This is a genomic window from Bradyrhizobium sp. 1200_D9_N1_1, assembly GCF_052075915.1.
GTDB lineage: Bacteria > Pseudomonadota > Alphaproteobacteria > Rhizobiales > Xanthobacteraceae > Bradyrhizobium > Bradyrhizobium diazoefficiens.
In genome coordinates this window covers 8,638,139-8,748,953 of the sequence record NZ_CP197226.1, presented here as the reverse complement: position 1 = coordinate 8,748,953, position 110,815 = coordinate 8,638,139, and the positions used below count along the sequence as shown (strand labels likewise).

Annotated in this window: 114 protein-coding genes, 2 tRNA genes and 1 pseudogene (2 of these 117 cut by a window edge); 74 read left to right on the top strand and 43 right to left on the bottom strand. The window is 65.3% G+C overall.

Annotation, left to right across the window (positions count from 1 at the left end; genetic code table 11):
* On the bottom strand, positions 1-589 hold the 5' portion of the coding sequence (locus AB5K84_RS41395) for a LysR family transcriptional regulator (RefSeq protein WP_038965283.1). It extends 275 nt beyond the left edge of the window; 589 of the gene's 864 nt are visible here — the first part of the coding sequence; the start codon lies at positions 587-589; its stop codon lies beyond the left edge, outside the window.
* Positions 590-698: 109 nt separating this feature from the next.
* On the opposite strand from AB5K84_RS41395, the gene AB5K84_RS41390 reads away from it, so the two are divergent.
* Positions 699-1,640 (top strand): DMT family transporter, encoded by a 942-nt coding sequence (locus tag AB5K84_RS41390; protein ID WP_011083970.1) that lies wholly within the window; start codon positions 699-701, stop codon positions 1,638-1,640.
* A gap of 12 nt (positions 1,641-1,652) precedes the next feature.
* On the top strand, positions 1,653-2,426 hold the full coding sequence (locus AB5K84_RS41385) for an MBL fold metallo-hydrolase (RefSeq protein ID WP_011083971.1): 774 nt from the start codon (positions 1,653-1,655) through the stop codon (positions 2,424-2,426).
* 115 nt (positions 2,427-2,541) lie between these two features.
* Here AB5K84_RS41385 and AB5K84_RS41380 read toward each other — a convergent pair whose 3' ends face one another.
* The 4 genes from AB5K84_RS41380 to AB5K84_RS41365 form a co-directional block, all read right to left on the bottom strand.
* A complete protein-coding gene (locus AB5K84_RS41380; protein ID WP_011083972.1) occupies positions 2,542-3,312 on the bottom strand; it encodes a TIGR02186 family protein in 771 nt (256 codons plus the stop codon).
* Positions 3,309-4,226: a sulfite exporter TauE/SafE family protein gene (locus AB5K84_RS41375; RefSeq protein ID WP_028172821.1), complete on the bottom strand. Its 918-nt coding sequence runs from the start codon at positions 4,224-4,226 to the stop codon at positions 3,309-3,311. The genes AB5K84_RS41380 and AB5K84_RS41375 overlap by 4 nt, the downstream gene beginning before the upstream one ends.
* Before the next feature lie 315 nt (positions 4,227-4,541).
* Entirely contained in the window at positions 4,542-7,985 is a 3,444-nt protein-coding gene (locus AB5K84_RS41370; protein WP_063921381.1) for a tetratricopeptide repeat protein, read from the bottom strand.
* Positions 7,986-8,357: 372 nt separating this feature from the next.
* Complete coding sequence (locus AB5K84_RS41365) at positions 8,358-8,948, bottom strand: PadR family transcriptional regulator (protein ID WP_011083975.1); 591 nt, start codon at positions 8,946-8,948, stop codon at positions 8,358-8,360.
* A 200-nt stretch (positions 8,949-9,148) separates the two neighbouring features.
* Between AB5K84_RS41365 and AB5K84_RS41360 the strand changes: the two genes are divergently transcribed.
* The 4 genes from AB5K84_RS41360 to AB5K84_RS41345 all read left to right on the top strand — a co-directional run bounded on the left by AB5K84_RS41360 (position 9,149) and on the right by AB5K84_RS41345 (position 14,954).
* A complete protein-coding gene (locus AB5K84_RS41360; protein WP_038965285.1) occupies positions 9,149-9,532 on the top strand; it encodes a nuclear transport factor 2 family protein in 384 nt (127 codons plus the stop codon).
* 118 nt (positions 9,533-9,650) lie between these two features.
* The gene (locus AB5K84_RS41355) at positions 9,651-11,441 is read left to right on the top strand and encodes an acyl-CoA dehydrogenase C-terminal domain-containing protein (RefSeq protein ID WP_011083977.1); all 1,791 of its coding nucleotides are present in this window, start codon (positions 9,651-9,653) and stop codon (positions 11,439-11,441) included.
* A gap of 70 nt (positions 11,442-11,511) precedes the next feature.
* Positions 11,512-12,720: an acetyl-CoA C-acetyltransferase gene (locus AB5K84_RS41350; RefSeq protein ID WP_011083978.1), complete on the top strand. Its 1,209-nt coding sequence runs from the start codon at positions 11,512-11,514 to the stop codon at positions 12,718-12,720.
* 20 nt (positions 12,721-12,740) lie between these two features.
* Entirely contained in the window at positions 12,741-14,954 is a 2,214-nt protein-coding gene (locus AB5K84_RS41345) for an FAD-dependent oxidoreductase (protein ID WP_097531895.1), read from the top strand.
* A 448-nt stretch (positions 14,955-15,402) separates the two neighbouring features.
* Here the strand turns inward: AB5K84_RS41345 and AB5K84_RS41340 are convergent, their stop codons facing one another.
* Positions 15,403-15,711 (bottom strand): hypothetical protein, encoded by a 309-nt coding sequence (locus AB5K84_RS41340; RefSeq protein WP_038965291.1) that lies wholly within the window; start codon positions 15,709-15,711, stop codon positions 15,403-15,405.
* A gap of 228 nt (positions 15,712-15,939) precedes the next feature.
* The gene (gstA, locus tag AB5K84_RS41335; RefSeq protein ID WP_011083981.1) at positions 15,940-16,554 is read right to left on the bottom strand and encodes a glutathione transferase GstA; all 615 of its coding nucleotides are present in this window, start codon (positions 16,552-16,554) and stop codon (positions 15,940-15,942) included.
* A gap of 126 nt (positions 16,555-16,680) precedes the next feature.
* On the opposite strand from gstA, the gene AB5K84_RS41330 reads away from it, so the two are divergent.
* The 3 genes from AB5K84_RS41330 (at position 16,681) to AB5K84_RS41320 (ending at position 19,331) form a co-directional block, all read left to right on the top strand.
* Positions 16,681-17,178: a MarR family winged helix-turn-helix transcriptional regulator gene (locus tag AB5K84_RS41330; RefSeq protein ID WP_011083982.1), complete on the top strand. Its 498-nt coding sequence runs from the start codon at positions 16,681-16,683 to the stop codon at positions 17,176-17,178.
* Positions 17,179-17,274: 96 nt separating this feature from the next.
* Positions 17,275-18,645, top strand: coding sequence for a glutamate--cysteine ligase (locus AB5K84_RS41325; protein WP_011083983.1), 1,371 nt, complete (start codon positions 17,275-17,277; stop codon positions 18,643-18,645).
* Between the two features lie 113 nt (positions 18,646-18,758).
* Positions 18,759-19,331, top strand: a complete 573-nt coding sequence (locus AB5K84_RS41320; protein WP_011083984.1) for a PAN domain-containing protein — start codon at positions 18,759-18,761, stop codon at positions 19,329-19,331.
* Positions 19,332-19,455: 124 nt separating this feature from the next.
* Here AB5K84_RS41320 and AB5K84_RS41315 read toward each other — a convergent pair whose 3' ends face one another.
* The 4 genes from AB5K84_RS41315 to AB5K84_RS41300 form a co-directional block, all read right to left on the bottom strand.
* Positions 19,456-20,022, bottom strand: a complete 567-nt coding sequence (locus tag AB5K84_RS41315) for a nucleotidyltransferase family protein (RefSeq protein ID WP_011083985.1) — start codon at positions 20,020-20,022, stop codon at positions 19,456-19,458.
* Between the two features lie 22 nt (positions 20,023-20,044).
* Positions 20,045-20,824, bottom strand: a complete 780-nt coding sequence (gene lepB / locus AB5K84_RS41310) for a signal peptidase I (protein WP_011083986.1) — start codon at positions 20,822-20,824, stop codon at positions 20,045-20,047.
* Positions 20,821-22,248, bottom strand: coding sequence for a metalloprotease TldD (gene tldD / locus AB5K84_RS41305; RefSeq protein ID WP_038965288.1), 1,428 nt, complete (start codon positions 22,246-22,248; stop codon positions 20,821-20,823). Before tldD ends, lepB begins: the two co-directional genes overlap by 4 nt.
* 101 nt (positions 22,249-22,349) lie before the next feature.
* Complete coding sequence (locus AB5K84_RS41300) at positions 22,350-22,883, bottom strand: invasion associated locus B family protein (protein WP_028173706.1); 534 nt, start codon at positions 22,881-22,883, stop codon at positions 22,350-22,352.
* 447 nt (positions 22,884-23,330) lie between these two features.
* Here AB5K84_RS41300 and coxB point away from each other — a divergent pair, with 447 nt between their 5' ends.
* The 9 genes from coxB to AB5K84_RS41255 all read left to right on the top strand — a co-directional run bounded on the left by coxB (position 23,331) and on the right by AB5K84_RS41255 (position 30,415).
* The gene (gene coxB / locus AB5K84_RS41295; protein ID WP_011083989.1) at positions 23,331-24,170 is read left to right on the top strand and encodes a cytochrome c oxidase subunit II; all 840 of its coding nucleotides are present in this window, start codon (positions 23,331-23,333) and stop codon (positions 24,168-24,170) included.
* Between the two features lie 88 nt (positions 24,171-24,258).
* Complete coding sequence (gene ctaD, locus AB5K84_RS41290) at positions 24,259-25,884, top strand: cytochrome c oxidase subunit I (protein ID WP_011083990.1); 1,626 nt, start codon at positions 24,259-24,261, stop codon at positions 25,882-25,884.
* 60 nt (positions 25,885-25,944) lie between these two features.
* Complete coding sequence (locus tag AB5K84_RS41285) at positions 25,945-26,889, top strand: heme o synthase (RefSeq protein ID WP_011083991.1); 945 nt, start codon at positions 25,945-25,947, stop codon at positions 26,887-26,889.
* Positions 26,886-27,059 (top strand): hypothetical protein, encoded by a 174-nt coding sequence (locus AB5K84_RS41280; RefSeq protein ID WP_011083992.1) that lies wholly within the window; start codon positions 26,886-26,888, stop codon positions 27,057-27,059. Before AB5K84_RS41285 ends, AB5K84_RS41280 begins: the two co-directional genes overlap by 4 nt.
* Before the next feature lie 5 nt (positions 27,060-27,064).
* Entirely contained in the window at positions 27,065-27,709 is a 645-nt protein-coding gene (locus tag AB5K84_RS41275; protein ID WP_011083993.1) for a cytochrome c oxidase assembly protein, read from the top strand.
* A 79-nt stretch (positions 27,710-27,788) separates the two neighbouring features.
* On the top strand, positions 27,789-28,685 hold the full coding sequence (locus AB5K84_RS41270) for a cytochrome c oxidase subunit 3 (RefSeq protein ID WP_011083994.1): 897 nt from the start codon (positions 27,789-27,791) through the stop codon (positions 28,683-28,685).
* A gap of 97 nt (positions 28,686-28,782) precedes the next feature.
* Positions 28,783-29,184: a DUF983 domain-containing protein gene (locus AB5K84_RS41265; protein WP_011083995.1), complete on the top strand. Its 402-nt coding sequence runs from the start codon at positions 28,783-28,785 to the stop codon at positions 29,182-29,184.
* A complete protein-coding gene (locus AB5K84_RS41260) occupies positions 29,181-29,933 on the top strand; it encodes an SURF1 family protein (RefSeq protein WP_038965289.1) in 753 nt (250 codons plus the stop codon). Before AB5K84_RS41265 ends, AB5K84_RS41260 begins: the two co-directional genes overlap by 4 nt.
* A gap of 116 nt (positions 29,934-30,049) precedes the next feature.
* Entirely contained in the window at positions 30,050-30,415 is a 366-nt protein-coding gene (locus AB5K84_RS41255; RefSeq protein ID WP_011083997.1) for a nuclear transport factor 2 family protein, read from the top strand.
* On the opposite strand, the gene AB5K84_RS41250 is transcribed toward AB5K84_RS41255, so the two are convergent.
* A complete protein-coding gene (locus tag AB5K84_RS41250; protein WP_011083998.1) occupies positions 30,412-31,752 on the bottom strand; it encodes a histidine kinase in 1,341 nt (446 codons plus the stop codon). The two genes, AB5K84_RS41255 and AB5K84_RS41250, sit on opposite strands and share 4 nt — an antisense overlap.
* An 86-nt stretch (positions 31,753-31,838) precedes the next feature.
* Between AB5K84_RS41250 and AB5K84_RS41245 the strand changes: the two genes are divergently transcribed.
* From AB5K84_RS41245 to AB5K84_RS41225, 5 genes are all read left to right on the top strand, one after another.
* Entirely contained in the window at positions 31,839-32,483 is a 645-nt protein-coding gene (locus tag AB5K84_RS41245) for a response regulator transcription factor (RefSeq protein ID WP_011083999.1), read from the top strand.
* 548 nt (positions 32,484-33,031) lie between these two features.
* Positions 33,032-34,450 carry a threonine synthase gene (thrC, locus tag AB5K84_RS41240; RefSeq protein ID WP_063921382.1) on the top strand — a complete coding sequence of 473 codons (1,419 nt, stop codon included), beginning with the start codon at positions 33,032-33,034 and terminating at the stop codon, positions 34,448-34,450.
* The gene (locus tag AB5K84_RS41235) at positions 34,447-35,736 is read left to right on the top strand and encodes a M16 family metallopeptidase (RefSeq protein ID WP_011084001.1); all 1,290 of its coding nucleotides are present in this window, start codon (positions 34,447-34,449) and stop codon (positions 35,734-35,736) included. Before thrC ends, AB5K84_RS41235 begins: the two co-directional genes overlap by 4 nt.
* A gap of 39 nt (positions 35,737-35,775) precedes the next feature.
* Positions 35,776-36,363, top strand: coding sequence for a GNAT family N-acetyltransferase (locus AB5K84_RS41230; protein WP_011084002.1), 588 nt, complete (start codon positions 35,776-35,778; stop codon positions 36,361-36,363).
* 131 nt (positions 36,364-36,494) lie between these two features.
* Entirely contained in the window at positions 36,495-37,148 is a 654-nt protein-coding gene (locus AB5K84_RS41225; RefSeq protein WP_011084003.1) for a hypothetical protein, read from the top strand.
* A 217-nt stretch (positions 37,149-37,365) separates the two neighbouring features.
* Here the strand turns inward: AB5K84_RS41225 and AB5K84_RS41220 are convergent, their stop codons facing one another.
* The 5 genes from AB5K84_RS41220 to AB5K84_RS41200 form a co-directional block, all read right to left on the bottom strand.
* The gene (locus AB5K84_RS41220) at positions 37,366-37,851 is read right to left on the bottom strand and encodes a F0F1 ATP synthase subunit B family protein (protein WP_011084004.1); all 486 of its coding nucleotides are present in this window, start codon (positions 37,849-37,851) and stop codon (positions 37,366-37,368) included.
* A 5-nt stretch (positions 37,852-37,856) separates the two neighbouring features.
* Positions 37,857-38,420: a F0F1 ATP synthase subunit B family protein gene (locus AB5K84_RS41215; RefSeq protein ID WP_011084005.1), complete on the bottom strand. Its 564-nt coding sequence runs from the start codon at positions 38,418-38,420 to the stop codon at positions 37,857-37,859.
* A 62-nt stretch (positions 38,421-38,482) separates the two neighbouring features.
* Positions 38,483-38,713, bottom strand: a complete 231-nt coding sequence (locus AB5K84_RS41210; RefSeq protein WP_007599451.1) for a F0F1 ATP synthase subunit C — start codon at positions 38,711-38,713, stop codon at positions 38,483-38,485.
* Positions 38,714-38,766: 53 nt separating this feature from the next.
* On the bottom strand, positions 38,767-39,516 hold the full coding sequence (locus AB5K84_RS41205; RefSeq protein WP_011084006.1) for a F0F1 ATP synthase subunit A: 750 nt from the start codon (positions 39,514-39,516) through the stop codon (positions 38,767-38,769).
* 111 nt (positions 39,517-39,627) lie between these two features.
* A complete protein-coding gene (locus tag AB5K84_RS41200) occupies positions 39,628-40,002 on the bottom strand; it encodes an AtpZ/AtpI family protein (RefSeq protein WP_028173698.1) in 375 nt (124 codons plus the stop codon).
* A 359-nt stretch (positions 40,003-40,361) separates the two neighbouring features.
* Here AB5K84_RS41200 and AB5K84_RS41195 point away from each other — a divergent pair, with 359 nt between their 5' ends.
* Positions 40,362-40,883, top strand: a complete 522-nt coding sequence (locus AB5K84_RS41195) for a hypothetical protein (RefSeq protein WP_028173697.1) — start codon at positions 40,362-40,364, stop codon at positions 40,881-40,883.
* Between the two features lie 162 nt (positions 40,884-41,045).
* On the top strand, positions 41,046-41,519 hold the full coding sequence (locus tag AB5K84_RS41190) for a secondary thiamine-phosphate synthase enzyme YjbQ (protein ID WP_028173696.1): 474 nt from the start codon (positions 41,046-41,048) through the stop codon (positions 41,517-41,519).
* A gap of 164 nt (positions 41,520-41,683) precedes the next feature.
* On the opposite strand, the gene AB5K84_RS41185 is transcribed toward AB5K84_RS41190, so the two are convergent.
* The gene (locus tag AB5K84_RS41185) at positions 41,684-43,309 is read right to left on the bottom strand and encodes an MFS transporter (protein WP_171463736.1); all 1,626 of its coding nucleotides are present in this window, start codon (positions 43,307-43,309) and stop codon (positions 41,684-41,686) included.
* 345 nt (positions 43,310-43,654) lie between these two features.
* Here AB5K84_RS41185 and AB5K84_RS41180 point away from each other — a divergent pair, with 345 nt between their 5' ends.
* Complete coding sequence (locus tag AB5K84_RS41180; RefSeq protein ID WP_011084012.1) at positions 43,655-44,326, top strand: response regulator; 672 nt, start codon at positions 43,655-43,657, stop codon at positions 44,324-44,326.
* Positions 44,327-44,331: 5 nt separating this feature from the next.
* Here AB5K84_RS41180 and AB5K84_RS41175 read toward each other — a convergent pair whose 3' ends face one another.
* Positions 44,332-47,172: an ATP-binding protein gene (locus AB5K84_RS41175; protein ID WP_011084013.1), complete on the bottom strand. Its 2,841-nt coding sequence runs from the start codon at positions 47,170-47,172 to the stop codon at positions 44,332-44,334.
* Positions 47,173-47,371: 199 nt separating this feature from the next.
* Here AB5K84_RS41175 and AB5K84_RS41170 point away from each other — a divergent pair, with 199 nt between their 5' ends.
* From AB5K84_RS41170 to AB5K84_RS41160, 3 genes are all read left to right on the top strand, one after another.
* Complete coding sequence (locus AB5K84_RS41170) at positions 47,372-47,791, top strand: organic hydroperoxide resistance protein (RefSeq protein ID WP_011084014.1); 420 nt, start codon at positions 47,372-47,374, stop codon at positions 47,789-47,791.
* A 36-nt stretch (positions 47,792-47,827) separates the two neighbouring features.
* Positions 47,828-48,856, top strand: coding sequence for an alpha/beta fold hydrolase (locus AB5K84_RS41165; protein ID WP_011084015.1), 1,029 nt, complete (start codon positions 47,828-47,830; stop codon positions 48,854-48,856).
* A gap of 72 nt (positions 48,857-48,928) precedes the next feature.
* Positions 48,929-49,483, top strand: a complete 555-nt coding sequence (locus AB5K84_RS41160; protein WP_011084016.1) for a cytochrome P460 family protein — start codon at positions 48,929-48,931, stop codon at positions 49,481-49,483.
* A gap of 39 nt (positions 49,484-49,522) precedes the next feature.
* On the opposite strand, the gene AB5K84_RS41155 is transcribed toward AB5K84_RS41160, so the two are convergent.
* The gene (locus AB5K84_RS41155; protein ID WP_011084017.1) at positions 49,523-53,032 is read right to left on the bottom strand and encodes a PAS domain-containing hybrid sensor histidine kinase/response regulator; all 3,510 of its coding nucleotides are present in this window, start codon (positions 53,030-53,032) and stop codon (positions 49,523-49,525) included.
* A 300-nt stretch (positions 53,033-53,332) separates the two neighbouring features.
* On the bottom strand, positions 53,333-54,562 hold the full coding sequence (gene hemA, locus AB5K84_RS41150) for a 5-aminolevulinate synthase (RefSeq protein WP_011084018.1): 1,230 nt from the start codon (positions 54,560-54,562) through the stop codon (positions 53,333-53,335).
* Between the two features lie 270 nt (positions 54,563-54,832).
* On the opposite strand from hemA, the gene aroQ reads away from it, so the two are divergent.
* Complete coding sequence (aroQ, locus tag AB5K84_RS41145; RefSeq protein WP_011084019.1) at positions 54,833-55,264, top strand: type II 3-dehydroquinate dehydratase; 432 nt, start codon at positions 54,833-54,835, stop codon at positions 55,262-55,264.
* A 59-nt stretch (positions 55,265-55,323) separates the two neighbouring features.
* Here the strand turns inward: aroQ and AB5K84_RS41140 are convergent, their stop codons facing one another.
* From AB5K84_RS41140 to AB5K84_RS41125, 4 genes are all read right to left on the bottom strand, one after another.
* Positions 55,324-56,385 (bottom strand): MBL fold metallo-hydrolase, encoded by a 1,062-nt coding sequence (locus AB5K84_RS41140; protein ID WP_011084020.1) that lies wholly within the window; start codon positions 56,383-56,385, stop codon positions 55,324-55,326.
* A 219-nt stretch (positions 56,386-56,604) separates the two neighbouring features.
* Positions 56,605-58,758, bottom strand: a complete 2,154-nt coding sequence (locus AB5K84_RS41135) for a methyl-accepting chemotaxis protein (RefSeq protein ID WP_011084021.1) — start codon at positions 58,756-58,758, stop codon at positions 56,605-56,607.
* Between the two features lie 165 nt (positions 58,759-58,923).
* Positions 58,924-59,649 carry an outer membrane protein gene (locus AB5K84_RS41130; protein WP_011084022.1) on the bottom strand — a complete coding sequence of 242 codons (726 nt, stop codon included), beginning with the start codon at positions 59,647-59,649 and terminating at the stop codon, positions 58,924-58,926.
* 223 nt (positions 59,650-59,872) lie between these two features.
* Entirely contained in the window at positions 59,873-60,193 is a 321-nt protein-coding gene (locus AB5K84_RS41125; protein ID WP_011084023.1) for a hypothetical protein, read from the bottom strand.
* Positions 60,194-60,385: 192 nt separating this feature from the next.
* Here AB5K84_RS41125 and AB5K84_RS41120 point away from each other — a divergent pair, with 192 nt between their 5' ends.
* Positions 60,386-60,673 (top strand): hypothetical protein, encoded by a 288-nt coding sequence (locus AB5K84_RS41120; protein ID WP_038965297.1) that lies wholly within the window; start codon positions 60,386-60,388, stop codon positions 60,671-60,673.
* Between the two features lie 19 nt (positions 60,674-60,692).
* On the opposite strand, the gene AB5K84_RS41115 is transcribed toward AB5K84_RS41120, so the two are convergent.
* From AB5K84_RS41115 to AB5K84_RS41085, 7 genes are all read right to left on the bottom strand, one after another.
* Positions 60,693-61,205, bottom strand: a complete 513-nt coding sequence (locus AB5K84_RS41115; protein WP_011084025.1) for a PaaI family thioesterase — start codon at positions 61,203-61,205, stop codon at positions 60,693-60,695.
* A gap of 70 nt (positions 61,206-61,275) precedes the next feature.
* Positions 61,276-61,485 carry a hypothetical protein gene (locus tag AB5K84_RS41110; RefSeq protein ID WP_011084026.1) on the bottom strand — a complete coding sequence of 70 codons (210 nt, stop codon included), beginning with the start codon at positions 61,483-61,485 and terminating at the stop codon, positions 61,276-61,278.
* On the bottom strand, positions 61,482-61,655 hold the full coding sequence (locus AB5K84_RS41105) for a hypothetical protein (RefSeq protein ID WP_165448135.1): 174 nt from the start codon (positions 61,653-61,655) through the stop codon (positions 61,482-61,484). The genes AB5K84_RS41110 and AB5K84_RS41105 overlap by 4 nt, the downstream gene beginning before the upstream one ends.
* A gap of 190 nt (positions 61,656-61,845) precedes the next feature.
* On the bottom strand, positions 61,846-63,465 hold the full coding sequence (locus AB5K84_RS41100) for an ABC transporter ATP-binding protein (protein WP_038965309.1): 1,620 nt from the start codon (positions 63,463-63,465) through the stop codon (positions 61,846-61,848).
* A gap of 2 nt (positions 63,466-63,467) precedes the next feature.
* Positions 63,468-64,307 (bottom strand): ABC transporter permease, encoded by an 840-nt coding sequence (locus AB5K84_RS41095; protein ID WP_028173684.1) that lies wholly within the window; start codon positions 64,305-64,307, stop codon positions 63,468-63,470.
* On the bottom strand, positions 64,304-65,275 hold the full coding sequence (locus AB5K84_RS41090) for an ABC transporter permease (protein ID WP_011084029.1): 972 nt from the start codon (positions 65,273-65,275) through the stop codon (positions 64,304-64,306). Before AB5K84_RS41090 ends, AB5K84_RS41095 begins: the two co-directional genes overlap by 4 nt.
* Before the next feature lie 199 nt (positions 65,276-65,474).
* Positions 65,475-67,025, bottom strand: a complete 1,551-nt coding sequence (locus AB5K84_RS41085; RefSeq protein ID WP_011084030.1) for an ABC transporter substrate-binding protein — start codon at positions 67,023-67,025, stop codon at positions 65,475-65,477.
* 215 nt (positions 67,026-67,240) lie between these two features.
* On the opposite strand from AB5K84_RS41085, the gene AB5K84_RS41080 reads away from it, so the two are divergent.
* From AB5K84_RS41080 to AB5K84_RS41070, 3 genes are all read left to right on the top strand, one after another.
* A complete protein-coding gene (locus AB5K84_RS41080) occupies positions 67,241-67,900 on the top strand; it encodes a TetR/AcrR family transcriptional regulator (protein WP_011084031.1) in 660 nt (219 codons plus the stop codon).
* Positions 67,901-68,154: 254 nt separating this feature from the next.
* Positions 68,155-68,817 carry a DUF3313 domain-containing protein gene (locus tag AB5K84_RS41075; RefSeq protein WP_011084032.1) on the top strand — a complete coding sequence of 221 codons (663 nt, stop codon included), beginning with the start codon at positions 68,155-68,157 and terminating at the stop codon, positions 68,815-68,817.
* A gap of 32 nt (positions 68,818-68,849) precedes the next feature.
* Positions 68,850-69,419, top strand: coding sequence for a DUF2147 domain-containing protein (locus AB5K84_RS41070; RefSeq protein WP_011084033.1), 570 nt, complete (start codon positions 68,850-68,852; stop codon positions 69,417-69,419).
* A 3-nt stretch (positions 69,420-69,422) separates the two neighbouring features.
* On the opposite strand, the pseudogene AB5K84_RS41065 reads toward AB5K84_RS41070, so the two are convergent.
* Positions 69,423-69,735, bottom strand: a pseudogene (locus AB5K84_RS41065) (hypothetical protein).
* Positions 69,736-69,917: 182 nt separating this feature from the next.
* On the opposite strand from AB5K84_RS41065, the gene irr reads away from it, so the two are divergent.
* The gene (gene irr / locus AB5K84_RS41060; RefSeq protein ID WP_028173678.1) at positions 69,918-70,397 is read left to right on the top strand and encodes a Fur family transcriptional regulator Irr; all 480 of its coding nucleotides are present in this window, start codon (positions 69,918-69,920) and stop codon (positions 70,395-70,397) included.
* 235 nt (positions 70,398-70,632) lie between these two features.
* Here the strand turns inward: irr and AB5K84_RS41055 are convergent, their stop codons facing one another.
* Positions 70,633-72,183, bottom strand: coding sequence for a winged helix-turn-helix domain-containing tetratricopeptide repeat protein (locus tag AB5K84_RS41055; RefSeq protein ID WP_011084035.1), 1,551 nt, complete (start codon positions 72,181-72,183; stop codon positions 70,633-70,635).
* A gap of 133 nt (positions 72,184-72,316) precedes the next feature.
* On the opposite strand from AB5K84_RS41055, the gene mddA reads away from it, so the two are divergent.
* Entirely contained in the window at positions 72,317-73,105 is a 789-nt protein-coding gene (gene mddA / locus AB5K84_RS41050) for a methanethiol S-methyltransferase (protein ID WP_028173676.1), read from the top strand.
* Positions 73,106-73,330: 225 nt separating this feature from the next.
* A complete protein-coding gene (locus tag AB5K84_RS41045; protein ID WP_011084037.1) occupies positions 73,331-73,753 on the top strand; it encodes a GFA family protein in 423 nt (140 codons plus the stop codon).
* A 50-nt stretch (positions 73,754-73,803) separates the two neighbouring features.
* Here the strand turns inward: AB5K84_RS41045 and phnF are convergent, their stop codons facing one another.
* Positions 73,804-74,535 (bottom strand): phosphonate metabolism transcriptional regulator PhnF, encoded by a 732-nt coding sequence (phnF, locus tag AB5K84_RS41040; RefSeq protein ID WP_011084038.1) that lies wholly within the window; start codon positions 74,533-74,535, stop codon positions 73,804-73,806.
* A gap of 107 nt (positions 74,536-74,642) precedes the next feature.
* Between phnF and phnG the strand changes: the two genes are divergently transcribed.
* Genes phnG through AB5K84_RS40995 form a run of 9 tightly spaced genes read left to right on the top strand, consistent with a single transcriptional unit; the run spans position 74,643 to position 81,618 of the window.
* Complete coding sequence (phnG, locus tag AB5K84_RS41035; RefSeq protein ID WP_038965299.1) at positions 74,643-75,107, top strand: phosphonate C-P lyase system protein PhnG; 465 nt, start codon at positions 74,643-74,645, stop codon at positions 75,105-75,107.
* A gap of 4 nt (positions 75,108-75,111) precedes the next feature.
* Positions 75,112-75,723, top strand: coding sequence for a phosphonate C-P lyase system protein PhnH (phnH, locus tag AB5K84_RS41030; protein WP_038965300.1), 612 nt, complete (start codon positions 75,112-75,114; stop codon positions 75,721-75,723).
* A 1-nt stretch (position 75,724) separates the two neighbouring features.
* A complete protein-coding gene (locus AB5K84_RS41025) occupies positions 75,725-76,828 on the top strand; it encodes a carbon-phosphorus lyase complex subunit PhnI (protein ID WP_011084041.1) in 1,104 nt (367 codons plus the stop codon).
* Positions 76,825-77,721, top strand: coding sequence for an alpha-D-ribose 1-methylphosphonate 5-phosphate C-P-lyase PhnJ (locus AB5K84_RS41020; protein ID WP_011084042.1), 897 nt, complete (start codon positions 76,825-76,827; stop codon positions 77,719-77,721). The genes AB5K84_RS41025 and AB5K84_RS41020 overlap by 4 nt, the downstream gene beginning before the upstream one ends.
* Positions 77,714-78,511, top strand: coding sequence for a phosphonate C-P lyase system protein PhnK (gene phnK, locus AB5K84_RS41015; protein WP_011084043.1), 798 nt, complete (start codon positions 77,714-77,716; stop codon positions 78,509-78,511). The genes AB5K84_RS41020 and phnK overlap by 8 nt, the downstream gene beginning before the upstream one ends.
* An 8-nt stretch (positions 78,512-78,519) precedes the next feature.
* Positions 78,520-79,218, top strand: coding sequence for a phosphonate C-P lyase system protein PhnL (gene phnL / locus AB5K84_RS41010; RefSeq protein WP_038965301.1), 699 nt, complete (start codon positions 78,520-78,522; stop codon positions 79,216-79,218).
* 11 nt (positions 79,219-79,229) lie between these two features.
* A complete protein-coding gene (locus AB5K84_RS41005) occupies positions 79,230-80,387 on the top strand; it encodes an alpha-D-ribose 1-methylphosphonate 5-triphosphate diphosphatase (RefSeq protein ID WP_011084045.1) in 1,158 nt (385 codons plus the stop codon).
* The gene (gene phnN, locus AB5K84_RS41000; protein ID WP_011084046.1) at positions 80,384-80,980 is read left to right on the top strand and encodes a phosphonate metabolism protein/1,5-bisphosphokinase (PRPP-forming) PhnN; all 597 of its coding nucleotides are present in this window, start codon (positions 80,384-80,386) and stop codon (positions 80,978-80,980) included. The genes AB5K84_RS41005 and phnN overlap by 4 nt, the downstream gene beginning before the upstream one ends.
* Positions 80,981-81,006: 26 nt before the next feature.
* Complete coding sequence (locus AB5K84_RS40995) at positions 81,007-81,618, top strand: pyridoxamine 5'-phosphate oxidase family protein (RefSeq protein WP_011084047.1); 612 nt, start codon at positions 81,007-81,009, stop codon at positions 81,616-81,618.
* Positions 81,619-81,847: 229 nt separating this feature from the next.
* Here the strand turns inward: AB5K84_RS40995 and AB5K84_RS40990 are convergent, their stop codons facing one another.
* Positions 81,848-82,579 carry an SDR family NAD(P)-dependent oxidoreductase gene (locus AB5K84_RS40990; protein WP_011084048.1) on the bottom strand — a complete coding sequence of 244 codons (732 nt, stop codon included), beginning with the start codon at positions 82,577-82,579 and terminating at the stop codon, positions 81,848-81,850.
* A 391-nt stretch (positions 82,580-82,970) separates the two neighbouring features.
* On the opposite strand from AB5K84_RS40990, the gene AB5K84_RS40985 reads away from it, so the two are divergent.
* Together AB5K84_RS40985 and AB5K84_RS40980 are read left to right on the top strand one after the other, a co-directional pair.
* Positions 82,971-83,216 carry a hypothetical protein gene (locus tag AB5K84_RS40985; protein WP_011084050.1) on the top strand — a complete coding sequence of 82 codons (246 nt, stop codon included), beginning with the start codon at positions 82,971-82,973 and terminating at the stop codon, positions 83,214-83,216.
* Between the two features lie 21 nt (positions 83,217-83,237).
* Positions 83,238-84,191 (top strand): aliphatic sulfonate ABC transporter substrate-binding protein, encoded by a 954-nt coding sequence (locus AB5K84_RS40980; protein WP_011084051.1) that lies wholly within the window; start codon positions 83,238-83,240, stop codon positions 84,189-84,191.
* 7 nt (positions 84,192-84,198) lie between these two features.
* On the opposite strand, the gene AB5K84_RS40975 is transcribed toward AB5K84_RS40980, so the two are convergent.
* The 3 genes from AB5K84_RS40975 to AB5K84_RS40965 all read right to left on the bottom strand — a co-directional run bounded on the left by AB5K84_RS40975 (position 84,199) and on the right by AB5K84_RS40965 (position 87,392).
* Entirely contained in the window at positions 84,199-84,981 is a 783-nt protein-coding gene (locus AB5K84_RS40975; RefSeq protein ID WP_011084052.1) for an alpha/beta fold hydrolase, read from the bottom strand.
* A 4-nt stretch (positions 84,982-84,985) separates the two neighbouring features.
* Positions 84,986-86,281, bottom strand: a complete 1,296-nt coding sequence (locus tag AB5K84_RS40970) for an O-acetylhomoserine aminocarboxypropyltransferase (protein ID WP_011084053.1) — start codon at positions 86,279-86,281, stop codon at positions 84,986-84,988.
* A gap of 301 nt (positions 86,282-86,582) precedes the next feature.
* Positions 86,583-87,392, bottom strand: coding sequence for an IclR family transcriptional regulator (locus AB5K84_RS40965; protein WP_038965302.1), 810 nt, complete (start codon positions 87,390-87,392; stop codon positions 86,583-86,585).
* 128 nt (positions 87,393-87,520) lie between these two features.
* Here AB5K84_RS40965 and AB5K84_RS40960 point away from each other — a divergent pair, with 128 nt between their 5' ends.
* From AB5K84_RS40960 to AB5K84_RS40935, 6 genes are read left to right on the top strand one after another with little or no spacing between them, the layout of a single operon-like run.
* Complete coding sequence (locus AB5K84_RS40960) at positions 87,521-88,486, top strand: Bug family tripartite tricarboxylate transporter substrate binding protein (RefSeq protein ID WP_038965312.1); 966 nt, start codon at positions 87,521-87,523, stop codon at positions 88,484-88,486.
* A 3-nt stretch (positions 88,487-88,489) separates the two neighbouring features.
* Entirely contained in the window at positions 88,490-89,107 is a 618-nt protein-coding gene (locus tag AB5K84_RS40955) for a flavin reductase family protein (protein ID WP_028173662.1), read from the top strand.
* Between the two features lie 51 nt (positions 89,108-89,158).
* Positions 89,159-90,019, top strand: coding sequence for a fumarylacetoacetate hydrolase family protein (locus tag AB5K84_RS40950; protein WP_011084057.1), 861 nt, complete (start codon positions 89,159-89,161; stop codon positions 90,017-90,019).
* Between the two features lie 3 nt (positions 90,020-90,022).
* Positions 90,023-90,826 (top strand): 2-oxo-hept-4-ene-1,7-dioate hydratase, encoded by an 804-nt coding sequence (hpaH, locus tag AB5K84_RS40945; RefSeq protein WP_011084058.1) that lies wholly within the window; start codon positions 90,023-90,025, stop codon positions 90,824-90,826.
* Between the two features lie 25 nt (positions 90,827-90,851).
* Positions 90,852-91,235 carry a RidA family protein gene (locus AB5K84_RS40940; RefSeq protein ID WP_011084059.1) on the top strand — a complete coding sequence of 128 codons (384 nt, stop codon included), beginning with the start codon at positions 90,852-90,854 and terminating at the stop codon, positions 91,233-91,235.
* Between the two features lie 13 nt (positions 91,236-91,248).
* Positions 91,249-92,124 (top strand): amidohydrolase family protein, encoded by an 876-nt coding sequence (locus AB5K84_RS40935; RefSeq protein ID WP_011084060.1) that lies wholly within the window; start codon positions 91,249-91,251, stop codon positions 92,122-92,124.
* A 30-nt stretch (positions 92,125-92,154) separates the two neighbouring features.
* Here the strand turns inward: AB5K84_RS40935 and AB5K84_RS40930 are convergent, their stop codons facing one another.
* Entirely contained in the window at positions 92,155-92,883 is a 729-nt protein-coding gene (locus AB5K84_RS40930) for a helix-turn-helix transcriptional regulator (RefSeq protein WP_011084061.1), read from the bottom strand.
* A gap of 171 nt (positions 92,884-93,054) precedes the next feature.
* Positions 93,055-94,062 (bottom strand): LLM class flavin-dependent oxidoreductase, encoded by a 1,008-nt coding sequence (locus AB5K84_RS40925; protein WP_011084062.1) that lies wholly within the window; start codon positions 94,060-94,062, stop codon positions 93,055-93,057.
* 262 nt (positions 94,063-94,324) lie between these two features.
* Between AB5K84_RS40925 and AB5K84_RS40920 the strand changes: the two genes are divergently transcribed.
* The 4 genes from AB5K84_RS40920 (at position 94,325) to AB5K84_RS40905 (ending at position 96,553) form a co-directional block, all read left to right on the top strand.
* A complete protein-coding gene (locus AB5K84_RS40920; RefSeq protein WP_165448136.1) occupies positions 94,325-94,501 on the top strand; it encodes a hypothetical protein in 177 nt (58 codons plus the stop codon).
* A gap of 234 nt (positions 94,502-94,735) precedes the next feature.
* Positions 94,736-95,239, top strand: coding sequence for a twin-arginine translocation pathway signal (locus AB5K84_RS40915; protein WP_038965303.1), 504 nt, complete (start codon positions 94,736-94,738; stop codon positions 95,237-95,239).
* Between the two features lie 12 nt (positions 95,240-95,251).
* On the top strand, positions 95,252-95,896 hold the full coding sequence (locus AB5K84_RS40910; RefSeq protein ID WP_011084064.1) for a ferric reductase-like transmembrane domain-containing protein: 645 nt from the start codon (positions 95,252-95,254) through the stop codon (positions 95,894-95,896).
* 180 nt (positions 95,897-96,076) lie between these two features.
* On the top strand, positions 96,077-96,553 hold the full coding sequence (locus tag AB5K84_RS40905) for a cyclic nucleotide-binding domain-containing protein (RefSeq protein ID WP_011084065.1): 477 nt from the start codon (positions 96,077-96,079) through the stop codon (positions 96,551-96,553).
* Between the two features lie 1,037 nt (positions 96,554-97,590).
* Here the strand turns inward: AB5K84_RS40905 and AB5K84_RS40900 are convergent.
* Positions 97,591-97,665 (bottom strand) — tRNA-Thr (locus AB5K84_RS40900).
* A 319-nt stretch (positions 97,666-97,984) separates the two neighbouring features.
* Here AB5K84_RS40900 and AB5K84_RS40895 point away from each other — a divergent pair.
* The 5 genes from AB5K84_RS40895 (at position 97,985) to AB5K84_RS40875 (ending at position 102,020) form a co-directional block, all read left to right on the top strand.
* Positions 97,985-98,185 (top strand): hypothetical protein, encoded by a 201-nt coding sequence (locus AB5K84_RS40895; protein ID WP_038965305.1) that lies wholly within the window; start codon positions 97,985-97,987, stop codon positions 98,183-98,185.
* Positions 98,186-98,225: 40 nt separating this feature from the next.
* Positions 98,226-99,932, top strand: a complete 1,707-nt coding sequence (locus tag AB5K84_RS40890; RefSeq protein ID WP_028173645.1) for an FAD-dependent oxidoreductase — start codon at positions 98,226-98,228, stop codon at positions 99,930-99,932.
* Positions 99,933-100,057: 125 nt separating this feature from the next.
* On the top strand, positions 100,058-100,366 hold the full coding sequence (locus AB5K84_RS40885; protein WP_028173644.1) for an EthD family reductase: 309 nt from the start codon (positions 100,058-100,060) through the stop codon (positions 100,364-100,366).
* Positions 100,367-100,556: 190 nt separating this feature from the next.
* Positions 100,557-101,066, top strand: a complete 510-nt coding sequence (locus tag AB5K84_RS40880; RefSeq protein WP_038965306.1) for a hypothetical protein — start codon at positions 100,557-100,559, stop codon at positions 101,064-101,066.
* Positions 101,067-101,195: 129 nt separating this feature from the next.
* Entirely contained in the window at positions 101,196-102,020 is an 825-nt protein-coding gene (locus tag AB5K84_RS40875) for an alpha/beta fold hydrolase (RefSeq protein ID WP_011084069.1), read from the top strand.
* 38 nt (positions 102,021-102,058) lie between these two features.
* Here the strand turns inward: AB5K84_RS40875 and AB5K84_RS40870 are convergent, their stop codons facing one another.
* Positions 102,059-102,700 (bottom strand): TetR/AcrR family transcriptional regulator, encoded by a 642-nt coding sequence (locus AB5K84_RS40870; protein ID WP_038965307.1) that lies wholly within the window; start codon positions 102,698-102,700, stop codon positions 102,059-102,061.
* A gap of 89 nt (positions 102,701-102,789) precedes the next feature.
* Here AB5K84_RS40870 and AB5K84_RS40865 point away from each other — a divergent pair, with 89 nt between their 5' ends.
* From AB5K84_RS40865 to AB5K84_RS40815, 11 genes are all read left to right on the top strand, one after another.
* Positions 102,790-103,728, top strand: a complete 939-nt coding sequence (locus AB5K84_RS40865; protein WP_011084071.1) for an SDR family oxidoreductase — start codon at positions 102,790-102,792, stop codon at positions 103,726-103,728.
* A 26-nt stretch (positions 103,729-103,754) separates the two neighbouring features.
* Entirely contained in the window at positions 103,755-104,414 is a 660-nt protein-coding gene (locus AB5K84_RS40860; RefSeq protein ID WP_038965313.1) for an NAD-dependent epimerase/dehydratase family protein, read from the top strand.
* A gap of 81 nt (positions 104,415-104,495) precedes the next feature.
* Complete coding sequence (locus tag AB5K84_RS40855) at positions 104,496-104,939, top strand: DUF2948 family protein (protein WP_028173638.1); 444 nt, start codon at positions 104,496-104,498, stop codon at positions 104,937-104,939.
* Between the two features lie 276 nt (positions 104,940-105,215).
* Positions 105,216-106,511: a histidinol dehydrogenase gene (hisD, locus tag AB5K84_RS40850; protein WP_011084074.1), complete on the top strand. Its 1,296-nt coding sequence runs from the start codon at positions 105,216-105,218 to the stop codon at positions 106,509-106,511.
* Positions 106,508-107,005, top strand: coding sequence for a UPF0262 family protein (locus tag AB5K84_RS40845; RefSeq protein WP_011084075.1), 498 nt, complete (start codon positions 106,508-106,510; stop codon positions 107,003-107,005). The genes hisD and AB5K84_RS40845 overlap by 4 nt, the downstream gene beginning before the upstream one ends.
* Before the next feature lie 6 nt (positions 107,006-107,011).
* Positions 107,012-107,479, top strand: coding sequence for an arsenate-mycothiol transferase ArsC (locus AB5K84_RS40840; RefSeq protein WP_011084076.1), 468 nt, complete (start codon positions 107,012-107,014; stop codon positions 107,477-107,479).
* 155 nt (positions 107,480-107,634) lie between these two features.
* Entirely contained in the window at positions 107,635-108,264 is a 630-nt protein-coding gene (locus AB5K84_RS40835) for a Maf-like protein (protein WP_011084077.1), read from the top strand.
* A 166-nt stretch (positions 108,265-108,430) separates the two neighbouring features.
* Entirely contained in the window at positions 108,431-108,613 is a 183-nt protein-coding gene (gene yacG / locus AB5K84_RS40830; RefSeq protein WP_011084078.1) for a DNA gyrase inhibitor YacG, read from the top strand.
* Between the two features lie 197 nt (positions 108,614-108,810).
* Positions 108,811-108,886: transfer RNA gene (locus AB5K84_RS40825), tRNA-Phe, on the top strand.
* A gap of 85 nt (positions 108,887-108,971) precedes the next feature.
* Positions 108,972-110,744 carry a hypothetical protein gene (locus AB5K84_RS40820; RefSeq protein ID WP_063713259.1) on the top strand — a complete coding sequence of 591 codons (1,773 nt, stop codon included), beginning with the start codon at positions 108,972-108,974 and terminating at the stop codon, positions 110,742-110,744.
* Between the two features lie 32 nt (positions 110,745-110,776).
* On the top strand, positions 110,777-110,815 hold the 5' portion of the coding sequence (locus AB5K84_RS40815; protein WP_011084084.1) for a thermonuclease family protein. Its footprint extends 408 nt past the window's final position; only the first 39 of its 447 coding nucleotides appear in the window; its start codon is at positions 110,777-110,779; the stop codon falls past the right edge of the window.

The window sequence follows — 110,815 nt, the reverse complement described above, 5'->3', positions numbered from 1 at the left end:
CGTGGATGGCGCCGGCGCGATAGAGGCAGCCCAGCGGAAAGCCGATCAGCGGCACCGACGGCGCGCCCGCGTCGATCGGATGGCTCTTGCTGGTGACCCAGTGCACCCGCTCCGGCCACACCGCGATCGCGCCCTTCTCGCCGGCCTCGCGCTTGTAAAGCGCCAGATCAAGCTCGCCGCGTTCGAGATCGCGGGCGAGGTTCTTGCTCTGGTCGGCGCGGACGTCGAGCCGCAGGCCGGGATGCGAGCGCGAGAACGTCGCCAGCAATTTCGCCAGGCGATAGGCCGCAAAATCCTCGGGAATGCCGAGCCGGATCGCGCCTTCGCTGTCGGGCTGGCTCAGCACGTCGCGCGCTTCTTCTGCAAGCGAGAGCAGCCGCCGGGCGTAGGACAGCAACCGCTCGCCGGCTTCGGTGGGACGCACGTCCTTGCCGTCGCGGTGCAGGAGCACCTGGCCGACATCCTCCTCCAGCCGCTTGATCTGCTGGCTGACGGTCGATTGCGTGCGGTGGACGCGCTCGCCGGCGCGGGTGAAGCCGCCGGCCTCGACCACCGAGACGAAGCTGCGCAGAAGCTCGAGATCGAGCATGGGCGCCTCCATTCGAAAATCCACTGATTGGAAGTTAATCATTTAATTTCCAAATGGCAAGCGGCCTCCCTAGATCGAGGGCCAGAAGAAAACATCCGAGAATGCCCTCATGTCGCTCGCTCCCTCGATTCCCGTTCCCCGCAGCCGCTTCAACACGCTGCCGCTCGCCATCGGCCTGTTCTGCCTGCTCTGGAGCTATGCCTTCGTCGCCGGCAAGATCGGCGTCACCCATTGCCCGCCGCTGATCTTGCTCGCCGCGCGCTTCTCGCTCGCCGGCATTTTGATCCTCGGTGCGACGCTGATCCGCGGCGACAGCTGGTCCTTGTCCTGGCGCGATGCCGCGATCTTCGCTGTGCTCGGCATCGCCAACAACGCGCTCTATCTCGGGCTCGGCTACACCGGCCTGCAATCGGTCTCCGCCGGGCTCGGCGGCCTGATCGTGTCGGCCAATCCGGTGTTCACCGCGGCGCTCGCTGCATTGTTGCTCGGCGAAGGCATGACCTGGCGCAAGGCGGGCGGTCTCCTGCTCGGCGTCATCGGAGTGACGGCGATCGTCTGGCACCGCCTGTCGGTCGGCACCGATTCATGGCACGGCATCGTCTTCACGCTTGCCTCGCTCGCCTCCATCGTCCTCGGCACGATCCTCTTCAAGCTGCTCGCGCCGAAGGGAAGCCTGTGGATCGGCAACGGCGTGCAGAATCTCGCAGCGGGCATCGTGCTGACGCCGGTCGCGCTCACCTTCGCCGACGTCCACGCGATCGATGTCACCCCAAGCCTGATCGGCGCCTTCGCCTTCCTCGTGCTCGGCGGCTCGATCCTGGCCTACTGGCTCTGGTTTCATCTCCTGAAAGTGTGTGGCGCCACCGCTGCCAGCGCCTATCATTTCCTGATGCCGCCGCTCGGCATGCTGTTCGCCTTCCTCGTGCTCGGCGAGCATGTCGAGGCCCGCGACCTGCTCGGCATCATCCCGGTCGCGCTCGGCATCTATCTGGTGACCCGGCCGGCGAAATCGCTTTCGTCAAAGTTGCTTCCGTCAAAGGCCGCATCGTAAGGAAGGTTCATCATGCCCATTTCCATCACCCTGATCGGCGGCCCGACCGCGCTGATCGAGATCGACGGCTTCCGTCTCCTCACCGACCCGACCTTCGATGCGCCGGGCGCGTACCAGCTGCCGCATGTGAAGCTGGAGAAGACCATCGGCCCCGCCGTGAGGCCCGATGCGATCGGTCCGGTCGATGCGGTCCTGCTCAGCCACGACCAGCATTCGGACAATCTCGACAATTCCGGCCGCGCGTTTCTCAAACATGCGAAGCGCGTGCTGACGACAGAGGCCGGCGCCAGGCGCCTCGGCGGCCATGCCGAAGGCCTTGCGCCCTGGGCGACCTCGCATGTGAAGGATCGTGACGGCAATTCACTGACCATCACCGCGACGCCGGCGCGTCACGGTCCTGCCGGCATCGAGCCGCTGTCGGGCGATGTCATCGGCTTCGTGGTGTCCTCAAACCGGAAGGACACAAGCGCGGTCTATATCAGCGGCGACACCACCTGGTTCGACGGCGTTGCCGAGGTCGCCCGCCGCTTCAAATGCCGCGTGGTGCTGCCGTTCGCGGGCGCTGCGCAGACGCGCGGGCCGTTCCATCTCACCATGGACACCAATGACACCATCGAGACCGCACGGGCCTTTCCCGATGCGATGATCGTGCCGTTGCATACCGAAGGCTGGGCGCATTTCCGCCAGAACAGCGAGGACCTGCGCAAGACCTTCGACGTGCTCGGTTTCGGGACGCGATTGCGATTGCTGGAGCCGGGCGTGCCGACGGTGATCGAGGCGCCGTGATGGAGGTCGTCATTCCGGGGCGACGCGAAGCGTCGAGCCCGGAATCCATCGGGCCACCTACTCCGCCGATCGATGGATTCCGGGTTCGCGCTACGCGCGCCCCGGAATGTCAGTCTCAATCCTTCCGGAACACGATCGACGCCATCCAGCCCGTCATCAGCGCCATGGCCGCGGTGGCGAGGCCGTAGATCAGGCCGTTCTGTCGCGCGGTCGTCGCGACGAACTGTTCGAAACCGACCTTGACGATCTCGAAGGCGGTTTCGGTCCTACCGATGAATGCGCCGCCCGCGAACAGCTTGATCTCGACCTCATAGGTGCCGATCGGCACCTCCGCCGGCAGCGGAATCCCGGTGCGGAACAGCGTCGGCGTCAGGAACGTCACGGCGCTCGCATCCTCGCGATAGAGGCCGCGCTGGGTGCGCAGGCGGATGAAGGCGGAGCGGAATGCGTCGTTCGGCACCACGTCGGCATAATCGCCGCTGACGCGCTGGGTCAGCCGCACGTTGTTCAGCCCGATCTGCTGCCGCCGTGCGATGTCGGGCGAGGTGATGACGTCGAACGGGCGGTTGGCGAACAGTGCCAGATAGCTCGGCACCTGCAGGAACTGCCGGTAGTCGGTGTTGATCCAGATGCCGAAAGTGCGTTCCTTGCGCCGTGTCACCATGTCAGCGCGCGGGCCTATCACGGTGACCACGAGATCGTAAGCCGTGCGGTCCGCGGGCGTCGTGGCGTCCTTCTCGACCGAGCCGAACAGCACCAGCTCCTCGCCGGAATAATTCGGCGTCACCGTGACGCGGTGGTTGGAGACCGACACGATCAGCCGCTCGGCCCGCGCGGCGCTGCCGAGCAGCAGGACGAGAACGATTGCGAGCAGCGCGCGAATCATCCGCTCACTCCGAGCTCACGGATGGTGAAGAGATCCTCCGGGCGGATCACCAGCTCGATCGCGAAGCGGACGCCGACCGAGAGGATCAGCAAGCCCAACAGCAGCCGCAGCTGCTCGCCGCGAATCTTCTGGCCGGCACGCGCGCCGAACTGCGCGCCGGTGACGCCGCCGACCATCAGGATCAGTGCCAGCACGGCATCGACGAGGTGGTTGGTCACCGCATGCAGCATGGTCGCGAACAGCATGGTGACCAGGGTGAGAACCATCGAGGTCCCGATCACCGTCGAGGTCGGCACTCGCAGCAGGTAGATCATGATCGGCACCAGGATGAAGCCGCCGCCGATGCCCATGATGGCGCCGATAAAGCCGATCATGGTGCCGACGATCAAGACGGGGATCACCGAGAGATAGATCTTCGAGCGCTTGAACCGCATCTTCAGCGGCAGGCCATGGATCCAGTTGTGCGTGCGCCGCGGCGGCACCGTGCCGCGCCGCGTCCGCATCAGGGCGCGCAGGCCTTCGGAGAACATCAGGCTGCCGACGGTGGTGAGCAGCACGACGTAGGACAGCGCGATCATCAGATCGAGCTGGCCGAGCGCGCGGAGCTGCGTGAAGGTCCACACCCCCAATGCTGTGCCGGTCACGCCGCCGCAGAGCAGCACGCTCGCCAGCGCCGGATCGATCGCGCGCCGCCGCCAGTAGGAGATCGCGCCGGAAAAGGAGGACGCCGCGATGTGGCTAGCGACCGAGGCGACCGCGACCGCCGGCGTGATGCCGATGAAGATCAGCAGCGGCGTCATCAGGAAGCCGCCGCCGATCCCGAACATGCCGGAGACGAAGCCGACCGCAGCGCCCATCGCCAGCACCAGGAAGACGTTGACCGGAAGATCGGCGATCGGAAGGTAGAGCTGCATTGAACCACGCACCGGCGAGACGGATCGATTGCCGCGTCTCTCAATAGCGGAATTCGCTGTCGAGCGGATCAGGAATTTTGGGCGTGGTGAATGGGTGTGAGGAGTGTGATGAGATTGGGCGTGATCGTTGCGACAATGGAGGTGCGCTCCCTCCCCCGTTTGCGGGGGAGGGCTGGGGAGAGGGTGCCTCCGCAGTGAGACTCCCCAAGAGGATAAAGCCCTCACCCGGCGCTCTTGCGAGCGCCGACCTCTCCCGCAAGCGGGAGAGGTGCACCGAGCCCGTGACCCGCTTGGTTCAATCTAATGCTATGCGGCTCAGTGCGCCGCTGACGCCGACCGCTTCGTCGCGACCGGCTTCGGCGCGGGCTTGGCGTTCGCCTGCGGCGCGCTGTCCCAGCCGCCGTTCGGGGCTGGGACGTTGACGGCATCGTCGGGCTGCGGTTCGGCGCTGAAAGTCTGGATCGCGAGCTTGGCGGCGGCGAGCGATTGCGGATCGAGGCGCTTGGCGACGTCGTCGCGCTTGCCGGCAGCGTCCGCATCGCCCTGGGCGGCTGCCAGGCTGAACCATTTGTAGGACTCGGCGAGGTTCTGCTCGACGCCGATGCCGCGGGCATAGAGGATGCCGAGATTGAACTGGCTGTCGGCGACGCCGCGGTCGGCCGCTTTCCTGAACCACTGCGCCGCGCTCTTGTAATTGGCGCCGCGTCCGCCGCCGTCGGCATCGAGCACAGCGAGATTGTGCATCGCCTTGGCGTTGCCGCGCTCGGCGGCCTGCGTGTAGTAGCGGCGGGCGATATCGGCGTCCTTCTTCACCCCGAGGCCCTTTTCGTAGAGCGTGCCGAGGCGGAAGGTTGCGGGCATCACGCCGGCCTGCGCCGCGCGGTCGTACCATTTCGCAGCTTCGTCGTAGTTTGCAGCGACGCCCTTGCCTTCGGCAAAGCGCACGGCGATCTCGTAGGCGGCAGTGGCATCGCCCTTCATCGCGGCGGTGCGCAAGCCTGGGCCGCCGATAGCGTCGGGCAGTTTCTCGCTCGGCGGCACCTGGACGAGGCCGAGCCGCGCGCGGCTGGCCCCCGACAGCGCGCCGGTGACGTCGCTGGCGGCAGGCGGCACGGCCGCCGGAGCGGGCGGGATTTCAACCGAGGCCGAGCTGCCGGAATTGGGCGTTGGAGCCGGCGCGGCATTGTTCTGGGATTGCCGTCCGATCGGCGTCGGCGAGGTCATCGAGGGCGTGACCTGCTCGGGTATGGCGGGCTTGGTCTCGACCGGAGGCGGCGAAGCCTGCGGCGCGGGCTCGCTCACCGAATTTTCCATCGCCTGCGGTGCCGGCGGCGTGCTGCCGCCATCGAGCAGGTTCATCGCCATCTTGAAGGTGCCGAGCACGATCACGACCACGCTCGCGCCGACCAGCAGCGAGCGGATCTTCGAGGTGATGGTCGAGGCGCCTTCCTGGCCCTTGTCCTTGGCGCGGGCGATTGCGGCCTTGGCGCCACGGGCCGGCTTCTCGGGCGGCTGCGCGGCGGCGGCCTGAGCGGCGCGGCGCGCGGCCGCGATGAAGCTCGACGACGACACCGGCTCCTTCGGAGCAGTGGGAATTCCGCTGATCGCGCTCTCGGAGGCGGCAATGCGCTCCGACGGCGTGGCCACGCGTCCGCCCGGCCGCGTGCCAGGCTCGAGCGGATGATCCGGCGGCAATTCCGGCGCCAACGCGGCGCGGGCGGGCGCCGTATGCGGCTCCAGGATTTCACTGATCGCGCGCGGCGGCAAGGGTGGTGCGGCTTGCGGTGCCGTCGGCGCCATCGGGACCGGCGGCGGAGCGGCAGGTGCCGCGGCGGCGTGGAATTCGCGCGGCGCGGCCACGAAGGCGGAATGCGCCGGCTGCTGCATGGCGGCCGGATTCGGCAGCTCAGGCTTCGGATCGTATTTCGGCTGCTGTGCTTGCTGCCGAGCTTCGCGCGCCATCGGCGCGGGCTCCATGGGCGCAGCCATCGGCATCGGCATCGGCTGCGGCGCAGGGGCCGGCGGCGCGGTGCGCACCGCGCGCAGATCGCCCTCGATCATCGAGAGGCGATCGACGACGTGGCCGAGCGCGCTGTGAACGGCTTCGAGCGAGTCCTGGGTGCTGCGGTTGGTTTCGGCCTGGCTGAAGCGAATGTCGGAGAGCTCGCGCTTCACGAGATCGACCATGCCGGAATCGGGGGACGGCGCCGAACTGCGGCTCTCGGCGAGCGCGGAATAGGTCGCCTGCTGCCGTTCGAGATGGCGCAGGATGTCGTGCAGCCCGTCCTCGACGCGGCTGAGATTGGTGTTGCGCGGATCGGAGGCAGCTTCGATCCGCTCCAGCAGATAGGAGACGCGCTGTTCGAGATGCGCAAAGGTCGAGGCCGAATCGCTGCCGACCTGCATACGGTCGAAACGATCCGACAGCGCACGGATTGCGGCCTCGAGGTGCTCGGTGCTCTCGGCGGGCTGAGGCCGCTCGCGCGTCTCCAGCGCGGCGGTGAGTGCCGCGATGCGCTGCTCGAGCACGGCAAAGCTGTCGCCGGGGCCGGACGAGCGGGTGATCTGGTCGACCTTGGACGACAACAGCTGCACGTCCTCGGACAGCCGTGCCAGCGCTTCGTTGGAGGCGACGTTGGAGACGATGCCGCGCAGCGCCGAGATCGCGCCTTCGAGCTGGCGCACCGTGGACGGATCGTCATTGGCGCGCAGGATCAGATCGAGCTTGGCGCCGAGATTGCGGATCGCCTCGTCATAGCCGGTGAGCTGCTCGGCCGGCGTCAGCGTGCGCAGCACCTGCTTGATGTCGGACAGCGCGTGCTCGATGCCTGACAGAACCTGGCCGTCGGTGCCGGACGAGCGGGTCTCGTCGATGCGACGGTGCAGCGAACGGATTTCGTTTTCGATCGATTCGATCGCGCGGCGCGGCATCGCCTCGGTGATGGCGTGGCGGATCTCCGCGAGCTCGCTGCGGAAAGCGTTGATCGCCTGCTCGGTATTGTCGGGGCGCTGGAGCGACTCGATCTGGCTCGTGATCTTGAGCAGATGGCGCTCGAGCGACGAGAAATCCGGCCCCGGCTGCGGTGGCGGCGGAGCGTAGGCGGGCGCGGGCGGCGCCATCGGCGCGGCGAAAGGAGCTGCCGCGGGCGCAATCGACGGCGCGGCGCGCGGCGGCATCTGCCTGGGCGTAAAGCCGTCGAGCTCGCTCTGCCGTGCCGTGATCTCGGCAACGGCGACGTCGAACGAGGCGGGGCTCAGCGGCGGCGAACTGCGATAGACCTGCGCGGCCGCGCGCTCGACCGCATCGGCCTGGCGCTGGCGCGTCTCGACGGGTGCGGGCCGCGGAGCCTGAGGCGGCTGCGGTTGCAGCTGCTGCGGCTTTGAGATTTGCGACAGGCGCGCATCGAGCCGCGAGATCGCGTCGTTGAGCTGGCGTGCGACGCCCTGCTCGCGCGAGACCTCTTGTCGTGAAGAGTCCTGGCGAGGGGTGGGCTTCGAAATCCGTTCGATCTGCTGGGTGATCGCGTCGAGCCGCTGGTGGATGTCGGCGACTTCGCGGCTTTCCGGACTCGGTACCTGGTTCGGCATGTGTTGCGGACGCTGCTCGTAAGGTCCGCGAAAGTTTGGCGGGGCAGTTTCGCCGAGCGTGGAGTTCAGCCAATCGTTGAGTGACATGCCGGCTCTGCGCGCAGCAGCTTCGGCCCGCTCCCGGACGGAGGGATCGATGCCGTCAACACTCCACGATACGCGCGAATTCATGACTCTGTCCGGTTCCGACTTCGGCGCCCCACCCGGCGACTCCAGCCTTCCCACGCGTGCCGGTTGCAAAGACAATCGGATTTGGCGCGGGTCGTCTGCCTCGAAAACCGACTTTTGTCTGTTACGGTAAATAACGGGTTAAGGAACGCGGGCCCGGTGTCTTAAAGTTGGGCGGCGGGAACCCAATGAACTGAACCTCAGCTTTCGCCGCATAGTCGGAGCGCTCCCTCCCCCGCCTGCGGGGGAGGGCTGGGGAGAGGGTGCTTCCGCAATCGAGGATCCCCAAGAGGAGAAAGCCCTCACCCGCGCCTTCGGCGCGACCTCTCCCGCAAGCGGGAGAGGTGACGGGCACCGCCGAGGCCGATCTAGCCTTCAGCCCTTCCCCTCGCGCTTGCCGTCCTCCAGCGGCACCACCGTGCCCTTGCCGCTCATCGTCGACAGCGCCTCGAGTGTCTCTTCGCAAAAGTCGGCCACCATCTGCTCGTGGCGGGCGCCGAGGCGGAGCAGGAGCAGGTTGCCGAGATCGAGCCGGCCCTCCGCCGTGCCGCCCGGAAATCGCTTTTTCAGAATCCGCTCATAGTTCGCGTGGCGGTCGCGGTGGTGCTCCAGCCGGGCCATCAGATCGGTGCGAAGCGGTTCGATATCGATGCTGTCGAGCGCATGCAGCCGAACCAGCAGATCGTCCTTGGTCGAGGCTGGCGTGCTTGGCCGCGCGGCCCAGTGCCGCAGCGCTGTTCTCCCCTCGGGGGTGAGCGTATAAACCAGCTTGTTGGGCTTGCCTGTCTGCACGACCTCGCGGCCCTGGATGTAGCCGCGGTCGCGCAGCTTGGAGAGCTCGCGATAGATCTGCTGATGGTCGGCCTTCCAGAAGAAGCCGATCGAGGAATCGAACGTCTTGGCGAGCTCGTAACCCGTCATCGGACGTTCCGTCAGGCATGCGAGGATTGCGTCGCCCAGTGCCATGACACCGGCCTCCCTTCTTCGACCTTGACCAACCAGCTTGACTTTATGCGCATCTGCGCATATGCGTCAATGTGCATATGAGGCAGCTTCGGAGCGGGCCAAAGACCCGCCCCGAAGATCAAGCAAAATCAACCTCTTCGCTACTGTGCATGGGGTTGTTTTCGCGTTTTTTGCCCAGGCCTTTAGGGAGGCGCCCGAGAATGACCGGCCTCGATTCCTGGTACGGCTACATGAAGTCCCATGACCGCAAGGCGCTCTGGGACCTGCTCCATCCCGATGCCGTGTTCGAAAGTCCTGTGGTGCATTCGCCCCAGCGCGGCCGCGACATCACCTTCAAATATCTGTCGAGCGCCGAGAAGGTCCTCGGCGGTCCCGGCTTCGCCTATGTCGGCGAGTGGACGAGCGCCAATGGCGCCGTCCTCGAGTTCAAGACCATGATCGACGGCATCGAGATCAACGGCGTCGACATCATCACCTTCGATCCCGAGGGACGCATCACGCATTTCAAGGTGATGGTGCGTCCGCTCAAGGCGATCAACATGCTGCACCGTCTGATGGCGGAGCAGCTTGCCGCCCCATCATGACCCTGCCCTGAGGTTGCAGAAGCAGCTAAGCTTGCTGGCAAAGGCTGCGCCGCAGGAATCACGCGAACATCGTCACTTCAAGCCCCAATGACTTCAAGGTACCTGCCGGGAGACCACCATGCCGATCTATAAAGCCCCCGTCGAAGACGTGAATTTCCTGCTCAACGACGTCTTCCAGATCGATCGTTACGACAATCTGCCCGGCTTCTCCGATGCGTCCAGCGACGTGCGCGAGGCGATCCTGGGCGAAGCCGCCAAGCTCGCCGAAGAGGTGCTCCAGCCGCTCAACCGCGTCGGCGATCTCGAAGGCTGCAAGCGCGCCGATGACGGCAGTGTCACCACGCCGAAGGGCTTCAAGGACGCGTTCAAGCAGGTTGCCGAGGGCGGCTGGCTTGGCCTGTCGGCTCCGACCGAGTTCGGCGGGCAGGGCCTGCCGGTGACGCTCTCCCAGGCGGTCAACGAATTCCAGATCTCCGCCAACATGGCGTTCTCGATGTATGGCGGCCTCACCATGGGGGCGACCGCAGCCCTGATCGTGCACGGCAGCCCCGAGCAGAAGAAGACCTATGTGCCGAAGATGGTGGCGGGCGAATGGACCGGCACCATGAACCTGACCGAGCCGCATTGCGGCACCGATCTCGGCATGCTCCGCACCAAGGCGGTGCGGCAGGCCGACGGCAGCTTCAAGATCACGGGCACGAAGATCTTCATCTCCGCTGGTGAGCACGATCTTGCCGACAACATCATTCATCTCGTGCTCGCCCGCATCGAGGGCGCGCCCGCCGGCATCAAGGGTGTCTCGCTGTTCGTGGTGCCGAAATTCCTGGTGAATGCCGACGGTTCGGTCGGCGCACGCAACGGCGTGGTCTGCGGCTCGATCGAGCACAAGATGGGCATCCACGGCAATTCCACCTGCGTGATGAACTACGACAGCGCCACCGGCTGGCTGATCGGCGAAGAGAACAAGGGCATGCAGGGCATGTTCGTGATGATGAACGAGGCCCGCCTCGGCGTCGCCGTGCAGGGTCTCGCGCAGTCCGAGGTCGCCTATCAGAACGCCGTCGCCTATGCCCGCGAGCGCATCCAGGGCCGTTCCCTGACCGGCACCAAGGCGCCGGACAAGCCGGCCGATCCGATCATCGTGCATCCCGACGTGCGCCGCACGCTGCTCTCGATCCGCGCCTTCAACGAGGCCGCGCGCGCCTTCGTGATGTGGACCGCGCTGAAGAGCGACGTTGCTCACCGGTCGGAGGATGCCAAGGACCGTCAGGCCGCCGACGACCATATGGGCCTGATGACGCCGGTGCTGAAGGGCTTCCTCACCGACTACGGCTTCGCCAACGCGGTGCAGGCGCAGCAGATGTATGGTGGCCACGGCTACATCGCCGAGCAGGGCATGGAGCAGTTCGTGCGCGATGCGCGTATTGCGATGATCTATGAAGGCGCCAACGGCATCCAGGCGCTCGACCTCGTCGGCCGCAAGCTGCCGCGCGACGGCGGCCGCGCCATCATGGCCTTCTTCGGCGAGGTCATGGCCTTCGCCAAGGAGAACGGCGGCGACGAGGCGCTAAAACCCTTCATCACCCCGCTCTCGGCTTCGCTCGGCCATCTCCAGCAGGCCACCACCTGGCTGATGCAGAATGCGATGATGAAGCCGGACAATGCCGGTGCTGCCGCAACCGATTACCTGCATCTCTTCGGCTTCGTCGCGCTCGGCTACATGTGGGCGAAGATGGCCAAGGTGACCAATGCCAAGATTGCCGAGAGCGGGGCGACGCCCTATCTCTCGACCAAGCTCGTCACCGGTCGCTTCTTCATGGAGCGGATGTTGCCGGAGACCGCGGCCAATCTCGCGCGCATTCAGTCGGGCTGCGCCACCATCATGGAACTGCCGGCAGAAGCGTTCTGAGCATTTTCGCTTCACCAATAATGCCGATCGCGTCGCGGTCGTAACCAATAGCTGCAATCAGGAGGCTCCCATGGCAGATGCCTACATCTACGACCACGTCCGAACCCCGCGCGGCCGCGGCAAGGCGGACGGCGCGCTGCACGAAGTTACCGCGCTGGCGCTCGCCGCGGTGCCGTTGAAGGCGCTGAAGGACCGCAACAATCTGCCGGAAGATTGTGTCGACGACGTCGTGCTCGGCGTGGTCGATCCCGTCGGTGAAGCAGGCAGCGACATCGCGCGTTTCGCCGCGCTGAAGGCGGGCCTCGGCGAAGCCGTGCCAGGCGTGCAGATCAGCCGCTTCTGCGCCTCCGGTCTCGATGCCGTGAACTTTGCGGCCGCGCAGGTGATGAGCGGCCAGCATGAGCTCGTCATCGGCGGCGGTGCCGAATCGATGAGCCGCGTCGGCATCGGCGCCTCCGGCGGCGCCTGGCCGATGGATCCCTCGATGGCGGTGCCCGCCTATTTCATGCCGCAGGGCGTCTCGGCCGATCTGATCGCGACGAAGTACGGCTTCTCGCGTGACGACGTCGACGCTTACGCCGTGCAGAGCCAGCAGCGCGCCGGCAAGGCCTGGGACGAAGGCCGCTTCAACAAGTCGGTCGTGCCGGTGAAGGACATCAACGGCCTCACCATCCTCGCCAAGGACGAGCACATGCGTCCTTCGACGACGATGCAGTCGCTGGCGCAGCTTCAGCCGGCGTTCACGATGATGGCGCAGATGGGCGGCTTCGACGGCGTCGCGGTGCAGTCGCACCCCGAAATCGAGCGCGTCAATTACGTGCACCACGCCGGCAACTCGTCGGGCATCGTCGACGGCGCCGGCGCCGTGCTGCTCGGCAGCAAGGACGCGGGCAGCAAATACGGCCTGAAGCCGCGCGCAAAAATCCGCGCGTTTGCGAACATCGGCTCCGAGCCCGCGATGATGCTGACCGGTCCGGTCGACGTCACCGAGAAGCTGTTCGCGCGCTCCGGCATGAAGAAGTCGGACATCGACCTGTTCGAGCTCAACGAGGCCTTCGCCTCGGTCGTGCTGCGCTACATCCAGGCCTTCGATATCGACAACGCCAAGATCAACGTCAACGGCGGCGCGATCGCGCTCGGCCATCCGCTTGGCGCGACCGGTGCGATGATCCTCGGCACCGTGCTCGACGAGCTCGAGCGCACCAACAAGTCCACTGCCCTTGTGACGCTGTGCATCGGCGGCGGCATGGGCACCGCGACCATCATCGAGCGCGTCTAAGGCGAAGGGGAGCAACCAACATGGCTTACAAGAATTTCAAGGTTGAAACCGACGCCGACGGCATCGCGCTCGTCACCTGGGACATCCCGGGCCGTTCGATGAACGTGCTCGACGAAACCTCGACCAGCGAGCTCGACGCGATCGTCAAGGCGACCACCGCCGACGCCGCGGTGAAGGGCGTCGTCATCACCTCGGCCAAGGAGGCGTTCTGCGCCGGCGCCGATCTGTCGATGCTCGAGGGCATGAACCAGGCCTACGCCAAGGTCTTCAGGGAGCAGGGCGAGACCGCCGCGAACCAGATGCTGTTCGAGCAGAGCCGGCGCTTCTCGCAGGTGCTGCGCTCGATCGAGACCTCCGGCAAGCCGTGGGCGGCCGCGATCAACGGCCTCGCGCTCGGCGGCGGTTTCGAGATCACGCTGTGCTGCCACTATCGTGTGGCAGCGGAAAATCCCAAGACGCGCCTCGGCCTGCCCGAGGTCAAGGTCGGCCTGTTCCCCGGCGCCGGAGGCACGCAGCGCGTGCCGCGCCTGGTGCCGCCGCAGGATGCGATGACCATTCTGCTCAAGGGCGATCCGGTCACGGTCGAGAAGGCCAAGGCACTCAATCTGATCCACGCCATCGTTCCGGCCGCTGACCTTATCAAGGCCGCGAAAGACTGGATCAAGGGCGGCGGCAAGGCCGTCGCGCCCTGGGACGAGAAGGGCTTCAAGCTGCCCGGCGGTCCGGTGTTCTCCAAGGCCGGCATGATGATGTTCCCGGCCGGCAACGCGATCTATCGCCGCGAGACCTACGACAACTATCCCGCCGCGCGCGCGATCATGAGCTGCGTCTATGAAGGCCTGCAGCTGCCGATCGACGCCGCGCTGCGGGTCGAGTCGCGCTACTTCACCTCGGTGCTGCGCTCCAAGGAAGCGGCCGCGATGATCCGCAGCCTGTTCCTGTCGATGCAGGAGCTCAACAAGGGCGCGCGCCGTCCGAAGGACGTGCCCGCAACCAAGGTGAAGAAGATCGCCGTGATCGGCGCCGGCTTCATGGGCGCGAGCGTCGGCTACGTCTCCGCGCGTGCCGGCCTCGACGTCGTCCTGATCGATCGCGACCAGGACAGCGCCGACAAGGGCAAGGCGCATGCGCAGAAGGTGATCGAGGAGCAGATCAAGAAGGGCCGCGCCAAGCCCAATGATGCCGAAGCGCTGCTCGCGCGCATCACGCCGACGGCCGACTATGCAGCTCTGAAGGACGTCGACCTCGTCATCGAGGCCGTGTTCGAGGACCGCAAGGTCAAGGCGGAGACGTTTGCCAAGGCGCAGGAATATCTGAAGCCGGACGTAGTCTTCGCGTCGAACACCTCGACGCTGCCGATCACCTCGCTCGCGGAAGCCTTCAAGGACCAGGGCAAGTTCGTCGGCATCCATTTCTTCTCGCCGGTCGAGAAGATGATGCTGGTCGAGATCATCCTCGGCAAGAACACTGGCGATGTCGCGCTCGCGACCGCGCTCGACTATGTCCGGCAGATCGGCAAGACGCCGATCGTGGTCAACGACAGCCGTGGCTTCTTCGCCAACCGTTGCGTCGGCCGCTACGTCGCCGAAGGCAACGAGATGTTCCTCGAAGGCGTGCCGCCGGCGATGATCGAGAACTGCGCCAAGATGGCCGGCATGCCGGTCGGCCCGCTCTCGCTGTCGGACGAAGTGGCGCTCGACCTCGGCCTCAAGATCATGAAGGCGACCGAAGCCGATCTCGGTCCGAACGCCATCAACCCCGATCAGAAGAAGCTGATGGTGGAGATGGTCGAGAAGCAGGGCCGACTCGGCCGCAAGAACAGCAAGGGCTTTTACGACTATCCCGAGAAGGGCAAGGGTCAGAAGAGCCTGTGGCCGGGCCTCTCGGCGCTCCAGCCGAAGCAGCTCGACCCCGACACGCTCGACGTCGAGGAGCTGAAGCAGCGCTTCCTGGTGGTGCAGGCGGTGGAAGCCGCGCGCACGGTGGAGGACCACGTCATCACCGATCCGCGCGAAGCGGATGTCGGCTCGATCCTCGGCTTCGGCTTCGCGCCGTTCACCGGCGGCACGCTGTCCTACATCGACTTCATGGGCACGAAGAAGTTCGTCGAGCTCTGCCACAAGCTGGAAGCGAAATACGGCTCGCGCTTCACGCCGCCGAAGCTTCTTGAGGAGATGGCGGCGAAGGGCGAAACCTTCTACGGCCGCTTCGCGCCGAAGAAGGCGGCGGCCTGATCACCCAAGGCCATTTGAGAACAAAGGCCGGATCGTCGATCCGGCCTTTTTGTTTGGGGAGACGTCATCACGGTTGCGTCAGGAGGTTCCCGATCTGTGGAACCGGTCACAGAATTCGCGTAGGAACCCTGCCAGAGTCCCCGCTGCCGCGGTGTCGCGCAATTGTCATAGGCGCGCCAAAGCGGCGCCGTTCTTTTGCTCGGCCCTGGCACTAGTCTTGCTGCGGGTCAGGGTCACGAACCCGGTTGGGACGCTTGCCGATCCATCGGCGAGTTGAAGAGAAAATAAGAAAGTGTCCTTGATGAACTCCTTGGTGCTGCGGAAGACCGCGCTTGGCCGCGATCTCACCGCGAAATACACTGTTGCGCCCGCGAATGGCCGCCTGTCGCCGCAACAAAAGCCGGTGCGCCTGCGCCGCAAGGGCCCGGTGCTTTGGGCAGCCTTGGCGTTACTTGTGCTCGCGGTGGATTTTCTGCTCGCCTGTCTCGCCTGGCTCGCCGTCGATTTCGTCATGGGATGAGACGTGGCGCGCGTGCAGCACATAGGCTGCCGCGAAATAGGCGAGCTGGCAGACGGCAAGACAGATGGCAATGACGATCACGCCCGCCATCATCCCGAATTCGTAAGCGCGCAGAATTATCGCCGAGAACACTGCGATCAACGGTGAGATCACAACCAGCGCCCAGATCTTGAAAACGCAACCTGTCGCGATTCCCACCAACGCACTTGCGACGATCAGGACGAAGGCAATCGTCAAGTTCAACTCCGATGAGAGCCCAAAAAATCTTCAAGCAATTCAGCCAAGCTCGCCCGCTTTGCGAGTGCTGACAAGACAGCACTACTTACGTTTGGCGAACAGTAGTTCATAAGTCAAACTAAGGTACGATGATCCGGCGCAACGGGTCCGCTCCCGCGCCGCCCGGCAGCATAAAAAGAAAGGCCGAATCGTCGGTCCGGCCTTTCGCTGCCTGCGTCTTGCGAGCGCTTACTTTGCCTGCGCGAGGCCTTCCTTCCTCAGCGCCTCCTGCACCTGTGGCCGTGCCGCGACGCGGGTCTTGTAGGCGGTGAGGTTGGGCATCGCCGAAAGATCAAACTTCATCCGGTCGGCCCAGGTCAGCATCGTGAAGAGATAGCCGTCGGCAACCGTGAACTGCTTGCCCATCAGGTAGTCGCGGCCGGCGAGCTGGCTGTCGATGTATTTCAGCTTGCCCATGACGCGATCCTTGAAGAACGCCTTGGCCTCGTCGTTCAGCGCCGGCGCGAACATCGGGCCGAAGCTCTTGTGCACCTCCGAGGTGAGGAAGTTCAGCCATTCGAGCAGCTTGTAGCGCTCGGCGCTGCCATGGGCCGGCGCCAGCGCCTTGGCAGAAGCCTGGTCGGCGATCATCTGGACAATCACCGGGCCTTCGGTCACGATCTCACCGCTGTCGAGCCCCAGCGCAGGGACCTGCCCCTTGGGGTTCAGCTTCAGATAATCCTCACCATTTTCGAGCTTCTTGGCCCGGATATCGACCTTGACCAGCTCGTAGGGCAGGCCGGCTTCGAGGAGTGCGATGTGGGGGGACAGGGAGCAGGCGCCGGGCGAGTAATAGAGTTTCATGGAATTTCCTCCTCTTGTTGCTTGGCTTGGGCGAATGAACGCCTACATGCAGCTGCATGCAATAGTCAAGATTGATGCAGGTGCATCGAGTAGGGTAAGAGACGGGCGACGAGTTTGAGCGGGACCATGAAACGCAAGCCATCGACCGAGGCAACCGCCGCCTGGATCCGCCTGATGCGGGTGCAGAGCCGCGTGCTCGACTGCGTCGAGCAGGACCTGAAGAAGGCGGGGTTCCCGCCGCTGGCCTGGTATGACGCGCTGCTCGAACTGTCCCGCGCGCCCTCCGGCGAGTTGCGGCCGGTGGAACTCGAAAGGCAGATGCTGATCCCGCAATACTCCACCTCGCGCCTGATCGACCGCCTGGTCGATGAGGGCCTTGCCTCGCGGCGCGAATGCAAGATCGACAAGCGCGGACAGTTCGTCGAGATCACGGAAGCCGGCCGCGAGTTGCAGAAGCGGATGTGGAGTGCCTATTCCGCTGCGATCGAGAAATATGTCGGCTCGAAACTGTCCGATGCCGATGCCGTCAAGCTCAGCGGCCTGCTCGACCGGCTGGGCTGCTCGTGCGGCGAGATGAAGCTTCCGCCCGTCGCCAACGTCAACGAAAGCACGCCGCCGCGATGATCGCGCGGCAAACCAGCACGTCCGCGCGCCCGTCGGTTCGCGGACCATCCCTGTCACCCGCGCATTCGGTCGAAGCGCTTTTGATTAGAGTTTGATATGGCGCGAGACCAGATCGATATGACGCCGTTGCAATCGCGCGACGAGCTCGTTGCGTGGTTCGAGGAAGGCTGCAAGGATCCGTCCGAATTCCGCATGGGCACCGAGCACGAGAAGACGCCTTTCACGCTCGAAGGGTACCGCCCGGTGCCTTACGAAGGCGCACGCGGCATCGGCGCGCTGCTCGAGGGCATGAAGCTCCTGCTCGGCTGGGAGCCGATCATGGAGAAGGGCAACATCATCGGCCTCTACGACGTCACCGGCGGCGGCGCGATCTCGCTCGAGCCGGGCGGACAGTTCGAGCTTTCCGGTGCGCCGGTCGAAAACGTGCACCAGACCCAGAGCGAGCTGATGGCGCATCTGGCGCAGGTGCGCGAGATCGCAGCGCCGCTCGGCATCGGCTTCCTCGGGCTCGGCATGACGCCGTCCTGGTCGCGCGCCGACATCCCGGTGATGCCCAAGGGCCGCTACAAGATCATGACCAACTACATGCCGAAGGTCGGCCAGTACGGCCTCGACATGATGTACCGGACCTGTACGGTGCAGACCAATCTCGACTTCTCCTCCGAAGCCGACATGGTCAAGAAGCTGCGTGTGTCGCTCGCGCTCCAGCCGGTCGCAACCGCGCTGTTCGCAAATTCGCCGTTCACCGAAGGCAAGCCGAACGGCTTCCTCTCCTTCCGCTCCGAGATCTGGCGCGACACGGACAATGCGCGCGCGGGCATGATGCCCTGGGCGTTCGAGGACGGCATGGGCTTCGAGCGCTATGTCGACTACGCGCTCGACGTGCCCATGTATTTCGTCAAGCGCGGCGAAGACTACATCGACGTCTCGGGCTCCTCGTTCCGCGCCTTCTTCGACGGCCGCAACAACAATCTTCCCGGCGAGCGGCCGACATTGTCGGACTGGGCCAACCATCTCTCGACGATCTTCCCGGAAGTGCGGCTGAAGCGCTATCTCGAGATGCGCGGCTCCGACGGCGGACCGTGGGGCCGTCTGCCGGCGCTGCCGGCGTTCTGGGTCGGGCTGCTCTATGACGATGTGTCGCTCGATGCCGCCTGGGACATGGTGAAGCACTGGAGCGCGCATGAGCGTCAGGCCCTGCGCGACGACGTGCCGCGCTTCGGCTTCAAGGCGCGGATCAAGGACCGCTATCTGTTCGAGATCGCCAAGGAATGCCTCGTTCTGGCACATGCCGGCCTGCGCCGGCGCGGCCGGATCGACCAGCTCGGCCGCGACGAAACGCGGCATTTGGAGCCGCTCGACCGCATTATCGATTCCGGCCGCACGCCGGCCGAGGAAATGCTCGAGAAGTTCAACGGCCCCTGGAAGGGCTCCGTGGAACCGGCCTACGCGGAGTACGCGTTCTAGACCAACAGGCCAACGACCGGGACTTAAGCCGTTCATCGCCCATACAGGTTTGCGGCGATCAAATGACCGGCTGAAAAAACCTGAGCGTCGTCAATAACTCGAAAGCTGTTCTGATGGGGAAGGGCCGCCTGTCCGTCATGGCAAGGGTCTTGGCAAGCGTCGTGGCATGCGCCGCGCTGCTCTCGCTCGTGCTTGCGAGCTGGCCTGCGCGCGCCCAGACGGCATTCGACCGGCCCGGCGGTGACTATTTCAGCACGCCGGTCACATCGGGCGACCCCGAGGATTGCGCGCTGCTGTGCGAGCGCGACCGCCGTTGCCGCTCGTGGAGCTTCAGCTATCCCGACATCGACGGCGCCGGGGCGGTGTGCTGGCTCAAGAACACGGTGCCGCCGCGCGTGCCGGGCAATTGCTGCATCTCCGGTGTGCGCGGCGCCGGCGTGATCGAGCCGCGCGTCGAAGGCGTGGAGACCTCGATCGACCGCCCCGGTGGCGACCTGCGCAATTTTGAACTCAAGGACGGCGAAGGCGAGGAGGCGTGCAAGGCCGCCTGCACCGCCGACAACAAATGCCGCGCCTTCACCTATGCCCGTCCCGGCTACACCGGCCGCGAAGCGCGGTGCTTCCTGAAAAAGGAAATCAAGCCGCCGCGCCGCAAGGCGGGGTTCACGTCGGGCGTGGTGCGGTAGGATTTAGCTAGCGTCGAATACACGGTCGTCATGCCCGGGCTTGTCCCGGGCATCCACGTCGTTTCTCCATCGCGGCTGCGCGTGGATGGCCGGGTCAAGCCCGGCCATGACGTGGCGAGGCATCTCACTCCGCCGCAATGACCGTGAGCTCCGGCCACAGCGCCTTCCATCGCGCGGCCTTCGCCGCGTAATTGGCAATGGAAAAATTCTGTGCCCGATTGGGCCGCACGATCAATCGCGCGACGTCGTCGAACCCGTGCGGCGCATAGACGTCGAAGCTCCCGCCCGCGGGTTGGATACCGAGCTGGGTATTCTCCGTCAGGAAGCGGTCGATGCCGTCGGTTGAACGCGTCAACGGCGGATAGGGCAGGCCGTGCTTGTCGGGGTACCACAGATGCACGCGCGCCTGATTGCGGATCTCGACCTTGACGCCGAGATGCGCCAGCCGTGCCTGCAGCTTGCGGATCACCGCGTCTTCCGCCTCCCACGACGTATCGGGATCGAAATAGAACACGTCGTAGTCGGCGATGCCGTGATCGACGGCGCGGCCCGTGAGCACGTTCCACACCGTCTGCACCAGGCAACCTGCGACCAGCCACGCATCCGGAAGGGCGAGCCGCGCGAGTTCGTCGATGATCGTAACGTTGACGGGATTTCTCAGCGCGAGCGCGAGGAATTCGTCGCGGTTCATCGTGAGGTGAGGAGACTTCCGGTCAATGCACGGCGGTGAAGAACCGCGCGAGGCGGAAACCGGACAGCCAGGTCCACACCGGCTGGCCGCGCATGCCGAGGTCCCAGGAGCCGAGCACGGCATCCGCGCGTCCGACCAGATTGTCGATCGGCAGCAGACCGACGCCGCCGGAGCGCAGCGGCACGCGGCTGTCGGCGGAGTTGTCTCTGTTATCGCCGAGCACGAAGAGATGTCCGGCCGGCACCGTCACCTCCGGCGTGTTGTCGAGCGGGCCATTGTCGCGCATCTTGAAGATCAGGTGCGAGACGCCGTTCGGCAGCGTCTCGACATAGCGGTAGGCAGGCTCGCTGCCGCCATTGTCGTCCTCGGCGGCGCCGATGCCGTCGGGCTTGAGCTCGGCGGGCCGGTCATTGATGAAGAGCTGGCCCTGCCGCATCTGGATGCGGTCGCCGGGCAGACCCACCACGCGCTTGACCCAGGCCTGCGAGCGATCGCCGGGCCAGCGGAACACCACGACGTCGCCCTGCTTCGGCGTCTCCGCGAACACGCGGCCGCTCTCGGGCAGGTTGATCTGGATCGGCAGCGACGAGGTGCCGTAGCCGTAGGGGAATTTCGAGGCGAGCAGGGCGTCGCCGATCAGCAGCGTCGGCTCCATCGAGCCCGACGGCACGTAGAACGGCTCGGCGAGCGCGCCCTTGGCGATGAACACCGCGGCGACGATGCCGGCGAGTTGCACCAGTTGCCCGCCCCAACCGCTGCTCTTCCGCTTGGTGGTGGTCGCAGTCATCTTCTCAACACTCATGCGCCTGTTCCACCCACCGTAATGCGTTCCATCAGAAGCGACGGCTGGCCGACGCCAACCGGCACGCCCTGGCCGTTCTTGCCGCAGGTGCCGATGCCGGTATCGAGCGCGAGATCGTTGCCGATCATGCGGATGCGATGCAGGTCGGTTGGCCCGTTGCCGATCAGCATGGCGCCCTTCAGCGGGGCGCCGATCTTGCCGTTCTCGATCTTGTAGGCCTCGGTGCACTGAAACACGTATTTGCCCGAGGTGATGTCGACCTGGCCGCCGCCGAAATTCGCGGCGAAGACGCCGTTCTTCACCGACGCCAGGATCTCGGCCGGATCGCGATCGCCCGCGAGCATGTAGGTGTTGGTCATGCGCGGCATCGGCACATGGGCATAGCCCTGGCGGCGGCCGTTGCCGGTCGGCTTCATGTTCATCAGCCGCGCGTTCTGGCGGTCCTGCATGTAGCCGACCAGGATGCCGTCCTCGATCAGCACGGTGCGATTGGTCGGCGTGCCCTCGTCGTCGATCGAGAGCGAGCCGCGGCGCGAGGCAATAGTGCCGTCGTCGACCACGGTGACGCCCTTGGCCGCGACCTGCCGGCCCATCAGGCCGGCAAAGGCCGAGGTCCTCTTGCGGTTGAAGTCGCCTTCGAGCCCGTGGCCGACCGCTTCATGCAGCATCACGCCGGGCCAGCCTGCGCCAAGCACGACGTCCATCTCGCCGGCAGGGGCGGGAATGGACTCCAGGTTGACCAGCGCCTCGCGCAGCGCGCCGTCGGCGGCGTCGCGCCAGTTCTTGCTCTCGATGAATTCGGCATAGCCGGCGCGGCCGCCATAGCCCTTGCTGCCGCTCTCCTGGCGGTCGCCCTGGCCGGCGACGACGGAGATGTTGACGCGCACCAGCGGGCGGATGTCGCGATAGCTCTCGCCGTCGGGCCGCAGGATCTCGACCACCTGCCAGGTTGCGCCCAGGCTGACGCTGACCTGCCGCACCCGCGGATCCTTGTCGCGCAGATAGGCGTCGATCTCGGCGAGCAGCTTGACCTTGGTCTCGAAGCCCGGCGCATCGAGCGGGTTGTCGTCGCCATAGAGGCGCACATTGGTATGCGGGGGAGGGGCCGAAAAGCTGCCGGAGTAGCCGCCGCGCACGGCGGCAACCGCGTCGGCGGCGCGAATCAGGGCCGGCAGCGACACGTCGGAGGAATGGGCGTAGCCGACCGCGTCGTCCTTGACGGCGCGCAGGCCAAAACCCTGGGAGGTGTCGTAGGTCGCCTGCTTCAGCCGCCCATTGTCGAACATCAGCGCTTCGGTCTGGCTGTACTCCAGGAACAGCTCGCCGTCGTCGGCGCCGGCAAGCCCGCGCGCGACCTCGTGGCGAACCTGGTCGCGGTCGAGATTGGCGCGGTCGAGCAGGGAGGTTGTGTCGGGATTGGTCATGTGTCCGTCCATTATCTGGAGATGTGGGGCAAGATAATGGTTTCAGACCAGTTCCGCGAGGGCGCGAAGCCTCACATTACGGAAACAATAGGTCCAGCTGCCTACGGCAGCTTGTCGTACCCCTCACCCAGTCCGTTCAGGCTGAGCGGGAAGCCGATGCCTTCTTCCGGCGTCTCGAAGATGATGAAGGTCGCGGTCTTGGCGGTGCGGAGCTGGCCGAGCAGCTTGTCGTCCATGACGACCTCGGCGACGCAGCCATTGGGCAGGCAGCGGACGAAGCCGGCGCGGCCGACGTCCTGATTGTCGAGCTTCAGCCCGAGGCCGGAGGGCAGCAGGACGCCGAGGGGGGCGACCACGCGCATCAGGCGGCTCTTCTGGTCGGCGGTCTTGAGCACGATCACGGTCAGGCCGGCATTGGAGCGGTCTTCGGCCACGACGCTCTGGATCAGGGCGCATTGCTCGGCCTGGGCGCCCGGCGGGGTGTCGCAGCGAATCTGCCAGTCGCCATGGACGGAGCGCACCGCGCCCTGCGCATGGGCGAGGCTGGGTAAAGCAAGGAGAAGGGCGGCGGCCAGAAGGCCGATCAGCGCGTTGAGGCTGCTATCCGGCCTTGCCATGCATCTCGAAAGCCCCATCGGGGTCGGTCCCTCTGCTCGCTTGGGTCGCTTGCGCGGGTGGACTGATACGGAAATGACGGCGTCTTGAAGGCAATTCCCAAGCAAATTCCGCGCCGCCGAGGCCGCCGCCGCCGGCACGAATCAGGTTCCTGTGCGGCCGTTCGCCAGTGCCTACAACGGGCAATTCCGCTGTCAAGCCGCAGCATCCCGGGAAACGGTATTTTTGTCTGATGTTACTAGGAAATATCTTGCGGGTGATCGCTGGCAGATGGGGTTCAAGACTGCATTGCGATAGATCAAGAATTATGGTTTGAGAAGCTTGATTTCGGCGTTCTAGCGATCTGGCCCCAATTCCTCTTAGAGGTATTCTTGAGTGGCGGTTTGTCAGACGGACGGATCGAATAAGCGTTTCCCGGAAATAGGGGGACGCACCTGGGGTGATTTCGTAAGGGGAGCGCGAACGGCATGAGGATGTCGAAGGGCCGGGTAGGCCGGCATTTGCTGGGATTGGCCGTAGCTGGTCTGACACTGGCGACGGGCAGCGCGGCATTTGCCGAGCTTGGGCAGCCGGCGCCATGGGAGTGGACGCTCCAGCAGTCCGGCTCGCCGGTGATGGACAATATCGTCTGGTTCCACAACTTCCTGTTCGTGCTCATCGCGCTGATTACGCTGTTCGTTCTGGCGCTGCTGGTGGTCGTGGTCATCAAGTTCAACGCGAGGGCCAATCCGGTGCCGTCGCGGACCACCCACAACACGCTGATCGAGGTGGCCTGGACGCTGGTTCCGGTGCTGATCCTGGTCGGCATCTCGGTGCCGTCGTTCCGCCTGCTGTTCCTGGAGCTCGACGTGCCGAAGGCGGACCTGACCATCAAGGCGACCGGCAAGCAGTGGTACTGGTCCTACGCCTATCCCGACAACGGCAAGTTCGAGTTCGACTCGCTGATGGCCCAGGACAAGCAGCCCCGCCTGCTCGGCGTCGACAACGAGATGGTGGTGCCGGTCAACAAGGTGATTCGTGTTCAGGTGACCGGTGCGGACGTCATCCACGCCTTCGCGCTGCCGGCGTTCGGCGTGAAGATCGACGCCATTCCGGGGCGACTGAACGAAACCTGGTTCAAGGCCGCCAAGACCGGCATGTTCTACGGCCAATGCTCGGAGCTCTGCGGCAAGGATCACGCCTTCATGCCGATCGCGATTCGCGTCGTGGAAGACAAGGAATTCGCCTCCTGGGTCGAAACGGCGAAGAAGAAGTTTGCGAGCGGTGGCACCGGCACCTACGCCTCCGCGGCCGGCCCGACGCAGTAGGCGTCGGGTAAAGGCTCGAGGGGACTGAAAGCGACATAAAGGGCGGGACCTCCAAAGGTCCGATTGGGACGCAAGGCAGGATTTGAAAATGGCAACCAGCGCAGCGGCACACGGCGATCACGCGCAAGACCACGGACATGACGAGCACGCCCATCCGACCGGATGGCGACGCTACGTCTATTCGACCAACCACAAGGACATCGGCACGATGTACCTGATCTTCGCGGTCATCGCCGGCGTCATCGGTGCCGCGATGTCGATCGCGATCCGTGCCGAGCTGATGTATCCGGGCGTGCAGATCTTCCACGAGACGCACACCTACAACGTCTTCGTGACCTCCCACGGCCTGATCATGATCTTCTTCATGGTCATGCCGGCGATGATCGGCGGCTTCGGCAACTGGTTCGTGCCGCTGATGATCGGCGCGCCCGACATGGCGTTCCCGCGCATGAACAACATCTCGTTCTGGCTGCTGCCGGCCTCCTTCGGGCTGCTGCTGATGTCGACCTTCGTCGAGGGCGAGCCGGGCGCCAACGGCGTCGGCGCCGGCTGGACCATGTACGTGCCGCTGTCGAGCTCCGGCCATCCCGGCCCGGCAGTCGACTTCGCGATCCTGTCGCTGCATCTGGCGGGTGCCTCGTCGATCCTCGGCGCCATCAACTTCATCACCACGATCTTCAACATGCGCGCGCCGGGCATGACCCTGCACAAGATGCCGCTGTTCGTGTGGTCGATCCTGGTGACCGTGTTCCTGCTGCTGTTGTCGCTGCCGGTGCTCGCCGGTGCGATCACCATGCTGCTCACCGACCGCAATTTCGGCACGACCTTCTTCGCGCCCGACGGCGGCGGCGACCCCGTGCTGTTCCAGCACCTGTTCTGGTTCTTCGGCCATCCCGAGGTGTACATCCTGATCCTGCCCGGCTTCGGCATGATCAGCCAGATCGTCTCCACCTTCTCGCGCAAGCCCGTGTTCGGCTATCTCGGCATGGCCTACGCCATGGTCGCGATCGGCGGCATCGGCTTCGTGGTGTGGGCGCACCACATGTACACGGTCGGCATGTCGTCGGCGACGCAGGCCTATTTCGTCGCGGCGACGATGGTGATCGCGGTTCCGACCGGCGTGAAGATCTTCTCGTGGATCGCCACGATGTGGGGCGGCTCGATCGAATTCCGCGCGCCGATGATCTGGGCCGTGGGCTTCATCTTCCTGTTCACGGTCGGTGGCGTCACCGGCGTCGTGCTGGCGAACGCCGGCGTCGACCGCGTGCTCCAGGAGACCTACTACGTCGTCGCGCACTTCCACTACGTGCTGTCGCTCGGTGCAGTGTTCGCGATCTTCGCCGGCTGGTACTACTGGTTCCCGAAGATGACGGGCTACATGTACAACGAGACGCTGGCGAAGGCGCACTTCTGGGTCACCTTCATCGGCGTGAACCTGGTGTTCTTCCCGCAGCACTTCCTCGGCCTGTCGGGCATGCCGCGCCGCTACGTCGACTATCCCGACGCGTTCGCCGGCTGGAACCTGGTCTCGTCGGTCGGCTCCTACATTTCCGGCTTCGGCGTCCTGATCTTCCTCTATTGCGTGATCGATGCCTTTGCGAAAAAGGTGCCGGCTGGCGACAATCCGTGGGGTGCCGGCGCGACCACGCTGGAGTGGACGCTGCCCTCGCCGCCGCCCTTCCATCAGTTCGAAGTGCTGCCCCGCGTGCAGTGAGCGATCACCCGCGGCGCCCATGACGGGCGCCGCGGCTCCATAACGAAGCGAGTTGATTTAGTGTCCGTCCTCGACCAGAACGCCGTCGACATCAATCCCCGCATCTCCGAAGCGGAGGTGGGCGACTACATTGCGCTGCTCAAGCCGCGGGTGATGTCGCTGGTGATCTTCACCGCGCTGGTCGGAATGGCGATGGCGCCCGGGCATTTCCACCCGGTGCTGGCGATCACCTCGCTGCTCTGCATCGCCGTCGGCGCCGGCGCCTCCGGGGCGCTCAACATGGCGCTCGAAGGCGATATCGACGCCAAGATGTCGCGCACGGCGAACCGGCCGATTCCGCGTGGCCGCATCACCCGTCCCGAGGCGATGACGTTCGGCATGACGCTCGCCTTCTTCTCGGTGATGACGCTCGGCATCCTCGTCAACTGGATCGCGGGCGCGCTGCTCGCCTTCACCATCTTCTTCTACGTCGTGATCTACACGATGTGGCTGAAGCGCTGGACCGCGCAGAACATCGTGATCGGCGGCGCCGCCGGTGCGTTGCCGCCGGTGGTGGCCTGGGCCGCGGTGACTGGCACGGTCGACGTCGAGCCGCTGCTTCTCTTCGCCATCATCTTCTTCTGGACCCCGCCGCATTTCTGGGCGCTGGCGCTGTTCCGCTCGGACGATTACGCGCGCGCCGGCATTCCGATGCTGCCCAATGTCGCCGGTCCCGATGCGACCCGCCTCCAGATCCTGCTCTACACGATCGTGCTGATCGCGGTGGCCGCCGCGCCCTGGGCGCTCGGCTATTTCGACGCCGTCTACGGTGTCGTCTCGCTGATCCTCGGCGCCGGCATGCTGGTGCTCGCGATCAACGTCTATATGCGCCGCGAGCGCAGCCAGTCGTTGCGCGCCACGCGAAAACTGTTCGCCTTCTCCATCCTTTACCTGTTCGCGCTGTTCGCGACCCTGCTGGCCGAGGTCGTGTTCCGGGCGCTTGCTCCGATGGCAGGGGGCGCATGATCGCGGTGGCGGACAAACCCGAGCCAGATGGAATCGTTCTCACCGAGGCGCAGAAGAAGAGCCGCCGTCAGCGCTCGATCGCGATCGCGCTCGCGCTCGGCGTGCTCGTGGTGCTGTTCTTCGCCGTCACCATGGTCAAGGGACCGGCAGTTCTAGTCCGGCCGATGTAGGGAAAATGGATCACGAGCCGACCATATCGCGGGATCAGAGCCGGACGGCCAGGAAAGGCGTCGGTAAGGGCCTCGGTCGTGACGTGCTGGTCGCCTCGATCTGCGGCGGCGTGGTGGCGCTGATGGTCGGCGCCTCCTATGCGGCGGTGCCGTTCTACAACTGGTTCTGCCGCGCTACCGGTTTCAACGGCACGACCCAGGTCGCGACCGCCGCGCCGGCCACCGGTCCGATCGCGCGGAAGATCGCGGTGCGCTTCGATTCCAACGTCGCGCCCGGTCTGCCCTGGAAGTTCGAGCCGGAGCAGAGCGAGATCGAGGTCAATATCGGCCAGGTCACGACCGTCTTCTACACCGTGACCAACCAGGCCGCGCGCACCACTGCCGGCCAGGCCGCCTACAACGTCGCGCCGCTGACGGTCGGGTCCTACTTCCAGAAGATCAACTGCTTCTGCTTCACCGAGCAGACCATGGCGCCCGGTGAGAAGCGCGAGATGCCGGTCGTGTTCTACGTCGATCCGTCGATCGCCGACGACCACGAGAACGACGGGCTCAGCACGATCACGCTGTCCTACACGTTCTACCCGGTGAAGGATCCGGTGGTGAAGCCGCTCGCGTCCGGGGAAGGCGACAAACGCAAGGGAAATCTCTGACCGCCGGGCTCACGCTCTGGGGGTTGGACACAAGGGGATAAGTGCCGGACAGGCACGGGATTGAGGAGAGAGACCGCAAATGGCTACCGCGCAAGGCAAGCATCACGACTATCATCTGGTCGATCCCTCTCCCTGGCCGGCGGTCGGTTCGCTCTCGGCCTTCATCATGGCGGTCGGCGCGATCGCCTGGATGCACCACATGTTCTCGGCCGCGCCGATCGTGTTCGGCGTCGGCACCGTCGGCGTGCTCTACACCATGGCGAGCTGGTGGGGCGACGTGATCAAGGAAGCCCAGTACAAGGGCGACCATACCCGCGTCGTGCAGCTCCATCACCGCTACGGCATGATCCTGTTCATCGCCTCCGAGGTGATGTTCTTCGTCGCCTGGTTCTGGGCCTATTTCAACGCGGCGCTGTTTCCGGCCGACGCTGTCCACGCCACCCGCGATGCCGTGTTCGGCTGCGGCCTCGGCACCGCGGCCGGAGCCTGCGCGGTCCCCGGCACCTGGCCGCCCCACGGCATCGAGACCTTCGATCCCTGGCATCTGCCGCTCCTGAACACGCTGATCCTGCTCACCTCGGGCACCACGGTGACCTGGGCGCACCATGCGTTGCTCGAGAACGATCGTCAGGGCCTGAAATACGGCCTGATCCTCACCGTCGTGCTCGGCGCGCTCTTCACCTGCGTGCAGGCCTATGAGTACAGCCATGCGGCGTTCTCGTTCGCCGGCAACGTCTATGGCGCGACCTTCTTCATGGCGACCGGTTTCCATGGCTTCCACGTGCTGGTCGGCACCATCTTCCTGCTGGTCTGCCTGTTCCGTGCCTATGCCGGCCACTTCACGCCGAAGCAGCATCTCGGCTTCGAGTTCGCCGCCTGGTACTGGCACTTCGTCGACGTGGTCTGGCTGTTCCTTTTCCTCTGCATCTATGTGTGGGGACACGGCGCCGAGACCATGGCCCACGGCGCGCACTGAGCAGCTTTGGATCGATCAGAAAGGGCGGCCGCAGGGCCGCCCTTTCGCTTTTGCGCCGCCGGAAGTTTCGGCGGAAACTGTGATAGAGTCCGCCATCATGAATGACACCGCCGGTCCACCCAAGTCCGAAACCACCGTCCTGCAAAGCGCGATGCGCGGGCTGGCCTGCAAATGTCCGCGCTGCGGCCAGGGCAAGCTCTATGCGGGCTTCCTGACGCTCGCACCCTCCTGCGACCGCTGCGGCCTCGACTATGCCTTCATCGACACCGGCGATGGCCCGGCGATCTTCATCATCATGCTCGCCGGTGGGATCGTCGTTGCGTGCGCGCTGATCGTCGAGGTCAAGTACCAGCCGCCGTACTGGCTGCATGCCGTGCTGTGGCTGCCGCTGATCCTCGCCACCACGCTCTTGCCACTGCGCGCGATGAAGTCGCTGCTGATCGCGCTGCAATTCCACCACAAGGCAGCGCCGGGCCGGCTGGTCGACCGCGCGAAATGAACGAGACTGCGCGCAAGCCTCGCGTGGCCGGCTTTGCGCTGTTCACGCTTCTCCTGACGGCCGCCTTCGTTGCCCTCGGCGTCTGGCAATTGCAGCGCCGGACCGCCAAGCACGAGCTGATCGCAGCACTCACCGAGCGTCTGGCGGCGGCACCCATCGCGCTGCCGCCGCCCGCACAATGGGCTGCGCTCAATCCCGCGCGCGATGAATTCCGCCGTGTCAGCTTCACTGCGACCTTCGCCGCCTCGCCCGATGCGATGGTCTATTCGTCCGGCTCGGCCGTACGCAAGGACGCCTCCGGTCCCGGCACCTGGGCCTTCCTGCCGGCGCGGCTTCCGAGCGGCGAGATGGTCGTGATCGATGCCGGCTTCGTCGAGAACACGATGCAGGATCGCAGCGTCGAGGATCGCGCGGTGAAGAAGCTCGTGACCGGGCAGCCGGTCGCGCTCACCGGCTATCTGCGCTTTCCCGAACCGCCGGGCTGGCTGACGCCGGCGGAGAGCCGCGACAAGCGGCTCTGGTTCGTGCGCGATCATGTGGCGATCGCGAGCGCGCTCGGCTGGGGCACGGTTGCGCCGTTCTACATCGATCTGGAGCAGCCCGCGCCCGCGAATGGCATTCCGCGTCCGGGTCCGCTCGACGTGCATCTGAAGGACGATCACCTGCAATACGCCGTCACCTGGTTCGCGCTTGCAGGCGCGGTGCTGATCGCGTTCGGCGTCTGGGTGAGGGGACGTCGCTCGAGCTGAATCTTCCGGAGGTTCCCGGGAGGAACCCGGTATCACCCGGGGTTTACCATTCAGCGCGTATTCACGAGTGTGGTCCTAAGCCGCATGCAAAATTTCGCGGCAGACAGGATTGCGGCGTGAGCGATTTCGATCAGATGGGAATTGTCGTCGATTGGGTGGATGCCTGCCGGAAAGGCGACCTCGCGACGCTGCTCGACCTCTATGCGGACGACGCCCAGATCGAATGCACGTGCAACGGCACGCAGCGTTATCGCGGCCGAGACGAGCTCGAAGTCTACTGGGGGCCGCGGCTCAGCGCATTTTCGTCGGCCGGCTTCGGTCTCGAGGAGATCCATCCCGTGCCTGATGGCGTCGATCTCGAATATTCCGTCGCGGGCGCGCTGCGCATTCACGCCTCGTTTCGCTTCAGTGCGGAAGGCAAAATCGACAGCACGCTGTGCGCGCCGGCGCGACAGAACGCGCATCACGGCTGCGCGTGCTAGCTTTGCGCCGGCTCGTCGCGCGTCCTCTGCACGGGCAGACGGCAGCGCACATAGGTTCGTTCATCCGCGCGCAGCAATGACAGCGATCCGCTGAGCGCGCGCACGCGCTCATGCATGCCGGTCAGACCCCGGCCGAACACGTTGCCCTCGAGAAATCCCCCGCCGTCGTCGGAGATCTCGATGGCGAGCGCGTCGCCTGAAATGGCCGCCTGCACATGGGCATTGCGTGCTGCGGCATGGCGCAGCACATTGGTCAGCGCCTCCTGGATCACGCGATAGACGGTCTGGGCCAGCGGCCCGTCGAGCCCGTTGAGACCAGGATCGACCGTGGCGGTCAGGCCGATATGCGGGGCCTGCTTGCGAAAGTTCCGGAGCAGCGTCTGCACGCTGGTTTCCAGCCCCAATTCCTCGATATAGAGCGGCCGCAGCCGGTCGAGGATGCGGCGGTTGGTCTGCTGGAGCGCTTCGACCGATTGCAGCACCTCCTGTGCCGTATTGCCGAGATGTCCCACCGGCGGCGAAGCCTCGATCAGGGCGATCGTGCCGGCGCGGATGCTGAACAGCAGCGGGCCGAGCTCGTCGTGCAGCTCGCGGGCGAGATCGCGCCGCTCGTCGTCCTGGAGCGACACCAGGCGGTGCAGCAGGTCGCGATTGTCCTGGCTTAGTCGCGCGAGCGTCGCCGCCAGCGCATTGGCCTCCTCGCAGCTCTGCCGGATCTCCGGCGGCCCTGCCACCGGGATCGGCGTCGCATAATCGCCGCGCCGTATTCGTGTGAGGCCTGCGCCCAGATTTTGCAGGGGGCGCAGTGCCGATTCCGCGAAGAGATAGGCGATCGTTCCGGTCAGCACCGTCAGCACGGCGATGAGGCTCGTCAGCGCCAGAAAACCGATCCATTTCTCGAACAGGTCGACCGACAGGTCGGGCAGGAACACGAGATCGCCGACCCGCTTGCCGTCGATGATCAGCGGGGACGCCGCGTCCATGTCCGGGATGGTGAGCAGGTCGATGAACCATTGCGGCACGCTATGCGGCTTGCGCGGACCGGCCGTTGGCGAGGGCTCGGGACCCGCTTCGACAGGACGGAATTGGATATCGGAGGAGGTGCCCAAAGAATGGACAAAGGCGTCGAGCGTCTGCCGCGGATTGTCCGAGGCACGCAGGGTGTTGTTGAGCGCCGCGGCGACCGCTCGGGCCGAATGTCGCCCCAATTCGTTCTCGTCGGCCAGCTGGCCGGTCGCAAAGCTCTGGAGCAGCACGCCGCCCATGACCAGCGCGGCGAGGAAGCTCACGCCGAGCGGAAGAAACAGTTGGGTTCTGAACGACAGGTGTTGCCACATTAGTTCAATTCTAACGCGTCCCGGCGGATTTCTCTCTTTCCATTTGTTCCCGCCGGTCTATGAGTTGAAAAACCAGAGAGCGCGCGATGCAAGATACCGCCAAGCCGGCGACCAGGGTCCTGATCGTCGACGACCATCCTGTGGTGCTGTCGGGTTGCCGAACCCTGTTCGCATCCGACCATTCGATCCGCATCGACGAGGCGATGGACGCCAAATCCGGCCATCGCGCCTATATCAGCAAGCGGCCCGACGTCACCGTGATCGACATCAGCCTGCCGGATGTCTCCGGGTTCGAGCTGATGCGGCGGATCCGCAAGGACGATCCTGATGCCAAGATCATCATGTTCAGCATGAACGACGATCCGGCTTTCGTGGTGCGGGCGGTCGAGCTGGGGGCGCAGGGCTATGTCTCCAAGGGAGATGATCCCAGGATCCTGCTGAAGGCGGTGCGCAAGGTGGTCGCGGGCGACAATTTCATCTCGCCGCAGCTGGCGGAGGCCGTGACGTTCTCCGGTGCGGCGATCAAGGCCAATCCGGCCTCGCAGATGACGCCGCGGGAGCTCGAGATCCTCCGCCTGCTCGGGCGCGGCGACAAGATCGTCGAGGTCGCCGAGGCGCTTGGGATCTCCTACAAGACGGTCGCCAACACCACCTCCCTGCTCAAGCAGAAGTTGGGGGCCAAGAACCATTCCGACCTGATCCGGATTGCGGTGGAAATCGGCATGAACTGACGTCCCGCCAGCGACCGAACCGGCTGCTCCAGGATGCAGCGGTTCGGCCGACGGATCGGCGACTCCGCCGGCCGGGCAATGCGTGGCCGACGGCGGACGCTATCCGCCGACACAATGGACTGCGGCTGCGTTCGTTCCTGCCGCGATCAAGGGTTCAGGAAGAAATGGCAAAGCCGGCCTTGTGGCCAGTATGCGGACGGGTATGCGGCGTTCATACGCGTCGGGAAAAACAGGAACATTTGTCGTCGCGCCCGGTTTTCGCCCTTGACGGTCTGAGGACAGGCGACGAAAGCTTGCGCGAGCAGTTTTAGCGGGCAGGCGCCCCGGACGAGCCAAACTGGTCTGCACATATCAACGACAGACCTTCCAAGAGAGGGCTGCGGCATTGCCGCAGCCCTTTTCGTTGCAAAGGGTGCGGGCGGGAAGCGGTTTCCCGATGCCGCAAAACACTTTATGGTGGCCCAAAGCCTCTGGCTGTTAATCAGGAATATCGTGAAATCAAAGGCTTACGGATCAAGCTTCGGCTTGGCCGGCCTTTGGAGGGCAGTTTGACTCGTTATATCTCGACCCGGGGCGAGGCCCCCGAACTCGGCTTCTGCGACGTGATGCTGACCGGGCTTGCCCGCGACGGTGGCCTGTATGTGCCGGCGACATGGCCGCAGCTCTCGGCTGACACGATCGCCGGCTTCTTCGGCCGCCCGTATTGGGAGGTCGCCGTCGACGTGATCCGTCCCTTCGCCGGAGGCGAGATCACGGACGCTGAGCTCGGCCGGATGGCGAACGAGGCCTACGCCACCTTCCGCCATCCCGCGGTGGTGCCGCTGCGCCAGATGTCGCCGCACCAGTTCGTGCTGGAGCTGTTCCACGGCCCGACGCTCGCCTTCAAGGACGTGGCGATGCAGCTCATCTCGCGGCTGATGGACCATGTGCTCGCCAAGCGCGACCAGCGCACCACCATCGTGGTCGCAACCTCCGGCGACACCGGCGGCGCTGCGGTCGAAGCCTTCGCGGGGCTGGAGAACGTCGATCTCATCGTACTGTTCCCGCACGGCCGCATCTCCGAGGTGCAGCGGCGGATGATGACGACGACGGGCGCGGCCAACGTGCATGCGCTCGCCATCGAAGGCACGTTCGACGACTGCCAGGCCCTCGTGAAGGGAATGTTCAACAACCATCGCTTCCGCGATGCGACCTCGCTGTCCGGCGTCAATTCCATCAACTGGGCGCGTATCGTTGCCCAGGTGGTCTATTACTTCACCTCCGCCGTTGCCGCCGGCGCGCCGGCGCGCGCGGTGGACTTCGTCGTGCCGACCGGCAATTTCGGCGACATCTTTGCCGGCTACGTCGCCAAGCGCATGGGTCTGCCGGTGCGGACCCTGCGCATCGCCGCCAACGTCAACGACATCCTGGCGCGGACGCTGAAGACCGGCATCTACGAGGTGCGCGAGGTGCACGCCACGGCGTCGCCGTCGATGGACATCCAGATCTCCTCGAACTTCGAGCGGCTGCTGTTCGAAGCCGGCCGGCGCGATGCGGCCGGTGTGCGCCGTCTCATGGATTCGCTGAAGCAGTCCGGGCGCTTCGTGCTGCCCGATGCGACGCTCGCCGCGATCCGCGAGGAGTTCGACGCCGGGCGCGCCGACGAGACCGAAACCGCGGCCGCGATCCGCGCCGCCTGGCGTGAGGCGGGCGAGCTGGTCGATCCCCATACTGCGGTCGCGCTCGCGGTCGCCGATCGCGACACCACCGACACCACGGTGCCCAGCATCGTGCTCTCCACCGCGCATCCGGCCAAATTCCCCGACGCGGTCGAAGCGGCCTGCGGCCAGCGGCCGCAACTGCCGGCCTGGCTCGACGGCCTCATGACCAAATCCGAACACATGAAGGTGATGAAGAACGATCAGGCCGAGGTCGAGCGGTTCGTGCTGTCGGTCAGCCGTGCCGCAAAACAGGGAGTTGCCGGATGAGCGTCGAGATCTCCAAGCTTGCGTCCGGCCTCACCGTCGTCACCGACAAGATGCCCCATCTCGAGACTGCGGCGCTCGGGGTCTGGGCCGGCGTCGGCGGACGCGACGAGAAGCCCAACGAGCACGGTATCTCGCATCTCCTCGAGCACATGGCGTTCAAGGGCACGACCAAGCGCTCGTCGCGCGAGATCGTCGAGGAGATCGAGGCTGTCGGCGGCGACCTCAATGCCGGCACCTCGACCGAGACCACGTCCTATTATGCGCGGGTGCTGAAGGCCGACGTGCCGCTGGCGCTCGACGTGCTCGCCGACATCCTGGCCAATCCCGCCTTCGAGCCCGACGAGCTGGAGCGCGAGAAGAACGTCATCGTGCAGGAGATCGGTGCCGCGCAGGACACGCCCGACGACGTCGTGTTCGAGCATCTCAACGAGCTCTGCTATCCCGACCAGCCGATGGGCCGCTCGCTGCTCGGCACCGCCAAGACGCTGCGCGCCTTCAACCGCGACATGCTGCGCGGCTATCTGTCGACGCATTATCGCGGGCCCGACATGGTGGTGGCGGCCGCCGGCGCGGTCGATCACAGCCAGGTGGTCGCCGAGGCCGAGAAGCGCTTTGCAAGCTTTGAAGGAACGCCGGGCCCGAAGCCGCAGGCCGCCCAGTTCGGCAAGGGCGGCGCTAAGGTCGTGCATCGCGAGCTCGAGCAGGCGCATCTGACGCTGGCGCTGGAAGGTGTGCCGCAGAACGATCTGTCGCTGTTCTCGCTCCAGGTCTTCACCAACATCCTCGGCGGCGGAATGTCGTCGCGGCTGTTCCAGGAGGTGCGCGAGAAGCGCGGCCTCTGCTACTCGATCTACAGCTTCCACGCGCCCTATACCGATACCGGCTTCTTCGGCCTCTACACCGGTACCGATCCGGCCGATGCGCCGGAGATGATGGAAGTCGTGGTCGACGTCATGAATGATTCGGTGGAGACCCTGACCGAGGCCGAGATTGCACGGGCCAAGGCGCAGATGAAGGCGGGCCTCCTGATGGCGCTGGAGAGCTGCTCCTCCCGTGCCGAGCAGCTCGCCCGCCACGTCCTGGCCTATGGCCGGCCGCAGACGGTGCAGGAGCTGGTGGCCCGGATCGACGCCGTCAGCGTCGAATCGACCCGGGACGCGGCGCGTGCACTGCTTTCGCGCAGCCGCCCTGCGGTTGTCGCATTAGGCAGTGGCAGGGGTCTGGACACGGCGGTGTCTTTTGCGGAAGGATTGACCCGGGCACGTGCCAAGGCGCGACTGCATTAGGAGCCGCGCGTGGGCTGATCCGCCCCGGGAAGCATCACCATGGCCCTCTTTCGCCTGCCATCCAGTGGACCCGCCGCCCTCGCGCCGCGCGGCAACGGGCTTTTGCTGCGCGCACCGCAGATGTCGGACTTCCTGCAATGGGCTCACTTGCGCGAGTCCAGCCGCGACTACCTGACGCCCTGGGAGCCGATCTGGCCGTCGGACGATCTGACGCGCTCCGGCTTTCGCCGCCGCCTGCGCCGCTATTCCGAGGATATCGCCGCGGACCGCTCCTACCCCTTTCTGATCTTCCGTGAGCTCGACGGCGCCATGGTCGGCGGCATAACGCTCGCCAATGTCCGGCGCGGCATCGTCCAGGCCGGCACCATCGGCTATTGGGTCGGCCAGCCCCACGCCCATCGCGGCTACATGACGGCTGCGCTGCGGGTGCTGCTGCCGACGCTGTTCGGCGAACTCAACCTGCACCGGGTCGAGGCTGCCTGCATCCCCACCAATGCACCGTCGATCCGGGTGCTGGAGAAGTGCGGCTTCTCCCGGGAAGGGCTGGCGCGCCGCTATCTCTGCATCAACGGGGTCTGGCAGGACCATTTGCTGTTCGGTCTGCTGCACGAGGATTTCCGCGGCTGAGCCGGTCGGTTCGTACGGCCAAAGTCTCCGGCGTCCTGCCTTTTGCTGCCTTGGGTTCGCCGATTTTGGCGATATAACGCGGCGGGAAGGCTGGCGATCGGCCGGATTGTTGTCATGGAGTATGGGCGTTGATGGTGCACGAGCTTCGGTCATCGCGGAATGCGTTGCGGCGGGGGACAGCGGTCGCGCTGGCGTTGTCGGTTGCGTTCGCGTCCGTCTCGCCGGTGGCGGCCCAGTCGTTGAGCGACCGCTTCAAGAGCCTGTTCGGCGGCAAGTCCGACGAGCCGGCCCAGCCCAAGCCGGCGCCTGCGCCCGGACAGCCGGCCGACGACGATGTCGATTGCCCGCAGGTCACGGTGCGCGCCGGCGCCTCTACCTATGCGGTCGGAGCCACCGGCAAGCCGGCCGTCGGCAATGAGGTCCGCTTCCAGGCCACCATCACCAAGATGGCGCGTGAATGCGTGCGCAACGGCGGCGACATCACAGCCCGGATCGGCGTCCAGGGCCGCGTCATCGCCGGTCCCGCCGGCGCGCCTGCTAGCGTCGAGGTTCCGCTGCGCGTCGCGGTGGTGCAGGGCGGCGTCGGCGAGAAGGTAATCGCCTCGAAGGCCTATCGGACCACGGTCGGGATGTCGGAAGGCGGCAGCGTGCCCTTCACCTTTGTCGCCGAAGATCTGTCCTATCCGATCCCGTCGGCCGCGACCGCCGATTCCTACGTCTTCTACGTCGGCTTCGACCCGCAGGCGCTGTCGCCCGAGCCGAAGGCAAAGCCGAAGAAGAAGTAGGGTCTCGATCTCGGCTGGCACCGCAATTTCAGCTGTCATCACCCGCGAAAGCGGGTGATCCAGTATTCCAGAGACGTCAGCGGTCTACGGAAGGGCCGCGGCGTACTGGATGCCCCGCCTTCGCGGGGCATGACATCCAATTTGCGGCCACGGCGCCCGACAAACAAAAAAGCCGGCGCTCATCGCGCCGGCTTTTTGATTGATGAGGCGTTCGCGCTCAGTTCAGCTTCTGCCGAACTTCGCTGATGCTCTTGGCGAGCAGGTCGTCGGCGACCTGGCCCTTGACCGACTGCGACAGGATCGTGGAGGCGGCCTGGACGGCGGCTTCCGCGGCTGCGGCACGGACATCGGCCACCGCCTGGGCCTCGGCGAGCGCGATCTTGCTCTCCGCGGTCTTGGTTCTGCGGGCCACGAAGTCTTCCATCTTCGCCTTGGCCTCGGTCGCGATGCGCTCGGCTTCGACCTTGGCGTTGGCGATGATGTCGGCAGCCTCGCGCTCGGCCGTGGCACTGCGCGCCTTGTAGTCGGCGAGCACCTTGGCCGCCTCCTGCTTGAGGCGCGTCGCGTCGTCGAGCTCGGCCTTGATGCGCGCGGCGCGATGGTCGAGCGCGGTCATCGCAGACTTGAAGACCCCGAGATAGCCGAACACGACCATCAGGATCACGAAGGCGATGGCGACCCAGGTTTCAGGATCGAAGAACATCTCGATTAACCTTTCAGGGACGCATCGACCGCGGCATTCACTGACGCGGCATCGGGAACGACGCCGGTGAGCTGCTGCACGATCTGGCCTGCCGCATCGGCCGCGATGCCGCGGACGTTGCTCATGGCGGCTGTGCGGGTCGAGGCGATGGTCTTCTCCGCCCCGGCGAGCTTGGCCGCCAGCTGCTCTTCCAGGGCCTTGCGCTCGGTTTCCGCCTGCGCATTCGCCTTGTCGCGGGATTCATTGCCGATCGCCTGCGCCCGCGAACGCGCCGAAGCGAGTTCGCTTTCATAGGCCTTCAGCGCCGCGTCGGACTGGTCCCTCAGCGTCTGCGCCTCGGCGAGGTCACCCTCGATCTTGTTCTGACGCGCTTCGATCGCCCCGCCGACCTTCGGCAGAGCGAGCTTGGACACGATCACGTAAAGCACGACGAAGAAGATCGCGAGCGACACCAGCTGCGAAGCATAAGTGCTGCTCTCGAACGGCGGAAAGCCGCCACCGTGACCGCCTTCGGCCCCGGTGTGGGCGCCCGCCGCTGGACCCTTCGCCCCGCCATGACTCTCAGCCATGGAGTACTCCTGTTGCTGTCATGCGCGCCGCTTCGGTCGAAGCGGCGCGAAGAACGTCGTCCTCAGAGCGGAACGAACAGCAGCAGCAGCGCGATCAGCAGCGAGAAAATGCCGAGCGCTTCGGTCACGGCGAAGCCGAAGATCAGGTTGCCGAACTGGCCCTGAGCGGCCGAGGGGTTGCGAACGGCCGCGGCGAGGTAGTTGCCGAAGATCACGCCCACGCCGACGCCCGCACCGCCCATGCCGATGCATGCGATGCCCGCGCCGATAAGTTTTGCTGCTGCCGGATCCATTTTAGACTCCTTGGAAGAAAGATTGGGTTGTGGGTGGAAATTCCCCGGACCGCTCAGTGTCCCGGATGAATGGCGTCGTTGAGGTAGATGCAGGTCAGGATCGCAAACACATAGGCTTGCAGGAACGCGACCAGAATCTCGAGGGCGTACAGCGCGACCGTGAGCGCCAGCGGCAGCACGCCGCCGACCCAGCCGAGGGCGCCGAGCGAGAAGCCGAGCATGGCGACGAAGCCCGCGAACACCTTCAGCGCGATGTGGCCGGCCAGCATGTTGGCGAAGAGACGGACGCTGTGGGAGACCGGCCGCAGGAAGAACGACAGGATCTCGATGAACATCACCAGCGGCAGGATATAACCGGGGACGCCGTGGGGCACGAAGATCGAGAAGAATTTCAGGCCGTTCTTGGCAACGCCGTAGATCAGGACCGTGAAGAAGACCAGCAGCGCCAGGGCTGCCGTCACAATCAGATGGCTCGAGATCGTGAAGGTATAGGGAATGATGCCGATCAGGTTCGAGACGCAGATGAACATGAACAACGAGAAGATCAGCGGGAAGAACTTCATGCCTTCCGAGCCGGCGGTCGAACGGATGGTCGACGCGACGAACTCGTAGGAGATCTCGGCGACCGACTGAAGGCGCCCGGGAACCAGCTGCGCACCGCTGGCAAGCATCAGCAGCGAGATGATCGCCACGGCGATCAGCATGTAGAGCGATGAATTGGTGAAGGCGATCGTCTGATGGCCGATATGGCCGATCGTGAAGAGAGGCTCGATGTTGAACTGGTGGATCGGGTCGATTTTCATCAGCGCGGCATCTCTTGGTCTGCCGGGCAATGCCGGCGGGTCTCGGTCTGCCGGCCGGGCCGGCCCGTACCGGCAAAGCCGGCACGATCATTCCTCTCCTGAGCGGATCGCTTAAGAACCGCCGCGCCTGTTTTGACCTGCCCCTGCCGTTCTCACCACATTCACCACGCCGGCGACGAAGCCCAGCAGCAGGAACACGATAAATCCGAAAGGCGACGTCGACAGCAAGCGGTCGAAACCCCAGCCAATCCCCGCTCCGACGACGACCCCGGCGACCAACTCCGAAGATAACCGGAAACCAAGCGCCATCGCCGAGGCTCTGGCCGCTCTGTCTCCATCGTCACCTGCGGGTTGCTCGGTCTTGACGTGGCGGCCGCGAAGTTCGGACAACCGCTGATCAAGATTTCCGAGCCGTTCGGAAAGCGCAGCTTCCTCGGGCGATCTATCGCGATCTCCATTCTCGCCGTGTCCCGTGCCCTGTGTCATGCAACGAAGACCCGAAACGCCGCGGCTGAATGGAAATTACGCCCGCCACCCTCAAAAGCCGCGCGGACCATACTGATGGCCCATAATCAAGTCAAGCCAAGTCACGATTGCGTCGCTTTCCGTTATGTGTCTGATTTATTTGACGATATCGGCGCACGCGGCAGCGCTGCACACAGCGTGACGCCGCACCGCAGCAGCTCGTCTCATGATCGGTGGATGCGGTCGCCATTTCGCCGTGCTGCCGGGATCAAACGGGCGGCCGTAATCGTTGATTCCGGGCGAGTGTTTTTGGCGGCGGATGGCCTTGCCGGGGTGTAGAATTGCAGATGTGCCACCTGCGCGGCGTGGCGGAGAGTGCGATGAGACCAGCGACGTCGTCCACAACATCATGGCTTTCGGCAGCGGCGCTGGCCGCGGTGATGGCCAGCAGCGGCGGTCTCGTTGCCGCGCAATCCGCGCCCGACGGCGAAAACGGCCGCTACAGCATGACGCCGATCCCCGAGGGCGTGCTGCGGCTCGACACCCGCACCGGCACGGTGTCGACCTGCACCAAGAACGGCGCCGGCTGGGCCTGCTACGCGGTGCCCGACGAGCGTGCCGCGCTCGACGCCGAGATCGGCCGGCTCCAGACCGAAGTCGAGAAGCTGAAGGGACAGCTCGCGGCGGGACCGACCGTGTCGGGCAAGATCGACGAGGCGCTGCCGAAATCCGACCCGCTCAAGAAAGCCGATCCGAAGGTCGCCGAGGGCGACCGCAAGATCGAGATCCCGCTGCCGAGCGACCAGGACGTCGATCGTGTGATGTCGTTCCTGGAAAAGGCCTGGCGTCGGCTGATCGACATGGCCAACCGCGTGCAGAAGGACGTGTCGGGGAGGATCTGAGTTTGTCGTCCTGGCGAAAGCCAGGACACATACGGCGCGGCCTCTCGGTTCATTCTCGAAGCGCGTTGCCACCTTTTGCCGTCACGCGCATTCGGGGTAATGGGTCCTGGCTCCCGTGCGCAATTGCGCACTAGGCCAGGACGACGTTACGAGAGAACCTCCATGACATCAGCCAGATCCGTAACCCGCTCGGCGCCATCCTCGGTGCAAGCCACCATTATCTCATCGTCGCTGCTCACCGTGGAGACGCAGGGGCGCGGCTTCACGGACCTGACCCGCGAAGCAGCGGCGTTCATTGCCGAGGCCCGCGCGCGCGAGGGCGCGCTGACGCTGTTCATCCGTCACACCTCGGCCTCGCTGACGATCCAGGAAAACGCCGATCCCTCCGTGCTGGTTGATCTCACCACCGCGCTGTCCAGGCTCGCGCCGGAGAACGCCGGCTGGACCCACGACACCGAGGGGCCGGACGACATGCCCGGACATATCAAGACCATGCTGACGCAGACCTCGCTTCAGGTCCCGGTCCTGAACGGCAGGCTCGCGCTTGGCACCTGGCAGGCGATCTATCTGATCGAGCATCGCGCCCGCCCGCACCGGCGCGAGGTGGTGCTGCAATTCATCGGCGCCAATCAGTAGAGCGTTTTCGAGCGAAGTGGATCCCGGTTCGCGTAAAGAAAACGCGTCAAAACAAGAATCGAGAACTTCGGTTCTGTTTCCAATCAGAACCGAAGCTCTCGGCCCAAAGCAAAACCGGCCGCGGAGACCGCGGCCGGTTGGTGTTGGTTGATCGTTGCTTGCGATCAGGTCGCCTTGATGTCCACGTCCTTGGTCTCGGGCAGGAACAGGAAGCCGATCACGACGGTGATGGACGCGAAGATGACCGGATACCAGAGACCCGCGTAGATATCGCCGGTCGAGGCCACGATGGCGAAGGCGGTCGCCGGCAGCAGGCCGCCGAACCAGCCGTTGCCGATGTGGTAGGGCAGTGACATCGAGGTGTAGCGGATGCGGGTCGGGAACAATTCGACCAGCATCGCGGCGATCGGGCCGTACACCATGGTGACGAAGATCACGAGGATGAACAGCAGTCCGATGGTCGCGGCCACCTGCGGACGGAAGATGTCGAACGGATGCGCCATCTTCACGATGCCGGCGTCGCCGGTCTTCGGATAGCCGGCGGCCTGCACGGCGGCGAGAACCGCAGGATTGCTGTCCTTGGCGTTCGCGTAGGCAACTTCCTTGCCGTTGACCATCACCTTCACGCCGGAACCGGCCGCACCCGATGTCGTCGAATACTTGACCGACGACTGGGCGAGGAAGGCGCGTGCGGTGTCGCAAGGCGCGGTGAAGACGCGGGTACCGACCGGGTTGAACAGGTCGCCGCAACCCGCGGGATCGGCCACCACCTCGACCTTGGCCTGCTCGATGGCCTTTTCCAGCGCCGGGTTGGCGTTGGAGGTGATCATCTTGAAGATCGGGAAGAAGGTCAGTGCCGCGATCAGGCAGCCGCCGAGGATGATCGGCTTGCGGCCGATCTTGTCGGAGAGCATGCCGAACACGATGAAGAAGCCGGTGCCGAGCAGCAGCGACCAGGCGATCAGGAGGTTGGCGGTGTAGCCGTCGACCTTCAGGATCGATTGCAGGAAGAACAGCGCGTAGAACTGGCCGGTGTACCAGACCACGCCCTGGCCCATCACGCCGCCGAGCAGCGCGAGCAGCACCAGCTTGCCGTTCTGCCAGTTGCCGAAGGCTTCCGTCAGCGGCGCCTTCGAACTCTTCCCCTCGTCCTTCATCTTCTGGAAGATCGGCGATTCGTTGAGGCGGAGCCGGATCCAGACCGAGATGCCGAGCAGCAGCACCGAGACCAGGAACGGGATGCGCCAGCCCCAGGCCGCGAAGTCGGCTTCGCCGATCGCGGAGCGGGTGAACAGGATCACCAGCAGCGACAGGAACAGGCCGAGCGTTGCCGTGGTCTGGATGAAGGAGGTGTAGTAGCCGCGCTTGCCGTTGGGGGCATGCTCCGCGACATAGGTCGCCGCACCGCCATATTCACCGCCGAGCGCGAGACCCTGGGCAAGGCGCAGCGCGATCAGGATGATCGGGGCCGCGATGCCGATCGTCGCCGCATTCGGCAGCAGGCCGACGATGAAGGTCGACAGACCCATGATCAGGATGGTGACGAGGAAGGTGTATTTCCGGCCGACGATGTCGCCGATGCGGCCGAACACGATCGCGCCGAACGGGCGCACCAGGAAGCCCGCGGCGAATGCCAGCAGCGCGAAGATATCGCGGGTTGCCGGCGGGTAGGCCGAGAAGAACTGCGCGCCGATAATGCTGGCCAGCGAGCCGTAAAGGTAAAAATCGTACCACTCGAAGACGGTACCCAGCGAGGAGGCGAGAATGACGAACCGTTCGTCCTTCGTCATCCCTCCCACGCCAGCTTGAGACACAGCCATTGTCGACATGTTGAGTCGCTCCCCGAAAAATGCGTTTCCTCGCGCCCCAGACGCCCGGTCATGCCGGATCAACCCAGGTCTTGGCTCCAAGGTAACATCGGCGTGAAACCCGCCCCAATACGACTTTCGGCCTTGCGCGCTGACGCGCGCCTGACGGCGCGGTATCGGGCGCCGCTGCGCAGCCGCGAAGACTTCCGGATTAACCCCTTTGCAGCAAAGGGATAATGTGCACTTGCATGCCACGGCCGGTCAGGGAAGAATTGGCCAGCCGCGGCATCGACTCGCCAGCCGGTAGCGAATGACAGCAAGAGAACGATGAACGCTCCCTCGACCCATCTCGTCATTGCCGATGATCATCCCCTGTTCCGCGATGCGCTGCGGCAGGCGGTGGCGAGCGTCCTGACCTCGGCCAGGATCGACGAGGCCGGATCGTTCGAGGATCTGACCAAGCTGCTGGAGCAGACCTCCGACGTCGACCTGATCCTGCTCGATCTGTCGATGCCCGGGATCTCCGGCTTTTCCGGCCTGATCTATCTGCGCGCGCAATATCCGGCGATCCCGGTGGTGATCGTCTCGGCCTCCGACGACAGCGCCACGATCCGCCGCTCGCTCGATTTCGGCGCTTCCGGTTTCATCCCGAAGCGTTTCGGCGTCGAGACGCTGCGCGACGCCATCCTCAAGGTGATGGAGGGGGACGTCTGGGTTCCCGCCGACACCGACTTGTCGGCCGCCACGGACCCCGACATGACGCGCCTGCGCGACCGCCTGGTGACGCTGACGCCGCAGCAGGTCCGGGTCCTGATGATGCTGTCGGAGGGACTGCTCAACAAGCAGATCGCCTACGAGCTCGGCGTCTCCGAGGCGACCATCAAGGCGCATGTCTCGGCGATCCTGCAAAAGCTCGGGGTCGAGAGCCGGACCCAGGCCGTGATTGCGGCGGCGAGGATCGCCGGCGGCCAGTGGAAGCAGGGCACGTCGACGGGGTGAGCCCGCTACAGTGTGGCCAGGAGTGCGCTGGCCGCCCTGATATCCACCGTCTCGGAACCTTCGACGAAGCCTTCGAGCGCCGCCTGGAGCAATAGCTTTGCGTTCTCGCGGCCGTGCCGTTCGGCAAGCAGCTGCACAAGATCAATCGCCGCTCGCAGCTCCCAGGCTTTCGCAGCCTTGCCCCGGCTGAGCTCCAGCGACTGCATGAGGCAGGTCTCCGCTTCCCCGGTTTTCGGCTCCGGGAGCGACAGCAACACCTTGGCCCTCATGCGCAGCAATTCGGGCATATAGAGATGATCGCCGCCTTGCTCGACGAGGCGGATTGCGTCGTCGATCAGGCGCGCACTTTGCGCGACCTGCCCGAGCGCCAGAAGGCCATGAACCAGTGCGATGTTGAATGTCGTGGTAAGCAGCTCGTAACCGGCATCGTGAAGCTCGCGCAAGCAGGCCCGTATCGTCTCGACACCGCCGGCGGCATCGCCGCGCCGGATCGCCAGTTCGCCTTTGACGCCGCGGCCGACCGAGAGATAAGGGCCCATCGAACGCGAGGTGGCATGCGCGATGAAGTGGTCGATGCTCTCTTCCGCATCGTCGAGCTCGCCGCTCCAGAGATCGATCGAGACCAGCCATATCAGCGCGATGCAGAGCGTGATCGGATGGTCCATCTGGGCGGCTTCGGTGACCGTCTGTCGCGCAAGCTGCCGCGCATCCCCGGGCCGGCCCTGCAGCCAAAGCTCTCGCGCGAGCGAGATGCCGGCCCGGTTGCGGTGATCGAAGCCATGGACCGTGCTGGTCCGTTCGGTACCCGGACCCTGCCAGGCAGCCTCCAGCATGTTCAGTGCGTCGCGGTGCTCGCCGGCCAGATGCAGCGAGACACCCAGGAGCGAATGGGCCAGTCCGAGGGACGCGGCATCGCCCAGCGTTTCGGCGACTGTGAGGCTCTGCCGTGCGTAACCAAGCGCGGCATCGAACTGCCCCATCCGCTCGTGGAAGATGTGCATGCGGCCGAGCAGCTGAAGCTGGTTCGGCGCGTCGCCGCGCGCCTCCGCGATCGCAAGGCTTCTGCTCAATGCGCCGCGCGCCGCTTCGCTGCCGCCGCGCGTGAACATCAGGGTCAGTCCCAGGGCGGCCTGGATGTGCATTTCCTCGGCGCCGCCGCGCGTGGACGGATCGATCGCAAGCAGCGCCCGTTCCGACCAGCGCCGGCATTCGATCAGCAGTGACATTGCGAGAAAGATGGGAGCTGCCGCAGCGGCGAGCGCAATGCCGATGCATGCATCGCCGTTCGCGCCAAAACACCAGTCCAGCGCGGCGCGCACGTTGTGGAGCGCGGAGAAGTGGACTGCGCGTTCGTCGGCGCTCGGCACCGTTGCCCATGTCGTGCCGGCCTGTTCCAGCCATCGCCGGTAGTAGGTCGCGTGGCGGGCGGCGAGCGCCGCGTCGTCAGGCTCGATTTCGAGCAGATAGGCGCGCGTCGTGTCGAGCAGCCGGTAGCGCATCATGGCGCCGATCGGTCGCGGAGCGACCATCGACTTGGCGACGAGGCTGTCGATGGCGTCGAACAGGCGGGCGCGGTCGACACGGTCGTCCGGCACGACCTCGAGCGCCGCGTCGATGGTGAAATGGCCGGCGAAGACCGCGAGCCTGCGCAGCACGAGGCGCTCGGTGCCGGACAGCAGCCCGTAGCTCCAGTCCAGCGTCGCCTGCAATGTCTTCTGCCGCGGCGGCGCGGTGCGCTGCCCCTGCCACAGCAGATTGAGGCGTTCGTCGAGCAGCGCCGCCGTCTGCTCCAGGCCGTAGGCTTCGACCCGGCCGGCAGCGAGCTCGATCGCCAGGGCCATGCCGTCGAGCCTGCGGCAGATGCCCGCGACGATCGCTGCATTGCCATCGTCGAGCGCGATCTGCGCGCCGCCGGCGGTCGCCCGTTCGAGGAACAGCTGAAGCGCGGGATAGGTCTGTGCGACGGCCGCCGTCAGTCCGGCATCGTCAGGCGGAACGGCAAGCGGCGCCAATCGATAGACCTGCTCGCCCTCGACGCGCAGGGCTTCGCGGCTCGTGGCCAGGATATGGACATGCGGCGCGGCGTGGAAGATCTCCGCCGCCAGCGGCGCTGCGGCGGCGATGACGTGCTCGCAATTGTCGAGGATCAGCAGCATCCTCTTGTCCCGGAGATGCGCGAGCAGCGCGGGCAGCGGGTCGTCAGTCTGGGCTGGCAGACCCAGCATCAGCAGGATCGAGGTGATCACGAGATCGGGATCGCTGAGCGCAGCAAGATCAACAAAGTGCGCGGCGTCGGCGAAGGTCTCGAGCAGGTCGTGAGCGACCGCCACCGCAACGGCGGTCTTGCCGACGCCGCCCGGGCCGACGATCGTGACGAAATGCGAGGTAATGAGCTTGTCCGAGATGGCCGCGACCACTTCGTCGCGTCCGACCATCCGCTGCAGCCGGTTCGGCAGTTTCACGGGCGGCAGTTCCATCCGCGGCGCGGGGCGCCGCTCTGCCGGAACATCCGTTTGCGAGATCGGCGCCACGAAGCAATAGCCGCGGCCGGAGAGCGTGGTGATGTAGCGGGCGCCGTCCTTGCCGTCGCCGAGGACCTTGCGAAGCGCTGCGACATGAAAGCGCAGATTGGCCTCCTCGACGGCCATGCCGGGCCACACCAGCGCCATCAGGTCCCACTTGCTGACGACCTCGTTCGGCCGCGACATCAGCGCGATCAGCGTGTCGAAGGCTTTCGTGCCGAGCGGCAGGGCGACGCCGTCGCGCGTCACGAGCCTTTCATGCGGTATCACGGTGAATGGCCCGAACGACAGGGGTCCTGCCGTAGGCGCAGCCGGCTCAGTCATGGCGAGATCTTGGTCCTTGCGAATGGACCGGATAGCCAGATGATTGCGATCCGGCAAGGCCGCTCCCGCATCGGCGTCAGACCGCGCATGCAGGCCTCATGAGGCACGCAGGCGGAGATCTCACAATTTCTCACAAGTCCAAACGGGTGTCCTGCGACAGCCGCTGCTAGTCAGTTGCGCGACGGCAAGGAGACCTTTCATGACGCAAGCGGCGAAACTGCTCTACACGGCCCGAACCCACACCGGCGGTGGGCGGCAGGACGGCATGTCCCGCAGTTCGGACGGCCGCCTCGATGTGCGGCTCTCTCCGCCGGGCGGCGCCGGCATCGGCACCAACCCCGAACAGTTGTTCGCGGCCGGCTGGTCGGCCTGCTTCGAAGGCGCCATGGAGATCGCGGCGCGCAAGCGGAAGATCACGCTTCCCAGGAAATGCGCAATCGATGCGGAGATCGACCTCCTTCTCGATGAGGGCGCTTACTCCCTCCGGGCGCGCCTCAATGTCAGCCTGCCGGGCCTCGATCGCGAGGTCGCACGCGACATCGTCGATGAGGCACACCAGACCTGCCCCTATTCCAAGGCCGTCCGCGGCAACATCGATGTCGCGGTCGCGCTGACCTGACGAACCATCTCCGACCATCAACAAGGTAGCACCATCATGAAGCAGCTCATCGACCAGCATCGCCGCAAGTTTTTTGGCGTCGCCGCCGGAACCGTTGCCGCCGGTCTTGGCGTAATCGAACTCGCCCGCGCTGAAACGGAAGCGCCGCGATCCCTCGCATCGAATGCGTCCTTTGGCACGATCAAGCAGATCGATGCCGGCGTCCTCAATGTCGGCTATGCCGAGGCTGGCCCGTCGAACGGTCCCGTCGCGATCCTGCTGCACGGCTGGCCCTACGACATTCATGCCTTCGTCGATGTCGCGCCGATCCTGGCAAAGGCCGGCTATCGCGTGATCATTCCTTATCTGCGCGGCTACGGCACGACGCACTTCCTCTCCAGCGAGACGCCGCGCAATGGCGAGCCGGCCGCAATGGCCGTCGACATCATCGCGCTGATGGACAAGCTCGACATCAAGAAGGCGGTCGTCGCCGGCTTCGACTGGGGTGCGCGCACCGCCGACATCATCGCCGCGCTGTGGCCGGAGCGCTGCCGCGCGCTGGTGTCGGTCAGCGGCTATCTGATCTCCAGCCAGGCTGCCGGCAGCGCGCCGCTGCCGCCGTCGGCCGAGCTGCAATGGTGGTATCAGTTCTATTTCGCGACCGAGCGCGGCCGCGCCGGATACGAGAAGTACACGCACGATTTCGCAAAGCTGATCTGGAAGCTCGCCTCGCCGCAGTGGAAGTTCGACGACGCCACCTTCGACCGCAGCGCCGCGGCGCTCGACAACAAGGATCACGTCGCGATCACGATCCACAATTACCGCTGGCGGCTCGGGCTCGCCAAGGGCGAAGCGAAATACGAGGAGCTTGAAAAGAAGCTCGCGGCGGCCCCGCTGATCAGCGTGCCGACGATCACGATGGAAGGCGACGCCAACGGTGCGCCGCACCCCGACCCCAGCATCTATGCCAAGAAATTCTCCGGCCGGTACGACTATCGCCTGATCACCGGCGGCGTCGGCCACAATCTGCCGCAGGAGGCACCGCAGGCCTTTGCCAAGGCCGTCATCGATGCCGACGGCGCCTGAGGATCCGCCAGCACCTCGGTCCGGCCGGGCCGGACCGAGGTTCATCCGTTGATCCCAGCTTGATGAAACGTCATGACGCCAACTGAACCTGCAAAGAAAAGATTCTCCTTCCCCACGGTGATCGTGCTTGCCGCGCTTCTTCTGGTCGTTCTCCTGACCTGTGTGCCGTACCTCGTCTCGATCGCGCTCGCGGAGGGCCCCGCGACGGCAGATGCCTCGCCGATCTTCGGGGTCACGATTCCCGCGGGCTACAGGCAATGGGAGCTGGTCGCGCCGGCCGAAGAGGCCGCGCCGCTCGACGAGCTTCGCGCGGTCGTCGGCAACCAGGTGGCAGTCGACGCCTATCAAGCCGGAAAGCTTCCGTTCCCGGATGGCACCATTCTGGTCAAGCGCGCCTGGAAGCGGAAACAGTCACCGGAATTCGCATCCGCGACGATTCCCGGCGCTGCTACCACGATCCAGGTGATGGTCAAGGATCCCAGGAAATATGCCTCAACCGGCGGCTGGGGCTTTGGCCGCTTCGTCAACGGCAAGCCGGTCGACGAGGCCCAGCACCGCACCTGCTTCGCCTGCCACGAGGCTCGCGCCAAGAGCCGCGATTATGTCTTCACGCGGCTTGCGCCGTAAGTTGCGACGGCGTGCCTGGCATTCGCCAACGGGCTTCTCTCACTCCGCCGCCACCATCTGCTGCGTGCGCCACTGGCCGAGCAGGGCGCGCAGCGAGGCCGGCTTCACCGGCTTGTTCAGCACCGCGATCTTCTCGTCGCGCGCCGCCAGCTGCACGGCGGGGCTGCGATCGGCGGTGATCAGGATCGCAGGAATGGCGTCGCCGAAGCGGCGGCGGATGTCGCGGATCGCGGCGATGCCGTTGCCGCGATCGAGGTGATAGTCGACCAGCAGCCCGGTGACGCGCTTGCCCGCACCTTCGATCGCCGCGATCGCGCCTTCGGGATCGGCGACCGCGATCACCTCGGCGTCCCAGGCCTTCAACAGCGTGCGCATGCCGTCGAGGATCGCCGCATCGTTCTCGATGCAGACGATCAGCGCACCCGCGATCGGCGTACGCGCCAGCGGCGTCGCGCTGGTCACCGCGGCGGTGAGGGTGATCGCCTTCGCCGTCGGCACCGTCACCGAGAATACCGAGCCGCCGCTCGCATTGGCGTCGATGGCGATGCCGTGGTTGAGCACGCGCGCCAGCCGTTCGACGATCGACAGGCCAAGGCCGAGGCCGCGTGCGATCCGCGCGCCCTGCTCGAGGCGGTGGAACTCCTTGAAGATCTCGCCGCGCTTGACCGTGGGGATGCCGACGCCGGTGTCGTAGACGCAGATCTTGAGCGAGGCGCCGCGGCGGCGGCAGCCGACCAGCACGCGGCCGCGCGGGGTGTATTTGATCGCGTTGGAGATCAGGTTCTGGAGCAGGCGCCGCAGCAGGAGCCGGTCCGACTCGACCGGCAGCGAGCAGGGCACGAAGGTGAGATCGAGGCCCTTGGCGCGCGCGATCGGTGCGAACTCGATCTCCAGCGAGCGCATCAGATCGGCCATCTTGAAGCTCGAGATCGAGGTCGCCATCGCGCCGGCGTCGAGCCTGGAGATGTCGAGCAGCGCGCCGAGGATCTCCTCGATGGCTTGCAGGGATTCGTCGATGTTCTCGACCAGCCGGGTTTCCTCGCCGCTGTGCTGGCGTTCGACCAGGCTGGTGACGTAGAGCCGCGCCGCGTTGAGCGGCTGGAGAATGTCGTGACTGGCGGCGGCGAGGAAGCGTGTCTTGGAGATGCTGGCGTCTTCCGCCGTGCTCTTGGCCAGCGCCAGCTCGGAGTTCAGCCGGGTCAGCTCTTCCGTGCGGTCGCGTACGCGCTTTTCCAGCGTCGCGTTGGCGCGCTCCAGCGCTTCCGCGGCCTCGAATGTGGGCGTGACGTCGGTGAAGGTGATGACGAAGCCGCTGCCGGGCATGCGGTTGGTGAGCACCTCGATCACCATATGGCGGTCCGGCAGGCGCTCGAGATAGGGCTCGCTGTCGATGGTATAGGCGGCAAGCCGCCGCTCCAGCATGGCCTCGCGCTCGATCGGGTCGGCCGGATTGCTCACGTCCATGAATTCCAGGATTTCGCGAAGCGGCGTGCCGAACTGGATGAAATGCGGGGGAACGTTGAGGAGATCGCCGAACTGCCGGTTGGAGCAGATCAGCTGCAGGTCGGCGTCGAACACTGCGATGCCCTGGCGCACATGGTTGAGCGCGGTCTGCAGGATCTCGCGGTTGAAATGCAGCGCCGCATGGGAATCGTCGAGCAGCTTCAGCGCGGCTTTGGCGGAGACCGTCCGCTTGCGCAGCAGCAGCGACATCACGAGGCGCGAGGAAGCAGCTCCGATCGAGGAGGCGATCAGGTGCTCGGCGTGCTGGAGCAGCTCGAAATCGGCGGGCGCCGCCGGCTCGAGCCGCACATTGCGACGGGCCGAGAAGGCCTCGAACGAATGCCGGGCGCGGTCGGGCCCGAGATATTGCGCGACCGTGGTCTGGATGTCCTGCACGGTGACGGTGGTGCGCCAGCGGCGGAAATTCGGGGAGATCGGCGCGAGCGTGTTGGGCACGAACAGATCGGCCTGCACCAGCTCGATGGACGAAGGCCGCCGTGCCAACGACAGCAGCACATAGGTGAGGATGTTGAGCGACAGCGACCAGATGACGCCATGCATCAGCGGCGGCAGGTCGGCGCCGAACAGCGCCTGCGGCCGCAGCACCTCGATCCCGAACGGGCCGTGCTGGAGCAGCAGGATGCCTGCGGTCGAGGAATCCATGAAGCTCGGAATGAACAGCGTGTAGAGCCACACCGCGAAGCCGACCAGCATGCCGCCGATCGCGCCGCGCGCGGTCGCCCGCCGCCACAGCAGCCCACCGAAGAAGCTCGGCGCGAGCTGGGCGATGGCGGCAAAGGACAAGAGGCCGATCGCTGCGAGCTGGGTATTGCCGAGCGCGCGGTAGTAGAAATAGGCCATCACCATGATGGCGAAGATCGCGAGCCGCCGCGAGCGCAGCAGGAAGTCGCTGAAATCGGCGCCGCCGGTGCGCCCCTCCGGCCGCCGTTGCAGCACCAGCGGCACCACGAGGTCGTTGGAGACCATGATGGAAAGCGCGACGCATTCGACGATCACCATCGCGGTCGCCGCTGACAGGCCGCCGACGAAGATGGCGACGCTGAGCAGATCCGCGCCGCCCGCCATCGGCAGCGCCAGCACGTACATATCAGGATCGGCCGTGCCGAACGGAAAGCTGACGAGGCCGGCGATCGCGATCGGGATCACGAACAGATTGATGGCGACGAGATAGAGCGGGAACAGCCAGCGCGCGCGGCCGACCTCGGCATCGGAGGAATTCTCCACCACGCTGACATGGAACTGGCGCGGCAGCAGCATGACCGCGCACAGCGACAGCAGCGTCATGGTCAGGAAGTTGCCGATCGACGGCGAGTAGTTGATGGCGCGCACCGCCTCCGGCGTCTTCATCGCGCGCTCGATCAATTCATGCGGCGAGAACATCCAGAATGTGACGAAGATGCCGGCGGCGAGAAAGGCGACCAGCTTGACGATGGATTCGGTCGCGACCGCCAGCATCAGGCCGTGCTGGTGCTCGGTGGCGTCGGTCTGCCGCGTGCCGAACAGCACGGCGAAGGCCGCCATCGCCAGCGTCACCATCAACGCCATGTCGCCAAGGATCGGGATGTGGGAGAAGGCCTGATCCTCGCTCAGGATCGTCTCCAGCGAGGAGGCGACCGCCTTGAGCTGGAGCGCGATGTAGGGCACCGAGCCGATGATGGCGATCAGCGCCACGGTCGCCGCCACCGCCTGGCTCTTGCCGTAGCGGGCGCCGATGAAGTCGGCGATCGAGGTGATGTTGTGGGCCTTGGCGAGCTGGATCACGCGGCGCAGCACGCCGGCACCGAGGCCGATCATCAGGATCGGGCCGACATAGATGGCGAGGAAGTCGGTCGAGGTGCGGGTGGCGAAGCCAACCGAGCCGAAGAAGGTCCAGGAGGTGCAGTAGATCGCCAGCGACAGCGGATAGATCAGGCCGGAGGCGCGGCCTGGCCCGGCCGGCGAGCGGCGGTCGCCGTGGCTCGCCACCAGGAACAGGAAGCCGATATAGCCAAAGGCGGCGGCAATCACGCCCCAGTCGTGCAGCATGGCGAGCGTGCTTCTCCCTGGGCGCGACGGCGCCCGGTCTCATTTTCCCTGCAAATCTAGCGCGTTGGACGAGGCGAGGCGACAGCGAAATGCCCGGAAGGGGCGGGAACTGGCGTCGTCGTTAAGCCGTAGGGCGAGCTGCCTGCTCTCCCTCGCCCCGCTTGCGGGGAGAGGGTGGGGTGAGGGGGGCTCTCCGCGGGGACGGTGGCAGCTGGACTCGCGGAGACTCCCCCTCACCCGGATCGCATCTGGCGATGCGATCCGGCCTCTCCCCGCAAGCGGGGAGAGGCGAAGAAAAACCTACTCCGCCGCCAGCGACTTTTGCTTGAGCGGCAGGCCGAGGCGGTCCCACACTTGCAACAGGGCTTCGGCGAGCTGATCGATCAGGCCGTCATCGTGATAGGGCGAGGGCGTGATGCGCAGGCGCTCGGAGCCCTTGGCGACGGTCGGATAGTTGATCGGCTGGATGTAGATGCCGTGCTCTTCGAGCAGCAGGTCGGAGGCCTGCTTGCACTTCTCGGCATCGCCGATGAACAGCGGCACGATGTGGGTGTCGCTCGACATCACCGGGAGACCGGCGGCGTTGAGGATCGCCTTGACGCGGGCGGCGCGGTCCTGGTGGCGCTCGCGCTCCCAGCTCGAGGTCTTCAGGTGCTTGATCGCGGCGGTCGCGGCCGAGCAGATCGCCGGCGGCAGCGCGGTGGTGAAGATGAAGCCCGGCGCATAGGAGCGCACGGCGTCGATGATCTGGCCGTTGGCGGCGATGTAGCCGCCGAGGCAGCCGAACGCCTTGGCCAGCGTGCCTTCGAGAATGTCGATGCGATGCATGACGCCGTCACGCTCGGCGATGCCGCCGCCGCGCGGGCCGTACATGCCGACCGCGTGGACTTCGTCGACATAGGTCATCGCGTTATATTTCTCGGCGAGATCGCAGATCTTGGCGAGCGGAGCGACGTCGCCGTCCATGGAATAGAGGCTCTCGCAGGCGATCAGCTTCGGCCGGTTCGCACCCGCCGCCTTCAACAGCGCTTCGAGGTCGGCGAGATCGTTGTGGCGGAACACTTGCCGCTCGCAGCCGGACTGGCGGATGCCCTCGATCATTGAATTGTGGTTGAGCTCGTCCGACAGGATCAGGCAGTTCGGAATGAGCTTTGCGATGGTCGCGATGCCGGTCTGGTTCGAGACATAGCCCGAGGTGAACAGCAGCGCGGCTTCCTTGCCGTGGAGATCGGCGAGCTCGGCCTCGAGCTGCACCAGCGGATGATGCGTGCCGGCGATGTTGCGGGTGCCGCCCGCGCCGGTGCCGACGCGCGTTGCGGTCTCGACCATGGCGCCGACGACCTTCGGATGCTGACCCATGCCGAGATAGTCGTTGGAGCACCAGATCACGACGTCGCGCTTGCCCTTGGGCGAGTGCCAGATCGCATGCGGAAATCGGCCCGCCATGCGTTCCAGATCGGCGAACACGCGGTAACGCCGTTCAGTGTGGAGGCGATCGAGGGCGGAATTAAAGAACTGGCTGTAATCCATCGGCAAACCTGCAACGGAACCTGACCAAGGGGCGCATCTTCTTAGAGCTTTTCCAGCTCCAATGTCTATGCGCTATCCCACATTTGGCCCTGGAGGGCATTTGGGCAAAATGCCCTATCGTGCGATTTGAAACTTGATCCCGATCAAAGAACTCACCGGCTTGTGTAATGCTGCTTTGCGGTAAGTACCGGGAGGGGCCGACATGGCAGCCTGGGGCTGCCTGGGCTCGGCAACACAATTCAGCAGATTATCATTCGAAAGGACCCTCCCATGAAGCGCGTGATGATCCTCAACGGTCCCAACCTCAACATGCTCGGCATCCGCGAGCCGCACATCTACGGCACCACGACGCTCGCAGAGGTCAATGCGAGCTGCGAGGAAGCCGCCGCGAAGCTCGGGCTCAAGCTCGCCTTCCACCAGTCCAACCATGAAGGCGTGCTGGTCGACCTGATCCAGTCGGCGCGGCAGGACGCCGATGCGATCGTCATCAACCCGGCCGGCCTGTCCTTCACCTCGGTCTCGATCATGGACGCGATCAAGACATTCGAAGGCCCGGTGCTGGAAGTCCACATCTCCAACATCCACGCCCGTGACGAATATCACCGGCACTCGAAGATCTCGTTCGTGGCGACCGGCGTGATCTGCGGGCTGGGGCCGTTCGGCTACATCGCGGCGCTGCACGCGATTGCGAATATGAAGTGAAATGCTGCCGCAGCGACGGTCTGCTCCCTCGCTCCGCTTGCGGGGAGAGGCGAAAAAAATCACGTCGTCCGAAACTGCAGCACGCCGTCCTTGGTCTCCGCCGTCAGCCGGCCCTCGACGATCATGTAGTTGACGTGGGCGACCAGTTCGCCGGCGGCAAAACCCATCTGGTGTTCGTCCAGCACGTGCTTGTTGAACACCACGGGCACCAAGGCGCGCGAAGTCTGCGGCACCTCGCGGCAGGCTTCCGCGATCAGGCGGCAGCGCTCCTCGTGGTGGTCGGCGAGCTGCTTGATGCGGGTCTTGAGCCCGTAGAACGGCACGCCGTGGCCGGGCAGCACCAGCAAATCATAGGGCAGCGTCGTGGTGAGGCTGGCGAGCGAAGCCAGATATTCGCCGAGCGAGTTCTGGTCGGGCTCGACCGCCCAGACGCTCACATTCGGCGAGATCTTGCTCAGCACCTGGTCGGCGGAGAGGAACAGCTTGTCGTCGGCGCAATACAGCATCACCTGGTCGAGCGCATGGCCGCCGCCGGTGATCACCTTGAAGCGGCGCGTGCCAATCACGACGTCGTCGCCATGCGAGATGCGGCGGTAGGACGGCGGCAGCACCGAGACGCGCTTGAGATAGTCCTGGCCGCGGCCGAGCAGCTTTTCGGTGAGCGACTCGTCCATGCCGTGGCGGCGGAAGAACAGCCGCTGCGCTTCGCGTCGCTCCTCGGTGCCGCGATTCTGGTGATAGACCGATTGCAGATATTCGACCTGCGACATCACCAGCGGGCAGTTGAACCGCTCGACGATCCACCCCGCAAGCCCGACATGATCGGGGTGGGAGTGAGTGACGATCAGGCGCGTGATGTTGACGCCCTTGAGCGGGCCGTCGAACAGCTTCGTCCAGGCCTCGATCGTCTCCTCGTTGCCGAAGCCGGCGTCGACCATGGCGTAACCGTCGCCGTCGGCGAGCAGGTAGATGTTCACATGGTTGAGGCGGAACGGCAGCTTCAGCCGCGCCCACAACACGCCGGGCTTCACCTCCACGACCTCGTCGGGGCCGGGATGCTGGTCCCAGGGATAACGCAGGGCCTCCGCGGAGGACTGCACGGTGTCGGTCTTCGCGTTCATGCTACCGACTTAAACCCGCCGGGCGCGCCGCGCCAGCCGAAAAAGGACGCGGGGGTGGCTCGCATAGCGGTCATTCCGCGCCGGATTTTTCCGTGACCCGGATGGAGCGCAGCCCAAAAATGCCGGTCATTCCGGGGTGCGCGTGAGCGCGAACCCGGAATCTGGAGGTCGTCGCGCGAGATTCCGGGTTCGGCGCTTAGCGCCGCCCCGGAATGACAATCAGGCCGCTCGCATGCTGTTGAGGAACGCGTCGATCTCCCCGCGCAGCAGGTCGGCCTCGCGGCGCAGTGCGTCGGAGGCGCCCAGCACCTCGCTCGCCGCAGCGCCGGCTTCGGCGGAGGCGGTGGAGACGCCGACGATGTTGCTGGAAACCTCGCTGGTGCCGCCGGCGGCATGCTGGATGTTGCGCGCGATCTCGCGGGTCGCCGCGCCCTGTTCCTCGACAGCCGCAGCGATCGTCGTGGTGACGTCGTTGATCTCGCCGATGATCCGGCCGATGCCCTGGATGGCGCCGACCGCCGAAGTCGTCACGTCCTGCATGCTGGCGATCTGGGTGCGGATCTCCTCGGTCGCCTTCGCGGTCTGGCTCGCGAGGCTCTTCACCTCGGAGGCGACCACCGCGAAGCCGCGGCCGGCCTCGCCCGCGCGTGCCGCCTCGATGGTGGCGTTGAGCGCGAGCAGATTGGTCTGCGAGGCGATGGTCTGGATCAAATCGACCACGACGCTGATACGGCTCGCGCTGTCGGCGAGGCTCTGCACCGTGGCGTCGGTCGCGCCGGCTTCGTCCACGGCCTTCTTGGCGATCCCGGCCGAGGTGACCACCTGGCGGCTGATTTCGGCGATCGAGGACGACAGCTGCTCGGTGCCTGACGACACGGTCTGCACGTTGACCGAGGTCTCTTCGGCCGCGGAGGCGACCGCGTTGACCAGCGCGTTGGACTGGTCGGCGGTGGTCGACATGCTCTGCGCGGTCGATTGCATCGAATTGGCGGACTGCGCCAGATTGTCCAGCGCGGAGCGCACCGTGCTTTCGAATTCGGCGATCTTCGCCTCGATGCGCGCGGCACGCTCGGCCTTGGCGACGCGGTCCTTGTCCTGTTCGCTCGCGAGCGCGCGGGCCTCGACCATGCTATCGCGGAACACGGTCAGCGTGTCGGTCATCGTGCCGATCTCGTCATTGTGCTTGGTACGCGCGATCTCGGTGTCGAGATCGCCGGCCGAGAGTGACTGCATGGCGCGCTGGAGGCCAGTGATCCGGCGCAGGATGTTGCGGCCGACATAGAGCCAGACGAACAGCGCCGAGCCGACCAGCATCAGCGCGCCCAGCGCCAGCATGACCGACGTCGCGAGCGAGATCTCCTGCCGCGCCTGGAAGGTCGACGCGTTGGTCTCCTTCTGCACGCCGTCGACGAGCTGCTGCACGCTGATGCCGAGGCCGACGTTGAGCTTACGCGTCTCGTCCAGGATGGTCTGGCCGTAGTCGATGGAGTCGAGCTCTTTCTCGCGCAGATTGAACACGCCGGTCTTGCCGGTGCCGAGCGCGAGCAGCTTTTCCGCCGTCGCGCGCAGCATCTTGTTGCCCTGATTGTCCGACAGCAGATCGAGGTTCGACCGCAGGCGTCCTTGTGCCGTCTTGAATTCCTTCTGGATGTCATCGAGCTTGTCGCTCGTGTTCGCCGACAGCGCCGCGCTCATGTCGGCGGCTGCGAGATTGCCGCTGGCGACGACGTTGCCGAGCTGGCCGACGGTCTGCGCGGCTTCGGTGGCATCTTCGGCCGACAGGTTGGCCGAGCCGAGAATGGCGTTGACCCGGGTCTGCGCGTCCAGCATTGCCGGACTGGCCGCGCCCACGAAGGCGCCCTGGGCGCTGCGCAGCGCGTCATATTGCTTGTCGTGCAGGGCGGCAATGTCCAGCCGTTCGCGGGCGGCCTTGGCCAGGCTCTGGGCCGCCTCGTTGATGCTCTTCATCGTCTCGCTGAGTCCGGAGACGACGGCCTTGTCGCCGCCGAGCTCGATGATCTCGTTGAGTTTCTGCTGCGTCTGCTCCTGCAATTCCCTGAGCTTCTTGGTGCGCTCGTTCAGGGCGTCCTCGCTTTGAGCCGCAAGCAGGGCGGGTCCCTGTGCCGCAAGGCTCGCGCTCAGGGCCGACAATTGCAGGCTGGCGGCGAGGCGCGGAATGTCCCGCCCGCTCAGTTCTGTCATGCGTCCGCCGAGATTTTGCAGCGCCAGGCCGGCGCCGGCCGCGATCACGAGGCCCATGCCCGCGATCACCGCGAAGGCGGTGAACAGGCTGCCGCGCACGCCCCATGTCGGCATCTTGAAACGAGGTCTCAAACGGCCAAGCAAACGGCCAACGCCCAGACGGATCGCCATCGAACTTCCCCCACGCTCTTGCTTCTGTTTTGTGGCGGGCAGTATCGGCGGGGCCGGTTAAAAAAATCGCAATTGGTGCAATTGCTTGCGCTGGTTCCGCAGGGCGAAAAAAGAAGGGCCGGCAACGGGGCCGGCCCTTCGTCAGGATAAGGTTTTGCTAACCGATCAGTAGCGCGCGACCGTCGAATTGGCCCAGTTGAAGCGATAGTTGACGCCCGCCTTGAAGGTGTGGTCGTCGGTGGTGAAGTTGCCGGTGCCCGCCAGCGGGCCCGCGGTGAAGTGCGCGTCGCCGAAATTGTAGTACTGGTACTCGGCCTTGGCCGACCAGTTCGGCGCGAACATGTATTCGAGGCCGGCGCCGACGGTGTAGCCGTTGCGATGATCGCCATCGATGATGAAGCCGGTCGGCACGCCGCCGACGGTGACCTTCTCGTTGTTGTCCGAATAGGCGTAGCCGCCCTTCACGTAGAGGAGGCCCGGACCCCAGGTGTAGCCGACGCGGCCGGTGATCGAGCCGAGGCCGCGCTGGTCGTTGGTGTAGGCGACGCCGCCCGGAAACACCGCGCCGACGCTGCCGGAGAGCCAGGAATACTGGCCTTCGACGCCGACCACGAAGTTCGGGTTGAACTGCCAGTCAGCACCGACCTGCACGCCGCCGAGGAAACGGCCGTTGCCGTTGTTGCCGGTGGAGAGGCCGTTGAAATTGTTGTCGCTGGAGAACGCGCCGCCGACATGGGCGCCGAGATAGAATCCCGTCCAGTTGTAGATCGGCGCGACATAGGCCGGCGCGGGCGCCTTGTAGTAGTTGCGGTTGCCGAGATCGGCGCCGACGGCCGGCGCAGCGGCGCCCACCACGAGCAGCGCGACGGTCGCAAACAGAATCTTCTTCATAGTCCAAACTCCAACACTTAGGTCCCCGGCAGGCGCGCTTTCCGCGCCGTCGTTGGTTTTGCAGATAGCTCGCTTTTGACGAAAATGCTGTCACATCCGTGGCACAGCGGCAGCCAACCTAACGTATTGGGCTGCAAATGATTTTCGTGCTTAATGGCGACTTAAGAAATGCTGAAGGAAGGTTTAACTTGGCGTCTTTCCGGTAACTTGCGTGCGGCTCTTGTTAACCAAGACGCCGCCGCGCTTCATCGCGCATCTGCGCGCGGAATGCCGCGCGCTTTGCCGGCCGGTCTTCCTCGCGTACGTCGTGGCGATCGAAGATGTCGAACTTCTCCAGGATCGGATAGCGCTCGCTCGCCATCGCGAGCACGCGCAGCACCTTGGTCGCCGACGGCGTCGGGCCGCTGACCTCCCAGCGCCGGATGGTGTCGGCGCCGCCGTTCTCCGGCAATCCGCACAGCCTGGCCATGTCGGCCGCGGTGAGCTTGCGCTCGAGGGCATCGGAAAGGTCGGCGCGGAGTTGCTTCAGTTCGGGGCCGGTCATGTCAATCGCGTTCAGGGGAGCTGCTTATGGCAATGCACTAGCGCTGATTCGGGTCCATCCGAAGGCAGCGAGCGCACGCCCCGCGCTCCGGTACCTTTGTGTGCGCACGGAGTTATGAACGGAGTGCCCATGGAAATCTTCCGGCGAATGAACAGATGACACAGCGGGGCCCTAGCGATGAAGGGATCAGCCATGACAACCGTCAAACTCGCCATTGCCGCGCTCATCACGACCGGACTGCTTGCCGTGCCGTTCGCGGCTGAGGCGAAGAAGCACCGGTCGAGCCGATATTACAGCACCAGTGTGGTGGCCCCGGCCTATGGCAGCGCCGGATTGCCGGCGACGCAGGGCAGGCCCGCTTACGGATCGTCCGGACAGACGGTCGGCACGGTCACGGCGCCGTCGATCGGAACGTACAACTGGCCGTCGGTCGGCGTGACCAATTCGGTCCCGACCTGGAGCAATACCAACCCGCGGTGATGAGCGATTGCATCGCCCGTCAGCTCTCCGCGCCGCCCTTCTCAATGCCGAACACAAGGCAGGTCGTCGTCGCGTGCGCGAGCAGCCGGCCCTTCGTATCGGTGATGCGCGCTTCGGCGGTCGCGACGCGGCGGCCGGCGTTCAGTACGCGGCCTTCGGTGCGGATCACGCCGCTGGCCTCGCTCATGCCGCGCACGAACGAAATCTTGAATTCCAGCGTCGTGTAGCCGGTCCCGCCGGGCAGGGTGGTCTGCACCGCCAGCCCCATTGCGGAATCCAGCAATATCGCGGCGTAGCCGCCATGGACCGAGCCGATCGGGTTGTAGTGACGCAGGCCCGGCACGCTGTGGATCACGACAATTCCAGGTTCGGCCCTGCAGTCGAACGGCTCGACCGTCTGCATGATCGGCGGTTCGGGCAATTCCCCGGAGAAGATCGCGCGGACAAAATCAAGCCCAGACATCGATGCCATCACGTCGATGGGCACGACACCGTATTCGATGGCCGGTTTGCCGACTTTGTCGTCCACCATCGAGCGCCTCCAGACCTTATGAAATGATATATATCATATAATAAGGGATGGAAAAGAGCCAGAAGGCGGCTCAGGCGCCCCGGCCGCCCTGTTGCCCGATCACGCAGCGCCATCCCGCGAGGCGCTCGGCCGGATGCTGGTTCATCCATTCGGCGAGCTGCGGCGCGCCCATCATGCAGGACTGCATCGAAACGTCAGCGAAGTCCGACGTGGTGACGATCTGCTCGTGACAATTGGCGGGAGAGGAGAGGCTGCAAAGCACGGCAATGATCTTGATCACGACAGATTTTCCACGTTGCCGCCGACGGCGCGCCCGATCGTGGTCGTGTCGTGCCGCTCGCTGACCGGATCAGCGGGCGGGAAGATACTGTCATAGATCGCGCGTGCCTCCTGGATGAGGCGCAATCGTTCGCGCTCGGATCTTGAGACAAATTGAATAACCTGGCCCATGTTTGGCTCCGAAGAGTTTGGCGACCATCATCAGATGATGGAAATCATTCCAAACCGATGTGGGGTGCGGCCCGGCGCTTTGAAGCTGTGCGGGCGGTCACGGGGAATAAAAAGCGCGTGACCGCGGCGTTGCGGCAGATGCGCTTCGATTCGGTCCAATCGTCCGGGGCCGAACCGGATACCGTTCGCCTCACGCCGCCGGCGCGCGCTCCTTCCGCCCCGGCACTGCCGCGAGCAGCTCGCGCGTATAGGCGTGCTCGGGCGCGGCGAACAGCTGCGCGGTTGGTTTCAGCTCGACGATCGCGCCGCGCTGCATCACCGCGATGCGGTCGCAGATCTGGGCGGCGACGCGCAGGTCGTGGGTGATGAACAGCATCGAGAGGCCAAGGCGCGTCTTGAGGTCTTCGAGCAGCCGCAGGACTTGCGCCTGCACAGAGACGTCGAGCGCGGAGACAGCCTCGTCGGCAACGATGATCTCGGGCTCGAGCGCGAGCGCGCGCGCGATGCCGATGCGCTGGCGCTGGCCGCCGGAGAATTCGTGCGGATAGCGTTCGAGCGCGCCGGCATCCAGGCCCACCATCTTCAGGAGATCGCGGGCGCGCTCGAAGGCGACCTTCGGATCGATGCCGGCCGCGATCGGGCCGTCGGCGATGATGTGGCCGATCTTGCGGCGCGGATTGAGCGAAGCGAACGGATCCTGGAAGATCATCTGGATGCGATGGCGCTCGGTGCGCAGCGCCTTGCCCGTGAGCGAGGTGAGATCGGTCTCGCCGATCCGCACCGTGCCGCGGTCGGCTTCGATCAGCCGCATCACGAGGCGCGCCACCGACGATTTGCCCGAGCCGGATTCGCCGACGAGGCCGAGCGTCTCGCCCTTGAGGATGTTGAAGTTGACCGCGCGCGCTGCGTCGACGCGGCGGTCCTCGCGAAACCAGCCGCCTGATGTGACGTAGGTCTTGTCCAGCCCGATCACCTCGACGGCCCTGGCCTGGTCGTCGAGGGGCTCGCGCGCCGGCGGATCCATCGACGGCACGGCCGCGAGCAGCGCCTTGGTGTAGTCGTGCTGCGGCTCGTTGAAGACGGTCGCCGCCGGGCCTTCCTCGACCACCTTGCCATGCCGGAGCACCACGACCTGGTCGGCAATGTCGGCGACCACGCCGAAATCATGGGTGATGAACATCACCGCCATGTTGCGATTGCGCTGGAGGTTGCGGATCAGTTTCAGGATCTGCGCCTGCGTGGTGACGTCGAGCGCGGTGGTCGGCTCGTCCGCGACCAGCACCGCCGGCTCGAGCGCGAGCGCCATCGCGATCATGGCGCGCTGGCGCTGGCCGCCGGAGAGCTGGTGCGGATAGGCGCGCACGATGCGCTCGGGGTCGGGCAGGCCGACCTCGCGTGCCAGCGCCAGCGCTCTTGCGCGCCGCTCCTTCGGCGTGAGCAGGCCGTGGGCCTCGAACATCTCGGCCATCTGGTCGCCGATCCGCATCAAGGGATTGAGCGCGGTCATCGGCTCCTGGAAGATCATCGCGAAGCGGCGGCCGCGCAGATCGCGCCAGCCGTCGTCATCCAGCTTGAGCAGGTCGCGGCCCTCGAACTGGATCTCGCCGGAAGTGACATTGACCGTATCCGGCAGCAGGCCCATCAGCGCATGCGCGCACATCGACTTGCCGGAGCCGGATTCGCCGACGACGCAGACGATCTTGCCGGGCCGAAGGTCGAGCGAGACGCCGTCGACGGCGAAGGCACGCTCGGCACCCTTGGGCAGTGCGATCTGCAGGTTCTTGATGGAGACGGCGGGCGGGGCGGTCATCATCAGCGTCCCTCCCGCGACAGGCGCGGATTGAGCGCGTCGTTGAGACCTTCGCCGATCAGGTTCAGCCCAAGCACCGAGATCAGGATGGCGACGCCGGGAAACACCGTGATCCACCAGGCCTGGCGGATCACGGTTCGGCCGGCGCCGACCATGTAGCCCCAGGAGATCAGATTGGGATCGCCGAGGCCGAGGAAGGCCAGCGAGGACTCCAGCAGGATCGCGGTCGCCACCATCAGCGAGGCCAGCACGATCACCGGCGACAGCGCATTGGGCAGGATCTCGCGCAGGATGATCCAGGTGTTGCTCTGGCCGGTGACCACCGCGGCCTGGACATATTCGCGCGTGCGCAGCGACAGCACCTCGCCGCGCACGAGGCGGGCGACCGGCGGCCAGCTCACCACCGCGATCGAGGCCACGATCGAATAGATCGAGGGCTGCAGGATCGCGACCAGCACGATCGCCAGCGCGAAGCTCGGAATGGTCTGGAAGAATTCGGTGAAGCGCATCAGGGCGTCGTCGACCTTGCCGCCGAAATAGCCGGCCATGGCGCCGATCGGCACGCCGACGACCAGCGCCACCAGCGTCGAGACGAGGCCGACCAGCAGCGACACGCGTGCGCCAAAGATCATGCCGGCGAACACGTCGCGGCCGAGCGCGTCGGTGCCGAGCGGCACGGCCCCGAGCGTGAACGGCGGCAGGAACGGCCGCTGTACCATGCGCCAGGGCGAGTTCGGGAACAGCATCGGTCCGAACACCGCGATTCCGATCGCAAGCAACAGGATGATGAGGCCGATGACGCCGCTCGGGCTCTTCAGCATCGATTTCCAGAACTGTTTCATGAGGCGAATTCGATGCGCGGATCGACCAGCCGATAGACCAGGTCGGTGATGAGGTTGAAGATCAGGACCATGGCGGAGCAGATCACGAACACGCCGAGCAGGAGGTTGTAGTCCCGCTGCAGCAGCGCGTCGTACATCAGGCGCCCGATGCCGGGCCAGGCGAACACGGTCTCGGTGATGACGGCGCCGCCGATCAGCGTGCCGGAATGCACGCCGGCGAGCGTCACGACGGGCAGCAGCGCGTTGCGCAGCACGTGGCGGCGCTGGATCACGGCGTCGGAGAGGCCCTTGGCGCGTGCAGTCTTGACGAAGTCGAGGCGCTTCACCTCCAACATCGAGGCGCGTGTCATGCGGGTATAAGTCGCCATGAAGAACAGGCCGAGCGTCATCGCCGGCATGATCAGGTGTTTTGCGACGTCGACCGCGTGGGCAAGGCCGGTGAGGTTGGCGCCGACCGTCTCGTAGCCGAAGCTCGGCAGCCAATCGAAGGTGACCGAGAACAGGAGGATACCCATCAGCGCCACCCAGAAGATCGGCATGGCGTAGAAGATCAGGGCGAACACGGTGATGCCGGTGTCGAGAAAGGTTCCGGCAAAGCGCGCCGCAAAGCTGCCGAACAGGACGCCGAGCATCAGCGAGATCGCGAAGGCGGTCAGCGTCAGCAACAGGGTCGCCGGCAGCCGTTCGAGGATCAGCTTCGACACCGGCGCCTGCTGGCGGAAGGAGAAGCCGAGGTCGAGGGTGACGACGCCCTTGACGTAGATGAACAGCTGCTCGGGCAGCGGCTTGTCGAGGCCGAACTTTTCCCGGAGCTGCTTGACGAAGATCTGGTCGCTGGCGCCGGCCTCGCCCGCCATCACGACCGCGGGATCGCCGGGCGCAAGCCGGATCAGGAAGAAATTGAGGACGACGATCGCGAGCAGGACGATCACGCCCTTCACGACACGCTGAGCGACGAAGGAGAGCATATCTATAACGCAGTGAGATTGAGGTGCGTGTCACCGCGATCACGGTGCACTCCCTCTCCCGCTTGCGGGGGAGGGCAGGGGAGGGGGTGCTTCCGCGGAGGGATTGCCAAGAGGAGAGAACCCTCACCCGCTACGCTCTTCGAGCGTAGCGACCTCTCCCGCAAGCGGGAGAGGTAAGGGGAGTTCGGAGCGCCTGCCATCACTTGTCGAGCCATGCGTCCTTGAAGCCGTCATTGACGCCGATGCCGGTGGTGATCAGGTTCTTGACCTTGCAGCGCATGATGGTCGGGAATTGCAGCTCGAGCATCCAGGCCACCGGCACGTCCTCGACCAGGATCTTCTGCGCCTTCTCGTAGATCTCCTTGCGCTTGGAATCCGGGGTCGCGACGGCGCCATCGGCGAACAGCTTGTCGATCTCCGGGTTGGAGTAGCCCTCGACATTGTTGAACACCTGGCCCTTGGCGATGGCGCTGGAGACGTAGTTGCGCCCGACGCCGAGGGCCGGATCGCCGTACTGGTAGAGATAGGTGAAGGCGATGTCGTAGTCCCAGTCGCCGATCTTCTGGTTGCCGCCGGCAACGTCGGTGGCGATGGTCTCGATGTTCATGCCGACGTCCTGGAGGTTCTGCTTCACGGCTTCACCCCAGCGCTGCCAGGTCTCGCCATAGGCGAGCGGCAACAGGCGGATCTTCTCGCCCTTGTAGCCGGCTTCCTTCAGCAGCGCCTTGGCCTTGGCCGGATCGTACGGATATTTCGGCACGTCGTCGGTGTAGTATTTGATGGTCGAGGCGGACGGGCCGGTCGCGACCTTGCCGAGCCCGTTCCAGATCACGTCCTTGGCGAAATCGCGGTCGATCGCAAACATGATCGCCTGCCGCACCCGCTTGTCCGCGAGCGGGCCCTGGCGGTTGTTCAGCCACAGCCAGGCCAGCGGCGAGAAGAACTCCCAGCCGGCGCCGGTGACGCAGGTGTCCTTCAGCTTGGACAGCCGCGGCACGTCGAAATTCTCGACCGAGCCGCCGGGCAGCACGTCGACCTTGCCGGTCTCGTACGCCACCGAGCGCGCGGCGGCGTCGGGAATGACCTGCCAGTAGATCTCGTCGAGATAGGGTTTGCCCTTTTCGTGGTAGTTCGGGTTCTTGACCAGGCGGATGAACGAGCCCTTCTGCCACTCCTTGAACATGAAGGGGCCGGTGCCGACCGGGGCGTTGTTGTAGGGGTTGGTCTTCCAGTCGGTGCCGTCATAGAGATGCTTCGGCACCATCGGCATCGAGCCGACCTCGAAGATACCGAGGAACGGGCCGAACGGCTGCTTCAGCGTGAACACCACCGTGTAATCGTCGGGCGCCTCGACCTTGTCGACCTGCCCGAGGTTGTTGCGGGCGCGCGCGTGGGTCTGCTTCAGCATCTCGATCGAGAACAGCACGTCGGCGGCGGTGAAGGGCTTGCCGTCATGCCAGGTGACGCCCTTCTTGAGCTTGAAGGTGTAGGTCTTGGCGTCCTCGCTCACGGTCCAGCTCTCGGCGAGTTCCGGCTGCGGCTCGAGCTTGGGGCTGTAGCGCAGCAGGCCCTCGAAGATGTTGCCGGACACCATCTGGACCGGGCCGTTCTGGACCATCGCAAGCATCAGGCCGGGCGGCTCGGGCTGGATCACGGCATTGATCACACCCCCCGTTTTCGGCTCTTGCGCCAGTGCCGAGGCCGTGAGGCCGCAAGCCAGGAGGAGACCAAGCAACACTCGTTTTGGCATGTCGTATCTTTCTCAAGCGAGGCCAGCCGTAGACGCTTCGCACGTCATGGCGCGCAAAGCTACGGCCGGCCCATCCCAGTCCCCATCCGGTATCGAGGCTCACATAGTCCCATTCGGCGCCGCAAGATGAAAGTCTCGACAGTGTTCGCACAAAAAATGTACAGCGCGTCCTGTTTTCACTTGATTCATTATCCTGTCGTGGAGACAAGTCGGCCATGGACAATGCCACGCGCTCCGAACGGTCCCGCAACGCTGCGCTCGAAGCGGCCATCGCCATCATCGCGCGCGACGGGCCGGGCCGGTTGACGCTCGATGCCATCGCCCGCGAGAGCGGCCTCAGCAAGGGCGGCGTGATGCATCAGTTCCGCACCAAGGAGGCGGTGCTGAAGGCGTTGCTCGAGCGGCAGATGGCGCATTTCGAAGAGTTCTCGATCCGCTATATGGCAAAGGTGAGCGGGACCTCGGCAAATCCCAATCTGGCGACCCAGCTCGCCACGATCCGGGAAGCGGCGACCTCGCCGAATTCTGCCGCGCTGGCCCTGGTTGCGGCCATGGTCGAAAATCCCGACCTGATGGCGCTGCCGCGCGAACTCGAAATGAAGAGGATGGCGGCGATCAAGGAAGAAGCCGCCGATCCCGACCTCGCGATGCTGCGCTGGGCCGGGGCGCTCGGGCTGCTGCTGAGCTCGCTATTCGGCATGTCTCCGCTCAGCAAGGACGAGCACCAGCGACTGTTCGCGCGCCTGCTCGACGACGCACAGTGGACCGGCCTCGGACAGCCCGCCACGACACGCACCAAGTCCGCGGCCAAGTCCACGGCCAAGTCCGGAACGCCATCGGCGGCAAAGGCCCCGACCCCGCGCAAGCGCGCCTGATTCACCGTTAACGAATTCCGACCGGCGCCTGCCCAAATCCGCGCCTGCGGCCAAATGTGCCACCGCGTCATTTCCGTGCTTTACAAACCAACTGGTCGGTTTTATAAACGGAAGCACTGAGACGGCCCAAGGCGTCTGAAATGGCCCCGGACGATGCCTTGGGCCGGCAATGGTGAGCGCCGCAGCCGCGTCTGGTCCCAAAACGCGGCTGCGGTCCCCATCGCCTTTGCTGAAAGCCGCTAGAGGAGTCTGGAATGGATCGCTCGATCGCCCTGCGCGGTCTGGGAACGCTGGTGCTTTGCGCGGCCGCGGCCGGCTGCGCCTCGGTCGCGCCCGTGCCCTATTCGGAGATGGCGTCGTCGGCCTACATGGCCCCGGACAAGTCGGACGCCTCCGGCCGCGTGCCCTACCGCTATTCCACGCCGGTCGACTGGCGCGCATATAATAAAGTGATCCTGGATCCCGTCGTGCTCTACCGCGGCAAGGATCATCAGTTCGGCGACATGTCCGACAAGGACAAGGCAACGCTCGCCGCCTACATGCAGAACTCCTTCGCCGAGCGGCTGCGCGGCCGTTTCGCGCTGGTGCGCGAGCGCGGACCGAACACGTTGCGGATCAGGCTGACGCTCACCGGCGCCGTCACCAACACGCCGGTGCTCGGCACGCTCTCGCGCTTCGACCTCGCCGGTGCCGTCTACAACGGCGTGCAGGCCGCGCGCGACGGCGAGGGGACGATGACCGGCTCGGTCGTCTATGGCGTCGAGATCTTCGACGCCGCCACCTCGCGCCTGCTCTCTGCCTACGTCACCAAGCAATACCCGGGCGCCTACGACATCAAGGCCAGCGTCGGCGCGCTCGCGGCCGCCACCGCCGGCCTCGACAAGGGCGCCGACGCGCTGATGGCGCAACTGAACTGACGCGGCAACCCGCGCAACGAAAGGCATCGCAGATGGACATTCTTCTTCGCTTCGTGCTGCGCGTCGCGATCACCGTCGTGATGATGATCATCGGCGGCCGCGCCGGTGCTGCCGCGCCCACCGATCCCAGCGGCACCTGGTTGGTCGAGGACGGCCGCGCCCGCATCCGGCTCGAACGCTGCGGTCCGTCGCGCGAGCGCATCTGCGGCTTCATCGTCTGGATGAAGGAGCCGGCCGACAAGCGCGGCCAGCCCTATCGCGACAAGGAGAATCCTGATGCGGACAAGCGCGCCCGCGCGCTGCTCGGCCACCAGCTCATCATGGGCTTGCAGGCGACGCCCGAGGGACGGTTTGCCGGCGACATCTACAATGCGGAGGACGGCAAGTTCTATTCGGTCTCGCTGTGGCGCGAATCCGCCGATCGCCTGAAGCTGAAAGGCTGCCTCATAAAATTCCTGTGCCAGACCCAGACCTGGCAGCAGACCCTCGACGTGCTGCCCGGCCAGCTCGTCGGCCTGACCGGCGATCTCAACGGCCCGCGCGCCGACAAGGAATGGGCGGCCGTGCCGGCACCGAAGCCGATCCAGGTGAAAACGAAATAGCCTTCAGGGCGTCCGCAGCGCCCGTCGCAACTCGTCGAGCGCGTCTGCGAGCTGTTCGCGGTGCGCGATGTCGTCCTTGGGGAGTGCGGCGACGTTGCCGGCGAGCTCCCGCAGGATGCCGGCGAGCAGCCCGAAATTGATGTGCAGATGCACCGATTTGCGCTCATCGGCCGCGCCCGGATGTTGCAGCACGAGCGCAACGCCGCTCCCGTCGAGCCGCGCCTCGAAGCGCGATGAATGCTCGAAGGTGCCGACATAGAACTTGTCGGGATAATTCGAGCGCGACCTCTGCCTTGTCGGGAACCGGCCTGGACATGTGAGCCTCATCGATATCGCTGCATTGTGACCGGGAATAGACCGGGCCGCCTTGCGATAGGTCAGAGGCGACCGCTTCCGGATTTGATCCGGATCAAAGCCAAGCCGCCGCTTCTGCGATCGAATGGCAACTGGCCGGACGCCGCGTTGCGTGCCCTGGTTCTTTCAGCCGTGAGACGATCGATGGACATGCAGGCCACGAATACCCCCGCGCGCGACGACAGCGGACCTGATGTCGCCCTACCGGAGCCGGATCAGGGCGTGCAGCGCTGTCTGCAATTGCTTGTTGATGCGGGCCTCCGGCCAACGCGCCAGCGCCTGGCGCTCGGCCAGTTGCTGTTCCTGCGCAGCCATCGTCATGTGACCGCCGAGGGGCTTTATGAAGAGGCGCTGGCGGCGAACGCATACCTGTCGCTCGCGACCGTCTACAATACGTTGAATCAGTTCACCGAAGCCGGCCTGTTGCGCCGGATCGCGGCCGACGGCATCAAGTCTTTCTTCGATACCGACACATCCGTGCATCCGCACTTCTACCTCGAAGGCGAGGATGTGCTGGTCGACGTCGCCGATGGCCTCGCCTTCACCAGGATTCCCGAGGCGCTTCCCGGCCACGAGATCGCGCGGCTCGACGTCATCGTCCATCTGCGCCGGAAGCGCGTGTAGCGCCGCCGCGCTCTTACCTTCCCCTGGAGGGGCCTCACCGCACGCCTCGTCCTTCGATACGACCGCTTCCAGCGGCCTCCTCAGGATGAGGCTAGGCAGCACCGTGCCCGTTGGAACTGCTGCCGCGAATTCCGTCCTCATCCTGGGGAGCCCGCCAGGCGGGCGTCTCGAAGGATGGCCGCAGGAACCGCTCTCAAATGCTATTCCCCTGCCGTTCAAGGGAAGGCAAGAGGTGTCACCGCAACCCCGCCCGGCGGAATCCTTCCAGATAGTGCTCGCGATCGGCGTCACTGGCCCATGGCAGTTGCGTCGCGATCCAGTGCAGCGAGATGCCCGGCTGGGTGCGGCGGAGCTCGCCCAGCGCCATCTCGGCAAGCATCCCGTCGCCGGTCATGCCGGCGGAGACGGCGAGCACGCGATAGGCGCCGGTGAGGTCGCCGCGATGGCGGATCGCCTCGCGCGCGAGCGCGATGGCCTCGTCATAGCGCCGCTCGGTGAAGCGCGCATAGCCGGCGATACCGTGATAGATCGCCAGCGACGGGTCGCGCGGTGAGAGCCGGATCGCCCTCTGCGCCGCCTCGAACGAGTCCTTCGATCGCCCGGCATAGGACAGCGCCAGCGCGTAATAGCCCTGCGCCAGCGAGAAGTTCGGATTGAGCGCGAGCGCCTGCTCGAACTCGGACAGCGCGTCCGCAAGCCTGCGCGTCGAGAAGTAGACGCTGCCGAGCCCGGTATGCGCCCAGGCGTCCTCATGATCGCAGCGCACCGCGGCCAGCGCGGCGGCTTCCGCTATTGGCGCCACCCTGGCCAGTTCGACCCAGCCGAGATGCGCGCCGAACATGTGGTTCGCCGCCAGCACCGACAGCGCCTGGCCGTAATTCGGATCGATCCCGATCGCGCGCTCGAGCAGCGCCTGTGCGGCCTCGTGATCCTGCCGCGTCACGCGCCAGTAGTGCGACAGCGCGCGCATCAACAGATCCCAGGCGTCGAGGCTCGCGGGCGGCTTGCGATGGCTGCGAAAATTCTCCGCTGCGTGGATCTGCGGCTCGATCGCCGCGACGATCGCGTTGGTGATCTCGTCCTGCACGGCGAAGACGTTGACGAGCTCGCGGTCATAGCGCTCGGCCCAGAGATGGCTGCCTGACGCCGCGTCGTTGAGCTGGGCGGTGATGCGCACCCGCTTGTCCGCCTTGCGCACGCTGCCTTCGACGATGTAGCGGACGCCGAGCTCCTCGGCGATCTGCCTGATGTGGACCGCGCGTCCCTTGTAGATGAAGGACGAGTTGCGGGCGATCACCATGAACCAGCGCTGCTTCGACAGGGCAGTGAGAATGTCCTCGCTGATCCCGTCACCGAAATAGTCCTGCTCGGGATCGCCGCTCATGTTCTCGAAGGCGAGCACCGCGATCGCCGGGCGGTCCGCAACAGTGCGTGCTGGGGCCGCGGCGGGTTCCGCAGGCGCCAGTGTGACTGCCACATCTTCCCGGACCTCGCCAATGAACCGAAAGCCCTTGCGCGGGATCGTCTTGATCAGCCGCTGAGTCGCGCCGTCGTCGCCGAGCGCCTTGCGCGCGGCATTGATCCGGCTGTTCAGGGCGGAATCCGAGACGATCCGGTCACTCCAGATCTGGCTGATCAGGTCATCCTTGCTGACCACTCGGGCCCGCTGCGCGACGAGGTAGAGCAGCAGATCGAACACCTGGGGCTGCAACGGCACGGCGACCCCGGCGCAGGTCAGTTCGCGCAGGTCGCCGTCGAGCACGTTGTTTTCAAAGCAAAATCGCACGTTTCTGTCGTCTCAAGCAAAAATCAAAGTCGTCTCAGGCGAAAATCAACCGTCCGCAAAAGCCATGGAACGTCCGATCCGGCATGGTGCGAAGACCAAACAGTGCCGATGCCTCGGCACAACGGAGCTTTCCATGTCCCAAATTGATCACCAGGTTCATTCGATCGGCCCGGAGGTTACGGGCTCTCGCATTTTCAAGTTCATCGCCTTTCTGTACGGAATTGCGGCGTATCTCGTGTTTTTCGTCACCATTCTCTACGCTATCGGCTTCGTGATGGGGCTGGTGGTGCCGAAGACCATCGACACCGGAACCGACACGTCGACGGCTGAGGCCGTCATCATCAACCTGCTCCTGATGGCGCTGTTCGCCGTCCAGCACAGCGTGATGGCGCGCCAGCGCTTCAAGACGTGGTGGACGCAGTTCGTCTCCAAACCGATCGAGCGCAGCACCTATGTGTTGTTCGCGAGTCTGTCATTGCTGCTCCTGTTCTGGCAGTGGCGTCCGCTGCCGACCGTCATATGGGAGGTCGAGGACCCGGATCTCGCCGTGACGCTGGTCACGGTGTCCTTCGCTGGCTGGGTGCTGGTGTTCACCTCGACCTTCATCATCAACCATTTCGAATTGTTCGGATTGCATCAGGTGACCAACCATCTCGTCGGCAAGGAAGCGACGCCGCCGCGTTTCAAGACGCCGCTGCTCTACAAGTTTGTCCGTCATCCGATCTATCTCGGCTTCATCGTCGCGTTCTGGGCGGCTCCGGTCATGACCGCGGGACATCTGCTGTTTGCGGCCGTGACCACGATCTACATCTTCGTCGGCATCGCGCTGGAGGAGCGCGACCTCATTGATCTCTTCGGCGACGAATACCGGCAGTACAAACAACGCGTGTCGATGCTTATTCCCTGGCGCCGGTCAGTTTAGTTTTCGCGCTCTGCACGCGCGTCCGCCGAAAGGAGGACGCGCGGCGGCGCCGAGGCGCGTATCGGACCTTGCCGGACTCTAGCCTTCAACGTCCCTCGGAGTGATTCCCCTTCGAGGCTACCAACGCGAGCGAAGCTCGTCGCGACCCCGCATCCGCCTTCGCCGAAATCTCGGTGAACCGGAGCGGGGAGAGGATTTCCAACCTTCATCAACGGAGACGACCCAATGAAACATGTCGGACACTGCTTCTGCGGCGCGGTTACGGTCGAGGTCACGGGTGCGCCGGAGGCGATGGGCTATTGCCATTGTGGCTCCTGCCGGTCCTGGTCCGGCGGGCCGGTGAACGCCTTCAGCCTGTGGAAGCCTGACGCGGTGCGCATCACCGAGGGCGCGCAGCACGTCGAGACCTTCGCCAAGACGCCGCTCAGCCAACGCAAATATTGCAGGAAGTGCGGCGGCCATCTCATGACCAATCACCCGCCGCTCGGCCTGACCGACGTCTTCACCGCCACCATCCCCACCCTGGCGTTCACGCCCGGCGTCCACGTCAACTACGCCGAGGCGGTGCTGCCGATGCGCGACGGCCTGCCCAAGCTGAAGGACTTCCCCGCCGAGTTCGGCGGCAGCGGCGAGATGATGCAGGAGTAGCAGGCGCTGCTCTTCCTCCTCCTCTTGCGGGGGGAAGAGCAGGCTGCATCTCAGCCGTTCTCCACCAGAAACTCCACCCGCTCGGCGGCAAAGCGCGAATGCTTCGTCACCAGCGGCTTGCCGTCGAGACCGTGGTCGGTGGCATCGACCACGAGGATCGGCCGTCCCAGCGGCAGATCGAGCCGTGCAGCGTCGGTCGCGTCGACGATGCCGGCGGTGATCCGGGTCGCGCCGCGGCGATAGTCGCGGACGCCGAAGTGTTCGAGCAGTTTCGTCATCGAGCGCGTTGCGGCAAACACGCTGCCCGCGCCCGGAAACAACTCCGCCGACAGCCACGTCGTGGAGACGCAGATCGGGGTGCGGTCGGCGAGGCGTATCGCCTCGATCCGCACCAGCGGGGCGCCGACCTTCAGGCCCAGCTCGCGCGCCAGCTCGCGCGTCGCGACGTCGTCGGACGCCTCGATCAACTGCCCGCGCGGCTCACGGCCGCCGGCGCCGACGATCTCCGAGAAGCGCGTGCGCGAGCGCAGCGGATAGGCGATGCGCTGCGCCTCGACATAGGTGCCGCTGCCACGTTCGGCACGCACCAGTCCGCGCTCGGCAAGGGCTGCCAGCGCCCGCCGCACGGTGTGGCGATTCACGCGATAGGTCTCGGCGATCTCCATCTCGCCCGGCAGCTTGTCGCCGGCGGCGAAGCGGCCGTCGGCGATGCCGCGCTCGATGCCGTCGGCAACGAGGCGCCATAGCGCGACGCCCGTGGAGGCGGTGTCCTGCATGCTCATATCGCCGGTCAGCCTAGCCCGAAAATCACACGCTTGTCACGAAACAGTCATGGCGCTTCCGTATGAAGTTGTCTACTATCATAGACAACTTGAGTTCGGCAAGTTCGGTGGATCGGGTGACGCAGCACAACAATCAGCAAGCCCAGCGCAAGGCCGCGATGGCCGTGCTGGCGCACGCGGAGGCGGGCGAGATCGCCGCTCGCCTCCGCGCTTTCGCCCTCCCGGCCCATCAGGATCTGCGCGCGCCGGAAAACGGCCTCGTCATGCTGCGCGGCCGGGTCGGCGGCGACGGCGCCCCGTTCAACCTCGGCGAAGCCACGGTGTCGCGTGCCGCGGTGCGGCTCGCGAGCGGCGAGGTCGGCTTCGGCTACACGCTCGGACGCGACGGTGAGAAGGCGCGGCTGATCGCTCTGTGCGATGCGCTGGTGCAGTCGCGGGATTTTTCCGCATCGGTCGAGCGGGACGTTATCGCACCGTTGCGCGAGCAGCTTACGATCCGGCGCAAGCAGGCGGCGGCCGAGACCGCCGCGACGAAGGTTGATTTCTACACCATGGTGCGCGGTGAGGGGTGAGATCATGACCACGATTGCGGAACTGCCGCCGGGGTTCGCCGACAAGGTGCTGTCGGCGCAATCGACCTTTCGCTCGGTCATGGACGCGATGGCGCGGCCGGGTTCGGTCCAGCGCATCGTGCCGATGGCGGGCACACCCGGGCCGATGATGCGCGGCGCCGCCGCGATCGCGCTGACGCTGTTCGATCACGACACGCCGCTCTGGCTCGATGCGCGGATGTCGGAAAGCTCGGAAGTCGTGAAATGGCTCAAGTTCCACACCGGCGCGCCGGTGATTCAGGACTCCTCGATCGCGAGCTTTGCCCTGATCAGCGATGGCGCCTTGCTTCCGGCGCTCGAGCGCTTCGCGCTTGGCACCAGCGAATACCCGGACCGGTCGACCACGTTGATCCTCCAGGTCGATAGCCTTGACGCGGGGCGGGGCTTCGAGCTGCGCGGCCCCGGCATCGATGGCGTCGCGACGCTCCGGGCCTCGATCAAGCCCGCCGACTTGTTCGAGCGGCTGCGCGTCAACGAGGCGCTGTTTCCGCGCGGCATCGACGTGGTGCTGGTCGCCGATGATGCCGTGGTTGCGATCCCGCGCACCACGCGCGTCGCGAACAAGGGAAGTGAATAGCATGTATGTCGCAGTCAAAGGCGGCGAACGCGCCATCGAGAACGCCCATCGCCTGCTCGCCAATGCGCGGCGCGGCGATCAAAGCGTGCCGGAAGTCACGCTCGACCAGATCTCGGAGCAGCTTGGTCTGGCCGTGGACCGCGTTATGAGCGAAGGCTCGCTTTATGACCGTGAGCTCGCGGCGCTCGCGATCAAGCAAGCGCGGGGCGATCTGATCGAGGCGATTTTCCTCGTTCGCGCCTTCCGGGCCACCCTGCCGCGCTTCGGCGCGAGTGAGCCGGTCGACACCGGCGCCATGCGGGTGCAGCGGCGGGTGTCCTCGACCTTCAAGGACATTCCCGGCGGCCAGATCCTCGGGCCGACCTTCGACTATACGCACCGCCTGCTCGATCCCTCGCTCGCGGAGGGATTTGTGCCGGACGCGCCGGCGACGGCCGAAGCCTCGACCGCGCCGACGCCGCGCGTGACCGATATCCTGGGCCGCGATGGGCTGATCGAATCCTCGCCGCAGGCCGAGGCCGGCGCCAGCGTCGGCGATCTCACGCGCGAGCCGCTGAACTTCCCGGCCGACCGCGACGTGCGCCTGCAAAATCTCGCGCGCGGCGACGAAGGCTTCCTGCTGGCGATGGGCTATTCCACCCAGCGCGGCTACGGCCGCAACCATCCCTTCGCCGGCGAGATCCGCTTCGGCGAGGTCGAGGTCGAATTCCTCGCCGAGGACGTCGGTTTCGCCGTGCCGCTCGGCTCGATCGAGCTCACCGAGTGCCAGATGGTCAACCAGTTCAAGGGTTCTGCCACGGAAGCACCCTGCTTCACCCGCGGCTATGGCCTCGCCTTCGGCCAGAGCGAGCGCAAGACCATGTCGATGGCGCTGGTCGATCGCGCGCTGCGTGCCCGCGAGCTCGGCGAAGAGGCGCTCGCGCCGGCGCAGGATGAAGAATTCGTGATGTCGCATTCGGACAATGTCCAGGCGACCGGCTTCGTCGAGCATCTGAAGCTGCCGCACTATGTCGACTTCCAGTCCGAGCTCGGCCTGCTGCGCAAGCTGCGTCAGGAGTTTGCCGAGGCCAATGCGCCCGATGCCATGAAGGAGGCCGCGGAATGAACGCGCCCGCCTACAATTTCGCCTATCTCGACGAACAGACCAAGCGGATGATCCGCCGCGCCATCCTGAAGGCGATCGCGATCCCCGGCTATCAGGTGCCGTTCGCCAGCCGCGAAATGCCGATGCCCTATGGCTGGGGCACCGGCGGCGTGCAGGTCACCGCCGCGATCCTCGGTCCTGAGGACGTGCTGAAGGTGATCGACCAGGGTTCCGACGACACCACCAACGCGATTTCGATCCGCAAGTTCTTCGCCAAGACTGCCGGCGTCGCCACCACGACGGCGACCGACGCGGCGACCGTGATCCAGACCCGTCACCGCATCCCCGAGGCCGCGCTGAACGAGAACCAGGTGCTGGTCTATCAGGTGCCGATCCCGGAACCGCTGCGGTTCCTCGAGCCACGCGAGACCGAGACGCGGCGCATGCATGCGCTCGCCGAATACGGCCTGATGCATGTGAAGCTCTATGAGGACATCGCCCGCTTCGGCCACATCGCGACCGCCTACGCCTATCCGGTCAAGGTCAACGCGCGCTATGTGATGGACCCGTCGCCGACGCCGAAGTTCGACAATCCCAAGATGGACAATTGCCCGGCGCTGCAATTGTTCGGCGCCGGCCGCGAGAAGCGCATCTACGCGATCCCGCCCTATACGCAAGTTGTGTCGCTCGATTTCGAGGATCACCCCTTTGAGCCGTATCGCTTCAACGCGCCTTGCGCGCTGTGCGGCGCGGATAACTCCTATCTCGACGAGATCGTCACCGACGACAAGGGCGGCCGCATGTTCGTCTGCTCCGACACCGATTATTGCGAGGGCCGTCAGGCCGCCGGCCATCACGGCAGCCTGAGCGCTGCGCCGTACAAGGAGAAGGCGCAGGAGACATCAAATGGCTGATCACGACATGCTGGACAACGATGAGCCGCTGCTGGTTGCGAATTCGCTCAGCAAGTCCTACGGCCGCATCGCCGCGTGCCGCGACGTGTCGTTCTCGCTCTATTCCGGCGAGGTACTGGCGATCGTCGGCGAATCCGGCTCGGGCAAGTCGACGCTGCTGCAACTGCTGTCGGGCCAGCTCGCGGCCAGCGGCGGGCACGTCACCTACCGGATGCGCGACGGCGTCACCCGCGATCTCGCCACGCTCGGCGAAGCCGAGCGGCGCTTCCTGTTCCGCACCGACTGGGGCTTCGTGCACCAGGATCCCGCGCAGGGCCTGCGCATGGCGGTCTCGGCCGGCGCCAATGTCGGCGAGCGGCTGATGGCGGTGGGATGGAATCACTACGGCCGCATCCGCGACACCGCGTCCGACTGGCTCACCCGTGTCGAGATCGACACGGCGCGCATCGACGACGCACCGCGGACCTATTCCGGCGGCATGCGCCAGCGCCTCCAGATTGCCCGCAACCTCGTCACCGAGCCGCGGCTGGTGTTCATGGACGAACCCACCGGCGGCCTTGATGTGTCCGTGCAGGCGCGCCTGCTCGATCTGCTCCGCAGCCTCGTCGCCGAGCTCAACCTCGCCGTCGTCATCGTCACCCACGATCTCGCGGTCGCGCGGCTTTTGTCGCACCGCGTGATGGTGATGAAGGGCGGCCGCGTGATCGAGACCGGTCTCACCGACCAGGTGCTCGACGATCCCCGTGAGCCTTATACTCAGCTCCTCGTTTCCTCGATTCTGCCGCCATGAGCCCACTGATGACCGCCATGATCGACGTCACTGATGCCAAGAAGACCTTTACGATGCACCTGCAGGGCGGCATCGAGCTGCCTGTCGTCAGCGGCGTGACCTTCCAGGTGAACCCCGGCGAATGCGTCGTGCTGTCGGGCCCGTCCGGCGCCGGCAAGTCGTCGATCCTGAAGATGATCTTCGGCAATTACCGCTGCGATTCCGGCCGCATCGGCATCCGCCATCGCGGCGCGCTGATTGATCTGGCCACCGCCGAGCCGCGGCAGGTCCTCAACGTGCGCCGCGCGACCATCGGCTATGTCAGCCAGTTCCTGCGCGCGGTGCCACGGGTCGCCACCATCGACGTCGTCGCCGAGCCGCTGATCGTGAACGGCATGGCCCGAACCGAGGCGCAGCAGAGGGCGGGTGCCTTGCTGCACCGCCTCAACATCCCTGAGCGGCTCTGGCAGCTTCCGCCCGCGACCTTCTCCGGCGGCGAACAGCAGCGCGTCAACATCGCGCGCGGCTTCATCTCCGACCTGCCGATCCTGTTGCTGGACGAGCCGACCGCCTCGCTCGATGCCGCCAACCGCGCCGTCGTGGTCGAGCTGATCGCCGAGAAAAAGCGCCAGGGCGTCGCCATGGTCGCCATTGTCCATGACGACGAAATCCGCCATCTGATTGCCGACCGTATTGTTGACGTGACCAGCTTTGCCGCCGCCGCCTGAAGGAAATTGAAATGAACGCCAAGCCGAAGGACACCGTGATCGCCAACGCCAGGATCGTGCTGGCAGACCGGGTGATCGAGCAGGGCTGGCTGGCTCTCGCAAATGGGCGCGTCGCCGAGATCGGCGAGGGCAGGGCACCCGCGGGTGCGGAGGATGCCGGCGGCGACCTCATCATGCCCGGCCTGATCGAGCTCCACACCGATCATCTCGAGGCGCATTACGTGCCGCGCCCAAAAGTGTTCTGGAATCCGGTCGCCGCCGTCGTCTCCTACGACGGCCAGCTCGCGACCTCGGGCATCACGACCGTGTTCGACTCGCTCCGGGTCTGGCGTGAGGACGGCGCTGAGGAAGTCGACGGCCGCGCCGGCGTGCTCGCCGCCGCGATCACGACCGCGCGCGATGCTGATTTGTTGCGCGCCGACCACTTCTTGCATCTGCGCTGCGAAATCCCGATGCCGAGCGTGGTCGAGGAGGCCAAGGAGCTGATCGACCGTCCCGACGTGAAGCTGATGTCGCTGATGGACCATACGCCCGGCCAGCGCCAGTTCCGCGACGAGGGCAAGCTGCGCGACTATTACCGCGGCAAGAACGGCGGCAAGACCGATGCCCAGCTCGACGAGCTGTTCGCAAAGCGCTTCGAGTATCAAAAGGCTTATGCGGCGACCAACATGCGCGAGATCGTGGCGCTGGCGCATCAATACAACATTCCGCTGGCAAGCCATGACGACACCACCGAGGAGAATGTCGCGGACGCCGTGCGCGATCGCGTCTCGGTGGCGGAATTCCCGACCACGCTGGAGGCCGCGCGCGGCCTGCATCAGGCCGGCATCGACATCCTGATGGGCGCGCCCAACGTCGTGCGCGGCGGCTCGCACTCCGGCAATATCGCCGCGGTCGATCTTGCCCGCGAGGGCCTGCTCGACATTCTCTCGTCGGACTACATTCCATCGAGCCTTCTGATGGCCGCGCTGCAATTGCCTGAACATGTGCCCGCGATCAGCCTTCCGGCGGCGGTGCGCACCGTGACGAAAGCGCCGGCCGAAGCGGTTGGTCTCTCCGACCGCGGCGAGATTGCGGTCGGCAAGCGCGCCGACCTGATCCGGGTGCACATCGCGGGCAGCGTTCCCGTCGTCCGCAGCGTCTGGCGCGAGGGAGGCCGGGTCGCATGAGCGAGATCGCGACCATGGCGCAGGGCGAGGCGGGTGCGATCGGCCCTGGCCGGCTCGTGCTCGTGGTCGGTCCCAGCGGCGCCGGCAAGGACACCTTGCTGCAGCTGGCGCAGGCGGCCTGCATCGACGATCACGACGTCGTCTTTCCGCGTCGCGTCGTGACGCGTGAGTCCTCCGCGGCTGAGGACAATATTGCCATGAGCCCGGACGAATTCCGGCGCGGGATCGATCACGGCGATTTCGCCGTGCATTGGGACGCGCATGGGCATTCCTACGCGCTACCGCTCGAAATCAACGACGACATCCGCGCCGGCCGCGCCGTCGTCGTCAACGTCTCGCGCACCGTGATTGCCGCGCTGCGTCAGGCCTATGCCAATGTCGTCGTGGTCGCCATCACGGCGCCGCCGGACGTGCTGGCGCAGCGGCTTGCCGCCCGCGCCCGGCACAGCGACGGCAATATCGCGGAACGGCTGTCCCGCAGCGTCGAGGACGCATCGGCGCAGGCCGATGTCACCATCCTCAACGCCGGCAGCGCGGATTATCACAGCCGCCAGCTCGTGCGCGTGATCAGGAACGAAAGCTGGCGCGAGTAACCGTCGGCGCAAAGGAGAGTGGAAGAATGTCGGTGATCGAAACGGTCGAACAGCTAGAGGCCATCTACGGCGCCACCAACGATGCCTCGACCGTGAAAGTCGCCGACCATGTCACGCCGCTCTATCGCGTCTTCATCGAGAAGGCGCCGTTCGCGGCGCTCGCCACCATCGGGCCCGAGGGCATCGACTGCTCGCCGCGCGGCGATCTGCCCGGCTTCGTCCGCATTCACGACCCCAAGACGCTGATGCTGCCGGATCGCCGCGGCAACAACCGGGTCGATTCCCTGCGCAACATCTTGCGCGACCCGCGCATGTCCCTGATGTTCCTGGTCCCCGGCTCCGGCAATGCGGTCCGCGCCAATGGCCGTGCGCATCTGTCGATCGATCCCGGGTTGCTGGCGTCCTTCAAGGTCGAAGGCAAGGCGCCGCGCAGCGTCATGGTGATGAATGTGGACGAAATCTATTTCCAGTGTGCCCGCGCCATCGTCCGCTCCGATCTCTGGAATCCGGACAAGCGCATCGACCCGAAGACGCTGCCTACGCCCGGCGAGATCCTCGCCGAGATGAGCCAGAACAAGGTCGGCGGCGAGGAGTACGACCGCGGCTGGGCGGCGCGTGCCGCAGCGACGATGTGGTGATGCTCTTACCCTCTCCCCTTGTGGGAGAGGGTGGCTCGCCGCGAAGCGGCGAGACGGGTGGGGGGCATCTCTCCGCGAGTCCAGAATCGTAGGGTGGGCAAAGGCGCACTTGCGCCGTGCCCACCGCATATCCAACACCTGGATAGAAATGGTGGGCACGCTCCGCTTTGCCCACCCTACGGCGTTCATCGAGCCTGGAAGAGGGCGCGTGCCGCAGACGCCAAGTCCCCTAGTTAAACGCCATCCCGCCGCTCAGCGCGATAGTCTGGCCGGTCATGTAGGCATTGTCGACCAGCAGCATCACCGCCTTCGCCACCTCATCCGCCGTGCCGAAGCGGCCGAGCGGGATGCGGCTGACGAGTTGGGGCTGGCCGCTCATCATGTCGGTCTCGATCAGCGACGGCGCCACCGCGTTGACGTTGATGCCATCCTTCACCAGCCGCGCCGCATAGCCGCGCGTCAGCCCCTCCATGCCGGCCTTGGATGCGTTGTAGTGCGGGCCGATCGAGCCGGCGCCGCGTGCCGCGCCGGAGGAGATGTTGACGATGCGCCCCCATTTCTTCGATCGCATCGCCGGCAGCACCGCCTGCGTGCACAGGAAGACGGATTTCAGATTGACCAGGATGGTGCGGTCGAAATCGTCCTCGGTGAGGTCGTCGACGCCGCGCGTGATGGCGATGCCGGCATTGTTGACGAGAATGTCGATGGGCCCGAGTTCCGCCGTGACGCGTGCGACCATTGCAGCGACGGCCTCGCGCTGCGATACGTCGGCGGCAACGGCGATGGCGCGGCCGCCGCGTTTGTTGATCTCGCCCGCCAGCTGCTCGGCCTGCCCGATCCGCTCGCGGCAGTTGATCGCCACCGCCGCGCCGGCCTCGGCCAGCAGGCGGCAGACCGCGGCGCCAATCCCGCGTGAGCCGCCGGTGACGAGCGCTGTGCGCCCCTTCAGGTCATTTGCCATGCCGGGATCTCCCAATCCTCTGTTTTGCGCCCGCCGGAGCCTATCATGTGCGCCGCTCGCGCGTGTTGAACTCGTCGCGAGATGAATCTGCCTGCGGGCGCTTGCGGCGGGAGAAGCGGCCGAACGTGTCGCTCGTAAATATGGATAGCCATTTCATTGACCAATCGCGTCGATCGCTCGATATTTGCGGCATCGAAGCTGCTCCTCGAGCCGAAGCCGCAATATGAGAACCGATCACCAGCGTAATCCGGACGACATGCACCCGAGCATGACGCGGCGCTGTTTCTCGGCGGCCACCGGCGCCTGTTGTTGCTGCTGAGCGCCTCCCTCTCAGTACGTCCCATCGCAAATCTCAAGACAGGAACGTCGCAATCGCGGCGAATGAGCAGTCATGTCCCAAGGTCAGTTTGAAGCCCAGTTCGAAGCCCAGTCCAACGCCTACATCATCGAAATCCACGACCGCGCCGCCGGCATCATCACAAGAGACGCGCGCGGCTTCCGCTTCTTTTCCTCCGAGCGGTTGTTCGACAGCCTCGAAGGCCGCCAGTTCCGCTCGGCGCGCGAAGCCGAGCGGGCCGCGCGCGCGGTGTTCTCCGAGCGGAGCCGCCGCGCGAATTTGCAACTCTTCGCCAACTGATCCCACCGAAAGGACCGCGATATGATTACTCGACGACACATGCTCGCAACGACACTCCTGCTCGCGACAGCCCTGGCTGCACCCGTGCACGCGGAGGACAAGCCAGCGGAAATCCGCATCGGCACCCAGAAGGGCGGCTTCTTCCCGGCGGTGCGTCAGCGTCAGACGCTCGAAAACGCCTTCAGGCCGCTCGGCATCGAGATCAAGTGGATCGACTTCCAGTTCGGTCCACCGCTGCTGGAGGCGATCAATGTCGGCAGCGTCGATTTCGGCTATGTCGGCGACTCCCCGCCGATCTTCGCGCAGGCGGGCGGCGCAAAGATCCGCTACGTCGCCGCGGTGAAATCGGACGGCAACACCCAGGCGATCGTCGTGCCGAAGGACTCGCCGATTCACGCACTGGCCGATCTCAGGGGCAAGCGCGTCGCCTTCGGCAAGGGATCGAGCGCGCATAATCTGCTAGTCGCGGCGCTCGAGCAGGCCGGCCTGTCCTGGTCCGACATCACGCCTGCGCCGCTCGCGCCGGCCGACGCGACGGCGGCCTTCGTGAAGGGCTCGGTCGACGCCTGGTCGATCTGGGATCCCTATCTCGCGCTCGCCGAGCTGAAGGAGAATGCGCGCGTCATCGCCTTCGACAAGGACGTGCACAAGCCGAACGCCTTCTACATCGCCGGCGCCGATTTCGTGGAGAAGTATCCCTCGCTCGTTGCGAAGCTCAACACGGCCTTCGCGTCCGAAGGCGTATGGGCGGATTCGCACCACGAGGACGTGGCGAAGGCGCAGGCCGAGGCGACCGGCGTCGACATCGAAGCGATCCGCCGCTTCGTCGCCCGCTCCAATTATCGTGTGGTGCCGATCGATGCCGAGGTGGTCAAGAGCCAGCAGGTCGTTGCCGACCGCTTCGCAAAGCTCGGCCTGATCCCGAAGCCGGTCAATGTCTCCGACATCGTCTGGAAGTGGACGCCGGGGTCTTGAGCCGGGCTCAGCCTTTCAGCGCGGCCAGCAACTCATCCGGGCGCTCGGCCATGATCATGTGGCCGGCGCCCGGCACCACGACGGTCTTCGCATGCGGGATCGCGGCCGCGAGCGCCTTGCCCGCCTTCGCCGGAGTCATCATGTCGCGCTCGCCGAGGATGAGCGTCGCCGGCACCTTGACGCTCGCGGCAGCGGTCAGCGCATTCGCGTAGGCATTGCAGGCCGACAGATCCCTGAACAGCACGCCCGGCTCGCAAGACTTCAGCACCGCCTGCGCGCCGCCATGCATCCACAGGCCCGGCGCGAGGCTGCCGCCGAGCTCCGCGTTGAAGCCGAGGCCCCAGATCGACACCATGTCGTTGGCATCCTGCGAGTTGGCCTCGGCCGCCTTCAAGAGATCCGGGCCGACCGTCATGGTCGGGGCGGTGCCGATCAGGCTCAGCGCGGAAACCTTGTCGGGATGCCGCGCGGCGGTCTCCAGCGAGATCAGCGATCCCATGGAGTGGCCGATCAGATGCGCCTTCACAGCTCCTGCCGCATCGAGCAGCGCCGCCGTCCAGTCGGCCATCTCGGCGATGGTGCCAAGCGAAGGGCCGGCCGAGCGGCCGTGGCCGGGAAGGTCCGGTGCCAGCACGGAGTAGCCGTGATGGGCGAACCAGCGCGTATGCAGCGCCCAGGTCGAATGATCGAAGCCGGCGCCGTGGATGAAGACCACCGCGGGCAGGGACTTGTCGAATTCGCGGCCGCCGGTTGCGACAAATACCTCGGCCCCGTTGACGGAAAGCTTCATGGTGTCAGACCTTTTGCGAGATGCGCAGTGCTTGATTGAGGTCGTCGATGATGTCGGAGGCGGTCTCGATGCCGACCGACAGCCGCACCAGCTCCTCGCCGATGCCGGCGGCCTTGAGCTGCTCGGCGTCCATCTGCTGATGCGTGGTCGAGGCGGGGTGAATCACCAGCGTCTTGGCGTCGCCGACATTGGCGAGATGGCTGATCATGCGCAATGACTCGATGAACTTGCGGCCGGCGGGGCGGCCGCCCTTGATGCCGAAGGAGACGATCGAGCCGGCGCCGCGCGGCAGCAGCTGCTTTGCAAGCTGGTAGTCCGTGTGGTCTTCAAGCGAGGGATGCAGGACCCAGTCCACCGCCTTGTTGGACTTCAGCGCCTCCAGCACCGAATGCGTGTTCTGCATATGCCGGTCCATGCGGACGCCCAGCGTCTCCACGCCCTGCAAGAGCTGGAACGCGTTGGTCGGCGACAGGCAGGCGCCGAAATCGCGCAGGCCCTCGGTGCGCGCGCGCATGATGAACGCCGCGGTGCCGAACTGCTCGTCGAAGACGATGCCGTGATAGCCGCCATAGGGCTCGGTCAGCACGCCGAACTTGCCGGAGCCGCGCCAGTCAAAGCGGCCACCGTCGATGATGGCGCCGCCGATCGCGATGCCGTGGCCGCCGATCCATTTGGTCGCCGAGTGCATCACGATGTCGGCGCCAAGCTCGATCGGCCGGCTGAGATAGGGCGTCGCAAAGGTGTTGTCGATCAGCAGCGGAATTTTTGCCTCATGCGCGATCGCCGCGACCTTCGGGATGTCGAGCACCTCGAGCCCGGGATTGCCGATGGTCTCGCCGATCACGAGCTTGGTGTTCGGCTTGATGGCGCTGCGGAACGCATCGAGATCGCGCGGCTTCACAAATGTCGTGGTGATGCCGAAGCGCGGCAGCGTATGCGCCAAAAGGTTGATGGTGCCGCCATAGAGCGAGCTCGACGCCACGATGTGGTCGCCGGCGTTGAGCAGCGTCGCGATGGCCAGATGCAGCGCGGCCATGCCGCTCGCCGTGCAGATCGCGCCGACGCCGCCTTCGAGCGCGGCGAGCCGCTCCTCCAGCACGCCGGTGGTCGGATTGGAGATGCGCGTGTAGATGTGGCCGGCGCGCTCCAGGTTGAACAGCGCGGCGGCGTGATCGGAATCCTGGAACACGTAGGACGTGGTCTGGTAGATCGGCACCGCGCGGGCGCCGGTCGCGGGATCCGGATGCTGGCCCGCATGCAGGCTCAGGGTCTCGAAGGCAGGCGGTTTTGGCGCGGGCATGCGTGGCCTCGTTGCTCGGTCGGCGATGGCGGCCCTTGTGCCACAAAACGGTGTGCCAAGTCAGCCCATTGACAGCGCCGTGGGATGGCGCACAGCGGTGACATGATTGAGGCGAGCTCTGTCCGCATCGCCGGTGGGCTCCCTCGCCCCGTTCTTACGGGGAGAGGGTTGGGGTGAGGGGCTCCATCCGAGATCACGGTGACAGTCGGACTCGCGGAGAGTCCCCCTCACCCGGATTGCATCTTCGATGCAATCCGGCCTCTCCCCGTAAGCGGGGAGAGGCGAACGGCGCCGCCTTCAGTTAGCCGACATTGCCCCGGATCGCCTGCTCGATGATCCGCGCCTCCCGCAGCAGGATCTCCGCGACCTCCTGCTCGCGGCGCGGGCCGAGCCTCGTCCGAACGGCGGAGACGGTCATCGCCGCGGCGGGCTGTCCGTCCGGGGTCTTGATCCAGGTCGAGATCGACTTGGTGCCCTGCACGAGGCCGATCTCTCTCATATTGTAACCCCGCTTCCGCGCGGCGGTGACCTGGCTCATCACGGCTGCGACGTCGGTCTGGTAGGCCTCGAACCGCTTCTCGTTGGCTGCGACGATTTTTCGCGCGTCCTGCGCCGGCATCGCGGCGAGGATGGCGACGCCGGCGCTGGAGACGCCGAGCGGCCGGCGCGCGCCGACCTTGATCGACAGCACCTGGATCGGATAGACGCCGATCCTGCGATCGACGCACAGCGTGTCGTTGCCGGTCCGCACCGTCAGGAACAGCGTGTCGCCGATCTCGGCGGAGGCGCGCCGCAGCGACGGATTTGCCGCGACCAGCAGCCGCGACGGCCGCGCCCGTGCCAGCGCCAGTTCCGGCACCTGGTTGCCGATCGCGTAGCGGCCGGTGCGATCGTGCCGCTCGACGATGCCTTCCTCGATCAGCACGTGGACGATGCGATGCACGGTCGGACGGGTGAGGCCGGTCGCCCGCACGACCTCGGCCAGCGGCACGCCGTCCTCGCGGCCTGCGGCAAGAATGCGCAGCACCGCGAGCGCGCGCCGGATCGCCTGCGCGCCCTGTCGCGGTTCCAGCGCGCTATGGGCGACTTTCGGAGAAGGTCTCTTGTCCATAATATGGACAAGAACGCCACAATTCACTCGACAGGTAAAGCGCGCATCTGGAGATTGCGCGGCGATCGAGCGCCGTGCGCAACGTCAAGGCGTTCGAAGTGAATTGGAAGCGCCGCCGGGAGGTTAACATGAGATTAATCGCGATTGCCATAGCCGCTGTCACGGCGATGCTGGCGGGGCCCGCATCGGCCCAGCAATGGCCGGCGCGCAGCGTCAAGCTGATCGTGCCCTATCCGGCCGGCGGCAATGTCGACAGCGCCGCGCGCATCGTCGCCGACAAGCTCCAGGAAAAGCTCGGTCAGCCCTTCATCATCGAGAACAAGGCCGGCGCCGGCGGCATGATCGCGGGCGAGGCTTTCGCGAAATCGGCGCCCGACGGCTATACGCTGTTCGTCGGCGCCAACGGCCCGGTGCTGTTCGCGACCGAGATCAACAAGCGCGATGCCTATAACTGGAAGAAGGATTTCCTGCCGATCTCGACCATCTCGATGACGCCGCTGGTGCTCGAGGTGCATCCCTCCGTCCAGGCCAACAATTTCAAGGAATTCATCGACCTCGCCAAGCGCGAGCCCGGTAAGCTGACGATGGCCTCGCCCGGCCCCGGCACCACCAATCATCTGCTCAGCGAATTGATGCAGTCGAATCTCGACCTGCAATGGGTCACCGCGCATTACCGCGGCAACGCGCCGGCCATCAACGATCTGCTCGGCGGCCAGGTGCAGTTCGCGTTCGACCAGCTCACGGTCAGCCTCCAGCACATCAAGGCCGGCCTGTTCCGCGCGCTCGCGGTCACCAGCCCGCACCGGCTGAAGTCGCTGCCTGACGTCCCGACCTTCACCGAGCTCGGCTACAAGGATTTCGACGGCCAGACTTTCACCGGCCTGTTCGCGCCCGCGGGCACGCCGGCGCCTGTCGTCGACAAGCTGCACGAGACGCTGGTTGCGATCCTGAAAGACCCGGGCGTGGTGGACAAGTTCGAAAAGCTGGGCGGGGAAGCCGTCGCGATGACGCCGGACGAGTTCAGGGCCTATCTCGAGCGCGAGGACGCCAAGTGGATTCCGGTCGTGCGCAAGGCCAACATCAAGGCGGACTGAGTGATGCGGATCGATCCCACCGAGCTCGGCGCGGAGCGCATCTACCGGCTGATGACCGGCATCGTGGTGCCGCGCCCCATCGCCTGGGTGACGAGCCTGTCGCGCTCCGGGGTGCTCAACCTCGCGCCCTTCAGCGCCTTCACCTTCGTCTCGCAGAAGCCGCCGATGCTCGCCATCAGCGTCGGCCGCAAGGGCGCGGACTACAAGGACACCGCGCACAACATCCTCGACACCGAGGAATACGTCATCCACATCGCCGATACCCCGCTGATGTCTGCGGTGCACGACAGCTCGATCGAGCACCCGCCTGAAGTCAGCGAGGTCGCGGAGCTTGGCTTGGAGACGCTTAGCTGCGAGCGCATCAAGGTGCCGCGGCTCGCGGCCGCACCTGTCGCGATGGAGTGCCGCTTCCGGCAGTGCCTCGAATTCGGCGACGCGCGCAGCCGGCTGATCGTCGGCGAGGTCGTGATGTTCCACATTCGCGACGGCCTCGTGGAAAACGGCAAGGTCGAGACCCGGGCGCTCGATCCGATCGCGCGCATCGGCGGGCCGCGCTACGCCCGCCTCGGCGAAATCGTGACGCTGAACACCGTCTTTCAAACTCCCAAATCGACCGACTGAGCGCGCGGCCCATCGCGGCCCTTGTGCCCAAGACCATTGGAGAAAACCACAATGCGACTCCTGAGCTATCTCTTGGACGGCGAGGCGCGCTACGGCGCGGCCGTCGCGGGCGGCGTGGTCGATCTGACCCGGCGGATCGGCCGCGACTTCTCCGACGTGAAGGCGCTGATCGCGGCCAATGCGCTGGCGGACGCGCAGGAAGTGATCGCCGATCAGCAACCGGACTACGCGCTCGATGATCTCGTCCTGCTGCCGCCGGTGCTGGCGCCCGAAAAGCTCTGGTGCATCGGCGTCAACTACGCCGAGCGCAACGCCGAATATAAAGACAATTCGGACCTGCCCAAATATCCGAGCCTGTTCGTGCGCAGCATGTCGTCGATGACAGGCTCCGGCCAGCCGCTGGAGAAGCCCAAAGTCTCGGATCAGCTCGACTATGAAGGCGAGCTCGTGATCGTGATCGGGCAGGAAGGCCGCCACATCCCGCGCGAGAAGGCGTGGTCGCACATCTTCGGCATGACGCTGTGCAACGAAGGCACGATCCGCGACTGGCTGCGCCACGGCAAGTTCAACGTCACGCAAGGCAAGAATTTCGACCGCTCCGGCAGCATCGGCCCGTGGATCGTCACGGCGGACGAGCTCGACCCGCGCGGGCCTCATGACATCACCACGCGCGTCAACGGCGAGGTGCGGCAGCAGGACACCACCGAGCGGCTGATGTTCCCGTTCGACTTCCTGATCTCCTATCTCTCCACCTTCGCCACCCTGAAGCCCGGCGACATGATCGTGACGGGTACGCCGACCGGGGCGGGCGCGCGCTTCGATCCGCCGCGCTGGCTGAAAGTCGGCGACGTCGTCGAGGTCGAGTCGAGCCGCATCGGCGTGCTGCGCAACACCGTGGCCGCGGAGCAATAGACCATGCTGGATGCCGCCACGATCGAACGTCTTGCCGCGCGCCTGGACGAGGCCGAGCGCACCAAGGCGCTGATCCCGATGTTCTCGAAAGAATATCCCGGCCTCACGATCGAGGACGCCTACGCCATCCAGCGCGCCTGGACGAAACTCCAGCTCGGGCGAGGGCGCGTCATCAAGGGCCACAAGATCGGCCTGACCTCGAAGGCGATGCAGAACGCGGTCGGCATCTCCGAGCCCGACTACGGCGTGCTGTTCGCCGACATGTTCTATGCCGACGCCACGCCCATCCCGTTCGATCGCTTTCACGCGCCACGGATCGAGGTCGAGCTCGCCTTCGTGCTGAAGGCGCCGCTGCGCGGGCCCGACTGCACCATCTTCGACGTGCTCAACGCCACCGACTACGTGACGCCGGCGCTGGAGATCTTGGAGACGCGCATGCACCGCGTCGATCCTGAAACGGGCAAGACGCGAAAGGTCATGGACACGATCTCGGACAACGCCGCGAACGCCGCGCTGGTGCTCGGTGGCCGGCCGTTCCGCCCGATGGATGCGGATCTGCGCTGGATCGGCGCGCTGCTGTTCCGCAACGGCGAGGTCGAGGAGACCGGGCTTGCCGCCGGCGTGCTCAATCATCCCGCCAACGGCATCGCCTGGCTCGCCAACCGGCTCGCGCCGCATGACGAATATCTCAGGGCCGGCGAGGTGGTGCTGGCGGGATCGTTCACGCGGCCGGTGGACATCCGCCGCGGCGACACGTTCCACGCCGACTACGGCGCGTTCGGCTCGGTGTCGTGCCAGTTCGTCTGAACCAACACACAAGAGGGAGCGCACCATGACACGGCGCAAGAGCATCCACATCGGCGGCTTCAAGCACGCCAATCCGATTCCGAACGCTTGCCGCATCGGCAATCTCGTGATGTCGGGCGTCATCCTTGGCCGCGATGCGGCCGGCGCGATGCCCGTGAGTCTCGACGCGCAATGCGCCAACATGTTCGCGCACATGAAGGCGACGGTGGAGGCCGCCGGCGGCACCACCGACGACATCATCAAGATGACGGTGTGGCTGAAGGACCGCTCGCAGCGCGGGCCCGTCAATGTCGAGTGGCTGAAGATGTTTCCGGACGAGCATTCGCGCCCGGCGCGCCACGCGCTGCCGATGGACAACATGGACGGCGGCGCGCTGGTGCAGTGCGACTTCACCGCCGTGATCGACTGAAGGAGATTTGCACATGCCGACCTATCTGCCGTTCGACCCCAACCCGCGCCGCCCGGTCAAGGCGCCGCCACTGAGGACCATCGACAGCCAGTTCCACGTGCTGGGGCCCATCGAGAAATATCCGGAGCGCCCCGGCGCGGCCTATCGAATGCCGACCGCGACCTGGGAAGCGGCGCTGCGTATGCACAAGGCGCTCGGCATCGGGCGCGGCATCATCGTGCAGACCACGACCTATGGCGCGGATCATGCCGTCGTGCTCGACGCCCTCGCGGCGATGGGTCCGAACTACCGCGGCTGTGCCAACGCGCTGGTGTTTGCCGAGGCGAACGATTCCTATCTCGCAAAGCTGCATGACGCCGGCGTCCGCGGCGCGCGCTTCAGCTTCCGCCAGGAGCTCGGCGCCGTGCTGTCGGATGCCGATTTCGCCCGCGCCATCGCCCGCATTCGCGAGCTCGGCTGGTATGTCAAGATCCAGCCGGAGAAGGACGGCATCGTCTCCAGCGTCGCGAAGTACGAGAATCTCGACGTTCCCGTGCTGATCGACCACATGGCGCGCCCCGATCCGCAAGCCGGCAAGGACGATCCGAACCTGCGCAAGATGCTGGAGCTGCTCAAGAAGGGAAATTTCTGGGTGATGCTGTCGCTCGGCGAGAAGACCTCGAAGGCCGGCCCGCCCTACGACGACGTGATCCCGATCGCGCGCGCCTATATCGAGGCAGCAAGCGACCGCTGCGTCTGGGCCAGCGACTGGCCGCATCCGGTCTCCGTCAAGCAGCCGCCCAACGATGCCGACCTGCTCGAGCTGATGTACCGCTACGCGGCGGACCAGGCGGAGCTGGAAAAGATCCTGGTGCACAATCCGGCAAAGCTGTTCGGCTTTGCCGACTGATCGACTCCGGTCGCGATCGGGCCTGGCACCTCAGGGCGAGATGATCCGGTCGCGCATGGCGATCATCACGGCCTGCGTGCGGGTGGCTGCGCCGAGCTTCTTGCAGCAGCTCTTGATGTGCGCCTTCACTGTGCGTCCCGTGATGGCCAGGGCGTCGGCGATCTCATCGCTGGATCGCCCGACGGCCGCCAGCGTCAGCACCTCGCGCTCGCGCAAGGACAGTGCGAGCTGCGGAGCCGCGGGCAGGCCGCGCAGCTTCAGCACCCGGTCGAAGGCGTAAAGCGCCATGAGGTGGAGCGCCGGGAGATCGCGCTCCGGCAGATCGATCTCGGCGCCGCCGAACCACACCTGGCCGGTGCGGCCCGCCGGCGAGATGACCGGGATCACCACGCCATCCACCATGCCGAAGTCGCGGGCGCGTCGCACGAGCTCGACGGCGCGCGGCTCCCGTTCCGGATCGTACGGCGCTTCCCTGAACCAGCGGAACGGCTGAAGCGTCGTCCTGCAATAGCGCAGCGCGGGATCGTGCCACACATACTGCGCCTCGGAATACATATCGAGAAAGCCGGCCGGCAACCGTTCGGCGAGAACCGCCTCGCGCGGCGATTCGGTCGACAGCGGGGCGACATAGGAGCTGCAGAAATAGTCGAAGCCGTGCTGGCCGAGCGTGCGGCTCATCGCATCCAGAATGCTCGCGACATCAGGAAGCTGCCGCACTGTCTCGACGAAATCGAATGCTCGACTGCGGACCACGTCCATCGGCAGCCTACGATCAGTCCTTGAGGGATCGGCGCTACGCTACCCTTCCAGGCGCCGAGTGTAGGACGTCAATGCTGTAACTGCAACCTGCGCGAAACTCGCCAGCTTCATGAACGCGATCCGCGAGGCGTGAGGATCGGCCATACCTGGCTCGGCCGTGTGATGCCTTGATCACCGGGCCGGTTGCGCCGCCAGCCGGCCGCGCACCTCGGCCGCGATCTCGAACGAGCGCAGCCGGGCGGCGTGGTCGTAGATCTGGCCGGTGGTCATCAATTCGTCCGCGCCGGTCTCGGCGATCAGCGCCTTCAGCTTCTCTTCGACCACGGTGGGCGAGCCGACCGCGGAGCAGGACAGCGACTGGCCGACCATGGCCTTCTCCGCCGGCGACCACAGCGCGTCCATGTCGTCGACCGGCGGCGGCAGCGGGCCGGGCGTGCCGCGGCGCAGGTTGATGAACTGCTGCTGCAGCGAGGAGAACATGCGTTGCGCCTCGGCGTCGCTCTCCGCCGCGAACACGTTGACGCCGACCATCGCATAGGGCTTGTCGAGCTGCGCCGAGGGCTCGAAACGCGCGCGATACTCGCGCAGCGCCGGCATCATCATCTGCGGCGCGAAATGCGAGGCGAAGGCGAAGGGCAGGCCGAGCATGGCCGCAAGCTGCGCGCCGAACGTGCTCGATCCCAGGATCCACAGCGGCACCTTGGTCCCCATGCCGGGCACGGCGCGGATCGTCTGGTTCGGTTGCACATCGCCGAGCAACGCCTGCAATTCCAGCACGTCATGCGGAAAATTCTCGGACGTGGTGGCGAGGTCACGCCGCAGCGCCCTTGCTGTGAACTGGTCGGTGCCCGGCGCCCGCCCGAGCCCGAGATCGATCCGTCCCGGATAGAGCGACTCCAGCGTGCCGAACTGCTCGGCGATGACCAGCGGCGAATGGTTCGGCAGCATGACGCCGCCGGAGCCGACACGGATCGTCTTCGTCCCGCCCGCGACATGCCCGATCACCACGGACGTCGCCGCGCTCGCAATCCCCGTCATGTTGTGATGCTCGGCCAGCCAGAACCGCTTGTAGCCCCAGGCCTCGGCGTGCTGGGCAAGATCAAGCGAATTGCGAAACGCCTGCGCGGCGTCGCCACCCTGGCGGATGGGAGCGAGGTCGAGCACGGAGAAGGGGATCATGCGTGGGGGTCCGGGTGGAGGGCGATATGCGCCGGGGCTCCATATGTAGTACCTGCCAGCCCGAATGTTAGCGTTGCAGTGTCGATCGGACACCGGCGCAACGATGCCATTCGGAATTGTCGCGGGTGACCGGCGAACTGCCAGATAGCGTTTTTGACCCAGCGGACTCCCAGCGCAGGTTTGATTTACGTCAACATTCAAAACCTGGTTTCATTTTCACTTCCGACATTGGTTGCTTCGATTTCCTTCCTGGAGAGGTACGATGGCCGATCCGACCAAGCTCTCGGTTGAGAAAACGCTCGAAAAGATACGTCAGCGCGACGAGCCGAAATCAGAGAATTCACGCCTTGATGAAAAAACCGACGCTCTCAATGAAGAGATAAAACGTATGAGAGCACAAAGGCTCCGCCTTGAACGACAAAAGGGCAAGCGTGGCTGAATAGCGCGTAGGATGGGTAGAGCACTTGCGAAACCCCATCATGTTTCGTCGTCGAACAAAGCCTCGATGGGTTTCGCTTCGCTCAACCCATCCCACGAGGCTGTCTGAGCGGCCTGCGCCTCCGTTCACAACACTGTTATTGCGACCTATGGCGCCCTTTGTCGCAACTGGGCGTCTCGTGCGTGTTGTTGTATGCTTGGCAGAGCCACTGAACGGTCGCCAGGAGGAATCGACATGACCATGGTCGTACTCAGCCGCCGCAACCTCCTCGTCGCCGGCGGCTCCGTTCTCGCAACCGGGGTTTTGACAGCCGGCGTTCCCGGGCTCCTGCTGCCGGCCCGCGCGGACGGACTCGCGCCGACCGAAACGATGTCGGGCGGGGCGAACAACTACCGCAAGGGCGCGGCGATCGTGGATCGCATCGGCAAGGGCGGCTTCTGGATGAGCGGCACCGTCCGCCGAGCCGGCGACGGCGCTCCGCTTGCCGGGCAGCGCATCCAGATCTGGGCGCACACGGTCGAAGGACAGGAGCACGAGCCGCAGAGCCATGGCGCCACGCTCACCGACAAGGACGGCAAGTTCCGGCTCGAGATGCCGCAGATCATTCCGATCTTCGGCCAGCCGCATGGTCACCTCGCCTATGACAGCGGTGAATTCAAGACCGTCTTCCTGCGGCCGGTGATGCGCAGCGCAAAGGAAACCAGCCTCGAGGCGCACTTCGTTCTGCAGCCGGCCTGACCGGGCCAACGAATGACGGGGTGGAAACTGGCCCGGGTGATCCTGATCTGGGGCGCCTTGGTTTCGGCCATTGGCGTGCCGATCGCTGCTGCCGCAGGAAGCGAGCAGCTCGCATGGCGCGGTCCGGTCTATATCCTTGCCGGGTTTGCGGGGATTATCGCGCTGGGTCTCGTGCTCGTGCAGCCCCTGCTGATCGGCGGATATCTGCCGGGACTGTCGGCCTATCGCGGACGGCGCGCCCATCACTGGATCGGTGGGGCGCTTGCTCTGGCGATCGTGATCCATGTCGCCGGCCTCTGGATCACCAGTCCCCCCGACATGATCGACGCCCTGACCTTCTCGTCGCCGACGCCGTTCTCGCCCTTCGGCGTGATCGCCATGTGGGCCATCTTCATCGTTGCGCTCCTGGCTCTACTGCGCCGGCGATTGGGACTGCGGCCGCGAACGTGGCGTTTCGTTCATATGCCTCTCGCGATCGTCATCGTCGCAGGCAGCGCGGTCCATTGCCTGCTGATCGAGGGAACGATGGAGACGATCTCGAAGGCGGCGCTTTGCGCGCTCGTCCTCGCGGCAACCGTGAAAGCCATGGTCGACCTTCAGGTTTGGCGAAAGCGAAGGACGCTGCGCGGCAGTGAGCCAAAGCGGTTTAATGCGTAGGATGGGTAGAGCGAAGCGAACCCATCATGCTTCGACACCGAACAAGCCCTCGATGGGTTTCGCTTCGCTCCACCCATCCTACGAAACTTTGCTGGTCATATTGTTCGAACACGCTGAGCGCCGTCACCGCCGATATCTGCTCTGCTTGTCGGAGATAGCGACGGGGCGTATCCTCGCCCGATGGCTGTCAATGCCCCCGAGATGAAAGCGTTCCTGCTCGCGACGCCGTTCTTCGGCGGTCTTTCGGACACAGGTCTCGACCTCCTGATGTCGATGCTGGTCGAGTGCCGCTTCGAAGCCGGCGCGACAGTCGTGGCGGAAGGCGAGCCGGGACGCTCGATGTTCATCGTCAGATCCGGCCGGCTGGCGGTGAGCAAACGGGCGACTTCGGGAAGCGTCATCCCGATTTCCATTCTGGAGCGAGGGGATTTCTTCGGCGAGATGACGCTGATCGAAATGCAAAACCGCTCCGCCACGGTGGTCGCGGAGAACTCGACGGTGCTGTACGAGCTGACGGCTCAAAAACTCTACGCCTGCTACAAGGCCGATATCCACGCCTACGTGATCGTCCTGCAGAACATCAACCGCGAGCTTTGCCGCCGGCTGCGCCGTGCGGATGATCGCTTTGCTGGGCATCAGGTGGGTGAAGACAGCTGATCATGCGTAGGATGGGTAGAGCACTTGCGAAACCCATCATGCTTCGTCTGAACAAGATCTCGATGGGTTTCGCTTCGCTCTACCCATCCTACGATCCGGCTCGCTGGTGCGGCTAGAGCAGCGCCATTGAGTGCAGCGAGTTTCTATGAAAGCCGAAGGCAACCAAGCCGGACAGAAGCAGCACAGTCCCAGTCACGATCAGGCAACACGCAAACACTATCGGAGCCTCGGGTTCGTTATGAATGACAAAGACGATAATAGATAAAACTTTACCGACAATCGAAAGGAACAATTAACCTTACTGGCGCGGACCAACAGGTAAGAACCTCGGCATCAGGTCTGCGGAGTGTCGTCGGGCTTGTGTCTCCGTGCTCGCCAATTTGCCCGTCGGGCAAAACACCCGCCTCCCGCAAAAATCCGTCAACCCTCCTTTGCAAAAATATTCCACTTTACCGAAATTCGGGTTTGCGGCATTCTCTCGCCATCCCGGTCCTCGGAGAGGGGCGATCGTACGTCGTAACGAACGTGGATCGGGGTGCGGTGGACGCGGCTGCGTCGGGCACGCGAATGCGGGACCAGGGCGAGATGAACCTCGTGAGGTCCTGCTGCGTGCAGACGGACGGCGCCGAAGTCCGGCGAAGCTACTAAAGCGAAGCCGGATGAAGCTGCGTACGGCAAAAACGCGTGGTCCTGACCGTCGTTGCTACGGTCAAGCCTTGCGGAGATGAATCGGGGCTCGACCGGGTCTCGGGCATCGCCAATTCGCAAGGTGACGGAGGCCAGAAGGAACTCGGCTCCGGGGAGAGCGCGCATACGCCGTCAACCCATCGCGCAGGGAAGGCCGGGTGTTTTCCGGCCCACCTGTTGTCCCGCCTGCGCATTTGCGTGTGCAAATTCTTCGCGCAGCGGATCGTGGGTGCCAGCCGGCACCCGGCCTTCCCTGCGCCCTCTTCACCTAAAGAGGGTCAAGGTGAGAACAAAACTCGGGCACTGCATGCCGCGAGAATGCCGATCTGTGCGTGATTTGACCCAGAGAATGGTGCTGCCAGACAGGATTGAACTGTCGACCTCTCCATTACCAATGGAGTGCTCTACCACTGAGCTACGGCAGCATGTGCTGGGATCTAGAATCGGCCGCCACGAGGGGCCTACCAAGCGGGCCGATATCTGCCACAAGCCCCCCTCCTGTGCAAGCTTGCAAGCCCTGCCAAGACGAGAAAATCGGGCCGATATCGGGGCCAAAATGCCTGTTTTGGCTCGAAACGACCGACTTTCCGTCGATTCGGGTTCCGATTTCCCCACCCAACTGGCCAGTTGGCCGGGCTGCCGGATTCGCCTCATTTTGGAATTTCGCACGATCGGATCGCGCGGGCCTCTTGAGCTGCCACGTTCATTGGGCATGTTATCGCCGATCGCTGCAATGGACCGGTGATGGCTGACGAGAACGACAAGAGCACGAGGCAAGATTCGAGGCAGGGCCGGGCATCCCGGGACGACCGGCTGAAGTCGGCGCTGCGCGAAAACCTGAAGCGGAGGAAGCTGCAGGCGCGCGAACGCGCCGCAAGCGCCGAGCCCTCGCAGAATGACGATGCATCCCTAAATGAGGGGGCCGCCGGCAAGACCGGCGGTTAAAATCCGGCGGCTGGAATTTTTGGAGTTGAGCGACGTGGCAATGGGGCAAGACGGACAGCAACGAAACGACCGTGAGGCGCTGATGTCGCGGTTCGCGCGCCCCGAGCAGACCTTTCCCGCGCTGACATCGGCCGAGATCGAGCGCATCAGGCATTTCGGCGAGCTCCGCACCTATTCGGATCGCGAGCTGCTGTTCGAGACCGGCAAGCCGGGGCCCGGCATGTTCGTCATCCTGAAGGGCCACGTCGCCATCACCCAGCGCGACGGGCTCGGTCATGTCAGCCCGGTGATCGACCAGGGACCCGGCCAGTTCCTGGCCGAGCTCGGCCAGCTCTCGGGGAGGCCGGCGCTGGTCGACGGACGCGCCGAGGGCGATGTCGAGGTGGTCCTGATCCCGCCGGACCGGCTGCGGGCCCTGCTGGTCGCCGAAGCCGAGCTCGGCGAGCGCATCATGCGCGCGCTGATTCTGCGCCGGGTCAGCCTGATCCAGGGCGGCGTCGGTGGCCCGGTGCTGATCGGGCCGTCGAACTCCGCCGGCGTGGTGCGCTTGCAGGGCTTCCTCACCCGCAACGGCCAGCCGCATCATCTGCTCGATGCCGACAGCGAGCACGACGCGGCCGAGGTGATCGCGCGTTATTCGCCGAAGCCGGAGGATTGGCCGCTGGTCGTCACCGCCGACGGCAGCGTGCTGCGCAATCCCAGCGAGATCGAGCTCGGCCGCGCCATCGGCATGATCGGCGGAGCGAAGGATGATCGGATCTACGACGTCGCGATCGTCGGCTGCGGGCCGGCAGGGCTCGCGACCGCGGTCTACGCGGCCTCCGAAGGTCTCTCGGTTGCGGTCGTCGATACGCGCGCCTTCGGCGGCCAGGCCGGCGCCAGCGCGCGCATCGAGAACTATCTCGGCTTTCCGACCGGCATCTCGGGTCAGGCCCTGGCCGGCCGCGCCTTCACCCAGGCGCAGAAGTTCGGCGCCGAGATCATGATCCCGATGTCGGTGAAGTCGCTGGACTGTTCGCGCAGTGGCGGCACCTTCGCCCTCGCGCTGGATTGCGGCGACACATTGCGCTCGCGCGCGGTGGTGGTCGCGAGCGGCGCGCGCTATCGCCGGCCGGAGATCGCAAAGCTCGACACGTTCGAGGGCCGCGGCGTCTGGTACTGGGCCTCTCCGGTCGAGGCGAAGCTGTGCGCCGGCGAGGAGGTCGCCCTGGTCGGCGCCGGCAATTCGGCGGGCCAGGCCGCCGTGTTCCTGTCGGGTCACGCCAAGAAGGTGCTGATGATCATCCGCGGCGGCGGTCTGGGCGCCAGCATGTCGCGCTATCTCATCGAGCGCATCGAAGCGACGCCGAACATCGAATTGATGTTCAACACCGAGATCACGGCGCTCGAGGGCGACGAGGCCTCGCTGCTGCGGCGCATCCGCTGGAAGAGCCGGCTGTCGAGCGACGAGGATTCTGCCGACATCCGCAATCTCTTTCTGTTCGTCGGCGCCGATCCCGCCACCGGCTGGCTCGACGGCTGCGGCGTGACGCTCGATCGCGGCGGCTTCGTCGTGACGGGCGCGCAGTCCGAGCAGAACCAGGGCCGGCTCGTGGCGCCGCTGGAGACCTCCGTGCCCGGCGTCTACGCCGTCGGCGACGTCCGCTCCGGCTCGGTCAAGCGCGTCGGCGGCGCCATCGGCGAGGGCGCGCAAGTCGTCGCATCGCTGCACGGCTATCTCGGCGACGCCGCAAAACCGGCGCTTTAGTCAAGGAGAAGGCAAGCAAATGGCAAGTCGAATCCGGCTTGCCATCTTGCTGCGTCCCACAGACTATCGCCTGGTCGCGAGGCCAATCGCGCGTGGAAAAACAAGGATTCCCAAGGGAGGACTCAATGGCTGAAATCGTCGTGCTCTACAAAACACCCAAGGATGCTGCGGCCTTCGACAAGTACTACGCCGAGACCCACATTCCGCTCGCCAAGAAGCTTCCCGGCCTGAAGAAATACGCCGTCAGCAAGGGGCCGGTTGCATCTCCCGCAGGTCCTTCCGGAATCCATCTCGTCGCCATTCTCACCTTCGACAGCGTGGCCGACATTCAGGCGGCATTCGCCAGTCCGGAAGGCAAGGCGACAGGCGCCGACGTGCCGAAATTCGCCAGCGGCGGTGCCGACCTCTTGATCTTCGACACCAAGGAAGCGTGAACAATCGATTCAATTTTGGTCGAAGCCTGCTGTCGTTTGTGACAGCGATGCAAAAAAAATCAGCCATGCGTTTGTCGATTCGCACGATGACGCATGGCTTTGCCCATGCGTGTGACGACAACGCATGTGGCAATCTCATGAGGGGCGTAATACTAATCTCCATCTCAATGCAGAGAGTAGGAGAGATGTCATGGTTCTTGGGTTGAGCTTGCCCGTCTTCACGATGGTCCATGTCATCATAAGCCTGATCGCCATCGTCGCCGGCCTCGTCGTGATGTTCGGCCTGCTCGGCTCGAAGCCGATGCCGGGCCTCACCGCGATCTTCCTGCTGTTCACGATCCTCACCAGCGCGACCGGCTTCCTGTTTCCGTTCAAGGAGCTGTTGCCCTCGCACATCATCGGCATCATTTCGCTGGTGCTGCTCGCGATCGCCTGCATCGCGCTCTACGGCATGAAGCTCGCGGGCGTCTGGCGCCCGGTCTACATCGTCACCGCGATGATCTCGCTGTACTTCAACGTCTTCGTGCTGGTGATCCAGTCGTTCCTGAAAGTGCCGGCGCTCGCCGCGCTCGCGCCCGCCGTGCCGCCGGCGCCGCCGTCCGGCCCGGTGTTCGCCGTGGTGCAGGGCATCGTGCTGGTGTTCTTCGTGGTGCTGACCATCGGCGCCTGGCGCCGCTTCAGGCCGGTGGCGTTTGCCTGATCGCACGAACCCTCGTCATTCCGGGGCATCGCGCAGCGATGAGCCCGGAGTCTCGTGCGACAATTTCCAGATTCCGGGTTCGCGCGGACGCGCGCCCCGGAATGACGTCCCACTGAAAGGAGCCCCACCATGCCCACCATCACCACCAAAGACGGCGTCGAGATCTTTTTCAAGGACTGGGGGGCGGGCCAGCCAATCGTGTTCAGCCATGGCTGGCCGCTGTCGGCCGACGACTGGGACGCGCAGATGATGTTCTTCGTCACGCGCGGCTACCGCGTCATCGCCCATGATCGCCGCGGCCACGGCCGCTCGGCGCAGGTCGCAGACGGCCACGACATGGATCACTATGCCGACGACCTTGCGGCGGTCACCGCGCATCTCGACCTGAAGAATGCCATTCACGTCGGCCATTCCACCGGCGGCGGCGAGGTCGTGCATTACATCGCGCGCCATGGCGAGAGCCGGGTGGCGAAGGCCGCGATCCTCTCCGCGGTGCCGCCGCTGATGGTGCAGACCGCAGCCAATCCCGGCGGCCTGCCGAAGAGCGTGTTCGACGACTTCCAGGTGCAACTCGCCGCCGGCCGCTCGGCGTTCTATCGCGACATCGCCGCCGGCCCGTTCTACGGCTACAACCGTCCCGGCGCCAAACCGTCGGAAGCGGTGATCCAGAACTGGTGGCGTCAGGGCATGATGGGCGGCGCCAAGGCGCATTACGACGGCATCGTCGCGTTCTCGCAGACCGACTTCACCGAGGACCTGAAGAAGATCAACGTGCCCGTGCTGGTGATGCACGGCGACGACGACCAGATCGTGCCTTACGCCGACTCCGCGCCGTTGTCCGCGAAGCTGCTCAAGAAGGGCGTCCTGAAGACCTACAAGGGCTTCCCGCACGGCATGCCGACGACGCATGCCGAGACCATCAACGCGGACCTGCTGGCGTTCTTCAAAGAGTAAGTCCGCGCTTACCCTCCCCTCCAGGGGAGGGTAAGCGATCACTTCAATATCGCCCTGATCGCATCGAACGTGCGCTTCACGAAAGCCTCCGGCTTCTCCCGCGCACCTTCGCCGATCCAGCTCTCGCCGCCGACGCGCATCGCGCCGGTGGCGATCATGGCGACGAGCCGCGCCTTCAGCCGGTCCGACTTGCGGCCGGAGCGTTGCGTGAGCCCGTCCGCCAGTGCGCGCTCGAGCTTTTCGTATTTGAGCTGGTCGCGCGCGTGGAGCGCGGGATTGTCGCGCTTGAGCCGCGACATCGCTGCCGCCTCGGTCGGATCGATCCGCTTGACCGCCGCGGCGATCGCATTCTCCGCCGCCGTCAGCATGGATTCGTCCGCAGGCCGTGCGAGAATCTCGGAGACCAGCGCCGCCGCGGCATCCTCCTGCCAGGCGGCGACCACGTCCTCCTTCGAGGCGAAATAATGGAAGAAGCTGCGGCGCGACACATCGGCAGCGGCCGCAATGTCGTCGATAGTCGTGGTCTCGAAGCCGCGCTCCAGGAACAGCGCCATCGCCGCGCGCTTCAGCCGCTCGCGGGTCTGCTGCTGCTTGCGCTCGCGCAGGCCGGGCGCCGCCGGGGATTGTTCTCCGGAGGACAAGGGCTTGGCGCGTCTGCTAGCGTGCTTCGAAGCCTTCAAATTATTTCACCTCTTGCAAATTTGCACTTAGTGCACATTTAGACCGGTCGCGGGCCTTATTCCACCCCCTGATAGCCTGGAGCTATGGCATGACCGACTGGACCACGGCAGACATCCCCTCCCTCAGCGGCAGGACCGCCGTCGTGACCGGCGCGACGGGCGGGCTCGGCTACGAGACGGCGATGGCGCTGGCGGGCGCCGGTGCCATTGTCATACTCACCGGACGCAACGACGCAAAGGGACTGCGGGCGATCGAGGGCATTTGCGAGCGGTTTCCCGATGCGCTGATCGCCTACGAGCATCTCGACCTCGCCAGCCTGTCCTCCGTGGCCGATTTCGCCAAGCGCTTTGCCGCCGGCAACGAGCAGCTCGACCTCCTCGTCAACAATGCCGGCGTGATGGCGCTGCCGAAACGGCAGCAGACCGAGGATGGCTTCGAGATGCAGCTCGGTACCAACTATCTCGGCCATTACGCGCTGACGGCGCGCCTGTTGCCGCAGCTTCGCCGGGCGAAAGCGTCTCGAATCGTCAATCTCTCGAGCCTCGCGCACCGCTCCGGCGCGATCAATTTCGATGATCTGCAAGGCAAGCGTTCCTATCGTCCGTGGCGGGCCTACTGCCAGTCCAAGCTGGCGATGCTGATGTTTGCCTTGGAATTGCAGCGTCGCAGCCTCGCCGCCGGCTGGGGCGTGACCAGCGTTGCCGCCCATCCCGGCTACGCGCGGACCGATCTCATTGCGAACGGGCCGGGCGCCAACACGCTCCAGTGGCGCGTCGGCCGTTGGCTGCAGCCGTTTATCAGCCAGTCCGCCGCCGAGGGCGCGCTGCCCACGCTGTTCGCGGCGACCTCGCCGGCGGCCGAGCCCGGCGGCTATTACGGTCCGAACAGGTTCTATGAATTGAAGGGGCCGCCAGCGCCGGCGAAAATCACGCCGCAGGCCAGGGATTTCGCCGCGGCGGCCATGCTGTGGGATGTCTCGGCAACGCTGACCGGTGTATCCTTCGACGACATCGCGGTCGCCGCATGAGCCGCGACGCTGTTGGGGACGTCCCGATGCAAGTCATCATCTTTGGCGCGACCGGCATGGTCGGGCAGGGCGTCTTGCGCGAGTGCCTGGTCGATGCCGGCATCGACCGCGTGCTCGTGGTCGGCCGCAGTCCGACCGGCGTGCGCAACGCCAAGCTCACCGAGATCATCCACGACGATTTCACGAACTATTCGGCGATCGAGTCTCAACTGACCGGCTTCGACGCCTGTTTCTTCTGCCTCGGCGTCTCCTCGATCGGCATGAGCGAGGAGCGCTATCGTCATCTCACCTATGACCTCACGCTCGCCGCGGCGACGACGCTGGCGCGGCTCAATCCGCAGATGACTTTCACCTATGTCACTGGCGCCCACACCGACTCCACCGAGCAGGGCTCGCGGATGTGGGCGCGGGTCAAGGGCAAGACCGAAAACGATCTGCTCAAGCTGCCGTTCAAGGGCGCCTACATGTTCCGGCCCGGCGCGATCCAGCCCCTGCATGGTGCCCGCTCCAAGACCGCCTGGGTGCAGGCCGTGTATGCCGCAACCTGGCCACTCTGGTCGGTGCTGCGCCGGATTTCGCCGCGGCTCGTCACCTCCACCGAGCAGATGGGCCGCGCCATGATCCGCGTCGCCCGGGAGGGGTATCCGCGCAAGGTGCTGGAGATGGAGGATATCAATAGCCTCTAGTCCGCCGGGTCGTTAGTTCTAAGGAAATTTCCGCGGCCGCGCGCGTTGGGCCGTATCCGCCCCCGAGGAGAAATGCCGGCGATGTCGCCCCAGCTCAAACTGATCGCGCTCGATGCCGACGATCTCGCCGTGATCTCCACCCATGTGCAGGATGCCCGGGTGCAGGCCTCGGACATCATCTGGCGGCAGAGCGAGAAACGGCTGGTGGTCGGCATGAGCCGGCTGGACTGGGAGCAGACGCTGGACGGCGAGACCGAGCCGCGCCGGCTGGTCGCCGCGCTCCGCTTCGACCGCGTGCTTGCCTGCAAATCGCGCAACATCGACCTCGGAGCCCCGGACGAGGTTCTGGACCTCGTCGGCATCGAGTTTCACCCCCAGGACGGCCACGACGAGGAGCCCGGCGGCAGCGCCCTGCTCTTGTTCGCCCAGGGCGGCGCCATCCGCCTCGATGTCGAATGCCTCGAATGCGAGCTGACCGATCTCGGGGCGGACGAACTGGGGACGGGGATCGAAGCGGAGGGGTGAGGAATGGGAATGACCCCACTCCTGCTGTCGTCCTGGCGAAAGCCAGGACCCATTACCACCGGTGGTCGTGATGGAGTGGGCCGGAACCACATCCTGCTTCAATTACAACAAGTTGGGGTAATGGGTCCTGGCTTTCGCCAGGACGACATCGAAGCAGGATGGCGATGGGCGACGACGACGTCTCGCAAGGGTTGACGGCGGGAGGCCGTCGCGCCATTGAGCAGGGGACCTGGTGCGCCAATCGCCCCGAGAAACCAGCCAGAAGCCAAGCCAGACATGCCCGTTCGCCTCGACCGCAGCAGCGCCGATTTTGACCAGCGATTCGCGGCCTTCCTCGCCGCCAAGCGCGAGGTCTCGGCCGACGTGGAGGCCGCCGCGCGCGCGATCGTCGACGACGTGGCGAGGCGCGGCGACGCGGCCCTTCTCGAGGCCACGGCGAAGTTCGACCGGCTGACACTGGACGCATCCGGCCTTCGCGTCTCGGCCGCCGAGATCGAGGCTGCGGTGAAGGCCTGCGATGCCGCGACGCTGGATGCCTTGAGCCTCGCGCGCGACCGCATCGAGACCTATCATCGCCGCCAATTGCCGAAGGACGAGCGCTTCACCGATCCGCTCGGCGTCGAGCTCGGCTGGCGCTACACCGCGATCGAGTCCGCCGGCCTCTACGTGCCCGGGGGAACTGCCGCCTATCCGTCCTCGGTGCTGATGAACGCGGTGCCCGCGAAGGTCGCCGGCGTCTCGCGCCTCGTGATGGTGGTGCCCTCGCCGGACGGCAAGCTCAATCCGCTGGTGCTGGCGGCGGCAAGGCTCGGCGGCGTCACCGAGATCTACCGCGTCGGCGGCGCGCAGGCCGTCGCCGCGCTCGCGCACGGCACCGCCACCATCGCGCCGGTCGCAAAAATCGTCGGCCCCGGCAATGCCTATGTCGCCGCAGCCAAACGGCTGGTGTTCGGCAAGGTCGGCATCGACATGATCGCCGGTCCCTCCGAGGTGCTGGTCATTGCCGACGACACCGGCAATGCCGACTGGATCGCCGCCGACCTGCTCGCGCAGGCCGAGCACGACACGAGTGCGCAATCGATCCTGATCACCGATTCCGCACGCCTTGCCGCCGATGTCGAGAAGGCGGTCGAGGCGCAGCTGAAGACGCTGCCGCGCACCGCGATCGCGAGCGCCTCCTGGGCCGACTTCGGCGCCATCATCATGGTGAAGAATCTCAACGACGCCATCCCGCTTGCGGATGCGATTGCCGCCGAGCATCTCGAGATCATGACGACCGATCCCGACGCGCTCGCCGCAAGGATCCGCAATGCCGGCGCGGTGTTCCTCGGCGCGCATACGCCGGAGGCGATCGGCGATTATGTCGGCGGCTCCAACCACGTGCTGCCGACGGCGCGCTCGGCGCGGTTCTCCTCGGGCCTCTCGGTGCACGACTTCATGAAGCGCACCTCGATCCTGAAATGCGGCCCGGATCAGCTTCGTGCGCTGGGACCCGCCGCGATGACGCTTGGCAAGGCGGAAGGGCTGGACGCCCATTCGCGCTCGATCGGATTGCGCCTCAATCTGTCATGACAAAGCCGCCCGAACAGGACGACTCCAACAATCGCATCGTCGCGGTCACCCTCGACGAGGAATCGATCGGCCGTTCCGGGCCCGACATCGAGCATGAGCGCGCGATTGCGATCTACGACCTGATCGAGCAGAACCTGTTCGCGCCGGAGGGCGCCGACGGGAAGGGGCCGTTCACGCTGCATATCGGCATCACCGGCAACCGCCTGATGTTCGACATCCGCCGCGAGGACGGCGCGCCCGTGGTCGTGCATCTGTTGTCGCTGGGGCCGTTCCGCGGGATCGTGAAGGACTATTTCATGATCTGCGACAGCTATTACCAGGCGATCCGCACCGCGACCCCGGACAAGATCGAGGCCATCGACATGGGCCGCCGCGGCATCCATGACGAGGGATCGCGCACGCTCCAGGAGCGGCTGAAGGGCAAGGTGCGGGTCGACTTCGAGACCTCGCGCCGGCTGTTCACGCTCATTACTGTTCTGCACTGGAAGGGGTAAGCGCGGATGGCTGCGCCCCCACGCGCACGCGATCCGCAATCGGTGCTGTTCGCCTGCGCGATGAACAGCGTGCGCTCGCCGATGGCCGAGAGCCTGCTGCGGCACATGTTTCCGCAGGGCCTCTACGTGAAGTCGGCCGGCGCCAGGAAGGGCGAGCTCGATCCTTTCGCCGTTGCCGTGATGGCCGAGCTCGGCCAGGACATCTCCGTCCACAGGCCGCAGACCTTCGAGGAGCTGGAGGACTGGGAGGGGCTGAATTTCGACCTCATCATCACGCTGTCGCCGGAGGCGCATCATAAGGCGCTGGAGCTGACCCGCACGCTCGCGGCCGACGTCGAATACTGGCCGACCCAGGATCCCACCACCATCGAAGGCAGCCGCGACCAGAAGCTCGCCGCCTACCGCGAGGTCTGCGACCAGCTGCTGCTGCGCATCCGCCGGCGCTTCGCGAAAGTGGGGGCGGCGAGCGGGTAGCATCCGGCGGGCGTAACACCCGCGTCACAGACTGCAGGCACAGGCATGTCGGACACCTCGAATCAGCAAAGTCCGGGTTCCCGGGTTGTGAAATCAGCCCCCTTCCGATAGGTTCCGCGCGCAATTCACCCCTGCCTCATCCCCAAAATCACCTGATGCTTGGCCGCCCCAAATTCGTACTTGCCTCCGGTTCGCCGCGGCGCCTGTCGCTGCTCAACCAGGCCGGCATCGAGCCGGATGCGCTCCGGCCGGCCGACGTCGACGAGACGCCGAAGCGGGGCGAGCTGCCGCGCGCCTGCGCCAATCGCCTCGCAAGGGCCAAGGCGGATGCGGCGCTGAAATCGGTGCAGCTCGACGACGAACTGCGCGGCGCCTTCATCCTCTCCGCCGACACGGTGGTGGCGGTCGGCCGCCGCATCCTGCCCAAGGCTAACCTCGTGGACGAGGCGGCGCAGTGCCTGCGGCTGCTCTCGGGCCGCAATCACCGCGTCTACACCGCGATCTGCCTCGTCACGCCTCGCGAGGCCTTCCGCCAGCGCCTGGTCGAGACCCGCGTCCGCTTCAAGCGCCTGTCGGAAGACGACATCCAGGCCTATATCGGCTCCGGCGAATGGCGCGGCAAAGCCGGCGGCTACGCCGTGCAGGGCATCGCCGGCTCCTTCGTGGTGAAGATGGTGGGGTCCTACAGCAACGTTGTCGGCCTGCCGCTCTACGAGACCACGACGCTGCTCGGCGGCGAGGGCTTCCCGATCCGCTTCGGCTGGCTCAACGCCACCGCCGTGTGAGCGCGAATGCCGCGCCGGACGGGTCTTAACAAAAATCTCGAAAACAACCCCATGCACAGTAGAATTGGCCCGCGGGACCCGGGCCGCGACGCCTGCGCGTCCGCCCGAGGAACCTGTTTGCGGACAGGCTCTTGAACGTTTTCACCCCGTGTAAGCTGCCGACATCATGGACGACCAGGTCAAAATGCCCACCGGCCCGCTCAAAACCTGCCCGATCTGCGGCAAGCCCGCCGTGCAGGCCACCCACCCGTTCTGCTCCTCGCGCTGCCGTGATGTCGACCTGAACCGCTGGCTGAAAGGCTCCTACGTCATTCCCGGCCGCGACGACGAGGTGGATGACGTTGAATAGAAAAGTAATATCAATTACTTAATTGAGTTTCCAGCGTGCCGCACGCCAGCCGCGGCAACGCCACCCCACCTTGTGCACAGCCGGGCCGCGCCCGGCGTAGCCTTCAGGCGAAGCCGGGTGGACAGGCGGCCTTCAGCCCACTATAAACCGCCCGCTCGATGGGCCTTGACCTTCTCTTTGGGTCCTTCCCTCAGCACGCCCAGGTAGCTCAGTTGGTAGAGCATGCGACTGAAAATCGCAGTGTCGGTGGTTCGATTCCGCCCCTGGGCACCATCCTCTTGAAGGTTCCTTTTCCTTCAATAAGTTAAACCCCTACAGTGACTTGCGCTCGCCCGACTGTGTAACAACGGTGAGCAACATGCTGTATCGGGTGGTGCGTCCAATGAAGCGCGATGGCTCGCGGTTTCAGCTCTATGTGCGACGGATTCCGGTGGATGTGCGGGAGCGGCTCGTTGGTCGCACACTGCATTTTCCGCTCGGTGCGGAGACGCATGCGGTGACGATCTCGCCCCGTGCTCAGGCCATCCGGTTTTCCCTTCGAGCCGATGAGCCGGCAGAGGTCAAAACGAGGATCGCGGCGGCCGATCAGTATCTTGAGCGCATCCTCCGCGCCTTCCGGGATGATAGCCCTACCTCCCTCACCAATGCGCAGGCAACGGCCTTGGCCGGACGCCTCTACAGGGCATGGGCCGGGGGTGAGGGACGCGAGCGCACGTATGCAGTGGAGCAGGGCCATGATGGCAAGATGCGTCCGGTGCCGCATGATCCCGAGGACGATGCCGTAATCTTCGAGGCGGCCTTGATGCGTCTTGTGCGCTTGGAGACCATAGGCAAACACGAAATGGATAAGCCGGCACCGCGGCGCAACCCATTTGATCTCGACAATCTTCCACCCGCAGATCAGTGCCCGGAGACTTCTGCCCTTGAGATTCATCTGGGGCGCCTTGTTGATCGATTGCTTCTATCTGAAGGAATTCGGCGGGTTGATGCCGCGTCGCGCGGGCTGCTGCTGAGAGCTTTTTGGCTGGCGCTGCGTGATGCGTTTGAGGTCCGCCTCCGGAATGCTCAAGGCGACTACAGTCCTGACCCGAAGTCGGAACGCTTCCCTGCTTGGGTCGCGCCGAACGGGGACAGTGCTACCATCAAGCAATCGGTCCTAAAGCGGGGCTCGTTGACTGCGTTGGTTGAAGGCTGGTGGGTGGAGGCAAAGGCCCGTAACCTTAAGCCCAGCACGCGCGAGAGCTATAGTAACTCGATGGCAGCCTTCGTCGCGTTCCTCGGTCACGATGATTGCAGCCGCGTGTCCAAGGGCGATGTGATTGGCTTCAAGGATCACCGTTTAGCCACCATCAACCCGCGCACTGGGAAGCCGATCTCAGCGAAGACAGTGAAGGACAATGATCTCTCGGGGCTCAAAGCTGTGTTTGGATGGGCGACGTCAAATGGGAAGATGCACAGCAATCCCGCTGAGGGTGTCACGCTTAAGGCTGCAAAACCACGGAAACTAAGGAGCAAAGCCTTCACAGATGCTGAGGCGAGAGCAATTCTCACCGCAAGCCTCCGGGCTAAGCGCGGTGGAGAGATGCCGGAGACATTTGCCGCCAAGCGGTGGGTGCCGTGGCTCATGGCGTATACGGGTGCGCGTGTCGGTGAGATGGCACAGTTACGAAAGGAGGACCTCCACAAGCACGGCCGGGATATCTGGTACCTCACTGTCACGCCTGAGGCGGGCACTGTGAAGACCAACGAAGCAAGGGATGTGGTTCTGCATCCTCACCTGATTGAAATGGGCTTTGTGGAGTTCGTGAGGACTGCACCGCGTGGTCATTTATTCCTGCGGCCTTCTGACGACGGTGGCGAGCAGGAGCGTGTGCTCGGGCCGTTGCAGGGCATCAAGAACAGGCTTGCGGAGTTCGCTCGTGGAGTGGTGCCGGACAAGGGTGTTGCGCCGAACCACGGCTGGAGGCACCGCTTCAAACCAATCGGCGTAAGGTCCGGGATTGACCGCCGAACACTCGATGTGATCTCCGGGCACGCCCTTGAAGGTCGCACCGTGGCGGATGGATATCATGGTGTCGAGCTTGAGGACCAAGCGGCTGCCCTCGCCAAGTATCCCCGCTATAAGATATGATCTTGGGATGTCGGCATATCGGGGAGGGTTAGATGGCGCTGCTCTTTCGCACGTCTCTTGTTATCGTAGCA

Coding starts and splice junctions, on each gene's coding strand:
- AB5K84_RS41245 (WP_011083999.1), top strand. CDS start 31,839: ATGCAAGATACCGCCAAGCCGGCGACCAGGGTCCTGATCGTCGACGAC.
- AB5K84_RS41320 (WP_011083984.1), top strand. CDS start 18,759: ATGGGGAAGGGCCGCCTGTCCGTCATGGCAAGGGTCTTGGCAAGCGTC.
- AB5K84_RS41005 (WP_011084045.1), top strand. CDS start 79,230: ATGAACGCCAAGCCGAAGGACACCGTGATCGCCAACGCCAGGATCGTG.
- hisD (WP_011084074.1), top strand. CDS start 105,216: ATGCCCGTTCGCCTCGACCGCAGCAGCGCCGATTTTGACCAGCGATTC.
- AB5K84_RS40975 (WP_011084052.1), bottom strand. CDS start 84,981: ATGAAGCTTTCCGTCAACGGGGCCGAGGTATTTGTCGCAACCGGCGGC.
- AB5K84_RS40955 (WP_028173662.1), top strand. CDS start 88,490: ATGCGGATCGATCCCACCGAGCTCGGCGCGGAGCGCATCTACCGGCTG.
- AB5K84_RS40845 (WP_011084075.1), top strand. CDS start 106,508: ATGACAAAGCCGCCCGAACAGGACGACTCCAACAATCGCATCGTCGCG.
- AB5K84_RS41390 (WP_011083970.1), top strand. CDS start 699: ATGTCGCTCGCTCCCTCGATTCCCGTTCCCCGCAGCCGCTTCAACACG.
- AB5K84_RS40965 (WP_038965302.1), bottom strand. CDS start 87,392: ATGGACAAGAGACCTTCTCCGAAAGTCGCCCATAGCGCGCTGGAACCG.
- AB5K84_RS41260 (WP_038965289.1), top strand. CDS start 29,181: ATGAACGAGACTGCGCGCAAGCCTCGCGTGGCCGGCTTTGCGCTGTTC.
- phnF (WP_011084038.1), bottom strand. CDS start 74,535: ATGAGCATGCAGGACACCGCCTCCACGGGCGTCGCGCTATGGCGCCTC.
- AB5K84_RS41070 (WP_011084033.1), top strand. CDS start 68,850: ATGGACATTCTTCTTCGCTTCGTGCTGCGCGTCGCGATCACCGTCGTG.
- AB5K84_RS40925 (WP_011084062.1), bottom strand. CDS start 94,062: ATGATCCCCTTCTCCGTGCTCGACCTCGCTCCCATCCGCCAGGGTGGC.
- AB5K84_RS41185 (WP_171463736.1), bottom strand. CDS start 43,309: ATGACGAAGGACGAACGGTTCGTCATTCTCGCCTCCTCGCTGGGTACC.
- AB5K84_RS41090 (WP_011084029.1), bottom strand. CDS start 65,275: ATGCTCTCCTTCGTCGCTCAGCGTGTCGTGAAGGGCGTGATCGTCCTG.
- ctaD (WP_011083990.1), top strand. CDS start 24,259: ATGGCAACCAGCGCAGCGGCACACGGCGATCACGCGCAAGACCACGGA.
- AB5K84_RS41125 (WP_011084023.1), bottom strand. CDS start 60,193: ATGACCGGCCCCGAACTGAAGCAACTCCGCGCCGACCTTTCCGATGCC.
- AB5K84_RS41200 (WP_028173698.1), bottom strand. CDS start 40,002: ATGACACAGGGCACGGGACACGGCGAGAATGGAGATCGCGATAGATCG.
- AB5K84_RS40880 (WP_038965306.1), top strand. CDS start 100,557: ATGGTTCTTGGGTTGAGCTTGCCCGTCTTCACGATGGTCCATGTCATC.
- AB5K84_RS41020 (WP_011084042.1), top strand. CDS start 76,825: ATGAACGCGCCCGCCTACAATTTCGCCTATCTCGACGAACAGACCAAG.
- AB5K84_RS41025 (WP_011084041.1), top strand. CDS start 75,725: ATGTATGTCGCAGTCAAAGGCGGCGAACGCGCCATCGAGAACGCCCAT.
- AB5K84_RS41220 (WP_011084004.1), bottom strand. CDS start 37,851: ATGTTCTTCGATCCTGAAACCTGGGTCGCCATCGCCTTCGTGATCCTG.
- AB5K84_RS40930 (WP_011084061.1), bottom strand. CDS start 92,883: ATGGACGTGGTCCGCAGTCGAGCATTCGATTTCGTCGAGACAGTGCGG.
- AB5K84_RS41175 (WP_011084013.1), bottom strand. CDS start 47,172: ATGACTGAGCCGGCTGCGCCTACGGCAGGACCCCTGTCGTTCGGGCCA.
- AB5K84_RS41300 (WP_028173706.1), bottom strand. CDS start 22,883: ATGGGGCTTTCGAGATGCATGGCAAGGCCGGATAGCAGCCTCAACGCG.
- AB5K84_RS40985 (WP_011084050.1), top strand. CDS start 82,971: ATGTCCCAAGGTCAGTTTGAAGCCCAGTTCGAAGCCCAGTCCAACGCC.
- AB5K84_RS41250 (WP_011083998.1), bottom strand. CDS start 31,752: ATGTGGCAACACCTGTCGTTCAGAACCCAACTGTTTCTTCCGCTCGGC.
- AB5K84_RS40820 (WP_063713259.1), top strand. CDS start 108,972: ATGCTGTATCGGGTGGTGCGTCCAATGAAGCGCGATGGCTCGCGGTTT.
- AB5K84_RS40940 (WP_011084059.1), top strand. CDS start 90,852: ATGACACGGCGCAAGAGCATCCACATCGGCGGCTTCAAGCACGCCAAT.
- AB5K84_RS41085 (WP_011084030.1), bottom strand. CDS start 67,025: ATGCCAAAACGAGTGTTGCTTGGTCTCCTCCTGGCTTGCGGCCTCACG.
- AB5K84_RS41270 (WP_011083994.1), top strand. CDS start 27,789: ATGGCTACCGCGCAAGGCAAGCATCACGACTATCATCTGGTCGATCCC.
- AB5K84_RS41385 (WP_011083971.1), top strand. CDS start 1,653: ATGCCCATTTCCATCACCCTGATCGGCGGCCCGACCGCGCTGATCGAG.
- AB5K84_RS41355 (WP_011083977.1), top strand. CDS start 9,651: ATGCCGATCTATAAAGCCCCCGTCGAAGACGTGAATTTCCTGCTCAAC.
- AB5K84_RS40860 (WP_038965313.1), top strand. CDS start 103,755: ATGCAAGTCATCATCTTTGGCGCGACCGGCATGGTCGGGCAGGGCGTC.
- lepB (WP_011083986.1), bottom strand. CDS start 20,824: ATGAGTGTTGAGAAGATGACTGCGACCACCACCAAGCGGAAGAGCAGC.
- AB5K84_RS41265 (WP_011083995.1), top strand. CDS start 28,783: ATGAATGACACCGCCGGTCCACCCAAGTCCGAAACCACCGTCCTGCAA.
- AB5K84_RS41045 (WP_011084037.1), top strand. CDS start 73,331: ATGAAACATGTCGGACACTGCTTCTGCGGCGCGGTTACGGTCGAGGTC.
- aroQ (WP_011084019.1), top strand. CDS start 54,833: ATGAAGCGCGTGATGATCCTCAACGGTCCCAACCTCAACATGCTCGGC.
- AB5K84_RS40905 (WP_011084065.1), top strand. CDS start 96,077: ATGGCTGTCAATGCCCCCGAGATGAAAGCGTTCCTGCTCGCGACGCCG.
- AB5K84_RS41130 (WP_011084022.1), bottom strand. CDS start 59,649: ATGAAGAAGATTCTGTTTGCGACCGTCGCGCTGCTCGTGGTGGGCGCC.
- AB5K84_RS40885 (WP_028173644.1), top strand. CDS start 100,058: ATGGCTGAAATCGTCGTGCTCTACAAAACACCCAAGGATGCTGCGGCC.
- AB5K84_RS40980 (WP_011084051.1), top strand. CDS start 83,238: ATGATTACTCGACGACACATGCTCGCAACGACACTCCTGCTCGCGACA.
- AB5K84_RS41370 (WP_063921381.1), bottom strand. CDS start 7,985: ATGAATTCGCGCGTATCGTGGAGTGTTGACGGCATCGATCCCTCCGTC.
- AB5K84_RS41135 (WP_011084021.1), bottom strand. CDS start 58,758: ATGGCGATCCGTCTGGGCGTTGGCCGTTTGCTTGGCCGTTTGAGACCT.
- AB5K84_RS40950 (WP_011084057.1), top strand. CDS start 89,159: ATGCGACTCCTGAGCTATCTCTTGGACGGCGAGGCGCGCTACGGCGCG.
- AB5K84_RS41210 (WP_007599451.1), bottom strand. CDS start 38,713: ATGGATCCGGCAGCAGCAAAACTTATCGGCGCGGGCATCGCATGCATC.
- AB5K84_RS41375 (WP_028172821.1), bottom strand. CDS start 4,226: ATGCAGCTCTACCTTCCGATCGCCGATCTTCCGGTCAACGTCTTCCTG.
- AB5K84_RS40875 (WP_011084069.1), top strand. CDS start 101,196: ATGCCCACCATCACCACCAAAGACGGCGTCGAGATCTTTTTCAAGGAC.
- AB5K84_RS41280 (WP_011083992.1), top strand. CDS start 26,886: ATGATCGCGGTGGCGGACAAACCCGAGCCAGATGGAATCGTTCTCACC.
- AB5K84_RS41360 (WP_038965285.1), top strand. CDS start 9,149: ATGACCGGCCTCGATTCCTGGTACGGCTACATGAAGTCCCATGACCGC.
- AB5K84_RS41105 (WP_165448135.1), bottom strand. CDS start 61,655: ATGGGCCAGGTTATTCAATTTGTCTCAAGATCCGAGCGCGAACGATTG.
- AB5K84_RS41100 (WP_038965309.1), bottom strand. CDS start 63,465: ATGACCGCCCCGCCCGCCGTCTCCATCAAGAACCTGCAGATCGCACTG.
- phnH (WP_038965300.1), top strand. CDS start 75,112: ATGACCACGATTGCGGAACTGCCGCCGGGGTTCGCCGACAAGGTGCTG.
- AB5K84_RS41315 (WP_011083985.1), bottom strand. CDS start 20,022: ATGAACCGCGACGAATTCCTCGCGCTCGCGCTGAGAAATCCCGTCAAC.
- mddA (WP_028173676.1), top strand. CDS start 72,317: ATGTCCCAAATTGATCACCAGGTTCATTCGATCGGCCCGGAGGTTACG.
- yacG (WP_011084078.1), top strand. CDS start 108,431: ATGGACGACCAGGTCAAAATGCCCACCGGCCCGCTCAAAACCTGCCCG.
- AB5K84_RS40855 (WP_028173638.1), top strand. CDS start 104,496: ATGTCGCCCCAGCTCAAACTGATCGCGCTCGATGCCGACGATCTCGCC.
- AB5K84_RS41345 (WP_097531895.1), top strand. CDS start 12,741: ATGGCTTACAAGAATTTCAAGGTTGAAACCGACGCCGACGGCATCGCG.
- hpaH (WP_011084058.1), top strand. CDS start 90,023: ATGCTGGATGCCGCCACGATCGAACGTCTTGCCGCGCGCCTGGACGAG.
- phnK (WP_011084043.1), top strand. CDS start 77,714: ATGGCTGATCACGACATGCTGGACAACGATGAGCCGCTGCTGGTTGCG.
- AB5K84_RS41215 (WP_011084005.1), bottom strand. CDS start 38,420: ATGGCTGAGAGTCATGGCGGGGCGAAGGGTCCAGCGGCGGGCGCCCAC.
- phnL (WP_038965301.1), top strand. CDS start 78,520: ATGACCGCCATGATCGACGTCACTGATGCCAAGAAGACCTTTACGATG.
- AB5K84_RS40935 (WP_011084060.1), top strand. CDS start 91,249: ATGCCGACCTATCTGCCGTTCGACCCCAACCCGCGCCGCCCGGTCAAG.
- AB5K84_RS40895 (WP_038965305.1), top strand. CDS start 97,985: ATGGCTGACGAGAACGACAAGAGCACGAGGCAAGATTCGAGGCAGGGC.
- AB5K84_RS41140 (WP_011084020.1), bottom strand. CDS start 56,385: ATGAACGCGAAGACCGACACCGTGCAGTCCTCCGCGGAGGCCCTGCGT.
- AB5K84_RS41165 (WP_011084015.1), top strand. CDS start 47,828: ATGAAGCAGCTCATCGACCAGCATCGCCGCAAGTTTTTTGGCGTCGCC.
- hemA (WP_011084018.1), bottom strand. CDS start 54,562: ATGGATTACAGCCAGTTCTTTAATTCCGCCCTCGATCGCCTCCACACT.
- gstA (WP_011083981.1), bottom strand. CDS start 16,554: ATGAAACTCTATTACTCGCCCGGCGCCTGCTCCCTGTCCCCCCACATC.
- AB5K84_RS40840 (WP_011084076.1), top strand. CDS start 107,012: ATGGCTGCGCCCCCACGCGCACGCGATCCGCAATCGGTGCTGTTCGCC.
- AB5K84_RS41230 (WP_011084002.1), top strand. CDS start 35,776: ATGGCCCTCTTTCGCCTGCCATCCAGTGGACCCGCCGCCCTCGCGCCG.
- AB5K84_RS41160 (WP_011084016.1), top strand. CDS start 48,929: ATGACGCCAACTGAACCTGCAAAGAAAAGATTCTCCTTCCCCACGGTG.
- irr (WP_028173678.1), top strand. CDS start 69,918: ATGGACATGCAGGCCACGAATACCCCCGCGCGCGACGACAGCGGACCT.
- AB5K84_RS41235 (WP_011084001.1), top strand. CDS start 34,447: ATGAGCGTCGAGATCTCCAAGCTTGCGTCCGGCCTCACCGTCGTCACC.
- AB5K84_RS41075 (WP_011084032.1), top strand. CDS start 68,155: ATGGATCGCTCGATCGCCCTGCGCGGTCTGGGAACGCTGGTGCTTTGC.
- AB5K84_RS40910 (WP_011084064.1), top strand. CDS start 95,252: ATGACGGGGTGGAAACTGGCCCGGGTGATCCTGATCTGGGGCGCCTTG.
- coxB (WP_011083989.1), top strand. CDS start 23,331: ATGAGGATGTCGAAGGGCCGGGTAGGCCGGCATTTGCTGGGATTGGCC.
- AB5K84_RS41095 (WP_028173684.1), bottom strand. CDS start 64,307: ATGAAACAGTTCTGGAAATCGATGCTGAAGAGCCCGAGCGGCGTCATC.
- AB5K84_RS41365 (WP_011083975.1), bottom strand. CDS start 8,948: ATGGCACTGGGCGACGCAATCCTCGCATGCCTGACGGAACGTCCGATG.
- AB5K84_RS40865 (WP_011084071.1), top strand. CDS start 102,790: ATGACCGACTGGACCACGGCAGACATCCCCTCCCTCAGCGGCAGGACC.
- AB5K84_RS40995 (WP_011084047.1), top strand. CDS start 81,007: ATGTCGGTGATCGAAACGGTCGAACAGCTAGAGGCCATCTACGGCGCC.
- AB5K84_RS40835 (WP_011084077.1), top strand. CDS start 107,635: ATGCTTGGCCGCCCCAAATTCGTACTTGCCTCCGGTTCGCCGCGGCGC.
- AB5K84_RS41120 (WP_038965297.1), top strand. CDS start 60,386: ATGACAACCGTCAAACTCGCCATTGCCGCGCTCATCACGACCGGACTG.
- AB5K84_RS41080 (WP_011084031.1), top strand. CDS start 67,241: ATGGACAATGCCACGCGCTCCGAACGGTCCCGCAACGCTGCGCTCGAA.
- AB5K84_RS41170 (WP_011084014.1), top strand. CDS start 47,372: ATGACGCAAGCGGCGAAACTGCTCTACACGGCCCGAACCCACACCGGC.
- AB5K84_RS40960 (WP_038965312.1), top strand. CDS start 87,521: ATGAGATTAATCGCGATTGCCATAGCCGCTGTCACGGCGATGCTGGCG.
- AB5K84_RS41205 (WP_011084006.1), bottom strand. CDS start 39,516: ATGAAAATCGACCCGATCCACCAGTTCAACATCGAGCCTCTCTTCACG.
- AB5K84_RS41330 (WP_011083982.1), top strand. CDS start 16,681: ATGAAACGCAAGCCATCGACCGAGGCAACCGCCGCCTGGATCCGCCTG.
- AB5K84_RS41195 (WP_028173697.1), top strand. CDS start 40,362: ATGAGACCAGCGACGTCGTCCACAACATCATGGCTTTCGGCAGCGGCG.
- AB5K84_RS40990 (WP_011084048.1), bottom strand. CDS start 82,579: ATGGCAAATGACCTGAAGGGGCGCACAGCGCTCGTCACCGGCGGCTCA.
- AB5K84_RS41190 (WP_028173696.1), top strand. CDS start 41,046: ATGACATCAGCCAGATCCGTAACCCGCTCGGCGCCATCCTCGGTGCAA.
- AB5K84_RS40915 (WP_038965303.1), top strand. CDS start 94,736: ATGACCATGGTCGTACTCAGCCGCCGCAACCTCCTCGTCGCCGGCGGC.
- AB5K84_RS40970 (WP_011084053.1), bottom strand. CDS start 86,281: ATGCCCGCGCCAAAACCGCCTGCCTTCGAGACCCTGAGCCTGCATGCG.
- phnN (WP_011084046.1), top strand. CDS start 80,384: ATGAGCGAGATCGCGACCATGGCGCAGGGCGAGGCGGGTGCGATCGGC.
- AB5K84_RS41350 (WP_011083978.1), top strand. CDS start 11,512: ATGGCAGATGCCTACATCTACGACCACGTCCGAACCCCGCGCGGCCGC.
- AB5K84_RS41180 (WP_011084012.1), top strand. CDS start 43,655: ATGAACGCTCCCTCGACCCATCTCGTCATTGCCGATGATCATCCCCTG.
- AB5K84_RS41225 (WP_011084003.1), top strand. CDS start 36,495: ATGGTGCACGAGCTTCGGTCATCGCGGAATGCGTTGCGGCGGGGGACA.
- AB5K84_RS41325 (WP_011083983.1), top strand. CDS start 17,275: ATGGCGCGAGACCAGATCGATATGACGCCGTTGCAATCGCGCGACGAG.
- tldD (WP_038965288.1), bottom strand. CDS start 22,248: ATGACCAATCCCGACACAACCTCCCTGCTCGACCGCGCCAATCTCGAC.
- AB5K84_RS40920 (WP_165448136.1), top strand. CDS start 94,325: ATGGCCGATCCGACCAAGCTCTCGGTTGAGAAAACGCTCGAAAAGATA.
- AB5K84_RS41380 (WP_011083972.1), bottom strand. CDS start 3,312: ATGATTCGCGCGCTGCTCGCAATCGTTCTCGTCCTGCTGCTCGGCAGC.
- AB5K84_RS40890 (WP_028173645.1), top strand. CDS start 98,226: ATGGGGCAAGACGGACAGCAACGAAACGACCGTGAGGCGCTGATGTCG.
- AB5K84_RS41115 (WP_011084025.1), bottom strand. CDS start 61,205: ATGGTGGACGACAAAGTCGGCAAACCGGCCATCGAATACGGTGTCGTG.
- AB5K84_RS41275 (WP_011083993.1), top strand. CDS start 27,065: ATGGATCACGAGCCGACCATATCGCGGGATCAGAGCCGGACGGCCAGG.
- AB5K84_RS41155 (WP_011084017.1), bottom strand. CDS start 53,032: ATGCTGCACGACTGGGGCGTGATTGCCGCCGCCTTTGGCTATATCGGC.